General features: G+C 57.1%; 104 protein-coding genes and 6 pseudogenes. 42 read left to right on the top strand and 68 right to left on the bottom strand.

The genetic code is table 11. From position 1 onward, the window contains the following. The first annotated feature begins 179 nt into the window (after window positions 1-179). Both DW56_RS10850 and DW56_RS10845 read left to right on the top strand, forming a co-directional pair. Window positions 180-1715, top strand: coding sequence for a methyl-accepting chemotaxis protein (locus tag DW56_RS10850; protein ID WP_024554470.1), 1536 nt, complete (start codon window positions 180-182; stop codon window positions 1713-1715). A gap of 108 nt (window positions 1716-1823) precedes the next feature. Continuing rightward, entirely contained in the window at window positions 1824-2645 is an 822-nt protein-coding gene (locus DW56_RS10845) for a GNAT family N-acetyltransferase (protein ID WP_029697361.1), read from the top strand. Between the two features lie 113 nt (window positions 2646-2758). On the opposite strand, the gene DW56_RS10840 is transcribed toward DW56_RS10845, so the two are convergent. The 18 genes and pseudogenes from DW56_RS10840 to DW56_RS10765 all read right to left on the bottom strand — a co-directional run bounded on the left by DW56_RS10840 (window position 2759) and on the right by DW56_RS10765 (window position 21983). Further along, window positions 2759-4114: an esterase-like activity of phytase family protein gene (locus DW56_RS10840; protein ID WP_024554468.1), complete on the bottom strand. Its 1356-nt coding sequence runs from the start codon at window positions 4112-4114 to the stop codon at window positions 2759-2761. A 195-nt stretch (window positions 4115-4309) separates the two neighbouring features. Then, window positions 4310-4942, bottom strand: a complete 633-nt coding sequence (locus DW56_RS10835) for an ATP-binding protein (RefSeq protein WP_411431241.1) — start codon at window positions 4940-4942, stop codon at window positions 4310-4312. A gap of 27 nt (window positions 4943-4969) precedes the next feature. Then, window positions 4970-5086: pseudogene (locus DW56_RS23045) on the bottom strand (4Fe-4S binding protein); the annotation flags it as partial. Between the two features lie 89 nt (window positions 5087-5175). Continuing rightward, the gene (locus DW56_RS10830; RefSeq protein WP_024554467.1) at window positions 5176-5997 is read right to left on the bottom strand and encodes a dimethyl sulfoxide reductase anchor subunit family protein; all 822 of its coding nucleotides are present in this window, start codon (window positions 5995-5997) and stop codon (window positions 5176-5178) included. Next, the gene (locus DW56_RS10825) at window positions 5990-6619 is read right to left on the bottom strand and encodes a DMSO/selenate family reductase complex B subunit (protein WP_024554466.1); all 630 of its coding nucleotides are present in this window, start codon (window positions 6617-6619) and stop codon (window positions 5990-5992) included. The genes DW56_RS10830 and DW56_RS10825 overlap by 8 nt, the downstream gene beginning before the upstream one ends. Beyond that, complete coding sequence (locus DW56_RS10820; RefSeq protein WP_024554465.1) at window positions 6606-8987, bottom strand: DMSO/selenate family reductase complex A subunit; 2382 nt, start codon at window positions 8985-8987, stop codon at window positions 6606-6608. Before DW56_RS10820 ends, DW56_RS10825 begins: the two co-directional genes overlap by 14 nt. Window positions 8988-9147: 160 nt before the next feature. Continuing rightward, the gene (locus DW56_RS10815; protein ID WP_029589809.1) at window positions 9148-10344 is read right to left on the bottom strand and encodes a c-type cytochrome; all 1197 of its coding nucleotides are present in this window, start codon (window positions 10342-10344) and stop codon (window positions 9148-9150) included. Then, complete coding sequence (locus tag DW56_RS10810) at window positions 10341-12242, bottom strand: NAD(P)-binding protein (protein ID WP_024562310.1); 1902 nt, start codon at window positions 12240-12242, stop codon at window positions 10341-10343. Before DW56_RS10810 ends, DW56_RS10815 begins: the two co-directional genes overlap by 4 nt. Before the next feature lie 109 nt (window positions 12243-12351). Then, complete coding sequence (locus DW56_RS10805) at window positions 12352-12552, bottom strand: hypothetical protein (protein ID WP_024554674.1); 201 nt, start codon at window positions 12550-12552, stop codon at window positions 12352-12354. A gap of 123 nt (window positions 12553-12675) precedes the next feature. Beyond that, window positions 12676-13014, bottom strand: a complete 339-nt coding sequence (locus DW56_RS10800) for an FxLYD domain-containing protein (protein ID WP_024554675.1) — start codon at window positions 13012-13014, stop codon at window positions 12676-12678. Window positions 13015-13244: 230 nt separating this feature from the next. Continuing rightward, the gene (locus DW56_RS22420; RefSeq protein WP_139152847.1) at window positions 13245-13499 is read right to left on the bottom strand and encodes a hypothetical protein; all 255 of its coding nucleotides are present in this window, start codon (window positions 13497-13499) and stop codon (window positions 13245-13247) included. A gap of 408 nt (window positions 13500-13907) precedes the next feature. Then, window positions 13908-14576, bottom strand: a complete 669-nt coding sequence (locus tag DW56_RS10795; protein WP_024554676.1) for a DUF3313 domain-containing protein — start codon at window positions 14574-14576, stop codon at window positions 13908-13910. A 213-nt stretch (window positions 14577-14789) separates the two neighbouring features. Continuing rightward, window positions 14790-16214: an aminobutyraldehyde dehydrogenase gene (gene patD, locus DW56_RS10790; protein ID WP_024554677.1), complete on the bottom strand. Its 1425-nt coding sequence runs from the start codon at window positions 16212-16214 to the stop codon at window positions 14790-14792. A gap of 23 nt (window positions 16215-16237) precedes the next feature. Further along, a complete protein-coding gene (locus tag DW56_RS10785) occupies window positions 16238-17044 on the bottom strand; it encodes an ABC transporter permease (RefSeq protein WP_024554678.1) in 807 nt (268 codons plus the stop codon). Beyond that, on the bottom strand, window positions 17034-17978 hold the full coding sequence (locus DW56_RS10780; RefSeq protein ID WP_024554679.1) for an ABC transporter permease: 945 nt from the start codon (window positions 17976-17978) through the stop codon (window positions 17034-17036). Before DW56_RS10780 ends, DW56_RS10785 begins: the two co-directional genes overlap by 11 nt. 1 nt (window position 17979) lies before the next feature. Next, window positions 17980-18993, bottom strand: coding sequence for an ABC transporter ATP-binding protein (locus DW56_RS10775; RefSeq protein ID WP_024554680.1), 1014 nt, complete (start codon window positions 18991-18993; stop codon window positions 17980-17982). Between the two features lie 16 nt (window positions 18994-19009). Then, entirely contained in the window at window positions 19010-20155 is a 1146-nt protein-coding gene (gene ydcS, locus DW56_RS10770; RefSeq protein WP_024554681.1) for a putative ABC transporter substrate-binding protein YdcS, read from the bottom strand. A gap of 397 nt (window positions 20156-20552) precedes the next feature. Beyond that, on the bottom strand, window positions 20553-21983 hold the full coding sequence (locus tag DW56_RS10765; RefSeq protein ID WP_024554682.1) for an aminotransferase-like domain-containing protein: 1431 nt from the start codon (window positions 21981-21983) through the stop codon (window positions 20553-20555). Between the two features lie 203 nt (window positions 21984-22186). Here DW56_RS10765 and DW56_RS10760 point away from each other — a divergent pair, with 203 nt between their 5' ends. The 3 genes from DW56_RS10760 to DW56_RS21695 are packed head-to-tail and all read left to right on the top strand — an operon-like array spanning window position 22187 to window position 24734. Next, the gene (locus tag DW56_RS10760) at window positions 22187-23590 is read left to right on the top strand and encodes a cytochrome ubiquinol oxidase subunit I (protein WP_024554683.1); all 1404 of its coding nucleotides are present in this window, start codon (window positions 22187-22189) and stop codon (window positions 23588-23590) included. Continuing rightward, window positions 23590-24600 (top strand): cytochrome d ubiquinol oxidase subunit II, encoded by a 1011-nt coding sequence (gene cydB, locus DW56_RS10755; RefSeq protein ID WP_024554684.1) that lies wholly within the window; start codon window positions 23590-23592, stop codon window positions 24598-24600. The genes DW56_RS10760 and cydB overlap by 1 nt, the downstream gene beginning before the upstream one ends. Further along, window positions 24600-24734, top strand: a complete 135-nt coding sequence (locus DW56_RS21695; protein WP_064503433.1) for a DUF2474 domain-containing protein — start codon at window positions 24600-24602, stop codon at window positions 24732-24734. The genes cydB and DW56_RS21695 overlap by 1 nt, the downstream gene beginning before the upstream one ends. Window positions 24735-24832: 98 nt before the next feature. On the opposite strand, the gene DW56_RS10750 is transcribed toward DW56_RS21695, so the two are convergent. Together DW56_RS10750 and DW56_RS10745 are read right to left on the bottom strand one after the other, a co-directional pair. After that, entirely contained in the window at window positions 24833-25132 is a 300-nt protein-coding gene (locus DW56_RS10750; protein WP_024554685.1) for a YicS family protein, read from the bottom strand. Window positions 25133-25353: 221 nt separating this feature from the next. Then, complete coding sequence (locus DW56_RS10745) at window positions 25354-27324, bottom strand: alkyl/aryl-sulfatase (protein ID WP_024554686.1); 1971 nt, start codon at window positions 27322-27324, stop codon at window positions 25354-25356. A 456-nt stretch (window positions 27325-27780) separates the two neighbouring features. On the opposite strand from DW56_RS10745, the gene DW56_RS10740 reads away from it, so the two are divergent. Next, window positions 27781-28110, top strand: a complete 330-nt coding sequence (locus tag DW56_RS10740; RefSeq protein WP_024554687.1) for a DMT family transporter — start codon at window positions 27781-27783, stop codon at window positions 28108-28110. 146 nt (window positions 28111-28256) lie between these two features. After that, window positions 28257-28484, top strand: a complete 228-nt coding sequence (locus DW56_RS10735; RefSeq protein ID WP_024554688.1) for a DUF2554 family protein — start codon at window positions 28257-28259, stop codon at window positions 28482-28484. A 26-nt stretch (window positions 28485-28510) separates the two neighbouring features. On the opposite strand, the gene DW56_RS10730 is transcribed toward DW56_RS10735, so the two are convergent. Further along, on the bottom strand, window positions 28511-30475 hold the full coding sequence (locus DW56_RS10730) for a peptidase U32 family protein (RefSeq protein WP_024554446.1): 1965 nt from the start codon (window positions 30473-30475) through the stop codon (window positions 28511-28513). A gap of 247 nt (window positions 30476-30722) precedes the next feature. Beyond that, window positions 30723-31259, bottom strand: coding sequence for a helix-turn-helix domain-containing protein (locus DW56_RS10725; protein ID WP_024554447.1), 537 nt, complete (start codon window positions 31257-31259; stop codon window positions 30723-30725). A gap of 336 nt (window positions 31260-31595) precedes the next feature. Here DW56_RS10725 and DW56_RS10720 point away from each other — a divergent pair, with 336 nt between their 5' ends. Beyond that, window positions 31596-31784 carry a hypothetical protein gene (locus DW56_RS10720; RefSeq protein WP_024554448.1) on the top strand — a complete coding sequence of 63 codons (189 nt, stop codon included), beginning with the start codon at window positions 31596-31598 and terminating at the stop codon, window positions 31782-31784. A 201-nt stretch (window positions 31785-31985) separates the two neighbouring features. Beyond that, window positions 31986-33221: a benzoate/H(+) symporter BenE family transporter gene (locus DW56_RS10715; RefSeq protein WP_071789808.1), complete on the top strand. Its 1236-nt coding sequence runs from the start codon at window positions 31986-31988 to the stop codon at window positions 33219-33221. Between the two features lie 27 nt (window positions 33222-33248). Here the strand turns inward: DW56_RS10715 and DW56_RS10710 are convergent, their stop codons facing one another. Both DW56_RS10710 and tehB read right to left on the bottom strand, forming a co-directional pair. Then, complete coding sequence (locus tag DW56_RS10710) at window positions 33249-33926, bottom strand: DUF3313 domain-containing protein (RefSeq protein ID WP_024554450.1); 678 nt, start codon at window positions 33924-33926, stop codon at window positions 33249-33251. 204 nt (window positions 33927-34130) lie between these two features. Beyond that, window positions 34131-34724, bottom strand: a complete 594-nt coding sequence (gene tehB, locus DW56_RS10705) for a tellurite resistance methyltransferase TehB (protein WP_024554451.1) — start codon at window positions 34722-34724, stop codon at window positions 34131-34133. A gap of 125 nt (window positions 34725-34849) precedes the next feature. Between tehB and ydcK the strand changes: the two genes are divergently transcribed. After that, entirely contained in the window at window positions 34850-35830 is a 981-nt protein-coding gene (gene ydcK / locus DW56_RS10700) for a YdcK family protein (protein ID WP_024554452.1), read from the top strand. Here the strand turns inward: ydcK and rimL are convergent. Next, window positions 35827-36390, bottom strand: a complete 564-nt coding sequence (rimL, locus tag DW56_RS10695) for a 50S ribosomal protein L7/L12-serine acetyltransferase (protein ID WP_024554453.1) — start codon at window positions 36388-36390, stop codon at window positions 35827-35829. The two genes, ydcK and rimL, sit on opposite strands and share 4 nt — an antisense overlap. 229 nt (window positions 36391-36619) lie before the next feature. Here rimL and hpxO point away from each other — a divergent pair, with 229 nt between their 5' ends. Then, window positions 36620-37777, top strand: coding sequence for an FAD-dependent urate hydroxylase HpxO (gene hpxO, locus DW56_RS10690; RefSeq protein WP_029589808.1), 1158 nt, complete (start codon window positions 36620-36622; stop codon window positions 37775-37777). Window positions 37778-37868: 91 nt separating this feature from the next. Here hpxO and DW56_RS10685 read toward each other — a convergent pair whose 3' ends face one another. The 6 genes from DW56_RS10685 to DW56_RS10660 form a co-directional block, all read right to left on the bottom strand. After that, entirely contained in the window at window positions 37869-38588 is a 720-nt protein-coding gene (locus DW56_RS10685) for a T6SS immunity protein Tli3 family protein (RefSeq protein WP_029589807.1), read from the bottom strand. Window positions 38589-38712: 124 nt separating this feature from the next. Beyond that, window positions 38713-39432, bottom strand: a complete 720-nt coding sequence (locus tag DW56_RS10680; RefSeq protein WP_029589806.1) for a T6SS immunity protein Tli3 family protein — start codon at window positions 39430-39432, stop codon at window positions 38713-38715. Next, window positions 39429-41582, bottom strand: coding sequence for a T6SS effector phospholipase Tle3 domain-containing protein (locus tag DW56_RS10675; protein WP_024553195.1), 2154 nt, complete (start codon window positions 41580-41582; stop codon window positions 39429-39431). The genes DW56_RS10680 and DW56_RS10675 overlap by 4 nt, the downstream gene beginning before the upstream one ends. 562 nt (window positions 41583-42144) lie before the next feature. Further along, complete coding sequence (locus DW56_RS10670; RefSeq protein WP_024553196.1) at window positions 42145-43800, bottom strand: glucan biosynthesis protein D; 1656 nt, start codon at window positions 43798-43800, stop codon at window positions 42145-42147. A 602-nt stretch (window positions 43801-44402) separates the two neighbouring features. Beyond that, complete coding sequence (locus DW56_RS10665; RefSeq protein WP_024553197.1) at window positions 44403-45176, bottom strand: ABC transporter substrate-binding protein; 774 nt, start codon at window positions 45174-45176, stop codon at window positions 44403-44405. 12 nt (window positions 45177-45188) lie between these two features. Next, window positions 45189-46352, bottom strand: a complete 1164-nt coding sequence (locus tag DW56_RS10660; RefSeq protein ID WP_024553198.1) for a pyridoxal phosphate-dependent aminotransferase — start codon at window positions 46350-46352, stop codon at window positions 45189-45191. Between the two features lie 114 nt (window positions 46353-46466). Between DW56_RS10660 and DW56_RS10655 the strand changes: the two are divergent. Then, a pseudogene (locus DW56_RS10655) lies at window positions 46467-47329 on the top strand (LysR substrate-binding domain-containing protein). Here DW56_RS10655 and DW56_RS10650 read toward each other — a convergent pair. Both DW56_RS10650 and hglS read right to left on the bottom strand, forming a co-directional pair. Beyond that, window positions 47316-48812, bottom strand: coding sequence for a carboxylesterase/lipase family protein (locus tag DW56_RS10650; protein WP_024553200.1), 1497 nt, complete (start codon window positions 48810-48812; stop codon window positions 47316-47318). The pseudogene DW56_RS10655 and the gene DW56_RS10650 overlap by 14 nt on opposite strands. A 42-nt stretch (window positions 48813-48854) precedes the next feature. Continuing rightward, window positions 48855-50198: a 2-oxoadipate dioxygenase/decarboxylase HglS gene (hglS, locus tag DW56_RS10645; protein WP_024553201.1), complete on the bottom strand. Its 1344-nt coding sequence runs from the start codon at window positions 50196-50198 to the stop codon at window positions 48855-48857. Window positions 50199-50441: 243 nt separating this feature from the next. Between hglS and pcaH the strand changes: the two genes are divergently transcribed. The 4 genes from pcaH to DW56_RS10625 all read left to right on the top strand — a co-directional run bounded on the left by pcaH (window position 50442) and on the right by DW56_RS10625 (window position 54077). Further along, window positions 50442-51182 (top strand): protocatechuate 3,4-dioxygenase subunit beta, encoded by a 741-nt coding sequence (gene pcaH / locus DW56_RS10640; RefSeq protein ID WP_024553202.1) that lies wholly within the window; start codon window positions 50442-50444, stop codon window positions 51180-51182. Beyond that, entirely contained in the window at window positions 51179-51799 is a 621-nt protein-coding gene (pcaG, locus tag DW56_RS10635; protein ID WP_024553203.1) for a protocatechuate 3,4-dioxygenase subunit alpha, read from the top strand. Before pcaH ends, pcaG begins: the two co-directional genes overlap by 4 nt. A 177-nt stretch (window positions 51800-51976) precedes the next feature. Further along, window positions 51977-52900: a LysR substrate-binding domain-containing protein gene (locus tag DW56_RS10630; RefSeq protein WP_024553204.1), complete on the top strand. Its 924-nt coding sequence runs from the start codon at window positions 51977-51979 to the stop codon at window positions 52898-52900. Window positions 52901-53021: 121 nt separating this feature from the next. Continuing rightward, complete coding sequence (locus DW56_RS10625; RefSeq protein WP_024553205.1) at window positions 53022-54077, top strand: alkene reductase; 1056 nt, start codon at window positions 53022-53024, stop codon at window positions 54075-54077. A 66-nt stretch (window positions 54078-54143) separates the two neighbouring features. Here the strand turns inward: DW56_RS10625 and DW56_RS10620 are convergent, their stop codons facing one another. The 4 genes from DW56_RS10620 to DW56_RS10605 all read right to left on the bottom strand — a co-directional run bounded on the left by DW56_RS10620 (window position 54144) and on the right by DW56_RS10605 (window position 58126). Further along, entirely contained in the window at window positions 54144-54641 is a 498-nt protein-coding gene (locus DW56_RS10620; protein WP_024553206.1) for a YciE/YciF ferroxidase family protein, read from the bottom strand. A gap of 193 nt (window positions 54642-54834) precedes the next feature. Next, window positions 54835-56523, bottom strand: a complete 1689-nt coding sequence (locus tag DW56_RS10615; protein WP_024553207.1) for a methyl-accepting chemotaxis protein — start codon at window positions 56521-56523, stop codon at window positions 54835-54837. Between the two features lie 174 nt (window positions 56524-56697). Then, a complete protein-coding gene (locus DW56_RS10610) occupies window positions 56698-57816 on the bottom strand; it encodes an S-(hydroxymethyl)glutathione dehydrogenase/class III alcohol dehydrogenase (protein ID WP_024553208.1) in 1119 nt (372 codons plus the stop codon). Between the two features lie 34 nt (window positions 57817-57850). Next, complete coding sequence (locus DW56_RS10605) at window positions 57851-58126, bottom strand: metal/formaldehyde-sensitive transcriptional repressor (protein ID WP_024553209.1); 276 nt, start codon at window positions 58124-58126, stop codon at window positions 57851-57853. A 702-nt stretch (window positions 58127-58828) separates the two neighbouring features. On the opposite strand from DW56_RS10605, the gene DW56_RS10600 reads away from it, so the two are divergent. Further along, window positions 58829-59188, top strand: coding sequence for a hypothetical protein (locus DW56_RS10600; RefSeq protein WP_024553210.1), 360 nt, complete (start codon window positions 58829-58831; stop codon window positions 59186-59188). 38 nt (window positions 59189-59226) lie between these two features. On the opposite strand, the gene DW56_RS10595 is transcribed toward DW56_RS10600, so the two are convergent. Both DW56_RS10595 and cybB read right to left on the bottom strand, forming a co-directional pair. Then, window positions 59227-60552 carry an MFS transporter gene (locus tag DW56_RS10595; RefSeq protein WP_024553211.1) on the bottom strand — a complete coding sequence of 442 codons (1326 nt, stop codon included), beginning with the start codon at window positions 60550-60552 and terminating at the stop codon, window positions 59227-59229. 132 nt (window positions 60553-60684) lie between these two features. After that, on the bottom strand, window positions 60685-61218 hold the full coding sequence (gene cybB, locus DW56_RS10590; RefSeq protein ID WP_024553212.1) for a cytochrome b561: 534 nt from the start codon (window positions 61216-61218) through the stop codon (window positions 60685-60687). Window positions 61219-61447: 229 nt separating this feature from the next. Between cybB and DW56_RS10585 the strand changes: the two are divergent. The 3 genes and pseudogenes from DW56_RS10585 to DW56_RS10580 form a co-directional block, all read left to right on the top strand. Further along, window positions 61448-61762, top strand: a pseudogene (locus DW56_RS10585) (PsiF family protein); the annotation flags it as partial. Beyond that, complete coding sequence (locus DW56_RS22985; protein WP_267879864.1) at window positions 61736-61903, top strand: PsiF family protein; 168 nt, start codon at window positions 61736-61738, stop codon at window positions 61901-61903. The pseudogene DW56_RS10585 and the gene DW56_RS22985, both read left to right, overlap by 27 nt. A gap of 111 nt (window positions 61904-62014) precedes the next feature. After that, window positions 62015-62935 carry an alpha/beta hydrolase gene (locus DW56_RS10580; protein ID WP_029589805.1) on the top strand — a complete coding sequence of 307 codons (921 nt, stop codon included), beginning with the start codon at window positions 62015-62017 and terminating at the stop codon, window positions 62933-62935. 19 nt (window positions 62936-62954) lie between these two features. Here the strand turns inward: DW56_RS10580 and aldA are convergent, their stop codons facing one another. The 3 genes from aldA to DW56_RS10565 all read right to left on the bottom strand — a co-directional run bounded on the left by aldA (window position 62955) and on the right by DW56_RS10565 (window position 65821). After that, the gene (aldA, locus tag DW56_RS10575) at window positions 62955-64394 is read right to left on the bottom strand and encodes an aldehyde dehydrogenase (RefSeq protein WP_024553215.1); all 1440 of its coding nucleotides are present in this window, start codon (window positions 64392-64394) and stop codon (window positions 62955-62957) included. A 200-nt stretch (window positions 64395-64594) separates the two neighbouring features. Then, the gene (locus DW56_RS10570; protein ID WP_024553216.1) at window positions 64595-65398 is read right to left on the bottom strand and encodes a YdcF family protein; all 804 of its coding nucleotides are present in this window, start codon (window positions 65396-65398) and stop codon (window positions 64595-64597) included. Window positions 65399-65506: 108 nt separating this feature from the next. Next, the gene (locus DW56_RS10565) at window positions 65507-65821 is read right to left on the bottom strand and encodes a hypothetical protein (RefSeq protein WP_024553217.1); all 315 of its coding nucleotides are present in this window, start codon (window positions 65819-65821) and stop codon (window positions 65507-65509) included. Between the two features lie 463 nt (window positions 65822-66284). Between DW56_RS10565 and DW56_RS10560 the strand changes: the two genes are divergently transcribed. Beyond that, the gene (locus DW56_RS10560; protein WP_024553218.1) at window positions 66285-67604 is read left to right on the top strand and encodes an MFS transporter; all 1320 of its coding nucleotides are present in this window, start codon (window positions 66285-66287) and stop codon (window positions 67602-67604) included. A gap of 7 nt (window positions 67605-67611) precedes the next feature. On the opposite strand, the gene fos is transcribed toward DW56_RS10560, so the two are convergent. Next, window positions 67612-68019: a fosfomycin resistance glutathione transferase gene (fos, locus tag DW56_RS10555; RefSeq protein ID WP_024553219.1), complete on the bottom strand. Its 408-nt coding sequence runs from the start codon at window positions 68017-68019 to the stop codon at window positions 67612-67614. After that, window positions 68003-68485 (bottom strand): GNAT family N-acetyltransferase, encoded by a 483-nt coding sequence (locus tag DW56_RS10550; RefSeq protein ID WP_024553220.1) that lies wholly within the window; start codon window positions 68483-68485, stop codon window positions 68003-68005. Before DW56_RS10550 ends, fos begins: the two co-directional genes overlap by 17 nt. Window positions 68486-68690: 205 nt before the next feature. Between DW56_RS10550 and DW56_RS10545 the strand changes: the two genes are divergently transcribed. From DW56_RS10545 to DW56_RS21690, 5 genes and pseudogenes are all read left to right on the top strand, one after another. Further along, complete coding sequence (locus DW56_RS10545) at window positions 68691-69125, top strand: MarR family winged helix-turn-helix transcriptional regulator (protein ID WP_411431232.1); 435 nt, start codon at window positions 68691-68693, stop codon at window positions 69123-69125. Then, a complete protein-coding gene (locus DW56_RS10540; RefSeq protein ID WP_024553222.1) occupies window positions 69125-70795 on the top strand; it encodes an MFS transporter in 1671 nt (556 codons plus the stop codon). Before DW56_RS10545 ends, DW56_RS10540 begins: the two co-directional genes overlap by 1 nt. 22 nt (window positions 70796-70817) lie before the next feature. Beyond that, entirely contained in the window at window positions 70818-71900 is a 1083-nt protein-coding gene (locus DW56_RS10535; RefSeq protein WP_024553223.1) for an HlyD family secretion protein, read from the top strand. After that, entirely contained in the window at window positions 71900-73282 is a 1383-nt protein-coding gene (locus DW56_RS10530; RefSeq protein ID WP_411431233.1) for an efflux transporter outer membrane subunit, read from the top strand. Before DW56_RS10535 ends, DW56_RS10530 begins: the two co-directional genes overlap by 1 nt. Before the next feature lie 8 nt (window positions 73283-73290). After that, window positions 73291-73434: pseudogene (locus DW56_RS21690) on the top strand (methyltransferase); the annotation flags it as partial. A gap of 91 nt (window positions 73435-73525) precedes the next feature. Here the strand turns inward: DW56_RS21690 and hrpA are convergent. Further along, window positions 73526-77428: an ATP-dependent RNA helicase HrpA gene (gene hrpA / locus DW56_RS10525; RefSeq protein WP_024553225.1), complete on the bottom strand. Its 3903-nt coding sequence runs from the start codon at window positions 77426-77428 to the stop codon at window positions 73526-73528. A 205-nt stretch (window positions 77429-77633) separates the two neighbouring features. Between hrpA and azoR the strand changes: the two genes are divergently transcribed. Beyond that, on the top strand, window positions 77634-78239 hold the full coding sequence (azoR, locus tag DW56_RS10520; RefSeq protein WP_024553226.1) for an FMN-dependent NADH-azoreductase: 606 nt from the start codon (window positions 77634-77636) through the stop codon (window positions 78237-78239). A gap of 49 nt (window positions 78240-78288) precedes the next feature. Here azoR and DW56_RS10515 read toward each other — a convergent pair whose 3' ends face one another. The 4 genes from DW56_RS10515 to DW56_RS10500 form a co-directional block, all read right to left on the bottom strand. Beyond that, on the bottom strand, window positions 78289-78618 hold the full coding sequence (locus DW56_RS10515) for a hypothetical protein (RefSeq protein ID WP_024553227.1): 330 nt from the start codon (window positions 78616-78618) through the stop codon (window positions 78289-78291). A 72-nt stretch (window positions 78619-78690) separates the two neighbouring features. Beyond that, window positions 78691-79011 (bottom strand): YdbL family probable chaperone protein, encoded by a 321-nt coding sequence (locus tag DW56_RS10510; protein WP_024553228.1) that lies wholly within the window; start codon window positions 79009-79011, stop codon window positions 78691-78693. Between the two features lie 9 nt (window positions 79012-79020). Further along, entirely contained in the window at window positions 79021-79206 is a 186-nt protein-coding gene (locus tag DW56_RS10505; protein ID WP_024553229.1) for a YnbE family lipoprotein, read from the bottom strand. Further along, complete coding sequence (locus DW56_RS10500) at window positions 79203-81845, bottom strand: YdbH family protein (protein WP_024553230.1); 2643 nt, start codon at window positions 81843-81845, stop codon at window positions 79203-79205. Before DW56_RS10500 ends, DW56_RS10505 begins: the two co-directional genes overlap by 4 nt. A gap of 212 nt (window positions 81846-82057) precedes the next feature. Here DW56_RS10500 and DW56_RS10495 point away from each other — a divergent pair, with 212 nt between their 5' ends. Both DW56_RS10495 and hslJ read left to right on the top strand, forming a co-directional pair. Next, on the top strand, window positions 82058-83047 hold the full coding sequence (locus tag DW56_RS10495) for a 2-hydroxyacid dehydrogenase (RefSeq protein ID WP_024553231.1): 990 nt from the start codon (window positions 82058-82060) through the stop codon (window positions 83045-83047). An 86-nt stretch (window positions 83048-83133) separates the two neighbouring features. Then, window positions 83134-83559 carry a heat shock protein HslJ gene (gene hslJ, locus DW56_RS10490; RefSeq protein WP_024553232.1) on the top strand — a complete coding sequence of 142 codons (426 nt, stop codon included), beginning with the start codon at window positions 83134-83136 and terminating at the stop codon, window positions 83557-83559. On the opposite strand, the gene DW56_RS10485 is transcribed toward hslJ, so the two are convergent. Continuing rightward, window positions 83560-83826 (bottom strand): putative hemolysin, encoded by a 267-nt coding sequence (locus DW56_RS10485; RefSeq protein ID WP_024561947.1) that lies wholly within the window; start codon window positions 83824-83826, stop codon window positions 83560-83562. It lies immediately after the preceding gene. 280 nt (window positions 83827-84106) lie between these two features. Here DW56_RS10485 and fumD point away from each other — a divergent pair, with 280 nt between their 5' ends. Both fumD and nifJ read left to right on the top strand, forming a co-directional pair. Next, a complete protein-coding gene (gene fumD, locus DW56_RS10480; RefSeq protein ID WP_024552883.1) occupies window positions 84107-84322 on the top strand; it encodes a fumarate hydratase FumD in 216 nt (71 codons plus the stop codon). A gap of 180 nt (window positions 84323-84502) precedes the next feature. Further along, window positions 84503-88033 (top strand): pyruvate:ferredoxin (flavodoxin) oxidoreductase, encoded by a 3531-nt coding sequence (nifJ, locus tag DW56_RS10475; protein ID WP_024552884.1) that lies wholly within the window; start codon window positions 84503-84505, stop codon window positions 88031-88033. Window positions 88034-88075: 42 nt separating this feature from the next. Here the strand turns inward: nifJ and dbpA are convergent, their stop codons facing one another. The 3 genes from dbpA to cspE all read right to left on the bottom strand — a co-directional run bounded on the left by dbpA (window position 88076) and on the right by cspE (window position 90058). Then, a complete protein-coding gene (dbpA, locus tag DW56_RS10470) occupies window positions 88076-89455 on the bottom strand; it encodes an ATP-dependent RNA helicase DbpA (RefSeq protein WP_024552885.1) in 1380 nt (459 codons plus the stop codon). 191 nt (window positions 89456-89646) lie between these two features. After that, a complete protein-coding gene (gene ymcF, locus DW56_RS21685; RefSeq protein WP_071789761.1) occupies window positions 89647-89829 on the bottom strand; it encodes a cold shock small protein YmcF in 183 nt (60 codons plus the stop codon). Between the two features lie 16 nt (window positions 89830-89845). Next, window positions 89846-90058: a transcription antiterminator/RNA stability regulator CspE gene (gene cspE, locus DW56_RS10465; RefSeq protein WP_024552886.1), complete on the bottom strand. Its 213-nt coding sequence runs from the start codon at window positions 90056-90058 to the stop codon at window positions 89846-89848. A gap of 498 nt (window positions 90059-90556) precedes the next feature. On the opposite strand from cspE, the gene ttcA reads away from it, so the two are divergent. Continuing rightward, a complete protein-coding gene (gene ttcA, locus DW56_RS10455; protein ID WP_024552888.1) occupies window positions 90557-91492 on the top strand; it encodes a tRNA 2-thiocytidine(32) synthetase TtcA in 936 nt (311 codons plus the stop codon). Between the two features lie 50 nt (window positions 91493-91542). Here the strand turns inward: ttcA and DW56_RS22720 are convergent, their stop codons facing one another. The 4 genes from DW56_RS22720 to DW56_RS10445 form a co-directional block, all read right to left on the bottom strand. Continuing rightward, window positions 91543-91695, bottom strand: coding sequence for a hypothetical protein (locus DW56_RS22720; RefSeq protein ID WP_162838666.1), 153 nt, complete (start codon window positions 91693-91695; stop codon window positions 91543-91545). Between the two features lie 278 nt (window positions 91696-91973). After that, window positions 91974-92957, bottom strand: coding sequence for a zinc transporter ZntB (gene zntB, locus DW56_RS10450; protein WP_024552889.1), 984 nt, complete (start codon window positions 92955-92957; stop codon window positions 91974-91976). A gap of 346 nt (window positions 92958-93303) precedes the next feature. Continuing rightward, window positions 93304-93477: a GhoT/OrtT family toxin gene (locus DW56_RS21680; protein WP_049294423.1), complete on the bottom strand. Its 174-nt coding sequence runs from the start codon at window positions 93475-93477 to the stop codon at window positions 93304-93306. A gap of 297 nt (window positions 93478-93774) precedes the next feature. After that, the gene (locus DW56_RS10445; RefSeq protein ID WP_049294424.1) at window positions 93775-93960 is read right to left on the bottom strand and encodes a hypothetical protein; all 186 of its coding nucleotides are present in this window, start codon (window positions 93958-93960) and stop codon (window positions 93775-93777) included. Between the two features lie 250 nt (window positions 93961-94210). Between DW56_RS10445 and DW56_RS21675 the strand changes: the two genes are divergently transcribed. Next, on the top strand, window positions 94211-94414 hold the full coding sequence (locus DW56_RS21675; protein WP_316453197.1) for a KTSC domain-containing protein: 204 nt from the start codon (window positions 94211-94213) through the stop codon (window positions 94412-94414). Window positions 94415-94589: 175 nt separating this feature from the next. Here DW56_RS21675 and DW56_RS10435 read toward each other — a convergent pair whose 3' ends face one another. Beyond that, entirely contained in the window at window positions 94590-95462 is an 873-nt protein-coding gene (locus tag DW56_RS10435; protein WP_139152812.1) for a helix-turn-helix transcriptional regulator, read from the bottom strand. Between the two features lie 100 nt (window positions 95463-95562). On the opposite strand from DW56_RS10435, the gene DW56_RS10430 reads away from it, so the two are divergent. Continuing rightward, window positions 95563-96468, top strand: a complete 906-nt coding sequence (locus tag DW56_RS10430) for an SDR family oxidoreductase (protein WP_024552893.1) — start codon at window positions 95563-95565, stop codon at window positions 96466-96468. 269 nt (window positions 96469-96737) lie between these two features. Here DW56_RS10430 and DW56_RS10425 read toward each other — a convergent pair whose 3' ends face one another. Next, window positions 96738-97580: an MBL fold metallo-hydrolase gene (locus tag DW56_RS10425; protein WP_024552894.1), complete on the bottom strand. Its 843-nt coding sequence runs from the start codon at window positions 97578-97580 to the stop codon at window positions 96738-96740. Between the two features lie 91 nt (window positions 97581-97671). Between DW56_RS10425 and DW56_RS22410 the strand changes: the two are divergent. Continuing rightward, window positions 97672-97803 (top strand): annotated as a pseudogene (locus DW56_RS22410) (LysR family transcriptional regulator); the annotation flags it as partial. A 128-nt stretch (window positions 97804-97931) separates the two neighbouring features. On the opposite strand, the gene DW56_RS10415 reads toward DW56_RS22410, so the two are convergent. Continuing rightward, entirely contained in the window at window positions 97932-98831 is a 900-nt protein-coding gene (locus DW56_RS10415; protein WP_024552896.1) for a LysR family transcriptional regulator, read from the bottom strand. Window positions 98832-98973: 142 nt separating this feature from the next. Here DW56_RS10415 and DW56_RS10410 point away from each other — a divergent pair, with 142 nt between their 5' ends. Continuing rightward, the gene (locus DW56_RS10410; RefSeq protein WP_024552897.1) at window positions 98974-99903 is read left to right on the top strand and encodes an aromatic alcohol reductase; all 930 of its coding nucleotides are present in this window, start codon (window positions 98974-98976) and stop codon (window positions 99901-99903) included. Window positions 99904-99932: 29 nt separating this feature from the next. After that, window positions 99933-100142 (top strand): DUF1471 domain-containing protein, encoded by a 210-nt coding sequence (locus DW56_RS10405; protein ID WP_024552898.1) that lies wholly within the window; start codon window positions 99933-99935, stop codon window positions 100140-100142. Between the two features lie 58 nt (window positions 100143-100200). On the opposite strand, the gene DW56_RS10400 is transcribed toward DW56_RS10405, so the two are convergent. Next, window positions 100201-101079, bottom strand: a complete 879-nt coding sequence (locus tag DW56_RS10400) for an AraC family transcriptional regulator (RefSeq protein WP_024552899.1) — start codon at window positions 101077-101079, stop codon at window positions 100201-100203. A 157-nt stretch (window positions 101080-101236) separates the two neighbouring features. Between DW56_RS10400 and DW56_RS10395 the strand changes: the two genes are divergently transcribed. Next, window positions 101237-101992 (top strand): SDR family NAD(P)-dependent oxidoreductase, encoded by a 756-nt coding sequence (locus tag DW56_RS10395; protein ID WP_024552900.1) that lies wholly within the window; start codon window positions 101237-101239, stop codon window positions 101990-101992. Window positions 101993-102527: 535 nt separating this feature from the next. Here DW56_RS10395 and DW56_RS10385 read toward each other — a convergent pair. Further along, entirely contained in the window at window positions 102528-104147 is a 1620-nt protein-coding gene (locus tag DW56_RS10385; RefSeq protein WP_024552902.1) for a peptide ABC transporter substrate-binding protein, read from the bottom strand. Between the two features lie 196 nt (window positions 104148-104343). Between DW56_RS10385 and mpaA the strand changes: the two genes are divergently transcribed. Then, window positions 104344-105057, top strand: coding sequence for a murein tripeptide amidase MpaA (gene mpaA, locus DW56_RS10380; RefSeq protein WP_024561948.1), 714 nt, complete (start codon window positions 104344-104346; stop codon window positions 105055-105057). On the opposite strand, the gene ycjG is transcribed toward mpaA, so the two are convergent. Continuing rightward, complete coding sequence (ycjG, locus tag DW56_RS10375) at window positions 105048-106013, bottom strand: L-Ala-D/L-Glu epimerase (protein WP_024554782.1); 966 nt, start codon at window positions 106011-106013, stop codon at window positions 105048-105050. The genes mpaA and ycjG overlap by 10 nt on opposite strands. A 135-nt stretch (window positions 106014-106148) precedes the next feature. Between ycjG and tpx the strand changes: the two genes are divergently transcribed. Next, window positions 106149-106655, top strand: coding sequence for a thiol peroxidase (tpx, locus tag DW56_RS10370; RefSeq protein WP_024554781.1), 507 nt, complete (start codon window positions 106149-106151; stop codon window positions 106653-106655). A gap of 66 nt (window positions 106656-106721) precedes the next feature. Here tpx and tyrR read toward each other — a convergent pair whose 3' ends face one another. From tyrR to DW56_RS10350, 4 genes are all read right to left on the bottom strand, one after another. Beyond that, complete coding sequence (tyrR, locus tag DW56_RS10365; RefSeq protein ID WP_024554780.1) at window positions 106722-108284, bottom strand: transcriptional regulator TyrR; 1563 nt, start codon at window positions 108282-108284, stop codon at window positions 106722-106724. Window positions 108285-108426: 142 nt separating this feature from the next. Next, a complete protein-coding gene (locus DW56_RS10360; protein ID WP_024554779.1) occupies window positions 108427-109479 on the bottom strand; it encodes a YcjF family protein in 1053 nt (350 codons plus the stop codon). After that, window positions 109476-110873 carry a YcjX family GTP-binding protein gene (locus DW56_RS10355; RefSeq protein ID WP_024554778.1) on the bottom strand — a complete coding sequence of 466 codons (1398 nt, stop codon included), beginning with the start codon at window positions 110871-110873 and terminating at the stop codon, window positions 109476-109478. Before DW56_RS10355 ends, DW56_RS10360 begins: the two co-directional genes overlap by 4 nt. 93 nt (window positions 110874-110966) lie before the next feature. Then, the gene (locus tag DW56_RS10350) at window positions 110967-111554 is read right to left on the bottom strand and encodes a CGNR zinc finger domain-containing protein (protein WP_024561949.1); all 588 of its coding nucleotides are present in this window, start codon (window positions 111552-111554) and stop codon (window positions 110967-110969) included. Between the two features lie 278 nt (window positions 111555-111832). Between DW56_RS10350 and DW56_RS10345 the strand changes: the two genes are divergently transcribed. After that, window positions 111833-112717, top strand: a complete 885-nt coding sequence (locus tag DW56_RS10345; RefSeq protein ID WP_024554925.1) for an alpha/beta fold hydrolase — start codon at window positions 111833-111835, stop codon at window positions 112715-112717. A 132-nt stretch (window positions 112718-112849) separates the two neighbouring features. Continuing rightward, a pseudogene (locus DW56_RS10340) lies at window positions 112850-113164 on the top strand (LacI family DNA-binding transcriptional regulator); the annotation flags it as partial. Window positions 113165-113173: 9 nt separating this feature from the next. Here DW56_RS10340 and DW56_RS23165 read toward each other — a convergent pair. Further along, window positions 113174-113230 (bottom strand): IS1 family transposase, encoded by a 57-nt coding sequence (locus tag DW56_RS23165; RefSeq protein WP_003032489.1) that lies wholly within the window; start codon window positions 113228-113230, stop codon window positions 113174-113176.

Below are 113230 nucleotides of genomic sequence, written 5' to 3'. Positions count from 1 at the left end.
TAAGCATAGCCTGGCCTCCTGTCCGGGGCGCAGGCCCGGCCAGTAACCAAGCTTAACCTCTTGTTTTACAATAATTACGTTGTTTTAAATTAAATTCCTTTCTTTTAATGCCGATAAACCTTTTGACCGCAGCGCAATGCTGGCGGCGTTTATCCGTGTTCACCCGGGAAGGACCTTTCATGTCAGTCAGACGTTTTTCATTTATTGTTTTTAGCGCGCTGGTAGTTATCTTTCTTGCCAGTACCGTTTCCACTATCCATTCGCTTATCCGCAGCAACCAGTCGCTGGACAGCGTAAATAAAGAAATCCGCGTCGTGCTTTCGGTAATCGATCCGATAAACCACAGCCGCACCCTGCGGGTTCGCGCCATGGAAGCGATGCAGAGCCAGGCGGCGGGCGACACACAAAAGGCGCAGCAATCGTTAGCCAGCGCCCGCGAAGTGTTAGGCAAAGCCGACGGCGCCTTTACCCAATACGTGGCGGCGTTGAAACAAGCTGGCGAAGCGACGCTTGCGGATACCTATCGCCGTAACTGGCAGGCGTACCGCGACGGGGGGTTGCGGCCGTTACTGGACGCCGTGGCGCGTAACGACAGCGCAAGCTATGTTCAGCTTGTTACCACTACGCTGCCGCAGCTGGATCGCCAGTTTGAAATCTCCCTCGATCAGCTTCTGGCGTTCCGGGAAGATTACGCCCGCCAGCAGAATGACGAAGTCCAGGCGAGCTTTGTTTCCGGGCTGCTGCTGATAGCCTTTTTCGCGCTGCTTTTCCTGGCGTTGATTGCGGTGATTTTCGCATTGCTCAAGCGCCGCGTGCTGAAACCGCTGGATGCCGCCCGCGCGCACTGCGTTGAGATGGCGGCAGGCGATCTGCACACCCCGGTGCTCTCTGACGCGAAAGATGAAATTGGCGAAATGCTGCGCGCGCTGGAAACGACGCGCCTGTCGCTGACGGAAATCATCGGCCAGGTGCGTGAATCAAGCCAGACCGTGGCGTTCGCCTCTGAAGAGATTGCCGCGGGCAATACCGATCTTTCCGCACGCACCGAGGAGCAGGCGGCCTCGCTTGGCGAAACGGCAGCCAGCATGGAACAGCTGACAGCGACGGTTAAACAGACTTCCGGCAACGCGCATGAAGCAAACACCCTCACGGGCACCATGCGCAGCGCGGCGCAGGAAGGCAACGCCATTGTCGAAGATGTCATCGCCTCGATGGGCAAAATTGAATCCAGCGCCGGCAAGATTGAAAACATCATCGGCATTATTGAAGACATCGCCTTCCAGACAAACATTCTGGCGCTTAACGCGGCGGTTGAGGCAGCGCGCGCGGGCGAACAGGGCCGCGGTTTCGCCGTCGTGGCAAGCGAAGTGCGCAACCTCGCCCAGCGCTCCTCGGTGGCGGCGAAAGAGATCAAAGAGCTGATTGAACAATCCGGCGAGCAGGTCAACCAGGGCAGCGCGCTGGTCAGCCGCGCCGGGGAGAGCATGAAAGGGATTATCATCGCCATTAAGCATGTTTCTGAGCTAATGTCGGAAATCGCGCTGTCTACCAGCGAGCAGAGCCGCGGCATTGAGCAGATAAACCTCGCGGTGGCGCAGATGGATTCCGTCACCCAGCAAAACGCCGCCCTGGTGGAGGAAGCCTCCGCCGCAGCGCATTCCCTGAAAGAACAGTCGCAGTTGCTGAACGCCTCCGTGGCGGTGTTCAAACTCTGACACACAGAGCGGACGGGCTTGCCTGTCCGCTTTTACCCACCTGTTTTCAGAGCCTTTCCCTGATATTTGTCCATGTTATGATGCCCTTCCGCCACGACAGGAGCGCTCATGACAATTCCGACACTGCGTGTGACTGACGCCACGCACTTCAACAGCCATGAACTTGCGGAGATCCTGAACCGCTGTTTTGAAGGCTACCTTGTTCCTTTTACCCTTGAGGGCGACATTTTCGCGCCGCGCTTTGCCGCAGAATCCCTTTCGCTTCCCGACAGCCGGGTTTGGCTTGAAGGCGATACGCCCGTGGCGCTGGCGCTGATAACCCGGCGCGGGTGGCGCTCGCGCCTGGCGGCCTTTGCTATCCGTGCGCAGTGGCGCGGCAAAGGCTTTGGCAAAACGATGATGCAAAGCCTGCTTGCGCAAGCGAAAGCGCGCGGCGATAAAGAGATGATTGTTGAAGTTATCAGAGGCAATGAGGCGGCGCAGCAGCTTTACGAGCGGGTGGGCTTTACGAAGGAGTACCGCCTGCGCGCCTTTTCCAGCGCGGGGGCCGCGCAGGATAACCCCTGCGACGATGTGCAGTTGCTTGACCCAGGCATTGTAGCCGGGATGATGATGCAGGAAGCGCACGCCCTGCCCTGGCTGATACATCCGCTCACCGCGCTGGCCTTGCCAGGCCAGGGCGTCACGCTTGACGATAAGGCGTTCGCCATTGTTAACACGCTGTTTAAAGAGCCGCAGTTGCGGGCGCTGTACGTGAAGCCGGAATGCCGGGGTAAGGGTTATGCTTCGCGTTTGCTGACGCAACTGGCAGGCGCTTTTCCTGGCATCATCGCCCCGTGCGCAGTGCCCGATAACCTGAGCGGTGTGTTTGAGCGCAACGGCTGGCAGGAGCTGAATATTCAGCAGTATCAGTTACGGCAGGCGTTATAGGGCTGCGTTTCATCCGCAAGAAATCACCGGCGGACCCGTTCAACGACGCCGGGAAGCACTAAAAAAGGCGGTCTGGCTCCGCGCCAGACCGCCGGTTATTGAATCGACGCGCTTCAGAACGGCTTATCGAGCTTAATTACCCAGAGATCGTTTTCTGACTGTGGTTTTTCCAGCGGCTTAATGCCGATACGGGTTGCCACGGTTTTGCCATCCAGCGTCAGATGACCTTTGCCGTCGACCTGATACTCATCGGCATCCTGCTTGTCGCCTTCGGGTTTTTCAAGCGTCGCCTGAAGGCCAAAGTCGTTGTCGTTGATAACCGCGATGGTTTGCTTGTCGACAACCGTCAGCCCTTCCGCTTTTTCCTGCTGCCAACCCAGCTTGCGCAGGTCAACCAGCAGCGATTTAGCGGCGAGTTTTATGCCGCGCGCGTTGAGCTTGTCCGCGTCGTCAAATTCCGGCGGTTGTTCTTTATCAAAAGCGCTGAGATCGGTCGCGTTGCGCAGATCCACCACATAAACCAAGTTACGCATGGTTTTGTTTTTATCGCCGCCCTGCTCAATCAGCAACAGGCGGTCATTATCAAGCGCCACGATATCGCCAATTTTGGCGTCTTTTGCTTTTTTATAGACGTCGATATCGATCGGGTAGCCATACATCGCCGTTTTGCCGCTGGCCGGGTCGAAACTGACCAGCCGTGTAAAGCGCGCGCTGTTTTTGGTTTTACCGTCAATGTCGAGCGTGCTTTGCACCGCGGCGATGATACGGCCATCCGGCATGCGGGTCAGCCCTTCAAACCCGCGGTTAGACTGCCGCCACTTAACGATATTCGGCAAACCGCCCGCGACGGCCTGCTCGCCCTGGTCCGCCTGGGGGCCATGTTTTTCCAGGATTTTACCGTTCGCGTCTACATGGATGATAAACGGCCCGTATTCGTCACACAGCCAGTAGCCGCCCTTGCCATCAGGCGTAATGCCTTCGGTATCCAGCCCGCGGCGATCGCTTTTCAGCGGTTGCAGCGCGTCATTCAGCGCCAGCTCGTTGGTTGCGCCAATCAGCCCTTCCGGCAGCGGCAAGCCGGTAATGTTTCCCTGCTCGTCGTGCAGCGGCTTGCCCTCTGTAGCTTCGGCTTTATCGCCGCTGACGCGGATCGTCATTAGCTGCGGCGCGTAGCCGGGGCTTGCGAAAATTTTTGACTCGCGCTTGCCCGCTTTTGGGGAATCCGCATTCGGACCGCGATCGGTCACCGTGGCGAAAACCAGACTGTCGCCCTCTTTGCGTAAAAATTGCAGGCCGGAGCCAACCCCAACCGGCAGCCCCTGTGGAAATGCGCTGGTATAGTCGCCCTGGTAAGCAACGCGATCGCCCTGCGGAAATGTGACAACGTAACGAGAAACCTGCGGTTCAGCAGCCTGAAGCGAGAACGAAAAGAGCGTGGCGCACAGCAGCGCAAGGGGTTTTATTTTCATGGGGATAGCGTCCTTTTTAACGTTGCCCCTGTTATAAAGAGCGGCTGTGACAGATTAATGACAGCGGGCAAAGGCTAAACCCCGGCCCCCTGCCAGGCTTACCAGGCAGGCTTAACCATCAATCTTAACAAGCAGGCTTAAAAACCCGCGCTAAGGCCAAACCGTTCATTCCTCTTTATAGTATGTTGTAACTAATCAGGCTTCGCGCATGCCATGGTGATGACGCAGGCATAAGGGACAAGGCTGCCCCTCTTTGCCAGGCCAGCTTAGCCGCGGCTGTTTACAGACGGGGCACGCTGTTTCGCTCACGGTGAGTTGGATGATGCTATTCACCTCGCCTCTGGTAATAGCGACCGCGCCCACCGGACAAACCGCTTCGCACCCCCGGCACCCGGTGCAGTCCATCGCGTTGAGCCGCACTTCGCTTTCAGCAAAATGCATGGCCCCCGCGCTGCAAATGCGGCCGCAGGCGCCGCACAACGTGCATTTCTTCTGGTTCAGGGCGATAACGTATTCGCTGGTCACGCGCCACAAGCGTCGTCTTGCGCGGCTGCCAGCCGTGACGCTCAGCGTCGCGTTCTCTTCAGCAAGGCGAAGCCATCTTCTTCTCTCCCGCTGCGACGCTGCCTCTGACGGCGCGGCAAGCCGCCACGGCGTCTGGCCTGCTTTTCGCAACTGAAGATTAAGCGCGGCGAGCGTGACAGCCCAGCCCGGGAAGCGAAACGGATCGAGCGCGACAGCACGAATCTGGTGCTGCGCGTGCCACATCAGGAGCTCCTCAACGCTTACCGGCAGCGTAAACGGGCCGAGCAGTACGCCATCACGCACGGCCCGCGCTGGCGCGCTCAGGTTTTCTATCGCATCGCAAGGACAAACAAACAGGCAGATGCCGCAGCCAACGCACCGCTGCTCATCAAGCCGCATGCGGCCTTCAGTAAAGCGAAAAGCCTGCGCGGGGCAGCGCGTCCGGCAGGCTTCACAGCCGCTTTGCCTGACGCGCTGATGGAGACATTACGCCCCCACGCGCGGCGGCGCGGGGGGAGCAACCAGTGAAAATAACTTCACAGTTCGACGATGAAAAAAAGCTGTCGCAGCAGCACTTCCGCCACAATTAACAGCACAGCGCCTGCCCGCAGCCAGAGCGCGCTTCTGGGGCGCATAAGGCTGATGATAAGCAACAGCGCGCCCGCCGCTGAAAGGCTCCATGCCAGAAGCCGCAACGGCCACAGGTGCGAATAAACCTCCAGCGCCGGTAGCGGAAACGTTACTGTCACCTCGGCCGAGGAAAGAAAGCTCTGGTACAGGGGCTGGAATAGCAGCCGAACCAGCAGCGTCGTAATAATCAGCAGCGTAAGGCCGCGCTGTACCGAAACCGGACATTCGCCCCGGTAATCAAGGCGCAGCAGCAGGATCGCCGCGCCCAGCACCGCTGCCGCGCCGTAAAACATAACCCAGGTAGTGACGTGCATCCATGTCGCTACCGACGAGTAACGGTAAATGGCCCCCATGCAGCCGATATCGACCAGACCAGCCAGCGCAACCAGCCACAACAGCGCTGGCGGGATCCGGCCTTTACGCAACGCCAGCAGCGTACACAATGCCGCCAGCGCCAGAAACAGCCCGGCCATTACAATCTCGCGGCTAAGCCAGGAGCTGGAAAGGTGGCGCAGCGCGTGAAACGCGTTCAGCGGGTATCCCAGATGCAGCGTTGAGGCCGCAAGCCCCAGCGCGCCGGCGAACAGCACCGCAAAAAGCGCCGGGAAGGTTAACAGGCTCCGCTGCCCGGCCCGACAGGCCGGCGTTTCGCAAAGCAGCATCATCAGCCAGTACCCCACTGCGCCCTGAAACAAGAGCGTAAACGCCATCAATGGCCATTCAGACATGGTTTTCATCCTCTTTTTCTGCGCCATGATGCGCCTTGACGACCAGATTTGGCCGGGTGATGGTGGAGTCAGGCAGCCCTTTTACGTCGCACAATTCGCCATAACGCGCCCGCAGCGTTGCTATGGGGCCAAACTGAATGGCCCCCAGCGGACAAGTCGCCACGCAGATCGGTGATTTGCCTTCGGCGAGCTGATCGATACAGAAATCGCATTTCGACATCTGCCCGGTGACGGTGTTGCGCTGCGGCGCGCCGTAAGGGCATAACCACGCGCAGTAACCGCAGCCGACGCATTTGTCGGTATTTACACGCACGATGCCGTCTCCGGGACGCTTATGCATCGCCGTGGTCGGGCAGTTTTTAACGCAGATGGGGTCGGCGCAGTGGTTGCAGGAGAGTGAAAGCGTATAAGCGAAGACGTTATGGATTAACCCGCCCTGCCCGGTCGGCGCGAAACCGCCCCCTTTCACTTCATACACCCGACGGTAACGACGGCCCGGCTCAAGGTTGTTTTTATCTTTGCAGGCTACCTGACACGCTTTACAGCCCGAGCAACGGGCGCTGTCGATATAAAAACCGAGCTGCTTTTCGCTGACCGCCGCGAACTCTTTAAACTGACTCATGCTTTGTTACCTCTACCAGCAGGGTTTGATGGGCGTTGCCTTTCGCAAGGGGCGTAATGCGTGAAGTGGTAAGGACGTTGGCGCAGCCGCCGTGATCCACGCCGGAGACATCAGGCTGCCACCAGGCGCCCGCCTGCATCGCCACCACGCCTGGCATAATGCGCGGCGTCACTTCCGCAGGCACCAGCGTGACCCCGCGGTCGTTGAAAACACGCAGCTTGTCGCCTTGCTGAATGCGGCGGGCCATGGCGTCCTGCGGGTTTATCCAGAGTTTTTGCGTCTGCACTTCCTGTAGCCAGGGGTTGGCATACTGCGTAGAGTTGGCGCGGTTTTTCCCTTTCCAGGTAATGAGCTGCAACGGGTATTTTTCCCGTAGCGCATCCTGCGGCCCTTCTTCGGTGGGGACATAATGCGAAAGCGCCGGAATCGCCGGGTTGTTCATCTCCCAGAGGCGCTTAGAGAAGATTTCGATTTTGCCTGACGGCGTGGCGAAGGGATGGTTATCCGGGTCGCGGATGTTCTCTTCAAAAGCGACATAAGGCGGCTCTTTGAAGTAAAAGTGGCGCTGCTCGCGAAGCGCGGCGAAGCCCGGCAGCGCCAGGTCGGCACAGGCCTCCCGGGTTTTCTCCCAGATGTGCGCTACCCATTGCTGTTCGTCGCGCCCTTCGCTGAACCGCTCGCCGATCCCCAGCTTTTGCGCCACATCGCACAGCCAGTCGTAATCTGAACGGCGCTCAAACTCCGGCTCAATGAGTTTTTCTGACAGCATCAGGTAGTTGCCGGTGCCCCAGGTTTCGCCAATGTTCCAGCGTTCCATAAAGCTGGTTTCCGGCAACAGCAGGTCGGCGTAACGGGCGCTGGGCGTTAAAAAGAGATCGCTTGCGACGATAAACTCTACCTTCGACTCATCTTCCAGCACCTTTACCGCCTGGTTGATATCGGGGTTCTGGTTCGCCAGATAGTTGCCCGCCAGGCTGAAGATCATCTTAATGTTGCTGGTGAGCTTATCAGCCTCTTTCAACCCCATCTCTGGCGTGACTTTGCTGGCGTCATCGCACGCCTGCACCCAGTTCATGATGGAAATCTTTTCTTTAACCGGGTTGGCAATGGCCCAGGGTTCGGCGGCGAATTTTCGGTTGCCGATGCCGCCATAGCCCGCCGCCCAGCCCCCTTTTACCCCTACGTTGCCGGTAATAACGGCAAGGAGCGTGGAACCGCGCGCGGTACGCTCGCCGCAAAGGTGACGCTGCGGCCCCCAGCCCTGAATCAGCGCGGCGGGTTTAGCGGTGGCATACTCACGCGCCAGCTGGCGTATAGTCTGCGCCGGCACGCCGGTTATCGGCTCCGCCCACGCCGGCGTTTTAACCACGCCATCTTTTTTACCCGTTAAATAAGCGACCAGCGATTCATTTTCCGGCACGCCTTCCGGCATTTGCGCCTCATCAAAGCCCAGCGCGAAGCGGTCGATGAATGCCCGATCGTGCAGGTTTTCGCTGATGATGACATACATCATCGCGTCCATCAGGGCGTTATCGGTGGTGGGCCGCAGCGGGATCCACTGATCCGCCAACGACGCGACGGTGTCGGAATAACGCGGGTCGACGACAATAAAGCGCGTGCCGCGCTGCTTCATTTTCTGAAAGTAATAATTGCTGTGGCCGAAGATGGTTTCGTTGGGGTTGTGGCCCCAGAGGATCACCAGCGGGGTATCAAGCAAGGTATCAAGGCTGCTGCCGCTTTTGGCGGTGCCGTAAGTGTATGGCGTGGCGGCGCCGGTATTGCCCATGCTCACCGAATGGTAATACTCAAGGTAGCCGCCCGTCATGCTGAGCAGGCGCCGGGCCATTTTGTCGCCGGAAAACGCGCCGCCCGAGACGGCGGTATTGTTGTGAACGAAACGCGATGCCGGGCCATATTTTTTGGTAATGCGCCGCAAGTTATCGGCAATCAGCGTTGTCGCCTCATCCCAGCTTATCCGCTCAAACTTTCCTTCTCCGCGCTTGCCCGTGCGCTTCATAGGGTATTTGAGCCGGTCCGGATGATAGACGAACTGACGGTAGCCGCGTCCGCGTACGCAGGCGCGCATGACCGGCATTTGCGGGTCAACCTGGTCATCCGGGCAGGTGGTCACGCGCGTTACCACCCCATCCTGTACGTGGGCGCGAATATCGCATTTCCCGCCGCAGTCGAACGTACTACAGGTCGCCACCACCCGCGCCGGCGCAGAGGCGGCTTTCGCCGCGGCTTCGCTTTTCTGCGCGTTGAAAGTAAACAGCGGCGCGGCGGCCAGCGCTGAAGTCGTCAGCAAAAAACCCCGCCGCGATACGTTTAGCCCGCCAGCCTGCTGCTGCGCTTTTTCTTCTTCCATCATTATCCCCTTATCAAAAGGGGGTATTGTGCGTACCCCGGACGACGCGGAGTTTGATGATTATCAACTGGAAAAAATGAAAGCGCCGGTTGGCAAAAGTTTCAGAAAAACGCGTGGTTAGTGAGAAAAGCGCGTCGCCCGGGCGGGCAACGCGTCAGGATCAGGGGGTATGGATAAGCTCCCGCGCCGCTTTTACCGCTTTCGCGTTTACGGGCGCGCCGTGGTTACCCCAGCTGTTGCGTACGTAGTTCATCACATCCGCGGCTTGCTGGTCGTCCAGCGCCCAGGCGTAGCCCGGCATGCTGTACGGCAAGTGCGCCTGAGTAACCGGCGTTTGCGCGCCCTCCAGCAGCACGCGGGTTAAGGTCAGCGGATTGCTGCTGTTCACCGTCAGATTGCCTTTCAGCGACGGCACGGCGTAATCGGCGCCCTCACCGTTGCTGCCATGGCAGGTTGCGCAGTAGCGCCCGTAAATAACATGACCGTTATTCATGGCGCTCTCGCTTACCTTCTGTGCTGGCTGAGGCTGTTCCGCGTTGCCCTTCAGGCTCAGCAAATAGCTGGCGATAGCGTTGAGATCGTCACTCGTCAGGTACTGGCTGCTGTGCGTCACGACGTCATCCATCGGCCCGCTCAGCGCGGCGTGCTTGCTGCGTCCTTCGCGCAGCAGCATCGCCAGATCCGCCTGCGACATGTTTAGCCCGCGCAGCGAAGGAGCGTACCAGCCATCCAGTTCGGCGCCGGCAAGAAATTGCTCGTCGCTGTCGCTAAGCGCTTTTTCCTGCATCGCCGCGCCGCGTGGCGTGTGGCAGGCGCCGCAGTGGCCCTCGCCCTGCACCAGATAAGCGCCCCGGTTCCAGGCGGCGTCTTTGTCCGCTCGCGGCGTAAAAGGTTTGGCATCAACAAACAGGCCGTTCCAGGCGGCCAGCGGCCAGCGCAGGGAGAGCGGCCAGGGGATGTCGCTTTCGCGGTTCGCCGCAGGCTGCGGCTTGACCTCGTTCATCAGGTAGTCATAAAGCGCGCGGAGATCTTCATCGTTCATTTTCGCATAGGAAGGATAAGGCATGGCCGGGTAGAGACGATGACCGTCTTTAGCCACCCCGTCGCGCATGGCGCGGGCGAACTCATCGAAACGATAAGCGCCGATACCGTGGTTTTTATCCGGCGTGATATTGGTGGAATAGATCGCGCCGAGCGGCGTGGCGAATTTCAGCCCGCCCGCCAGCGGCGCGCCGTTTTCCGTGGTGTGGCAGGCCATGCAGTCGCCCGCCCGCGCCACATATTCGCCTTTGCTCATCGGCTCGGCGTTGGCGCCTGCCGCCAACAGCGTGAGGGTTAACAACGTTAAACGTTTCATGCGCCCTCCTTCGCCGCCATCTCATGCAGCTCTTTTACCGCACGGTAGCCCTGGTCGATGGCCGAGTTAGCGTAGGGGCTCCAGTCGGCGTCGGAGTTGGCGATGGTGATGCGGCCCACTGGCTGGCGCGCCTGTTCGATAATTTTCTGCGACCCTTCTTCATCGTCAAACAGGCCGCTGTAAAAGTAGGAGTAGCCGTGGGACCAGCGGTTGACGGTGATAGCGGCGATATCGCGCTCGTGGTCAAAGCCCGCTTCGCCAAACATCCCCTGTAGCTGTTCGCGGATCATCTGCTCATGCACCTCAAACGGCGTGCCGAGGAGAAACGCGCGCCCTTTGCGAAACTGCTCGCGGGCGCTCAGGCCGCTGCCCGGGAAGGTTGGCACATAAACCATATGCAGGCCAATCGGCTGCGCAGGGTCGCGCGGATGCGCGTAGCCGCCCATATCCACCGGATAGTCGAGCTTTACGCGGCTGTATGGCGCGGCGGGCGAGTAAATTTCATGCACGCCAAGCGTGATAAACGGCTGCCAGTTGCGAATAACCACCTTGCTGTAAACCAGCGGCGCCTTGACGTTTTGTTTCAGCGCCGCTTTTTGCGCCTCTGGCATTTCCGGCACCAGATAAGGGATCATCATATTGTACCCCGCCATCACCGCCTGCCCGCCTTTCACCTTGTGCAGCTTGCCGTCGCGCAGATAAGTGACCTCCACCCCGCCGTTAACGTTGGCGGCGTGCACGCCGGTGCTGTTCAGGCGCAGACGCACCGGGGAGCCAGCGTTATCAAGCTGGCTGTAATCAAACTTCGCCAGCACGATGTCGTCCATGGTGTTGCCCGGCGCAACGGCGGGAATAAGATGGCGAACCATCAGGCGCGCAAGCCCTGCGTTGCCGTCCGGGAAATGGTAGATATAAGGCTCTTCGAGATCCGCCAGCGATTCCGGGTCAAGCGGCGGCAGCCCCATTCCTTCAAGCCCCGGCAGCGCGCAGATGCGCGCATCGCTCGCCGACGTGCCGTCGATGCCGATAGCCTGAAAGTCATTGGTGCGCTGCTGGAAGTAGCGAATGGCGCTGTCGCTTAAGCCCACTTTTTCCCGCAGAAACTGGCTATAGCTGTGGCTGTCCATCCACGCCTGTTTCTCTTCAATGCTCATCCCGGCGAGATAATCTTTCTGTTCAGTATGCAGCGATATCAGCGCTTCACGGTCGGCTTGCGGTAAGGGGAAGTCATTGATAAACGCGTTGATATCACGGGCATTCATGCGATCCGGCGGAATATCATCCGCCACCGCGCGGCCAGGATCGCCTGCAACGATTTTATTGACGCCAAAATTTTTCTTATCGAAAAAGACGCCGCGGCTGAGGTTGAGATCCGGGTAAAAGGTCTGGTCGAAGCTTTTCGCCATCCCTTCAATGCTGACATTCAACGTTTTTAGCAGCGCCATCGCCGTTTCGCTGAAGTTGTTGCGCGGCGACTGGAACGATTCGCTGCCGCCGTAGCCAAGCACCGTTTTACCGTCGACGTTGAATTCGTTGCGTTTGGCGTGGCCGCCAAAGTCGTCATGGTTATCAAGAAGCAGAATACGGCTCGTCTTGCCGCGCAATTCCTGCCAGAAGCAGGCGGCGGCAAGGCCGCTGATGCCCGCGCCGACAATCACCAGGTCATAGGTTTCTTCAACCGGCACGTTTGCCGGGTTAACGTTTTTCCCTTCGCGCCCCAACGCGTGCGCAGCCTCAAACGAGCCGGGATGGTTACCGCGAAGGCCAGTCAATACCGGCGGGTAATAGAGCGAGCGGGCGGCGGTTTGCGGCGATGCGCGCAGGATTTGCCAGGGGGTGACGCCCGCAGCAACGGTGATAGCGACGCCGTTGATAAAATCGCGCCGGGTGATTGCCATAAAGCTTCCTTAACAGACAAAAGTTATTGTTTTATTGAATTGTTATCGCAGGATACAGAATTTTCGCCTGCCAGACACCCGGCAGGCAGAGCGCATCAGGCAGAGCGCATCAGGCAGAAAGTTTTCCGGTCTGGGCGACTTCATCCAGCCGCTGCTTTATTTCGTCGAGCGCGCGCAGCAGGTTTTGGTCCGCCTCGGTCGCGGTTTCCCCTTTTCCCGTTACGCTAAAATGGTAGGTTTCTTCACGGCAGGTCGCGGTATAGATGTATTCCCCGTTCGGCTGCTGTTTTTTCTCAATTGACAGTGACATGCGTCCTCCTTTCAGTCGCGTTTACTCAAAGGGTAGAGTATTTTCGCGCTTCAGGTTGCCTGCCGTGCGGGAAATCCAGAGACGTGCCACCGGGATGTGAGCGGTTTCAATATCCTGATGGCATTAAGGAATAACCGAAAGTTCCGCCAGCCGGAAATGGTCCGGTTTAAAAATTCGCGTGCGGCAGCGGGTATGGATTTGCCACGCCTGTCTGGGTTGCAGATCAAAAACAATATCCGTGCTGTAACCCACCACCATGCCGTTTTTCAGCAGATTAAACGCGACATAAACCTGGCGCAGCGGATGCGCAGTCAGATTCTTCACCAGCCCTTCAATATATAACTGCCCTTCAACGGACTTCACAAAATGAAGATCGGTGATATCAATCTTGCTTTCCGCCGCCTGCGCAGCGTGAAAGTTAAACAGCAGCACGAAGAGCGTCAGCATTAACAGGTATTTCATTGCTTTCCAAAATGAAGTGTCCTTCAGCCGGTGCGGCTTACAGGCAGTTGTTACGTAAAGGTTAACAATCCTAACCGATTAAAAGCGCAGTTTTAATCGGTATAAATGTTAAAAAGTAACGGGATGTGAACTTTGTTGCTCACTTTGCTGCGCGTGTTGTAATTCTCTGCTTTCGATGCGTTTCTACTTTAGCGATGCCGTTTTAGCGATAAGAAGTCGAATAAAAAACATCAGATTATGCTTAAGGCAATATTATGTTTCAGCCCGGCGATAAAATGTGGATTAAATGCATGTTCTACAGCACAAAAGGTTAACTTTGCGGCCTTGTGTAGTTGCAGGTCATTATCTAAATTTCCCCGCGTGACGACTGTCACAGGTAACGAATGATGCTTTGCATCGCCTCTGAAGGTGCGTGGATTTCCACCTTCAGAGGTTTCTTTTTTTACCCTGTCTGCGGCCCGCGCAACGTTGAGTTTGTCATTCACCGGGTTGCAGAATTATCGCCGTCAGCCACTGTAAGCTATCACCCTTATAGTTAATCGCTTTATTAATAAGATATGGTTAACAAACTCTCGATGTATTTCTCGCCTCACTATTTGTATACATTCAATCAGCAATAACCCTTAAACACACCTGTTTTTTGATCGGCTTAATCGCCCCGCTGCCGATTATGTTTCCACAGACAACAGAACCTATATTCGTCGCTATTTTTCTTAACGATTTCGCGTTGAGCACACTTATTTTCCTGATGATTTTTACGGAATTATTCTTCTGCATGACATGCTTTATCTGATTGTAAAAACCCCCGCTGCAAGATGCGTAAGAGCCAGCGAAGAAAGGCGAAACCATTAACAGACACGGCATCGCCCCAATCAAATCACCGATGTTAACCTTTAGTTGGAAACATACGCCGTCACGTCGGAAATCATGACATCAATGGCGCCTTTAACGTCAGCCTGGGTGATAGGCGCATTGCTATTTGAAATTGAGCCGCCATAACCTTTTCTGACGACTTTAGCGACGGTTTCATTTGTTGAGACATCGATAGCTTCAGCCTCTAAAAAAAGCGTGGCATTCTGCGAGCGCTGGCCCGAAAGCGCCATGGTGCCGGCGACAACCGCAGTGACCGGCAATACCTCATAAAATCTTAAATCTTTATTTTCTGCTGAAACGGCTGCAATAGCGGTTTTAAGAATGAGACCGCCAGGTTCCGGTTGCGAGGCAATGCGAATATGCGCGCCTAAGGCGCTTCTCAGCCGTTGGTCGGTATACAGGCGCACCTGTTCAAGCGTTTGCTCAGTCACGCGTTTATTGGGCATGGGTTTGGGGTAATAAATAACGGGGGCGAAATAAAGGCTTTTATAATTGCTTAGACGAAAATCAGGCGCTACCCAGCGCAGCACCTCTTGTCCGGAAGCGGTTTTAGCTGGCGCTAAATTGGAATAGTCGGCAATGAATCCTGAATATTGTTTTGTTTCTGTCACTTTTGACGAGCAGCCCGCAAGAGCGCAGGCGAGCAATATTGCGCCCGCTTTTAACGATAACGTTGTGGTGACGTTCATGAAGCCTCCGGAGGATATTAAACAGCGCGTTTTTTCACAGCTAAATTATAAAATATGCGTTGAAAATAACAGGCAGTCCGTAAGGAATTTCAATAAACAGCGAAAGATCTCACAAAGCCGATGAGCGCTGTTTTTCAGCAGATAAAAATTCGCTTACGCCGCGCGCAAGGGCTTCAAAGCGCAGCGTAAGCGATGATTAATCACACCGCAGCGTTAGTGTTTTATCATCACATGGCGCACCACGGTGTAATCTTCCAGCCCGTAAATCGACATATCTTTGCCGTAGCCGGAGTGTTTCTGCCCGCCGTGGGGCATTTCGCTGACCAGCATAAAGTGCGTGTTCACCCAGGTGCAGCCGTATTGCAGACGCGCGCTTAAGCGGTGGGCGCGGCCCACATCCTGAGTCCAGACGGACGACGCCAGGCCATATTGCGAATCGTTAGCCCAGGCGAGCGCCTGCGCTTCGTCATCAAACGGCGTGACGCTCACCACCGGGCCGAATACTTCACGCTGCACAATGGCGTCTTGCTGTTTCGCCCCGGCGATGACCGTCGGCTTGAAGAAATAACCTGGGCCGTCCAGCTTTTCGCCGCCCGTCACCACCTTCACGTGCGGCAAGGCTTTGGCGTCGTTGACCGCCTTGCTCACGCGCTCAAGGTGCGCGAGCGAGCTGAGCGGCCCCAGCTCGGTCGTTTCATCTTCCGGCGCGCCCTGCTTTATGCTTGCCACCGCCGCGCCCAGTTTTTCCACCAGCTGCTCGTAAATGCCTTTTTGCGCATAGACGCGACAGGCGGCGGTGCAATCCTGCCCGGCGTTATAAAAACCAAACGTGCGGATGCCTTCCACCACTGCATCGATATCGGCATCATCAAACACCAGCACCGGCGCTTTGCCGCCAAGCTCCATATGAGTGCGCTTAATCGACGAGGCGGTGCGGCTGATAATGTGCTCGCCGGTGGCGACAGAACCGGTAAGCGAAACCATGCGCACTTTCTCATGGCCCGTGAGCGGGTCGCCTACCGTCTGGCCGCGGCCGAACAGCACGTTCAGCACGCCTGCCGGCAGGATATCTTTCACAAGCTCCGCAAGCTTCAACGCCGTGAGCGGCGTAATTTCCGAAGGCTTCATCACCACGCAGTTACCTGCCGCCAGCGCGGGCGCAAGCTTCCACGCCGCCATCATCAGCGGATAGTTCCAGGGCGCGATGGATGCGACAACCCCCACCGGATCGCGGCGGATCATCGAGGTATGGCCGCTCAGGTATTCGCCGGCAGCCAGTCCGCTCAGGCAGCGCGCGGCGCCTGCGAAGAAGCGAAACACATCCACTACCGCCGGAATTTCGTCGTTGATGACGCAGTGCAGCGGTTTACCGCAGTTTTGCGATTCAAGCTTCGCGAATTCGTCGGCGTTGCGCTCAATGACGTCGGCGATTTTCAGCAGCGCCTCCGCGCGCTCTTTCGGCGTCGTCTGCCCCCACTGCGCAAAGGCGGCGTCGGCGGCGTTGACTGCCGCATCCACCTGTTCAGCCGTGGCCTCAGCGATGTCGAGCAGCACTTCTCCCGTCGCCGGGTTGTAAACGGGCAGCTTTTCCCCTTCGCCGCTCAGGAGTGTTCCGTTAATCAATAGTTGATTCTGCATAGCGTTTTCCTTTGAACGAAAAGTTATTTACCGCCGCCGGCGACCATGTCGCCTTCGCGGGTCAGCCACCAGGCCCCTAAAATGGGGATCATCGTCACCACCATCACCAGCAAAGCCACCACGTTTGTGACCGGCGCATCGCGGGGACGGCCAAGCTGGTTGAGTAACCAGAGCGGCAGCGTGCGCTCATGCCCGGCGGTAAACGTGGTGACGATAATCTCGTCGAACGACAGCGCGAAGGCGAGCATGCCGCCCGCCAGCAGGGCCGTGCCCAGGTTCGGCAGAATGATATGCCGGAAGGTTTGCCAGCTGTCGGCCCCGAGATCCATCGAAGCTTCAACCAGGCTGTATGACGTCCGGCGAAAGCGCGCGATGACGTTATTGAACACCACAACCACACAGAAGGTGGCGTGACCGACCACAATCGTCAGGAACCCTGGTTCAAAGTTTAGCGTTTTAAACGCGGTCAACAGCGCGATGCCGGTAATAATTCCTGGCAGAGCGACGGGCAAAAGCAGCAGCAGCGAGATGGCGTCTTTGCCGAAAAACTCCCGCCGCCAGAGCGCAGCGGCGGCAAGCGTGCCGAGCACGAGCGCAAGCGCGGTGGCAAGCGCCGCTACTTTCACCGAGAGCATCACGGCATCAAGAATATCTGACCTTCCTGCCGCCACGCTGAACCAGTGCAGGGTAAAACCCTTGGGCGGAAAGCTGAAAGCCGCGTCTTCCGTGTTGAAGGCGTAAAGGGCGATCACCAGCAGCGGAAAATGCAGGAAGATAACCCCGCCCCAGGCGGCGATCCTTAGCAAGAGCGGCGCGCGTTCAGAGTGCATCGAAAGCCCCCAGGCGCTTCACGAACGCCAGATAAACCGCAATTAACACGATCGGCACAAGCGTAAAGGCCGCCGCCATCGGCATATTGCCAATCGCCCCCTGCTGGGAATAGACCATGTTGCCGATGAAAAAGCCCGGCGGCCCAACGAGCTGCGGCACGATAAAATCGCCAAGCGTGAGCGAGAACGTAAAGATAGACCCCGCCGCCACGCCCGGAATGGCGAGCGGCAGAATAACGTGCCGAAAGGTTTGCGAAGGGCGCGCCCCCAGGTCTGCCGACGCCTGCAACAGCGAAGGCGGCAACCGCTCAAGCGACGCCTGAACAGGCAGGATCATAAACGGCAGCCAGATATAGACGAAGACCAGGAAGCGGCCCAGCCCCGAGGTGGAAAGCGTGTTGCCGCCAATGCCGGGCACGCCGAGCAGCGCGTTCAGCAGCCCCTCAAGCCCCAGATGCTGCAAGAACCACTGCGCCACGCCGTCCCGCGCCAGCAATAACGTCCAGGCGTAGGCTTTAACGATATAGCTTGCCCACATCGGCAACATGACGGCGATGTAAAAGAAGGCTTTCATCTTGCCGCTGGTGTAACGCGCCATGTAGTAAGCCATCGGGAAAGCCAGAACCGCGCAGGCCAGGGTCACGGCTATCGCCATCGTCAGCGTTCGCAGGATGATGTCGTAATTGGCAGGGATAAACAGGGCGCGCAGATTGGCAAGCGTCAGGTCTGGCGTCACCGACATGGTGAAGTCGTCAAAGGTATAAAACCCCTGCCACAACAGCGTGAGCAGCGAACCCAGATAGATAATGCCGAACCAGAGCAGCGGCGGCAGCAGCAGTAAAAAGAGCCACAGCGTCGGGCGCTGCCAGAGCAGCGTGGTAATGCGGCGCAGAAATCCTTCACGCGAGGAAGCAGGCATGACGGTCATCTCCATCTTACCCCTCCCCGCGCAGCGGGATCATCGCCTCTCGCGCCCAGGACGCGGTGACCTGCTGTCCAATGCGAAAGTCGCCGCCAGCCAGCGCGCTGTGCAGGTTCGCCTGGCTTACCAGCAGCTTTTCGCCGCCCGCGAGGCGCAGCTCAAGGCGCGTGGCGGCACCCTGGTACTGGATCTCCTGCACGGTGCCAGCGACCTGAATATCGCCCGCTTCATTAAGCCGGATATGCTCAGGGCGCAATGAAAACGCCCCCGGCGCGCCGCACAACCGCTGCGCCAGTGCGTCATCCAGCACGTTGGCCGTGCCGACGAAGCCCGCCACGAACGGCGTGCGCGGACGCATATAAAGCTCGCGGGGAGAATCGACCTGCTCTATACGGCCATTATTAAAGACTGCCACGCGGTCGGACATCGACAGCGCTTCGCCCTGATCGTGAGTGACGAAGATAAAAGTGATGCCCAGGTCACGCTGCAACTTTTTAAGCTCTACCTGCATCTGTTCACGAAGCTTGAGATCGAGCGCGCCGAGGGGCTCATCCAGCAGCAGCACCCGCGGCTGGTTCACCAGCGCCCGGGCGATGGCGACGCGCTGGCGCTGGCCGCCGGAGAGCTGCGACGGTTTGCGGGCGTGGGTAAAACCCAGCGCGACGCGCTCCAGCGCCTCCTGCGCCCGGGCGAGCCGCGCTTTCTTCGCCACGCCTTTCACCATCAGCCCGTAGGCGACATTTTCCAGCACCGACATATGCGGAAAGAGCGCGTAGTCCTGAAACACGGTGTTGACGTCGCGCTCCCAGGGCGGCAGTTCGCTCGCCTCGCGGCCAAAGATGCGAATAGCCCCGGAAGAGAGCTGCTCAAAGCCGGCAATAAGACGCAGGCAGGTGGTTTTGCCGGAGCCGGAAGGCCCCAGCATAGAGAAAAACTCGCCGTCATTTATCCGGATGGTCACATTGTCCACTGCGCGAACGTCGCCATAGAGCCGGGAGACATTTTCAAACTCGACTGCATACGACATAAAAAACTCCCGGGCGTTAACGGCCGCCCATAATGGCGATGTAATCCTGCGTCCAGCGGCTGTAGGGAACGAACTTCCCGCCCTGGGCGACCGGCGTTTTCCAGAAGACAATTTTGTCGAAGAATCCCATGCCGTTGGTCTCGCAACCTTTATCGCCCAGCAAGGCGCTCGCTTTGCAGCCTTCCACCACGGCAGGCAACGAACCAAACCAGGCGGCAACGTCGCCCTGCACTTTCGGCGTGAGCGACCAGTTCATCCATTTGTAAGCGCAGTTAGGGTGTTTGGCTTCGGCGTGCAGCATGGTGGTATCCGCCCAGCCCGTTACGCCCTCTTTCGGAAAGACGGTGGCGATGGGCTGGCCTTCGTTTTTCAGCGCGTTCGCCTGGTAAGGCCAGGCGCTGGAGGCCACCACCCCTTCGTTTTTAAAATCGCTCATTTGCACTGTGGTGTCGTGCCAGTAGCGGTGGATGAGCTGATGCTGGTCGCGCAACACTTTCAGCACCGCGTTGTATTGCGCCTCGGTAAGCTGATACGGGTCGGTAATGCCTAAATCGGGCTGTTTCGCTTTCAGATAGAGCGCGGCGTCGGCGATATAGATAGGCCCGTCATAGGCCTGCACGCGCCCCTGGTTGGTTTTGCCGTCCGGCAGGTTTTGCTTCTCGAAAATCACCGCCCAGCTGTCCGGCGCCTGCGGGAACGTTTTGGTGTTGTACATCAGCAGGTTTGGCCCCCACTGATAGGGCGTGCCGTACACTTTGCCGCCTGCGTTAAACCAGTCGCCTTTAACCAGCCGCGGATCGACATTTTTCCAGTTCGGGATAAGCGCGGTGTTAATGGGCTGCACGCGTTTGCCCATAATCAGGCGCAGCGAGGCGTCGCCGGAGGCGGTCACCAGGTCATAGCCCCCTTTCGCCATCAGGCTGACCATTTCATCGGAGGTGGCGGCGGTTTTTACATTAACCTCGCAGCCGGTCTCTTTTTCAAAACCGCTGACCCAGTCGTAGTTTTTATCGGTTTGCCCGTTTTCGATATAACCAGGCCAGGCGATGATATCGAGGCGGCCTTCGCCTTCGCCAATGGCTTTGGGAGGTTCAGCAGCCTGGGCGGTAAGCACGGTCAGGCACAGCGCAGAGAGCGCGCTAAGCGCGAAAGATTTGCTCATGATTCTTTTACTCCTGTCTGAATTAATTAGCCGGCCGCCTTGCCGTAAAAATATCTCCCGAAATAACCATATACGTAGCGAAGAGAATTCTCCCGCCGCATGTAAAGATTTTGTTAAGGTTGTGACAAGCCGCGCACTCTTTGTACTCTGCGAAGAAAGTTGCAGAATTAATTGCGCGCTTTTTCATAGTGTAGACAGTAGGTTAGCTTTGTGAAGCGCGAAGAGAAAAGTATCAGAATTCCCTATGACCGGAATGATAAGTTGTTTGCGTGAAATAGATAAAACGGCAGTTTGTTTTATTTTTTTATTATTTCCACCGTGCGAATAACTTATTCTTTAAATGAGAAAGCCCGGCGGTAAAAAGTATATAACCCGCCGGGCAAGCCAATTAAAACCATCAGGCGCTGAGCGACGCAGGGGCGGCTAACGCGCGACGAATAAGGTCGGCAAGGCGGATAACCGCCTGCTCTTCCCGCTCTCCCCATTCCCAGGAGGCGTTGAAGCGAAAGAAATTATGCCAGGCGTCGCTGGTAGAGAACATGCGCCCTGGCGCGATGCTTATCTGCTGGCGCAACGCCTGCTCGCCAAGCGCCCCCGCATCCAGCCCGGCGGGCAATTCAATCCATAAAAAGTAGCCGCTTTCGCTGCGGTGAATGCGCACCCCGGCGGGAAGATGGCGGCGCAGCGCCTGCCAGGCCTGCTGCTTACGCTCGGCAAGCTGGCGGCGCAGGCGACGCAAATGGGCGTCATAGCGGCGAGTCGCCAGGTAATCCACCAGCGCCATTTGCATCGGCGAACTGGTTGAAAGCGTGCTCATCAGCTGTAACTGCTGAATACGCCGCGCGTGGCGGCCTGCCGCCACCCAACCAATACGAAACCCCGCCACCAGACATTTTGAAAAAGAGGAACAGTGCAGCGTGATGCCTTTCTCATCCCAGGCGCGCGCCGGCAAGGGTTTGTCGCGCCCGTAGTAAAGCTCGCTGTAAACGTCATCCTCAATCAGCGTGACGTTATGCTGTGAAAGCAGCGCCACCAGCCGCGCCTTTTTCTCCGGGCTTAAGGTAAAGCCCAGCGGATTTTGCGCGTTGGTCATCAGCCAGCACGCTTTCACCGGGTAGTCTTGCAGCGCCTGGGCGAGCGCGTCGAGATCGATGCCCTCTTCGGCGTCGGTCGCCACCGACAGCGCCTTCAGGCGCAGCCGCTCCAGCGCCTGCAACGCGCCATAAAAGCAGGGGTTTTCCACAATCACCCAGTCGCCCGGCTCCGTCACGGCTTGCAGGCTCAGGTTAAGCGCTTCGAGCGCGCCGGCGGTGATCACTATCTCCTCTGGCGAGACGTTAACCCCCTGCTGGGCATAACGGCGGGCGATGGCGTGACGCAGCGCTTCGTTGCCCGGCGGCAGGTTTTCAATCACGCTCATGGCGTTAGCGTATTTACTGACGTTGGACAGCGAGCGGTTAAGCTGCGCGAGCGGGAAAAGGCGCGGGTCCGGGAAAGCAGAGCCAAACGGCACCACCGAGGCATCCGTACTCGCCTGCAACACCTCGAAAATATAGGTATTGATATCAACTTGCTCGTCGCGGCGGATCTGCTCGGGCGGCTGGGGCGTACGGGCCTGCGGCTGCGGCGCCACGTAGTAGCCCGACTGCGGACGGGCGACGATGACCCCCTGGCTTTCCAGCATCTGATAGGCATGGCTTACCGTCATCAGGCTCATGCCGCTGCTGGCGACCTGCTCGCGCAGCGAGGGCAGCCTGTCGCCCGGATGCCAGACGCCAAGCGCAATCTGGTCGATTATCTGCTGCACCAGCCGTTGGTACTTTTTCATGCTTGCCCTCCCTGCGACGGGAGCCTGTTTTAACAAAGAGTTAACGAGTATAAAGCAATCGCCTGCCGCTTGGTTAGATCAGCTGCGTAAAATCGCAACTTTTTAATTAACTGTTATAGTCAAATAGCGCCATTCTGTTTCTGCAAGTTTCAGCCGCGCCCGAGTACTCTTTGTCGCAGACAACGTTATGTCATGAGGTTTGCATGTTTGGTCTAGACGCTTTTATCCTGGCAAGGATTCAGTTCGCCTTTACTGTCTCTTTCCATATCATTTTTCCCGCCATTACCATCGGGCTTGCCAGTTACCTGGCGGTGCTGGAAGGCTTATGGCTCAAAACCAAAAACCCCGTGTGGCGGTCGCTTTACCATTTCTGGGTGAAGATTTTCGCCGTTAACTTCGGCATGGGCGTCGTTTCCGGGCTGGTGATGGCTTATCAGTTCGGTACTAACTGGAGCGGCTTCTCTGAGTTCGCAGGCAGTATTACCGGCCCGCTGCTCACTTATGAAGTGCTCACCGCCTTCTTCCTGGAGGCGGGCTTTCTGGGCGTTATGCTCTTTGGCTGGAATAAAGTGGGGCCGGGGCTTCATTTTCTTGCCACCTGCATGGTGGCGCTCGGCACACTGATGTCGACGTTCTGGATCCTCTCCTCCAACAGCTGGATGCACACGCCGCAGGGCTACGAAATCCATAACGGCCAGGTGGTGCCGGTAGACTGGTTCGCCGTGGTATTTAACCCTTCGTTCCCTTTCCGCCTGCTGCATATGTCGATAGCGGCGTTTCTCAGCAGCGCGCTGTTTGTTGGCGCCTCCGCCGCCTGGCATCTGTTACATGGCAACAATACGCCTGCGATTCGCCGGATGTTTTCCATGGCGCTGTGGATGGCGCTTATCGTCGCGCCCATCCAGGCCTTTGTTGGCGATATGCACGGTCTGAATACGCTTAAGTATCAGCCAGCCAAAATCGCCGCTATTGAAGGCCACTGGGAGAACCCGCCGGGCGAGGCGACGCCGCTGCTGCTCTTCGGCCTGCCGGATATGGAAGAAGAGCGCACGAAATATGGGCTGGAAATCCCCATGCTCGGCAGTCTAATCCTGACCCACAGCCTGGACCAGCAGGTACCGGCGCTGAAGGAGTTTGCGAAGGATGAGCGGCCTAACTCCACCATTGTCTTCTGGTCGTTTCGCATCATGGTGGCGATGGGGCTGTTGATGATCCTGATGGGGGTGCTGAGCCTCTGGCTGCGCCACAAAGGCACGCTCTACCGCTCGCGGCCTTTCCATCACTTCGCGCTGTGGATGGGCCCCGCCGGTCTGCTGGCGATCCTCGCCGGCTGGGTGACGACGGAAGTGGGCCGTCAGCCCTGGGTGGTGTATGGCCTGCTGCGCACAAGGGATGCGGTTTCCGGCCACGGCGACTTGCAGATGAGCCTGAGTCTGCTGACGTTTATCGTGGTCTATTCCGCCGTCTTCGGCGTGGGGTATTACTACATGGTGCGGCTTATTAAGAAAGGCCCGCAGCCTGTGGATCATCTGCCCTCTTCAACCACCGGCACCCCGGCGCGTCCGCTTTCAGCGGCTGGCGAATCTCTGGAACAGGAGAAACCGTAATGGGTATCGATCTCTCTTTAATCTGGTTTGTAATAATTGTCTTCGCCACGCTGATGTACATCGTGATGGACGGGTTCGATCTCGGTATCGGCATTCTCTTCCCGTTCGTGCGCGATCCGCATGACCGCGACGTTATGGTAAACACCGTTGCGCCGGTGTGGGACGGCAACGAAACCTGGCTGGTGCTGGGAGGCGCAGGGCTGTTCGGCGCCTTTCCGCTGGCCTACGCGGTGATTATTGATGCGCTGACTATTCCGCTCACGCTGATGCTGATTGGCCTTATTTTCCGCGGCGTAGCCTTTGAGTTTCGCTTTAAAGCGGTTGCCGCGCACCGTGCGTTCTGGGATAAGTCTTTCGTTTTCGGCTCCCTGCTCGCCACCTTTTGCCAGGGTATCGTGGTCGGCGCAGTGCTGAACGGCTTTTCTGTAACGGGCCGTCGTTTCAGCGGCTCGGCGCTGGACTGGCTGACTCCCTTTAACCTGTTCTGCGGGTTCGGGCTGGTGGTGGCCTATGCGCTGCTGGGCGCAAGCTGGCTGGTGATGAAGAGCGAAGATCCGCTGCTAAGCCGCATGCGCAGCGTGGCGAAGTCGTTGCTGGTGGCGCTGCTGGTGGTAATGGCGATTATCAGCGCCTGGACGCCGCTTGCGCATTCCGCCGTGGCGGAGCGCTGGTTCACGCTGCCGAATCTTTATTTCCTGCTGCCGGTGCCGGTGCTGGTGGTGCTGTTCAGCCTGGGCCTGTGGCGCAAGCTGGCTGACCCGGCAAGCCACACGCTGCCGTTTGTGCTGACGCTCGGGCTGATTTTCTTAGGGTTCAGCGGGCTTGGCATCAGCATCTGGCCGCACATTATTCCCCCTGACATTACCCTCTGGCAGGCCGCCGCGCCGCCTGCGAGCCAGGGCTTTATGCTGGTGGGCGCCCTGCTTATCCTGCCGGTTATTCTGATGTACACCTTCTGGAGCTACTACGTGTTCCGGGGCAAAGTACAGCACGGGGAGGGTTATCATTGATGGCGGCGCACACTCCCTTATGGAAACGGCTGCTCTGGATGGCGGCCATCTGGGTCGCCAGCGTGTTGGCGCTCACGGCGGTGTCGATGGTGTTCAGGATGCTAATGACCGCGGCGGGGTTAAAGACGCATTAGGTTAAGCAAAGGCAAAACTCAACAAGGCGGGCAGGCACGTTGCCGCCCGCCTGGTATCGCCGTTCACTCGCTAATAAATCATTTATCCGCGTTAATTGTCAGGCCCCAGCAGAGGGGCACTGAATTTCATTAATAGTCGCGTCATATTTTTGCCGATCGTTCTTTTTAAGTTCGGCAAGGGCATTATTAAGCAGGAGTCTGTTATTGCCGTGAGCCAATACCTGGTCCAGCCATTTATCATCATTTGCCGTATGGTTAATGTCGCAGTGCTTTTTCAGGTCTTTAACAATAGTGCTTTTATAAGAGTAGAATTCTAAACTCGCCATCGGCGAATCGGCTATCGCTAGCGCAGAAACAGACAGGCCAAAAGTAAAAGCCGCAACTTGATGAAGTTTCATATTCCTCTCCTGGGTTAACAAGGGCAGTCAAAAACTCAGCGCGTTTTATTTCTCACCAGCATGCCGTTGAAGGCCTGTTTGCCACCTTCTGTTCCATTGTAGCCAGAAACGGCGGCTGTAATTAAGGTTAGCGAACCCATCGCATGACCGTTATTTGCCCGTAAAAGATAATGTTACAGAGGGAAAGAAGCCCTCGCGCTGACGCGCGAGGGTAAGCCCGTTTATGGCGTAACGATATTGAACCAGAATTCAAATTTATCCATGTAGCCGAGCATCGCATCGAGTTTGGCGCCGTCGCCGGTAATTTTCACGTCGCCGCTCTCCTGCGCCTGTTTCAGCGTCACTTCTTTAAGGATAATTTTATTCAGCGTATCGCGGTTCAGGGTAATCGTGGCGTCGGCATTCTGCGCCTGCGCATCCGCGGTGTGGTTCAGCACGCCGTTTTCCAGCTCCAGCTTATATTTGCCGCCATCGTTGCCAAGGTCGATATTGAATACCGATTTAGCGCCTGCGGCTTTTTCACCGTTGATATGCACCGCAAGATAGTCGAAGAACATTTCCGGCGTCATAGCCCGCACCGTATCCGGGCTGGCGGTGTTTGGCGTTGGGCCTTGCATTACGCCGTTTCGCAACTCCTGCGCGCCGGTAAGGTAGAAGTTACGCCACGGACCGGATTCTGCCTGGTAACCCAGCTGTTCCAGCGCGTCGGCTTCCAGGTTGCGCGCCGCCTGATTATTGGGATCGGCGAAAACGACTTTGCTTACCACCTGCGCCACCCAGCGATAGTTGCCCTGGTCAAAATCACTTTTTGCCTTTTGCAGAATGGCATCCGCCCCGCCCATATACTCCACAAATTTCTTCGCGGCTTCCTCGGGCGGCAACTCATCCAGGGTCGCCGGATTGCCGTCGAACCAGCCAAGATAGAGGACATAAGTGGCTTTCACGTCGTGGCTTACCGAACCGTAGTAGCCGCGGTTGGCCCAGGTATGGGCCAGCGAATCCGGCAGTTTGAAGTTAGCGGCGATTTCGTCACGCGTCATCCCTTCGTTCGCCATCCGCAGCGTCTGGTCGTTAATGTAGCGGTACAAATCACGCTGGCTTTTCAGCAGATTGAGCACATTTTCTTTGCCCCAGGTCGGCCAGTGATGCTGGGCCATAATGATTTCTGCTTTATCGCCCCAGCGTACAATCGCCTGGTTAATGTATTTGGACCAGGGCAGCGGTTCACGTATTTTTGCCCCACGTAACGAGTAAGTGTTATGCAGGGTGTGGGTGACATCTTCAGCGGATTCGATAAGTTTCTTCTCTTCAATGAACCACAGCATTTCTGAAGGCGCCTCAGAGCCTGGCGCCAGCATAAAATCATAGGTCAGGCCGTCAATCACCTCTTTCTGCCCATCTTTTTCAATGATATTTGTCGGGGCGATTAGCGTTACCGTACCGGCAGAGGTCGTTGTACCCAGCCCGGCGCCAACCTGGCCTTTGGCGTCGGGTTTCAGCAGGTTGCCATACATATAACTGGCGCGGCGGCTCATTACGTTACCTGCCATAATGTTCTCCGCAACCGCCGCCTCCATAAATCCGGCCGGGGCGTAAACCTTAACTTTGCCCGACTTAACATCCTCTTCATTCACTACGCCCCGCACACCGCCATAATGGTCGACGTGGCTGTGGGTATAAATAATGGCAACGACCGGTTTTTGGCCCCGGTTTTTGAAGTAGAGATCCATGCCGACTTTAGCGGTTTCCGCAGAGACCAGCGGGTCCACCACCGTTACGCCCGTCTGACCTTCAATAATCGTCATATTTGAAAGGTCGAGGTTGCGGATTTGATATACGCCTTCGGTCACTTCAAACAGCCCGCTGATATTAATCAGTTGAGACTGCCGCCATAAACTTGGGTTAACCGTATCTGGCGCTTTATCCCCTTCTTTGATAAAGGCATACTGCTGCGGATTCCAGATAACATTGCCTTGCTCGCCTTTAATAATTTCCTGCGGCAGTGGCGCGATAAACCCTTTATGGGCATTGGTAAAATCGGTGTTATCAGAGAAAGGGAGCTGACTAAACAGTGCGTTGTTGGCTTGCTGGGTGGCGGCGGTTGCCTCTTTTGGCGCTTCAGCTGCCCAGGATGCTGCGGAAACGAACAAACCTGCGAGCGCGAAACTTCTGACAATCGGTTTGACTTTCATCCTAAAACCTCTCAGTGAACTTTACGATGTTTGTTAAAACGTCTGGTCCTGGCTGAAATGTTTCAATAAATGCAAAGAAAAACGAACAAATATAAATAAATATAACCATGCCTTTTTATTGGGCAATAAATTAAAAAGAAAAAATGATTAACAAAGGGCCGGTTATATTAATGAGATAGTGTTAATCCGAGGTATTTTCGTTATGTATTTGTTTATTGGATCCACGACTCGGAAAAACAGAGCAATAAAAAATAAAGTTTTTTACTCCCGCTTCGATGCCGCTTTATTCATTAACGCTTCGCTTATTTCCGCACCGGTTTCTGTTCCTGGATTTTTTATTCATTAACGCTTCGTTTATTTCTGCACCGGTTTCTGTTCCGGGATCTTTTCTCGCCTTGCCCCTCTCCCGCCCCCTCCGCTATGCTTTCCCGCTCTTACTTTTAAGGAGCCTGCACGATGAATTACCTACTGCTCGGCGTCGCCATTATTTGCGAAGTTATCGCCACCACCTGTCTTAAGCTCTCCGACAGCTTCACGAAATTGCTGCCGAGCATCGCCACGGTAGTTTTCTATGGGCTTTCGTTCTACAGCCTGACTTTCCCGATGCGAACGCTCCCAACCGGCGTGATTTACGCTATCTGGTCGGGCGTCGGCATTGTGCTGATCGGCGTGGTGAGCTGGCTGCTGCTGGGGCAAAAGCTGGACTGGCCAGCCATACTCGGCATGGCGCTGATTATCCTGGGGGTGCTGGTGATAAACCTCTTTTCCCGCTCCGTCGCGCATTAAGCTCAACGCCGCCTCAACAAAGACAAATCCTGCAAATGCTTTGCAATCCTGACAACGCCTTTTCAGCGCTTTGAACTTCGCAATAATAAACAGACGTTATTATTGCGATAGTGCGCGCACCGTTGGCAGTTAAGGGATCCGGGCAAATGTTAAAAAAGGCGCTAAGCGCTCTGCTGCTTTGCGGCGCGCTCTTTTCCGGGCAGTATGCCGCGCATGCGGGCGAACATACTTTTTTCCGGGTTAAGAACCCCGATGCTCAGTTGCGCCATGAGGCCGACAGCGACGAACTGCGCGCCGTGGCTGAAGAGGCCGCCGACGCCCTGCGCGAACGCCACGGGTTCAGCGCCCGCAAACCCGCCCGCCAGTTACCATAAAAAAGCCCGCTTAAGCGGGCTTTTAATCAGGCATGTTTATGCTTTGGCAATGTCTTTAACAAATCGTCCGGGCTGATGGAAGCCACCACGCTGCCGGGCTGCGGCATTTTCAGAATGTGATTTTTGATCTTGCCGACCACGTGCATTTCGCAGGGTTTGCAGTCGAACTTCAGCGTCAGCACTTCGTCGCCGTGAACCAGCTGCATCGGCGTGGCGCGCCAGCTTTTGATGTTGCCTTTCGCCTGTTTCGGGCAAAGGTTGAAGGCAAAGCGCAGGCAGTGCTTGGTGATCATCACCGGCACGTCGCCCTTCTCTTCATGCGCTTCATAAGCCGCGTCGATAAGCTGCACGCCGTAACGCTGGTAGAAATCGCGCGCTTTTTGGTTGTAGACGTTAGACAGGAAGGTCAGGTGCGTCTCCGGGTACACCGGCGGCGGTACGGAAACCGGCTTGCGGCTGCCGCGCTGGTAGTTGGCCAGACGCGCTTCATCCAGCGCGTCAATGGCTTCGCGGCGCAGCGGGTTCAGCAGGCTGTTCGGCACAAACAGCGCGCCGGGCAGCGTGATGTCGATATTGCGGGCGTAATAGATAGTCTGGCCGAGCTTAGCCAGCCCCTCTTTCAGGTTCGCCATCGCCTTTTCCGCGTTGTTGGCAACGTCGAACGCGCCATCCAGCGTGCGGGTGACGCTGACGCCATCTTCGCTGGTGACGGTCAGGATAAGCTGCTCCTGCCAGCCGCCCAGCTCGATATCGACCCCAACACGGCGTTCGCTGGAGGTTTTCAGCAGCGCCTGCTGCCAGTTGTGGTCGAGGTTGCGGTTAAGGCGATGGTGCGCACGCAAGGTTCTCAGCGCATCCGGCATCTCGTTAGGGAAAACACGGTAGCGGTTTTCGCCGGTTTTCTCCGCCACGTTCACGCGAAAACCCACCACTTCGCGCTTTATCATGACGTTCAGGCCATCGCCATTCGCCAGCGGCTCGGTGGTTTCCACATCCAGATGATCTTTGCCCACTTTCAGCACTTCGCCTACCGGCAGGCCGACAAACGTGGGGGTGTCGAACGCGCCGATATCCATTTTGCGCGCATTGACGAAGTAATCGGTGCTGCCGCGATGGAACGTTTTATCGGTAGACGGAACGAAATAGTGCGCCGTGTTGCCCGCAGACGCGCGCGCCAGGTCGCCGCGATCTTCAATAATCGCATCCAGCATCTGCCGGTAATGGGCGGTGATGTTTTTCACATAGCTCATGTCCTTGTAGCGCCCTTCGATTTTGAAAGAGCGCACGCCTGCGTCGATAAGCGCCGCCAGGTTGGCGGTCTGATCGTTGTCTTTCATCGACAGCAGATGTTTTTCATACGCCACCACGCGCCCCTGGTCATCTTTCAGGGTATACGGCAGACGGCAGGCCTGCGAGCAGTCGCCGCGGTTGGCGCTGCGTCCGGTCTGCGCATGAGAAATGTAACACTGGCCGGAATAAGCCACGCACAGCGCGCCATGCACGAAGAATTCAATCGTGGCGCCCGCCGCCTCGTGGATAGCCTGGATCTGGTTCAGGTTCAGCTCGCGCGCCAGAACAATCTGCGTGAAGCCCGCGTCGGCGAGAAATTTCGCTTTTTCCGGGGTGCGAATATCGCACTGGGTGCTGGCGTGCAGTTCGATGGGCGGAATATCCAGCTCCAGAATCCCCATGTCCTGCACAATCAGCGCATCCACGCCGGTCTGGTAGAGGTCGGTGATCAGCTTTTGCGCAGGCTCCAGCTCGTTGTCGTGCAAAATCGTGTTCAGCGTGACAAATACCTTCGCGCCAAAGCGGTGGGCGAAGGGCACCAGCTCTGCGATATCTTTCAGGCTGTTGCTGGCGTTATGGCGGGCGCCGAAACCAGGGCCGCCGATATAGACCGCGTCTGCGCCATGCAGGATGGCCTCACGGGCGATGTTGGCGTCACGGGCGGGGCTGAGCAGTTCAAGATGATGGGATTGCAGGCGCATAAATTTTGTTCGTTATTGGTCATGGAAAGGCGGCTATTGTAGTCAGAACCCTGGCAGATCAGAAATAGTTTCGCGGCTGCGCTTAACAGACGTTTTGCACAGGGCGGCAAAGCATGGGCGGATTTGTTATTTCCCGGGCGTGAGCGGAGTCGTTAAGCTGAAGCTGTATTCCTGATTGTTCACCTCAGTATCGCTAGTCGTTGTAGTTTGTCGTTGTCACTTGCCGCAAGCTTGCTTGCGGTTTTTTTTATTCCGGTTTCGCGTAATGAATGAGGGAATGAAAACGCGTTGGCCGCGCGCAGGCGTTGCGGTAAACGTGAGGCTGGTCGCCATGAAACCGCAGCCCTTCCCCTGCCACCAGACGCTGCCAGCGCTCCTGAATGCGCATCTCCAGCTCGCCCTCAATAACCACCACATGCTCAATCACCCCCGCCTCGTGCGGCGTTGACTCACTCTCGGCGCCAGGCGCAAGCGTAATGGCGAAAAGCTCAAAGCGCAGCGCTTCGTCCCAGGGAAAAAGCGGCGTAATAACCATCGCCTGTTTATCCGGATCATATTGCTGCGGCGCGCTCGCTTGCGGCGGCGCGATAAAGCGCGAGAAGGGCACGTTAAAACCGGTGGCGATTTTCCAGAGCGTGGCCACCGTCGGGCTTGATTCGTTGCGCTCGATCTGGCCAAGCATGGCTTTCGACACGCCGGTTAACTCAGCGGCCTGCGTCAGGCTTAAGCCGCGGCTCTGGCGAAGCGCTTTCAGGGTGGCGGCAAGGTACGTGGCGATATCCATAATGCTTACGGGTTCCCGGCGGGCATAGAAAACGCTAAAGATAGCATTGCGGCGCAAGCGGATCACGCACAGACCGGCCCGCTTCTGGCGGTCTGTGGCGCCCGGGTATTTTACCTGCCCGTTTTTTCGCTTTTCATTACGCATAAACCGTTAGGTTTATTAATGTCATCACAACGCCACTTGATTTACAGCACGTTACGGCGGTTTATTTACTGCTGATGTCGCACCGCCTTTTCTTTCTTTTTCCACTGCTATAGTTAGTCATTCACAGGCGCGCAAAACCGTTTCTTTTGCGCCGCGTTTATATAACGAAGCTGTTACTCTCAGGAGGTCGGTATGTCTGAGAATATCGTCACTTCAGTCTCTGCGTCTCGTCACTGGCCTGCGCCGGTTCAGGCGGGCGGCCGTCGCGGTAATAAAGATGGCGTGGGGTATAAAAATACGCATGACCGTTCGGTGGATGCCGGGCAAAAAGCGGGAAAAGCCACGCCGCCGCCCAACGATCCGCCGCAGGAGCGCAAATAACCCCCGGCAAAGGAATGCCGGTTTCTTTATTCTTCTCTGCCCTCTAACTCCAGTGAAAAAGAACGGTGAAATAACCGCTGCGGTTGATCGTTATTTTAGCGCTGCGCAGTGAGCGTTATTTATCGTGCTGGCAATAATGTGCTTGTCAGAAATAAATGTGCCCTTTCGTTTCCTGAACGCACTTGTGCGCTATAACGCACAATGCTACGCTGCGCGGACGTTATAACGCACAGCGGAGCCTTTATGCGTCAGTTTTCTTTTCCTCTCCCCACCGCGCTTGCTGGTTTTGTGGCGGTGCTGGTGGGCTACGCCAGTTCGGCGGCGATTATCTGGCAGGCCGCCGCCGCTGCGGGGGCAAGCGTCGGGCAAATCGCCGGGTGGATGACAGCGCTTGGCATTGGCATGGGGGTCAGCACGCTGGCGCTGAGTTTCTGGTATCGCGCGCCCGTGCTCACGGCCTGGTCTACCCCCGGCGCGGCGCTGCTCGCCACCAGCCTGCAAGGCAGCACGCTCAATGAGGCGGTAGGCGTGTTTATTTTCGCCAACGTTTTGATTGTGCTTTGCGGCATAACGGGTCTTTTCGCCCGCCTGATGAAAATCATTCCGCCGTCTCTGGCAGCGGCGATGCTGGCGGGGATTTTGCTTCGCTTCGGTTTGCAGGCATTTAGCGCGCTGGAGGGCCATTTCTGGCTTTGCGGCGGCATGCTGGCGGCCTGGGTGGTAGCCAAAGCGCGCATGCCGCGTTACGCCATTGTGGTCACGCTCATCACAGGCCTGGCGATCTCCTGGCTCGGCGGCCAGATACAAAGCGCGGCGCTGCGCTTTGAGGTCGTGGCCCCCGCTTTTGTTGCGCCTCACTTTACGCTGGCTTCGCTGACAGGCATCGGCCTGCCCTTTTTCCTGGTCACCATGGCTTCGCAAAACGCGCCAGGGCTTGCCACTATGCAGGCCGCGGGTTACAGGCTTCCCGTCTCGCCGCTGATTGTCGCCACCGGGGCGCTGGCCCTGCTGCTGTCGCCCTTCGGCGTATTTTCCATCTGCATTGCGGCGATCACCGCCGCCATTTGTCAGAGCCCGGATGCGCACCCGGACGCCAGCAAGCGCTGGCTCGCCGCGGCCGCCGCAGGCGGTTTTTATCTGCTGGCGGGACTGTTCGGCGGCTCAATCACCTCATTGCTTGCCGCCCTGCCGCTGCCCTGGATCCAGATGCTTGCCGGGCTGGCGCTGCTGGGCACCATCAGCGCCAGCCTGCATCAGGCGCTGGTGAAAGAAAACGAACGCGACGCGGCCGTCGTCACTTTTCTGGTGACCGCAAGCGGCATGACGCTGCTGGGCGTTGGTTCTGCGTTCTGGGGTCTGGCGGTTGGGGGAATAAGCTACGCGATTTTTTCACTTGCGCGGCGCGAAGCGCCGTTAAGTAAAGAGAAAAAGGCATGAAAAAAGGGAGCTTCGCTCCCTTTTCGTTTACTTCACGCCAGCGCCATTCACCTCAAACAGCGACGCGTCGGTCGCCATATCGTCGACCACCTGTTTTAATGTTTCTAACGTCATCGGCGCTTTTTCATTATTCAAATCTTTTCCTTCGCCCATGCGCACCACCTTCACCACCGGCTGACGGGTGGCGGCGTCAATCAGTTCGCCTTCGAAGTAAAGATGGGTGTCCATGGTGCGGTGCCCTGTCGCCATTTGCGTGCCGGCCACCAGCAGCGCCACCGGCACCACTTCATAGAAATGCAGCCCTTCTTTGCTGCTGTCCACGCCGGTGATGGCGCCACGGAAAATCAGGCTGCGCGGGCCAGGCGTGGCGACCAGCGGTTTTCGCTGCTGCACGGCCGTCTTCAGTTTACTGTTGGTGTAATCCAGTAACCCGTTCAGCACTTGCTGCCCCACCTGCGTGGTCGGGCGCGCTTCGGGGTAAAAGGTGATGGGGTTATAAACGATGCTGTCGTAACTGGCGCTGTTAAAGTTTGGGTCCACCCAGCGCAGCACAGGTTTGCCGCCAGGCGATGTGGTCTCTTGCAGGCTGGAGTAGTCTTTTAAAAAACCCGAATATTTTTCAGGCTCTGTAACTTTCGCCGAGCAACCAGCCAGAACCAGCAACGAAGAAAGTAATGTTGCTTTAATAAGTGAGTGAGTACGCATTTTTATTCTCTGCAATGAGTAAGAGAGCGGGAAGATAGCGTAAAAACAGGTCGATTCTGGATCTTAAAAAGGCTTTTTCAGGGATAGCCGCGTTAATCGGCCATTTTCAGAACAGACATATAGTTATTATTTATAAATTGCTCGCAGATAATCATTATTGAAAATGAAAAAGCGAGTAAACCCGTGTTTACCCGCCTTACTTATTTACGCTTTTTTAGCCAGCAGCGTGGCGAAACGCAGTTTGATTCGGTTGCCGTTGGCGTCGGTTCGGTGAAGCTCGCCTGGGTTTTCGTTGTATTTAATGAGCTCCCACCCGGCGTAATAGTTTTTTAATTCCCCTTCGCTAAAGGCAAAAGGAAAGCCGACGTTGCAGGGATAATCTTTCGTATTCATCGCCGCCACAATCAGGTTATATCCGCCGGGACGGGTGCAGCGCTGCATATTTTCAATCAGGCGGGGAATGGTTGCCGGCTCAAGAAACATCAGCACCACGGTCGAGAGGATAAAGTCATAGTCGCTCTCGAAACTCAAGCTGTTTAAATCGGCGATATCCGCCTTCAGGTTGGGCAGGGATTCCGCTTCAACAATGCGCTGCAAATTCGCAATGCTGGACGGGTTTTTATCCCAGGCGGTAACGTCAAAGCCGCGCGCCGCCAGATAAAGGCTGTTGCGCCCGTTGCCGCAGCCCAGATCGAGGGTTTTCCCTGGCTGAATATACTTTACGGCATTCAGCACTTCAGAATGCGTGGCGGTAAGGCCATATTTTTCAGTGAAGTAATTTTCGTCACGAATAGTCATTGCGGGTATCCTGCGTCGTTTCGTTAAGATGCATTTTATCTACATTTTAAGGAAGCCAGCCGCGCACCGCCAGCGCAAAAATCTCTGCTACGTTTATTGCAGGGCGTGAAGAGGAAAGCGAAGCCATGAGTAAATATGAACTGGGCGATGACGTGCGGAAATTCACCTGGAGTGAAGGCGGCGAAAAAAAGAGCGTTGCGTTGCGCCAGATCCGCGCCCTGCGCGACTTTGCGGATGTGAAAGCCGGCGCGGCCGGCGGCTGGGTGGAAGATGAAGAGTGCCTGAGCCAGCAAGGCGACTGCTGGATTTACGATGAAAACAGCGTGGTTTTCGGCGGCGCCAGGGTCAGCGGCAACGCGCGCCTGACGCAGCCCTGCGATATTCGCGACGGCGCGAAAATCAGCGATAACGCCTGGATCGATCACGCGCAGATAAGCGAGCGCGCCCACGTCAGCGGCAACGCCATGGTGCAAAGCTCCCAGGTCCGGGGCGAGTGCCATATTTTTGGCGAAGCGCGGGTGATGAACGGCAGCCTGGTGCTGGCGGCGAAAGGCCTGACGCCCGACGGCGAACGGCAATTGCACATCTACGGCCATGCTACCGTCAGCGCCTCGCGCATTGTTCATCAGGCGCAAATCTATGGCCATGCGCTGGTGACTTATGCTTTCGTCGAGCATCGGGCGGAAATTTATGAAAACGCGATGCTCGAAGGCAACGAAGATAACGATGTCTGGGTCTGCGACTGCGCCAGAGTATATGGCAACGCACGCATTGTTGCCGGACGCGGCGAGGAAGATGTGCCGACGCTGCGCTACAGCGCGCAGGTATATGGTCATGCGGTGGTTGAAGGCAACTGCGTGCTTAAGCATCATGTGGACGTGTTTGACCATGCCCGGCTTTCAGGCGGCCCGCTTATGCTGGACGGCGGCGCGCGCATCTTCGGCCATGCGCAGGTCAAAGGCAATGTCCTGATAGAAGAAGGCGTGCAGGTGTTTGACAACGCCATCGTCGAGGCTTTCAACGGCGCCCCGCTGCATCTGCGGGGGCATAAAACGGTGAATGGCGCCCAGCACGTGACCCGCACGCCGGTGCTGGGCGCCATTTAGCGCCGTTTGTCGATGATCCGCGCGTAGATATTCTGGTCGTGGAATTGTCCGTTGAGGTATTCCGCCTCTTTCAGCGTCCCCTCAAGCCTGAAACCGTTGCGCAGGGCCACGCGGTTGCTCGCTTCATTCGCCACCCGGCATTTGATGACGAATCGCCGCACCTGCCCTGAATCTGCATAACGTGCGATAAACGCCTGCAACGCCTGCGACAGCAACCCCTTTCCCTGCCAGGCTTCGTCCAGCCAGTAGCCTACGTAAGCCGTTTTATTAGCAGGCTCAATCTGGTTAAAGGAGAGCACCCCAATCAGTTCCTCTTGCTCCAGAATCAGGAACATTTTGGCATAGCCGCGATGGTGCAGCAGGTAATTGCCCTGGATCGTTTTGCGGGTATCTTCTTCCGATCTCACATACTGCGGCCAGTCCATCGCTTTTTGCAGCGCGGACTTGTTGCGCATGACCAGCTCAAACAACGCCCCGGCAAAAGATTCATTCACCGAGTGGAGCTTCAGGTGATCGTTGACCGTGATTATCTCATCCTGCCAGTGTTGAGTTTCCTGCAAAGGGGGCTCCTGATTGCGTTAACGAGTAAACCTGATAGTTAACATAGCCTGGCGATAAGCAACACCACCAGAATTTATGGTTTGCCGCAAAAAGCGGCAACTGCACCAGCCAGGGTCACCAGACTGATGCAACAGGAACGTAAGGTATGGCTATCGCGCCCGCTTATGGCTGCGACACGCTGGTATAGATATTGCTTAACGTTTTCGTAACTACGAAGGAGACGAAAACATGAAAGCGATCATTATTGGCGGCGGCATAGGCGGCCTGAGCGCGGCGATTGCGCTTAAGCGCTGCGGCATCAGCACCGAAGTCTATGAAGCGGTAAAGGAAATTAAACCTGTCGGCGCCGCCATATCCATCTGGCCGAACGGCGTAAAGTGCCTGAACTGGCTTGGCATGAAGGCGCAGCTGGCGGCGCTGGGCGGACCGATGGAATTTATGGCCTACCAGGAGTTTCGTCTGGGCCAGACGCTGACGCGCTTTAGTCTCGATCCCCTGATTAAAAGCGTGGGTGAGCGCCCCTACCCTGTGGCGCGCGCCGAATTACAGGATATGCTGCTGGCGACTTATGGCCGCGAAGCCGTCCAGTTTGACAAACGCGTCACCCATATCGAAGAAACCCCGGAAGGCGTTCGCGCCCACTTCAGCGACGGGCATATCGCAACAGGCGACCTGCTGATTGCCGCCGACGGCACCCACTCCGTCATCCGCCCCTGGGTGCTGGGCCACCAGACAGAGCGCCGCTATGCAGGCTACGTTAACTGGAACGGGCTGGTAGAGATTGATGAATCCATCGCGCCAGCTAATCAGTGGACGACGTTTGTTGGCGAAGGCAAACGCGTTTCGCTGATGCCGGTGTCGGGCAACCGATTTTATTTCTTTTTCGACGTGCCGTTGCCGAAGGGGCTGGCGGAGGATCGCACCACTGTACGCGCCGATCTTAAACGTTATTTCTCCGGCTGGGCGGCGCCTGTGCAGAAGCTGATTGATGCTATCGACCCGCAAACCACCAACCGCATTGAGATCCACGACATCGAACCTTTTATGCAACTGGTGCGCGGGCGCGTGGCGCTGCTCGGGGATGCCGGACACAGCACAACGCCGGATATCGGCCAGGGCGGCTGCGCGGCGATGGAAGACGCGGTAGTGCTGGCGATAGCATTGCAAACCAATTCTCTGGGCATTGAAGACGCGCTGTTGCGTTATCAGGAAAAGCGCGCTTATAGGGTAAAAGATTTGGTGCTGAAAGCGCGTAAGCGCAGCGACGTTACCCATGGCAAAGAGATGAGCGTGACAGACGGCTGGTATGAAGAGCTAAAAAGCGAAACCGGCGACCGCATCCTGGCGGGCATGCGCGAAACCATTATGGGCGGGCCGCTGGCGTAAGACGCGTTATAACCGCTACACGGGTAACGCAGATGACGACGCGTTGAGATGAAAAAGCCCTGAAGAAGGGCTTTTTCCTGAGGGCTTTATATTATTTTCTCCCGGCATCCATGTCACAGCGCATATGGTCCCAGCCGGTGTAGTGCTTCACTTCCGGCACGCTTTGCGGCAGGTCCTGCCAGTTAGTTTTGTGCTTTTCAACGGACGTGATAAGCGTTTTGGGGTTGAAATAGACCATCCCCCATGCCCAGCCGGGGAACCGGGGTTCAGTTTTTTGCATTTCCCCGTCCAGCTCCCAGGTGATGCCCGGCCCGCCGGGCGCCAGGCGCGGGTCGTCAAAGGGCTTCGAGGACATGTATATCCGCCCCTGCTTTGTCAGCAGGAAGCCCTGGTCGTTGACCACCGTAAAGGAAACTATGTCCTCACGCTTCGGGCTGCTGGTGCCATCGTCTTCGGAACTGGTTGGTGCGTACTCAATTGATTTCCATGTCCGGCCATAATCTTTGGATACCCTGAAACCCTGCGAATCCCATGACATAATGGCAATATAACGCTCAGACGGATGGACATATTTTTTGGTGAAAATCCGGTAAAACTGTAAGCCCGGCTGTGTATGAATTCCGCGTTTTATATCCGTGTACCAGAGCTCACCTTCACAGTCCCACCCTTTCAGCTCCAGATAGCGGTGGTCGTCGAAACGGTAAACCACCTGCACCGGTACCGGCAGGGGCGGCTGGACGGTGTCGAATGCCCCGTCACAGCCGGAGAGCAGCGCGGGTAAAACTGCTGTCAGAAAAGCTGTCCCTGTCATTTTTTAATCCCTTCCGTTATTTCCTGCTCCCTCAGCGGGCGCGGCCTCTTCCTCGGGGGATTATGCTGCTCAGCACCATGATTGCACGGCGAAGCGTTGCGCTGACGGGCTGTTGCGTTACGCATCATTTCCTCCCGGCGTCCATGTCACAGCGCATATGGTCCCAGCCGGTGTAGTGCTTCACTTCCGGCACGCTTTGCGGCAGGTCCTGGTAGTTCGCCTTGAACTGTTCCACGAGGTGAGGAAGGGTTTTGGGGTTGAAATAGTCCAGCCCCCATGCCGGACCGGGAGAGCGGGGCAGGATTTTATGCATTTCCCCGTCCAGCTCCCAGGGGATGCCCGGCCCGCCGGGCGCCAGGCGCGGGTCGTCAAAGGGCTTTGAGGACATGTATATCCGCCCCTGCTTTGTCAGCAGGAAGCCCTGGTCGTTGACCACCGTAAAGGAAACTATGTCCTCACGCTTTGGGCTGCTGGTGCCATCGTCTTCGGAACTGGTTGGCGCGTACTCAACCGATTTCCATGTCCGGCCATAGTCTTTTGAAACAAGAAACCCTGTGGAATCCCAGGTCATAACGGCAATATAACGCTCAGACGGATGGACATACTTTTTGGTGAATATCCGGTAAAACTGTGAGGCCACCTCAGAGTGTATTTTGCGCCGGGTATCAACATAGGTGAGCGCGCCTTCACAGTCCCACCCTTTCAGCTCCAGATAGCGGTGGTCGTCGAAACGGTAAACCACCTGCACCGGTACCGGCGGGGGCGGCTGGACGGTGTCGAATGCCCCGTCACAGCCGGTGAGCAGTAGCGGCAGGAGTGTTGCCGGAAAAAATTTCCCTGTCATTTTTTAATCCCTTCCGTTATTTCCTGCTCGCTCAGCGGGCGCGGCATCTTCCACTGGGCTTCATAAACTGTGGTCGCCCCTTCCAGCGTGTAGTAACTTTGAAGTTGCGTGGTCGCCTGGCCTGCATACTCATTAACCACGCCAAATTCGCCGGTTGGCAGCACTTTATCCGGCTTATTCATATAAAGTTTTGTATTCGGCTCCGGTAATTTTCCCGTCCGGTAATATTCCTTCGCAGGCGCATACTCACCCAGCCTGTCCCGCCAGTCGGCGGTGTGCAGCAGCATTTCCCAGAACTTTCCCTCCCGGTAATCAAACGCCTCGCACTGGCCTATCGCCAGGTCAAAGGCCATGGCGTGCGACGGCGCTTTGTCGCTCATGACGATAGCGGAGTGCTGGCTGTAGCCCACCGGGTCGGTTTTCTCCCATTCCCGGTGAAGCTCCTCCTCCGTCTTAAGCCGGGTGTACTCCACCGAGCGGAAATCCATGCTGCTGCCGCGCACGATGCCCCGGATAAACGTCCCGCGGTAATAACTGCTCATTACCGCCAGCTCTTCTTCATTCAGCTGGTAGCCCACGGGCCAGGTACTGGCGCGGTAGTCCGGCAGGGTGTAAATCACCTGTTCGGTGCGTTTCAGCGCCACCGCCCTGGCGGAATAGGAAATTTCCCGGTCCGGACCGCTGATATCTCCCCGGTATTTCCCGTCGCAGGTGGCCGGGTCACCATCCGGGTGGTTATGCTCGCCCGTCAGCTCAAAAACAAAGGCCTCCGGCAGCGCCTCGCCCGTAATCACCACGTCGTGAAAATCCCATCGGGTGTTGGTTAAGCCGCTGTAGCTGAAATCGCCCGGCCGGGGCTCAGGTTTACGGAACGGCGTGGCAGACGGCGAATGGCCCACCTCCACGCCCTGGCAGAACACCCGCTGGCGCAGGTTGGGTATCGCGCCGGCAACCGCGGACGGAATGCCCCGCCAGCCGATACCCTGCACGTTATTCAGTGAAACGGTGCCGTCATTCGGGCTGAAGTAGTTGTAGACCTTGCCGTGGTTGTTGCGCCGGTAGCGCGGGTCGCTGTGCCATTTTCCGTTTACCGGGCGGGGAAGCGTGCCGCGGGACTCCATATGCGCCATCTCCGCTTCCGTATGTTCGCCGCCGCTGTACTGCGTCGCCATCAGGCGGCAGAAGTTACTGAACGTCTCCTGGCGCGCCCGCACGGTCTGGTGATTTCCCGGCTGCACATTTTCCAGGAAGGTGTATTCCAGCGAATAAGGGGAGTGGTTCAGGATGCAGCAGTTCACCGGGTCAAACCCCGCCTGCTTCACCAGCATGTTCGCCAGCATGGTGATGAGCGTGCCCTGGCTGTGCGCCACGATATTAATCACATCCTTTTCCGTACGCGGCTCCTGGCGAATGCGGATTATCAGCTCCGCCAGCCGCTGGGCGGCGAAGAACTGGTAGATGCGGTGCGGGTTAGCGTAGACGGGGTGCGTGTAGTCGCCGCCGTTCAGGTGGAGCGAGGCAAACCCGGCTGCCGCCAGCACCGCGCCGCCCGCACCGGGGCCGAGCATATCCGGGATACTGGTGGTGGCGTTGGCGAAGGTGCCGCCATTTTTGGCAAAGCCGGTATCCAGCACGTTGCCGAAACAGTCATTCTCAAACTTAAGGCTGCCCTGTCCGTCATTGCCGTACCGGCGCTTTTTCTGCGGGTCGTTTTCCTGGTAGGCGTCATAGGGCAGTTTTGCGTCGCTGCTGAGCCTGCTGACCTCCTCGCGGTAGCGGCGCTGGTCGGCGGCCCACGCCTCGCGGGTCACGGGCTTGTAGCCCCAGTAAAACGGAATAACGGGCGAGCGCCCCGGCGCGCAGATTTTCCTTTGCGCCGGTTCATTACGCATCTGCATGAACTCCCGCCACTCATGCGGCCAGAAATCCTGGCGGCTCAGGCGTTCGCCCAGCCCTGCAAGGATGCCGCGCTCCTGGTTTTCATAGGCTTCGCCCACGTCGTTCACGCCATGCACCAGAATCACGATGCAGGGCATCGGGCGTGGCACGCCAATACGGCATGTCTGGGCGGCCAGGCCGTGGGCTTTATGGACGCCCGGATCGTTCTCAATCAGCACGCGTTTGCGGTAAGGACTGGTCTTGTTTTCCATCACAGTAACTCCATTTTTCAGGTATTAAGATCTGCCGCCTTAAATTGCTTACCAAATTAACTGGATCCGTTAATAGTGTGAAAGCCAGACACAGGCCGCTGAATTAAATATTCATACCTCTAAAAATATCTAATTAAAAAACGGCGAATATCTTTCTGTAAGGTCTTAATGAAAGAAGATACCTGTTATTGATATAACAGCATTGTGATCCACAACAAAAGTAGCTGACCATCAGAGCCAGCATATAAGCCAGTCTGGTGACTGGCCGCGCGAGTCATAATTCCATTGAATATTACTGATGAAATTATAAATTCTGTAACAACACGCGGAGGATAATAAAAGCCCGTCGCTAAAAGAGAAGCCCTGCTTTAAAGCGAAATAAAAGTTAAGCCTGCATGTTCCCTGGTTTTACAGGCGCAGCCACCTTTATACCAGGCTGAACCGGATAAATTTTTTTTGCTAAAACCATTAACGAATTACGTATATAAAAAGCTGCGCTTTCAGCATGAAATAAAAAAGCCCAGCAAGCGGGGCTTTTTTATTCTGCGCAACAACCGGGCGCTTATCGCATCTGGCGGTCGTCCACGTAGTTGCGCTTATCCGGCGCGGGCGGAAAGTACTGATAAAGCCAGGTTTCGCTGATGGCTTCGCCCTGGCAGCGCAGATACATGCGCATTTCTACCGGCTCTACGGAGTCGGAGTTTGGATACCAGTCGAACAGAATGCGGTAACCGTCGAACGGCTCAACATAGAGAATTTCAACCTGCTTCGCTTCGCCGCTGGAAAGCGTGATCACGGGCTCAATGCCCTTCGGCGCGGATTCTTTCAGCTTGCCGCCGATAAAGTCGATGGCGATGCGACGCGACCACTGGCTCGGGAAGTGTTCGCCCGGCGCCCAGCCCTCCGGGAAGCTGCCCATTCCGGTACGGGTGGCGTAAACGCGCGCCAGCGGCGTACGCACCGGCGCGTCGCCGCTCCAGTAGAGCCGGTATTCGAAGTTAAGCTTATCCCCGGCTTTCACCGGCTTCTCCGGCTGCCAGAAGCAGACAATATTATCGAGCGTTTCACCGGTCGTTGGGATCTCCATCAGACCGACAGCGCCCTTGCCCCAGCGGTTGCGCGGTTCGACCCACAAGCTTGGGCGCTTGTTATACCAGCCCATGACATCCTGATAACTCTCGAACTTATGGTCAGTTTGCAACAGACCGAACCCTTTCGGGTTTTCATCCATAAATGCGTTGAATTGCAGACGCTGAGGATTATTCAGCGGGCGGCAGACCCATTCGCCGTTGCCGCGCCACATGGCGAGACGGTCGGAGTCGTGAATTTGCGGATGAATGGTGTCGCACATGCGCCGCTCGTTTGTGCCGCAGCTGAACATACTGGTCATTGGCGCGATGCCGAGCTGTTTAATGTCTTTACGGGCGAAGAGATGGTTTTCCACCTCCATCATCACCTGCGTGGATTCGCAATGAATGGTGAACTTATAAGCGCCGGTGATGCTCGGGCTGTCGAGCAACGCGTAAACCACAAATGTGGTGTCATTCGCTTTTGGCGTTTCAAACCAGAAGGCGGTGAAATCGGGGAACTCTTCCGGCTGGTCCGTAAAGGTATCTACCGCCAGACCGCGCGCGGAGAGGCCGTACTGATAGGTGCTGTCCACCGCGCGGAAATAGCTTGCGCCAAGGAAAGAGACAATGTCCCGGCGCGCCAGCTCCGGCGCTTTAAACGCGCGAAAACCCGCGAAGCCGAGATCGGTCTGCCCTTCCAGCTGGCGGGTATCCACGCCAGCGTCATGATAGTTAAAAAGCTCCGGGCGGAAGTGAATTTCACGCGCCTGTCGGCTGCCAGGATCGACAGAGAACATGCGCACGCGACGGCGAAAACCCATGCCGACGTGAAAGAACTGCACGTCGAGCTGGCGCCCGTCGATGTTGTTCCACAAAGAATGGCCCGCATCATACTGAATGCTGTTGTAAGCCTGCGGGGTGAGCGTGGCGAGCGTAGTCGGCAGCGGTCGCGGCGCGCCGCCCCACGGGTTCTTTGAAAGGCTGCTCGCCATGTTCTGCAACTCAGAGAAGTCAAACGCGCGGGTCTGTCCGTCGGCGATCCCGGCATCCTCCGCCCAGGCCGTACGGGAAAAGAGTCCGGCGAGGCCGGGCGCGCCACACGCTGCGGCGAGCGCGAAAGAGGCTTTGATAAAACGTCTGCGGTTCATGCCTGAGAAATCGTCCTTAGTTGTCGATACAGTTGTCCTGCCCGCAGGCAGAACACGGCAAGTGTTAAGCGATCTGACCGCACACTGTAGACAAAATTCAGAATGAATCCAATAGCCTGCCGGAAACTTATTTTTATTATATTTTTCAGCATGTTATTTGTCAGCAAGCGGTAAGGAAGCGTCAGGCTTTGCAAAAGCTAACGCCCTAATTATGAAGGGAATTCCAGGGCGGCACGGCAGTTCTCAATATTGCCGGATAAAACGCGAAAACCCGAACCGTTATCAGACGATTCTCTCTGTTTTAACGCGCCCGATGGCAGCTTCGACTCATTCAAAAATAATATGGCGGCGCCCTCTTGCCAGACGAAGCGCCGCAGCGTAGTTTCACCGGCGCAGTCTGCGCGATGCGCTGTTATCACGCAGGCTGTATATGCCTTTTTATTCCTCCCACTGGGAGGCTCCGGCGTAACCAAAGCGCTTCGCCGGATAACACCTATAAATAGTAATGATGATAGCTCGCGGTGGCCCGGCTTTGCCGGGTTCTCTTTGAGAAACACCGATAAAAAAACCCCGGTTTCCCGGGGTTTTTTGTCTGCGGGCGATTATTTCACGCTAACGTCGATGCCCGGAAAGTACTTTTTCGCCAGCTGGTCGATGGTGCCGTCGGCACGCACTTTGTCGATAGCGGCGTCGAGCTGTTTTTTGGTCGCCTCGTCGCCTTTACGCAGACCAAAACCGATGCCGCTGCCGAGAATTTTGTCATCCTCAACCGGCTTGCCGATGAAGCCAAACCCTTTGCCCTGCGGCTTACTCAGAAAACCACCCTGGCCTGCGGCGGACATAACAAGCGAGGCGTCGATACGCCCGTTCACCAGGTCGCCCCATGCCATGTTCTGGTCTTTATAGGAAACCACCGTCACGCCCTGCTTTTCCCAGTGCTCTTTGGCGTAGGTCTCCTGAATAGACCCCTGCAACACGCCGATGGTTTTGCCTTTCAGCGCCTGCGGCGTGGCGTCCAGCGCGCTGCCCTCTTTCCCCACCAGCTGCGAAGGGATGCGGTAAATGGGCTGGGTGAAGTCGATACTCTGGCGGCGCTGGTCGGTAATGTTCATCGCGGAATTGATGGCGTCGAATTTTTTCGCCATTAAGCCTGGGATCAGCGCGTCAAACGAGGTTTCCACCCAGCTACACCTAAGACTCGCCGCCTTGCAAATGGCGTTGCCGAGATCGACGTCAAACCCTTCCAGCTCGCCCGCGGCATTGCGGCTTTCAAACGGCGGATATTCAGCTTCAATACCGTAGCGCAGTTCGCCTGCGGCAAACGCGGCGCAGGAAAACATCCCAAGCGTCAGACATAACACCTTAACTTTATTCATCATCACCCCTGCTTAACGTGGCTTCACCTGGCAGAGCGCCTGCGCCCCTGCCCTTAACGTCGCTTCATCTTTGGCAAAAGAGAGGCGAATAAGTTTGTTATCGGTCCCATCGGCGTAAAAGGCGGAAAGCGGAATGGTCGCGACGCCGTAATCGGTAATCAGCCGTTTTACCATCTCGCTGTCCGCCTCGTCGCTGAAATGCGCGTAGCTGGCGAGCAGGAAAAACGCCCCGCCGCTCGGCAACAGTTTGAAGGGCGACGCCGCCAGCAACTGCTGCATTAAATCGCGCTTGCGTTGATAAAAGCTCCCCAGCGCCAGATAAGTTTGCGGGTTCGCCATGTAATCAGCGAAAGCGTACTGCATCGGCGTGTCGGCGGAAAACATTAAAAACTGATGGACCTTGCAGACCTCTTCCATCAGCGCCGCCGGCGCCAGGCAGTAACCCACGCGCCAGCCCGTCACGTGGAAAGTTTTGCCAAACGAAGAGACAATCACGCTGCGCTCCGCCAGCTGCGGGTGCGTCGCCATCCCGTGATGGCGCTCGCCATCAAAGACAATGTGTTCGTAAACCTCATCGGAAAGAATGACGATGTCGGTATTTTTGGTTACCGCCGCCAGCTGCTCGAGGTCGTCGCGGGTAAAGACCTGCCCGCTCGGGTTATGAGGCGTATTGACGATAATCATCCGCGTGCGGGGGGTGATGGCGGCGCGCACCGCATCCCAGTCGACGCTGAAATCGGGCACCGTCAGCTTGATGGCAACCGGCGTCGCCCCCTGCAAGCGTACAATGGGCGCATAGCTGTCGAAGGAGGGTTCAAAGTAAATCACCTCGTCGCCAGGATGCACCAGCCCGCTGATTGCGGAGTAAAGCGCTTCGCTGGCGCTGGCGGTAATGAGAATTTCACTTCCGGCGTCGTAGCGCGCCTGGTAAAGACGCTCTGCTTTTTCGGCGATACGCTCTTTTAAGGCCATCAGCCCGGTCATCGGCGCATACTGGTTGTGGTTGGCTTCCATCGCCCGGGTCACGCCCAGCGTAAGCTGCGGGTCGCAGGGGAAGTTGGGCGCGCCCTGGGAGAGATTAATGGCGTTATGCTGCGCCGAAAGCTGGCCAATCACCGTAAAAATCGTGGTGCCTACATCGGGAAGTTTCGAACGGCTCTGAACCGGAGTGTGCATCGTCTCGCCCTGTCATTAATCACAAAATATGCATAACTATTCAACAGCAAGGTTGCCGCCACAACCGAATTGTTGTCATAATAGCCATGCAAAAAACGCATAGCTGGAGCACCCATGTCGCGGCGAACTTTCCCCCTCACAGCGGTGGACGCTTTCCTGGTCACCGCCCGTTTTCTTAACCTGACTCATGCCGCGCGCGCGAGCTTTGCCTGACGCAAAGCGCCGTCAGCCGAAAGATCGCCGCGCTGGAAGCCTGGTTCGGCTTTGCTTTATTTGAGCGTCACGCCCGTGGGCTGCACCTGACGCCGCAAGGCGCAGCGCTGCTGCCTGAGCTTCAGCAGCGTTATGGCGAGCTTATCCGCACCGCCGAGCAGGCGCGGCATAAACAGAGCGTGGTACGCCTGAAAGCCCCCACCTGCGCCATGCGCTGGCTGTTGCCTAAGCTGATGCAACTGGAAAAGACCCTGCCGGAGGTGCAGGTGGCGCTAACCACGACCACCGGTCACGGAGTGAGTTTTAAAACGGAACCGTTTGACGCCGCCATTGTGTTCGGCGCGCAAAACCGGGGCGGCGATGCGCTTTTTGAAGAGGCGCTCACGCCGGTCGTCAGCGCCGCGCTGGCAGGCGATGCCCCCCTCACGCTGGATGCCCTGTCCCGGTTCACCTTTCTGCACCCCACTCGCGATAAAACGGACTGGACGCTCTGGCTTTCGCAACAGCCGCCGCCGCTGCCCGTTATGCGGAAAAATCAGCACTTCGATACGATGGATCTGGCTATCAGCGCCGCGATCCAGGGCTTTGGCATTGCCATTGCCGATGTAAAACTGGTAGAGGAAGATTTGCGCGCGGGCCGCTTATTACGCCCATTCCAGGAGAGCGTAAAAACCGGCGCCAGCTACCGTCTGATGACACGCGAGCAGCCGGACGACGCCGCGCCGCTGCTCGCCTTTCGCCAGGCGCTGCTTACTCTAAGCTAACGTGATGTTTCATTACCCTTTTAAAAAGCTGCATTCGGGCGCGCATAAAGCGGGTCTCAAGCCTGAACCCCGCCAGCTTGTTCAGGCCCAGGCGCAACAGCCGCTCGCGCCCGCGTAAACTCGCCCACCAGCGCACCGGCCCTCCCAGCACCGGCAGGTCGCCTGGCTGATAGTGCGCGAAACGCGCCCAGTAATCCGACACCTGCGAAGCGAAAGCAAGGTCTTCCGGCGTGAGGTTATTGCAGGCAGGCTCCACCAGCCTGAGCGTATCGAAAACATAAGGCACTTCGTAACCGTGCCACGCGCCGTTGGCGCAGGTTTCGCGCTCCGCTTGCGCTACGTAATCAAACCAGTAACGCCAGCAGGGCTGGTTTATACGCTGCTGCGCCTGCATCACCACAAACCCAAGCGTGGTGAAGGCCATGTCGCGGCTAACCTGGCGGCCCAGCTCGCGGTCGTCCCGCACGCCGGGGTAAAGCAGACGAATCAGCCCAAGCCCCAGGCGCCGCTCGCGCCGCAGCTTCGCAATCTGCGCTTCCAGCGAGACGCCAAACCAGGTCAGCACGCTCGCCTCATCGCTGTTGCTGCCAATCAGTATGGGCATGGGATGGTGGCGGGCGGCGAAAAAGGTTTCCAGCATCGGTTGCGGCAGCACGCTGTCGCCGGAGATGGGCACCGGGGCAAGGTTATGGGGCGCGCTGAGCGGCCAGAAAGCGTCGGCGGGCAATGCGCGCAGTTGCTCTGCGGTGGCGTTCTCAAGGCCGAGGTGCGAAGCCAGCGCCACGCCTTTCTGCAAAGCTTTATCGCGAGGCGTGTCCGCCAGCGTATACCCACTCTGCACCCCGGCTTTATGAAACAGCCCTTTCGCCAGCGGCGAAGCGAGCAAAGACAGCACGCTGCGCGCGCCAGCCGACTCGCCAAACAGAGTGACGTTGTCACGATCGCCGCCAAACGCGGCAATATTTTCCTGCACCCAGCGCAGCGCGGCTATCTGGTCGAGCAAAGCAAAGTTACAGACAGGTTCGTCTTCTTCCAGCGCCGGGTGAGCGAAAAAACCAAGGTGCCCGAGCCGGTAATTGACCGTCACCACCACTACGCCGCGCTCTGCCAGCCGCTTGCCGTCATAAGGCGGCAAGCCGCCTGAGCCGAGCGTATAGCCGCCGCCGTGCAGCCAGACCATCACCGGCAACGCGCCCTGGCGTTCACGTGGGGCCCAGACATTCAGATAAAGGCAATCTTCTGAAAACGCGCCCGGGTCGCCGCCCGCCAGCGCCTTGCAGAAATCGGCGTTTTGCCAGCTTGCCGGGCCAAACGTGTCGGCCTGCAATACCCCCTGCCAGGGGGCGGGAGGTTGCGGCGCGCGCCAGCGTAATTCCCCTGTGGGCGGCGCGGCGTAAGGGATGCCGCGCCATACAGCAATATTCTCTTCAATTACGCCCGACAGCAGCCCCTGCGCCACTGCGACTTCTGGCGATGTTTCCATTGATTTGTCCTTTTCAGCCTCACTGCTGAGAGCGTAGCGCGATCAGAGCAGACCGCAACGTCGCTTACTGCGATCCTCTGCTTCCTGATAGAGCGTAAATTCGTCGAAAACCTGGCTTCCCAGCGCCGCCTCAAAGCTTTCCCGGCTGGCGTTGCCATGGCTGCGGGCGTGGTTTTCCGCCCCGAGGTTTGACTGGAAAATGCCTGCCGCGCTCACCGGCAGAAAATCTTCATAAATAATCGGCTGCGCCGTCACCCAACCGCGTTCGATTAACAGCTGCGGGTCGTCTCCTGGCCGGATAGCGTGGCGATGCTTTTCGCCCACCGGCGTTAAGCGATAGCGAAAATAGGCCAGGCCCTGGCGGCGCAGCAGCGCGTCGCTGTCAGGGAAGCGGCTGAAAACCTCCTGCAAGTGGTACTGATGCGTGAAATTATCTTTGCCGCTGCCCGCTTCCTGTAAAAGCGCATCGTAAAGCGCGCGGCCTTTCGGCGTCAGCGCCATGCCGCGCTGCTCAATCTCCCCGAAACGCGCCGTGTGGGTGCCCGCGCTTTCTCCGGCAAAGAGAATCGGCTCCTCCAGCGCCCTGAAGCTGGTCTGGCGCAATAAGATGGGGAACTCACGGCGCGGCGGCCCTTCTATCAATACTTTCGGCGTGATGCCATATTCCGGCATTAACGCCTGCACCCGGTCGATATCGAGCGTGCGCGGCGTTAAGTGGTTGATATGACAGCCGCGAAAGCAAACCACGTCGGCAATTAAGCGGTGCTCGTCGTGCAGCGCCTGGTAGGTTTGCGCATCCACGGTGGCGTGACTGTGCCAGCGAAAGGTCTCCAGCGCTTCGCTTACAAACTCGTTTGCCTGCTCCTGGGTAAAATGGCCCTGCTCGTCGTAAATGCTCAGCAATTCATAGCAGCGCGGCGTGAAGATATCGCGTCTGGCGAGGATAGCGGCGGCGCGCTTTCTGAGCTTTTCATTTTCAATCAGCTCAAGGCGCAGCAAAGAGGTGAAGATGCGAAACGGGTTACGCGCCAGCGCCACGTCATCCACCGGACGAAAAGCGGTGGAATGCACCGGCACGCCCGCCTGCGAGAGATCGTAGTAGCCGACCGGATACATGCCCATGATGGCGAAAATGCGGCGCAGCGTGGCAAGCTCATGGGCCGTGCCGACCCGTATCGCCCCGTGGCGCTCCACGTTCAGGCGCGCCAGCTCATCGGCGTTCGCCAGCTGTTCGTGCAACTGCGGGTTATTCTCCAGAACCCCAAGATTAACGTCGGCCACCAGCTCCAGCAGCGTGCCGTACTGCGGCACCTCTTTCTGGTACATCGCCGACATCGCCTGTGAAAACTGCTCCCGAATATCATCAGCCGTGATGCTGTTCGCCATGTTCTCATGCCTCCTGTGAGTATTGATGTGAGTGTAGAGAACGGCTTAAGCGCCTGGCGGGAACAATTCGTAATTTGTGATCTGCGACGGCAGTAACAGAAAGTGATGTGAACGCCTGGTTCCATAACTCATGGTTATGTAAATAAAGCCATAAATTCACTTTAAATTAACATTATATTTACACACACTCCTGGCAGGCGTTTAAAAAACATAACCTTTGTACCCTGCCTGATGGAGTCCGCTATGAGTGAAAAACGGCCCGCGCGAGAAGTCGTGCATCGCGATTATAACCAACACCCGCCCGCCTTTGCGCCGGGATATAAAACCAGCGTGCTGCGCTCACCGCGCAACGCGTTAATCTCGTTGCAAAGCTCGCTGTCAGAAATTACCGGCCCGGTGTTTGGCGAGCAGGATCTCGGCCCGCTGGATAACGACCTGATTATGAATTACGCCAAAGAGGGGTTGCCGATTGGCGAGCGTATTATTGTGCACGGCTACGTGCGCGACGGGTTTGGCCGCCCAATGAAAAACACGCTGGTGGAAGTGTGGCAGGCGAATGCAGGCGGTCGCTATCGTCATAAGAAAGATCAGTACCTGGCGCCCATCGACCCGAACTTTGGCGGCTGCGGCCGCGTACTGACCGATGAAAACGGCTATTACTTTTTCCGCACTATTAAACCGGGCCCCTATCCGTGGCGCAACCAGGCGAGCGACTGGCGCCCTTCGCATATCCACTTTTCGCTCTCCGGCGACGCCTTCGCCCAGCGGCTTATTACGCAAATGTATTTCGAGGGCGACCCGCTTATCCGCCAGTGCCCTATTGTCCGCACGATTAACAACGACGACGCGGTACGCACGCTGATTGCCGAGCTTGATACGCACGCCGCCGTGCCGCTGGACTGCCTGGCTTATCGCTTCGACCTGGTGCTGCGCGGCAGCCGCGCCACGCTGTTTGAAAACCGCACGCAAGGAGCCGCACGATGAAAGATTATCTGCCGGAAACCGCCTCGCAGACCGCCGGGCCGTATGTGCATATCGGTCTCGCGCCGCACGCGGCGGGGTTTCATATTTTCGAGAAAAACTTCAGCCATGTGCTGACCAACAGCCACACCGAGGGCGAGCGCATTGTGATCGAAGGCCGGGTGATTGACGGCTCCGGCACGCCGGTGCGCGACGTGCTGCTGGAGATCTGGCAGGCCAATGCCGCCGGGCGTTATAACCACCCTGCCGACTTGCAGCAGGAGAAAGCGCTCGACCCGGACTTTCGCGGCTGGGGCCGCACCTGCTCCGATTTCGACAGCGGCGTGTGGCGCTTTGAAACCATCAAGCCCGGCCCGGTAACGGGACGAGACGGCCGCATGATGGCGCCGCATGTCAATCTGTGGATTGTGGCGCGCGGCATTAACATCGGTCTGAATACCCGCATGTACTTTGCCGATGAACAGGCGGCCAACGAAAAAGATCCGGTGCTGAATCTGATTGAATGGGAAGTGCGCCGCAATACGCTTATCGCCACGCGCGAGCAGCGCGGCGATGAGGTGGTGTATCGCTTTGATATTTATCTTCAGGGCGAGAAAGAGACCGTCTTTTTCGACGTGTAGTGAATCAACAGGGCGCTGCTGGCGCCCTTTTTTATCCCGGGCATATGGACATCTGCCCTGCCTCTCTCCGCTTTGTGTCGTAAATGCTAGTTCATTGTTAATATTATTTTGCTAGCAAGTTATCAAAATTAAACAACTTATCTTGTCACGCTTCCCGCTCTGTTTTTAACATCAGTTATGGAAAAAAATGGTCTGTTTTCTCAGCGCATTCGCTTGCGCCACCTTCACACCTTCGTCGCCGTCGCACAGCAGGGAACTCTGGGGCGCGCGGCAGAAACGCTCAACCTGAGCCAACCTGCGCTTTCTAAAACGCTTAACGAACTGGAGCAGCTTACCGGCACCCGCCTGTTTGAGCGCGGCAGGCTCGGCGCCCAGCTGACGCTCGTCGGCGAGCAGTTTCTCACCCATGCGGTGAAAGTGCTGGACGCGCTGAACCATGCAGGCCAGGCGCTCTCCCGCAAAGAGAGCGATAATATCGACGTCGTGCGCATCGGCGCGCTGCCCACCGCCGCGCTCGGCATTCTTCCCGCCGTGATCGGGCAGTTTCACCAACAGCAGAGCGGTATTACCCTTCAGGTCGCCACCATGAACAACACCATGCTGCTGGCGGGCCTGAAATCGGGCGAACTGGATCTCGGCATTGGCCGCATGTCGGACCCGGAACTGATGAACGGGCTTAATTATGAGTTGCTGTTTCTCGAATCCCTGAAGCTGGTGGTGCGTCCAGGTCACCCTTTACTCAACGACAACATTACGCTGAGCCGCGTGATGGAGTGGCCTGTGGTGGTCTCTCCCAAAGGCACCGTACCGCGCCAGAACGCTGAGACGCTGCTGGCGAGCCAGGGCTGTCGATTGCCCGCCACCTGCATTGAAACGCTCTCCGCCTCGCTCTCGCGCCAGCTGACCGTGGATTACAACTATGTCTGGTTTGTTCCTTCCGGCGCGGTAAAAGAGGATTTGCGCCAGGGAACGCTGACCGCGCTGCCTGTCGCCACGCAGGGCGCGGGCGAACCTATCGGCATTCTGACGCGTGTCGACAGCCCGCTCTCCAGCGGCGCGCAAACCCTGCTCGCCTCTATTCGCAAATCCATGCCTGTTTGATCCGCAATCATGACGTAAGGGCATAATTAAGCGCATAAAGTGCTAATTCCCTGCCCTTGCGAATTTGCGAGGAATAACGCATTTTTTACCGAACCGCATTATTCCTGACAGGAGTTTGACTATGCCTTCGCTGTTTGATCCCGTAAAAATCGGCGCGCTCGAACTGAGCAACCGCATCGTGATGGCCCCGCTCACGCGCATGCGCGCCGTGGATGAACGCTCGCCGGGGGAAGTGACCAAAGCGTATTACGTTCAGCGCGCCAGCGCCGGGCTTATCTTTACCGAAGCTACCTCTGTCACCTCGCAGGGCGTGGGCTATCCGAACACCCCGGGTATCTGGTCGGAAAAACAGGTTGCGGCGTGGAAAGAGATTGTCGATGCCGTGCATGCGAAAGGCGGAAAAATCGCGATTCAGCTCTGGCATGTCGGCCGCGTCTCCGACCCGGTCTTCCTTGACGGCGAAAAGCCGGTTGCGCCAAGCGCCATCGCCCCGGAAGGACATGTAACCGCCGTGCGCCCTAAACGCCCTTACGGCGAGCCGCGCGCGCTGGAAACCGAAGAAATTCCCGGCATCGTGGAAGATTTCCGCAAAGCGGCAATCAACGCGAAGCGCGCCGGCTTCGACGCCATTGAAGTGCATGCCGCCAACGGCTACCTGTTTGATCAGTTCCTGCACGACGGCTCCAACAAGCGCACCGACCATTACGGCGGCAGCATTGAGAACCGTGCCCGTTTCCTGCTGGAAACCGTAGACGCGCTGCTTGAAGAGTGGCCTGCCGATCGCGTGGGGGTGCACCTGAACCTGATGTCCAACTCCTATTCGATGGAAGATTCGCAGCCGGTGGCGATGTTCGGCTATGTGCTGGAAGCGCTCAATAAACGCAATCTCGCCTTTATCTTCGCCCGCGAAGCGCTCGATTTTCCGAACCGCGTTGGCCCGCAGGTCAAAGAGAAGTTTCACGGCGCGTGGATCGCTAATGACGGGTTAACCAAAGAGAGCGCCGAAGCGCTGATTGAACAAGGCGAAGCGGACGCCGTCGCCTTCGGTAAGCTTTATATCGCTAACCCCGATCTGGTGGAGCGCTTCTCGCAAAACGGCCCTTATAACCCGCTTAACGCCGACACCATCTACTCCCCGGGCGAAACGGGCTACACCGACTACCCTGCGCTGGCGTAAGCCGCTTGCAGAAAGCAAAAACCACTCCCGAAAGAGTGGTTTTTTTTACGCCCGATAAGCGCGGACTTATTTGGTTGACGCTTTGGTATTGACGTCAGACTCCGCGATGGTAGTCAGTTTACCGTCGGTGGATTTCTCTTCTTCCAGCGTTTCACCCAGCAGTTTTTTCGCCTCGGTGTAGCCCAACTGGCCCGCCAGGGTGCAGAGCGTGCCGTAAGCGGCGATTTCGTAGTGCTCCACTTTCTGAGCGGCGGCGATCAGGCCCGCATCGCGCACCGGCCCTTTCTCCACTTCATCAATGACTTCCTGGCCTTCTTCAATCAGGCCTTCCATCGCTACGCATTTAATACGGCGCAGCTTCAGTTCCGGCACGCTTTCAACCACTTTGTCGATACGTTCAATCTGGCCGTGCGTCTCTTCCAGGTGAGCTTTAAACGCCTGGACAAGCTTTTCGTCTGACGCAGCGCGCGCCAGCTTCGGCAGCGCACGGGTGATCTGTTTTTCGGCGCTGTAGGTGTCTGAAAGTAAATGAACGAAAAGGTCTTGAGCGGTTTTAATCTGCATGTCGTTGTCTCCGTTAGTTATTTCAGAATGTCATATCCGGACCCTGATAAGCCTGGACGATGATTGGCGAAATAAGCCAGGCGGCAAACGCAGAAAACGGTACAGCATATTCCTAATTTAAAAAAAGTCGCCCCGAAGGGCGACAAAAGTCAGCCTGCCGATGGCTAAGGGGATCGGCAGGTTTACGCTTCTGTCAGAACGTTTCCCAGTTATCGCCGCTGGCCAGCGCCGGGCGCGGCGCGGTTGTCGCGCGCGGTTCAACAGGCGAAGCGCGATGCTCAGGCGCAGAAACGGACTGGCGCAGGCGGAACGCTCCTACGGCCTCGTTAAGACGAGCCGCCTGCTCTTCCAGCGAGACGGCGGCGGCGGAAGCTTCCTCCACCAGCGACGCGTTCTGTTGCGTCACGTTGTCCATTTCCGCGATGGCCTGCGCGACTTGCTCGATGCCCCGGCTCTGTTCATCCGACGCGGCGGCGATCTCCAGCATAATATCGGTAACGCGTTTTACCGCCTCCACAATGCTTTTCATGGTGTCGCCCGCGTGCACCACTTCCGTGGAGCCTTTATCGATCAAGGCCACGGATTCGCTGATAAGCCCTTCAATTTCTTTCGCCGCCTGGGCGCTGCGGCTTGCCAGGGTACGCACTTCGCTCGCCACCACGGCGAAACCGCGTCCCTGCTCCCCTGCGCGCGCCGCTTCCACCGCGGCGTTCAGCGCCAGGATGTTGGTCTGGAAAGCGATGCTGTTAATGACCGCGGTAATTTCAGAAATCTTCTTCGAACTGGTGGAGATGTTGCCCATGGTGGTGACAACGCCGGAGACGATGCGCCCGCCGTCGCTCGCTTTGCCGGAAGCGTCTTCTGCAAGTTTTGTGGCGTGATGGGCGTTATCGGCGTTCTGTTTCACCGTGGCGGTGAGCTGCTCCATGCTGGCGGCGGTTTGCTCCAGCGCGGCGGCCTGTTGTTCGGTTCGGGATGAAAGATCGGTATTGCCGGCGGAGATTTCGCTGGTGCCCTGATAGATGGCTTGCGCGCCTTCACGCACGGTGCCGACGGTTTTCACAAGCGAACGCTGCATAAGTTGCAGATGCTGGCTGAGGCGGCCGATTTCACTGCGCCCTGCGGGCTCTTCCGGCAGGGTGAGGTCGCCGCTGGCGATAGTTTCAATGCGGCTGGCGGCATGCTGGAGCGGCACGATCACTATGCGGCGCAGCACGACAAAGGTCAGCAACGTCATGATAAGCGCCACGGCAAACGCGCCCGCCATCATCAGGACGCTGAAATGGGTGCGTTTCGCCGCCTGGTCGCTTAGTGCCTGGACGCGCTCGGTGCGGATCGCCACCGCTTTTTGCAGCACATCGCTGTAGGCGGTGTCGAGCTGGCGAGCCTGTTCGTTTTCATGGTTGATAATCGCTTCGAACATGCCGTTTTTGGCGAATTTCAGCATCGGCTGAAGGCCGTTCAGATAGGCGTCGAAGCGGGCTTTCAGATCGCTGTTCAGCGCGTTGCCGGTCTGCTGCTGGCGCGCCTCATAGCTGGCGAAGCCTTGCGCGGCGAGTTTGATATTTTTTTCCGCCTCGCTGATATTGCGGCGCATGTCTTCCATTTCCGCCACGCGGCTGGCGGCGCCGGCGTGGATCATATTAATGCGCGCGGTGCGCAGCAGGCTGGCGCTGTCCGCCAGGCCGCTTCGCACCTGTATTTCCTCTTTCACGTCGTTAAGCGCGCTATCGCTCTGAACAAGGAAATAGCCAGCAAGCCCTGCGCTGATGGCGAAAAGCAGCAAAATGCCGCCAAGTATGGCTGAGAACAGCGGAACCAGCCGGATGTTATGCCAGAAACTCAGGACGTCCGTTTTTTGCTTTGTTGTCGTTTTAGTCATGGCCAGTTTTCTCATGTGTGTAGGACAGGAATAAGCCTGTAAGAAAACCATCGGCAGAAGCCCGCGAAGGGTTAGCGCAAAGATCGCTACCTGGCTCACAGAATCAGCAATTTAGTGCTGGCGCAGCGTATAAAAAAAGCGGCCCGCAGGCCGCTTTATGCTGCACAGGAAAACTTATTCGTCGCCGAAATGAATAACCGTACGAATGGATTTGCCTTCATGCATCAAATCAAACGCCTCGTTGATTTGAGAAAGCGGCAGACGGTGCGTGATGAACGGGTCGAGGCGGATCTTGCCTTCCATTGCATCTTCAACCATACCCGGCAACTGGCTGCGGCCTTTTACGCCGCCAAACGCTGAACCGCGCCATACGCGGCCAGTCACCAGCTGGAACGGACGGGTGCGAATCTCCTGCCCCGCGCCCGCCACGCCGATGATAACGCTTTCGCCCCAGCCTTTGTGGCAGCATTCCAGCGCGGCGCGCATCACGTTGACATTGCCGATGCATTCAAAGCTGAACTCCACGCCGCCGTCGGTCATCTCGACAATGACCTCCTGAATCGGTTTGTCGTAGTCGCTGGGGTTGACGCAATCGGTCGCGCCCATTTCGCGGGCCAGGTCGAACTTCGCCGGGTTGGTGTCGATGGCGATAATGCGCCCCGCCTTCGCCTGCACCGCGCCCTGGATCACCGCAAGGCCGATGCCGCCCAGGCCAAACACGGCGACGGAATCGCCTTCTTTGACCTTCGCCGTATTATGCACAGCGCCGATACCGGTAGTAACGCCGCAGCCCAGCAGGCAGACTTTGTCCAGCGGCGCTTGCGGGTTCACTTTCGCCAGAGAGATTTCCGCGCAAACGGTATATTCGCTGAAGGTGCTGGTGCCCATGTAGTGGTAAACCGGCTCGCCGTTATAAGAGAAGCGGGTCGTGCCGTCCGGCATCAGCCCTTTGCCCTGGGTGGCGCGCACCGCCTGGCAGAGGTTAGTTTTGCCGGACTTACAGAACTTACATTCGCCGCATTCAGCGGTATAAAGCGGAATAACATGGTCGCCGGGCTTGAGGCTGGTGACGCCCTCGCCCACTTCCACCACAATGCCGCCCCCTTCGTGGCCCAGCACCGCCGGGAAAACCCCTTCCGGATCATCGCCGGAAAGCGTAAAGGCATCGGTATGGCAGACGCCGGTGTGGGTGATTTTCACCAGCACTTCGCCTTTCTTCGGCGGCGCGACGTCAATCTCAACAATCTCCAGCGGTTTGCCGGGACCAAATGCAACTGCTGCACGTGATTTCATACTTGTCCTTTTCCGTTCGAGTGAATGGTCATTGTTATTTTAGATAGGCGCGCAGAAGCTGGCCGATTTCCGCCATACGTTCCGCGCGCTCGGCGCTGGTCGTCTCACCGCTGACCAGTTCATCTTTCAGGTGAATTTCCACCATCTCGCCCATCAGGCCGTTCGCTGCGCCGCGTACGGCGGCGATTTGCTGCAAAATGGCCAGACAAGGCTCGCCAGCTTCCAGCGCGCGCTCCAGCGCCTCTGCCTGGCCGCGAATACGGCGCACGCGGGTGAGAATACGTTTTTTGTCTTCCGGGGAATGCGGCATCATCGCCTCCTGATACTATAGGGGGGTATAGTACATAATTTTGCACTCCGCTGTAAACCTTAACTTTTATCGCTATTTCAGCGGGTTAGCGAACCAGCGCAAAAGCCACAAAAAGGCATCACCACCCTTTTTCATGCCGCTAAACCGTTTTTCGCCCCCAAATTTGCCTCTAAAATTGACAAAATGACGCGCTGCGAAGGGCTAAATAAACGCCGAATTCCGCCCGCGTTTTTGCCTGCATTAACACGCAAAAGATAGACACAAACGATCAATCAGATCGAATTGATCATTCATATCAATTAGAAGAAACGCAGAAACAAGAGGAACATAGCCTCAACAACGGGGGCTTCATGTTCATTGTTCTTGGCTTGATTCTTATTTTTGTAATATTAGTAGTCGCGATTATCGTATCGGCATTAGGTGATCTATCTGACGATTATTGAGGCTTGAGGCGAGTTGATTTCTCACAGGGCGGCTAAGAGAAAAAGCCAGCTCGCTGTAGCGGATGCTATAAAGCTCGCCTGCCTCACGCGTAACGACCCGCGAATTCAGCCAATCGGGCTAAGGCAGAAGCAAATAACCAATTTTATATATTATCTGGTTGTTTATATGGCATTCACATAAACCACCAGCATGACATAACTCAATACGCTTACGTTTTCAGAATGTAATAAAGCTCCCCCTGAACAGGACAGGAGCCGTATGAAAACGTTTTTACTCGTGATGTTACTTTTAGTTTTGCCCCGCTTAGCGTTAGCGCTTTCTCTCGACAGCAGCATTCTACTGCTGGGCTGCCCTGGCAGAGGAAGCATTGAGGTGATACTGCACCGCTATGAGCATACGCAGGAAGCCTGGGGCCAGGGCCAGTTTGAAACCGGGGGCGGTTATATAAAGAGAGCAGGTTTAGTGGTTTTCCCCTTTGCTAACCTCGACAGGCTGATTTATGACCAGAGCACCGCCTCGTTTGGCTTCTGGTATGCCCGCGAAGAGCGGTTTGTACACTGTCAGTTGCTGAGCCTGAGAAATACTTATCCCGCAGATATTCCTTATTTCCGCGAATAGCCAGCGGAGGGCGATGCATCGTTTTGCGGCGCTAAACGTCAGCGCCGCAGCGGCTGCCCCGCGGTTTCTTTCGCGCGCATCACCGTAACAAAGGTAATCAGCGCTGCGCCCATTACGTACCACGCTGGCGAGAACGGGTTGCCCGTGGCGGTAATAAGATAAGCTGAAAACCACGGCGTGATGCCGCCGAAAAAAGCAACGGCGAAGTTATAGGCTATCGACATGCCGCCGTAGCGCACGCGGGTGGGAAAAAGCTCGGCCATTGCCGCGCTGCACGCGCCGTCGAACGCGGCGATAAACGCGCCGAGCAGCAGCATAGCCAGTACGGCGGAGAGCATGTCGCCCTGCGCCATGACCATCATCGCCGGCCAGGTAAAGAGAATGAATCCTCCGCAGCCTGCCAGCATCAACGGCTTGCGCCCGAAGCGATCCGAAAGATAACCCATAAAAGGCACCATCACGGCAATTGCAAACAGACCAATGGTTGTGATGGCGTAAGAATCGAGTTTGCTGAAATGAAGCTGCGTGGAAAGATAACCCGGCATAAAGGTTTGCAGCGTCCAGTGTCCCACCGCTTTGATGACCACAAACCCGACGCAGAAAAGCAGCGCTCGCCAGGCAGAGGTTACCGCTGTGCGCAGCGGCGCCTGAGTGGTTTTCCCCGCCCGCGCGGCGGCGGTGAACTCCGGTGAATCTTCAAGCCGGGTTCGTAAATAGAGGCCGACAATGCCAAGCGGCCCGGCAATTAAAAAGGGAATACGCCAGCCCCATGCATTCATGGCTGTCTCGCCAAGCGAGGCGGTCAGCAGGAAAACCAGCCCGGAGCCTGCCACAAACGCCATAAAGCCAAAATTATCTATCCAGCAGGTGAAATATCCCCGCTGACGCTGCGGCGCGAACTCGGCAAGATACGTTGTGGCGCCGGAGGTTTCGCCGCCTGCGGCGAACCCCTGAACCAGGCGGGTGATCACCAGCAGCACGGGCGCCAGCACGCCAACCTGATTCCAGGTCGGAAGCAGCCCCATCACGAAGGTGGCGCCGGAGGTAAGTAAAATCACATTGGCCAGCACCTTCTGCCGCCCTTTTCTGTCGCCAAGCGAGCCGAACCATAACCCGCCCAGCGGGCGCATAACAAAGCCCGCGCCAAAAACCGCAAAGGAAGAGAGCAACGCCGCTGTCGGGCTGCTTGCCTGAAAGAACTGCATACCGATGATGGCCGCAAGCGTGCCATACAGACCGAAATCAAACCATTCGACAAAATGCCCGACGCCGGTCGCCAGCAAAACCTTCCGCAATCTGCGCGCCTGCTGCGCCTCTTCCTGCATTACTACCCCTGCCGCCGAACGTTCAATTGACTGCGCCATAGAGCCCTCTCGCTGTGAGTGTTTCTATAATAGATATATGTAGGCTAAACGGCGCCGCTTTAACGAGCATGCATTGTATAAAATGTGAACCGCGCGAAGTTCCATGAATAAAAAAGCGACAATGCTCGCATTTTAACGCTTTTGCCTGCCGGGCAGCATGCGCAGCAAAGTGTTGTCTTTCCATAAATAGTGATGAACCAGCGCAGCGCCGGCATGCAGCGCAATAACGAAATAGCTGGCATTGGCAATAAAAGCGTGGATAGCGCGCAGCTGCATCTCAACATCTTCATCGCCTTCTGCCGCCACTGGCATGCTGATGCCAAAAGCGAACCACTCCCGTCCGCCATAATATTTTGCCGCCACGCCCAGCAGCGGGAGCGTGATAAACATCAGGTAGATAACCAGGTGAACGAGATGGGAAAGGCCCGTATAGAGCGGCTTTGGCTTCGGCTCGATGGGCGGCGCCGGGTATCTCACCCTGACCAGCAGGCGGCTGACCATCAGCAGCAGAATGGCGATGCCGCAACTAAAATGGGTATAAATGAACAGTCGACCAACGCTTCGCGGCACCAGCCCGCGCAGTTCAATGGCGCCCCAGGTGACAATCACCAGCAAAAAGACCAGCCAGTGAAGCGTGATTTGCAACGACGTAAATTTACTGCGCATAAGGCAATCCTGAAACGAGGCGATAAAAGGCTCAAGATAGCGAGCCTGCATAGGAAATTCATCTGATTTGTTGTTCAATCTCCTGTAATTAAACGGGGTCAGGGACAAAAGCGCGCTTTTCCCGCCAGGGAGTACACTTCTAAAAGAGGCCGGAAAAAGCGTGCAGAAATCAGTAAATAGTTTTTTCCCGTCGCGACCTTGTACCCCTCAACATAATAAGGATGAGATGATGAACTTCACCAGAACCACCGCCTTTTTAGCGACCCTGCTTTGCGCCGCCACGTTGCAGGCGGCGGAAAAAACCGCCACGGCGCAGCAGGAGCGGATGACCAGCTGTAATCAGCAGGCAACCAGCCAGTCGCTGAAAGGCGATGAACGCAAAACGTTTATGAGCAAGTGCCTGAAAAACACCGACGAAGCGCCGGATAAGAGCCTGACGCCGCAGCAGCAGAAAATGAAAGACTGCAATTTCCAGGCGACGAACCAGTCTCTCACTGGCGATGAGCGTAAAAAATTCATGAGCGGCTGCCTGAAAAACGTTTCCGCCGCGCCTGCGCCGCAGGAGAACAACGTCACCCCGCAGCAGCAAAAAATGAAAGACTGTAATACCCAGGCCGTCACCCAGTCGCTGACCGGCGACGACCGTAAAAAATTCATGAGCAACTGTCTGAAGGCCGCCAGTTGATACGCCCGGGAGCCCGTTTTACGCGGGCTCTCTGCTTTTTGCCCTCTGCGTTCTTCCCTTACGGCCCCTCTGCGTTATCTTTATAGCTCGCCATCGTAACGGTAAACCCTTATGACTGAACTCGCTGAACGCATGGCGCAGGCTGTCGCCCGCGCCGAAACCTTTTCCGTCTGGCCTGGCGGCGACGCCCCCGGCGCACAGCAAAGCCGCGCCCGCTTCACGCTTGAAGAGCGCCACACTGGCGCGACGCTGCTTGACCGCGCGGTAACGGGCGTGCGCGCCCCGCAAATCACCGTTTACCAGCCCGCGTCGCCCAACGGCGTTGGGCTGCTGGTTACTCCGGGCGGCTCTTACCAGCGCGTGGTGCTGGATAAAGAAGGCAGCGCGCTGGCGCCTGCGTTTACCGACGCGGGCTATACCCTGTTCGTGATGACCTACCGCCTGCCCGGCGACCAGCACGCCGAAGGGCCAGACGCGCCGCTGGCGGATGCGCAGCGCGCATTAAGGCTGATACGCCATCGGGCGGCGGAATATAACCTGAATGCGGACCATATCGGCATACTCGGTTTTTCCGCAGGCGGCCACGTAGCGGCAAGCCTCGCCACGCGCTACGCCGAGGCCGTTTACGCGCCGCTGGACGAAGCGGATGAACTGAGCGCCCGCCCGGCGTTTATGGCGCTCGCCTATCCGGTTATCACCATGACCGGGGCCGCAGCGCATAGCGGTTCACGTCAGCAACTGTTGGGCGACGCGCCCGACGACGCGCAAGAAAAACGCTATTCCGCTGAACAGGCGGTCACCGCCGCTACGCCGCCCGCGTTTTTATTTCACGCCGCTGACGACCCTGCCGTGAAAGTGGAGAACAGCCTGATGATGTATGCCGCGCTGCGGGACAAAGGCGTACCCGCCGAGCTGCATCTTTTTGAAGAAGGCGGGCACGGCTTTGGCATTCGCGACGCCGAAGCGCTGCCCGCCCGCGCCTGGCCTGCGCTTTTAATGCGCTGGATTACCCGCACGCTTGAGAAAAAATAGGGGGGCGTGCCCCCTGTTTTTATGATTGCAGATAAACCACCTGGGTTTGCAGGTATTCATGCAGCCCGTGCTTGCCGTCCGCGCCGCCGATGCCCGATTTGCGCCAGCCCGCGTGAAAGCCTTGCATCGCTTCGAAGTTTTCACGGTTAACGTAGGTTTCGCCAAACTTCAGCCCTTTGATGGCTTTCATTGCGGTGTTGAGATTGCTGGTATAGATGGAGGAGGTCAGGCCGTAGTCGCTGTCATTGGCCATTTTCAGCGCCTCGTCGAGGGTATCGAAAGCCACCACCGGCAGCACCGGTCCGAACGTCTCCTCATGCATGATGGACATCTGCTGGTTGACGTCCACCAGCAGCGTCGGCGGGTAGAAATAGCCTTTGCCCTCTGCCGCCTTGCCGCCGAAGACCACTTTCGCCCCTTCGCTCACCGCTTTCGCCACCTTTTGCTCTACGCGCTCCAGCGCCGCAGCGTTAATCAGCGGCCCCATCGCCACGTCGTTACGCTGCGCCGGGTCGCCAAATTCCACCGCTTTCATGGTTTCGCCCAGTTTGCTGACAAAGCGGTCATAAATGCCTTTTTGCACATAGACGCGCTCGGCGCAGTTACAGACCTGCCCGGTATTAATAACCCGTGAATCGACAATCGCTTTAACCGCAAGCTCAAGATCCGCATCGTCCATGACAATCGCCGGCGCTTTACCGCCAAGCTCAAGGCACACTTTAGTGATGTTTTTCGCCGCCGCCGCCATGATCTTCTCGCCCGCCGCGACGCTTCCGGTCATGCTGACCATCGCCACTTTCGGGTTGCCCGCCAGTTCCTGCCCGACCGTTTCACCGCGCCCCAGCACCAGGTTGAATACCCCTTTCGGCAGCCCAACGTCATGAACGATTTCTGCGAACGCAATAGCGTTATTCGGCGTGAATTCGCTGGGTTTGATAACAATGGTGTTGCCGGTGATCAGCGCAGGCGCAAGCTTGCGGGCAATCAGGAAAAACGGGAAGTTCCAGGGCAGAATGCCGGTCGTCACGCCCAGCGCGCGTTTGAATACCAGAATATTTTCGCCGGGACGATCGCTTTGAATAATTTCACCTTCATAACGGCGCGCCCACTCCGCCATGTACTCCATGTAATCGGCAGTAAAGGCCACTTCAACGTCCGCCAGCTGCTGCGTTTTACCGCCTTCAGCAACAATCATCGCGCTGATTTCCGCCGCCCGCTCGCGGATCCCCGCGGCGATTTTCCGCAGCCAGCCTGCGCGTTCAATAGCAGGCAACGCCTCCCACGACGCCTGCGCCCTTTCAGCCGCCTCGATGGCCTTGCGCGCATCCTCAGCGCTGCCGTCCGGGATACGCGAGATAACCTCTTCCGTGGCGGGATTGATAACCTCAAGCCAGTTATCGCCCTGCCAGTGGACGAATTGACCATCGATATACATCGGATGTTGTACAGGTGCCGTCATGCCTTACTCCTTGAATATGATATTGATGTGTGTTTGAAGTAAAAAGCTTGTTAAAAATTACCCGGCATTGCCTCACCCGGCGCGGTGAAAAAGAGGAATGTGTGAAGGAAATCTAAAAAAAGAAACGCTGTTGCAGAAAAAATGAAGAGTCAGAGTGAAAAACCGTTTACGGCAGCGCACCGTAAACGGCAGGCGAGAGCTTAAATAAGAGAGCGGCTTCGCAGCGGCATCATGAGGGCTGGATCGTTTTGCGCCTGTCGCCAGGCTTCACGAACCTCATCCGGGATATCGATATGGCCGATGAACCCCTGCCCGCGCGGACCGTAGCCGTGTTCATCATCGTTAAGGCGCGGCATTTCGCCAAGCACCAGCGAAAGGTAGCGCGCCACTTCCCACAGCCCGTCCCGGGGCTGGGCGAATTTCAGGTTGCGGCTGCCGTTGATGACCTGCGCAGTAAAGCCCGGATAGCTCAGCCATTGCGGCTGAAAGGGCGCATCGCGCCATACCTGGGCGAACGTGGCCGCTGTGCGCCGCTGCATGGTCGGGTCCTGGATCAGCACCGCGCGTTGCGGCTTAAGCCCTTTTTCTTCCATCAGCTTGCGGGTAAAGCTGGCGTTCTCGCCGCTGTTAGTCGACTGGCGCTCGATAATCAGGCGTTCTTCAGGCACCTTCAGACGCTCTCTGGCGATAGTCGCCAGCAGATCCGCCTCGCTCAGCCCGGTTGTCCGCAACCCGTTGTAACGGGGATGGCGCGCGACAGCGGCATAAAGAAAGGTGGTGGAGTGGCCTATCCCGCCGGTTATCAGCAAGGGCAGCGAGCAGGCGTTTGACAGTTCAGCCGCGGTTTCCAGCGTTGGAAGCGCCGCATTGCCTGCCAGCACAATCAGCTGCGCCTGGCGCGCCTCATCGGGCGAAGCCATGTCGGTTTGCGCCAGCCACTGGCCCAGCGTGTTAACCGCGTTAAGCGTGCTTTCAGATAATTTTGGCATTGGCATCAGCTCCATAGGGGCCTCCTTGATTGCGAACCAACAGCCAGATTACCGGGGTTTTACCCCTCGCCCTATCGGAGCAACCTTAAAGCCGCGACAGTGCAGCCCTGCCGTCTTTCGCCGTCAAAAAGAAAAGAGCGTTTGCCATGCAATAACCGCCATCGCCAGCCCAAAGATGACCTGTAAAAGAATGACGGCGAAAGCCAGCACGCGCCAGAGCGTAATTTTGCCGTTTCTCATCATCAGCGTGATGCCAGACAGCACCAGCACAAAGAGAATAAACTTTACGATAAGCGCAATAATGAAACAGGTTGCGAACTGGTTGCTGAGCGCCGAGGTGGCGATCATCCCCAGAATGAAATTACCGCAAACGCCGTATCCCCAGAATGTCTGCGCCAGGCCCAGCCTGCCCGTCGCCAGATCTTTTATTGTTTGCATCCCTGTGTTTCGCTTGTTCTTTAAGAGTTTGAATGGCCGGGAAGTTTACCAGCCCGGCGAAGCGCTGCCAAAGGCTGCTTTGTGTGACTATCCGCATCCGAAACCGCAAAGTCCGCACGCACCCATGCCCTGCGCCCTTTAACCGCGCTGGCAAAATAAAAACGCCGAATTTCGCCTTATCGAAAAATAACGTTAATTGTCTGAAAACGGCCGGGTTGCACCTGCGCCCGATTCTGGCAACGGCGCATTGTTCCGCACACTCTCTTATTTATTACGCACTGCAAAGCAGATTTTGCTGCATAAATAGTCATTTTTTGCTGTTAAAAACGCCTTTCCCGCTTGCCAAAAGTTACACCTCTCCCGTATTTAATTAACAAATTAACAACTTTTCGCCGTTTGGGGTTGCACCTGTAGCGCGCCAGGTGACACCTCGCCTTCTTACACTTGCGAGGACTTACCTGTTATGACAACGCTAAAGAGCAGCGCCGCGATCCTGCGGGAAAACAAAAAGGTGCTGGTGGCAAGCCTTACCGGCAGCGCCATTGAGTGGTTTGACTATTTTCTGTATGGCACCGCCGCCGCGCTGGTGTTCAACAAAGTGTTTTTTCCCATGGTGGACCCGGTTATCGGGCTTATTCTCTCTTATCTTTCCTTTTCGCTGACTTTTTTCATCCGGCCCATCGGCGGCGTTATTTTCGCGCATATCGGCGACAGAATTGGCCGCAAAAAAACGCTGGTATTAACCCTTTCGCTTATGGGCGGCGCCACGGTGATGATCGGCCTGCTGCCGACTTATGACACCATCGGCATCTGGGCGCCGGTGCTGCTCATTCTGATGCGTATTATCCAGGGCATGGGGATTGGCGGCGAATGGGGCGGCGCGTTGCTGCTTGCTTATGAATATGCCCCGCCTAACCGCAAGGGGTTTTTCGGCAGCATCCCGCAGGCGGGCGTTACCATCGGCATGCTGATGGCGACCTTTATCGTCTCGCTGATGACGCTGTTCAGCGAAGAGGCTTTTCTCTCCTGGGGCTGGCGCATTCCTTTCCTGCTAAGCGCCGTACTGGTGTTACTTGGCCTGTGGATCCGCAAAGACATTGATGAAACACCCGATTTCAAAGCGGTGAAGCGCGCCGGGCAGATCAGCAAAACGCCGCTCAGTATTACGGTGAAGCATCACTGGCGTGAAGTGTTGATAGCCGCCGGGCTGAAGGTGGTGGAAACCGCGCCGTTCTATATCTTCTCCACGTTTGTGGTGAGCTACGCCACCACAACGCTTGCGTATCAGAAATCCCAGGCGCTGGAAGCGGTGACGCTCGGGGCGCTGGTGGCGACGCTAATGATCCCGCTGATGGGCCTGCTCTCAGACAAAGTGGGGCGCCAGCGCATGTACGCCTGTAGCGTTGTGCTGCTGGGGTTATTTATCGTGCCGTGGTTCTGGCTGCTGGATACGGGAACGACCTGGGGCATTGTGCTGGCGACGGTTATCGCCTTCGGCGTGCTGTGGGCGCCGGTTACCGCCGTGCTCGGTACGCTCTGTTCAGAAATTTTTGAAGCGCGCGTGCGCTATACCGGCATCACGCTTGGCTACCAGCTTGGCGCAGCGCTGGCGGGCGGCACCGCCCCGCTTATCGCCACCGGCCTGCTGGCGCATTCCGGGGGAGACTGGCGACCGGTGGCCTGGTATCTGGGGGTTACGGTGATTATTTCGCTGGTTGCTATTTTCTTCGCCAGCCGCATCGGGCGTAAAACGCCGCTCAACGGTGAAACCAGCCCGCTGTGAGCGGGCTTTACGCGTAAAACCGCATGCCGGAGTAAGGTTTTTCCCGGCAGGCGGCAAGGCGTGAAGCGAGCGATCCGACATGCAGCTCCAGCTGGTGGTTGTCCGGATCGAGAAAATAGAACGACTCGCCTTCGCTGCGGTTGTTTTTCCATACCTGAACGCCGGCGCGAGTTAACGCTTGCGCCAGCGACGGAAAATCCGTTTCGCTCACCGTAAAAGCGTAATGGGTATAGTCGCCTGGCCGGGCGCCCGCAGCCTCGTCAAACGAGAGGCACAGCCAGAGCGAACCGCAGGTCAGGTATGCGCCGTTATCCCAGCGGGCGTGCAGCTTCATTCCCAGCAGGTCGACATAAAAGGCGACGCTTCTGTCCAGCTCGCGCACGGCGAGCGTCAGGTGGTTAAGCCCGCTCAGCATGCTCATCCTCCCGAAGCGCCCGGGCAAAACAGACCGCGTCCGCCTGGCCTACGTAACGGCCATAGTTTTCAATAATGCGATAACCGTTACGCAGATAAAACTCGACTGCCGTCGGGTTGCTGCTGCGCGTTTCCAGCCAGGCTTCACGATAACCATAATCCCGGGCGAAGGCTTCAATATGGCGCAACAGCGCCCGTCCGGCGCCCCGGTTGCCGGGCACCGCGAACAACCGCTTGATCTCCACCACCTCTTTGCCGATCGGCCGACAGGCGACACACCCCACCGCTTTGCCGTTTTCGTCGCGCGCCAGCACAAACGTCGCGCCATCGCCTTTTACATCGTCATGATTAAACGACTGGGTGCCGGAGCTGCCGGTTAAAGCTTCCAGCGTTTTCGATAGCGCCGCTTGCAGGACGATGGCGTCCGGGTGCTGCGGGTCGGTCTCTTCGATGGTGAACTCTGCCATAACATTTCCTCTGCACGGTTTTGCACCGAACATAGCCTAAAAAAGGCCAGGCATAAAACCCCGGCATGAGTGACAACGTCACAAACCGGCGTCAAGCGCTGTTTTTTTCAGCTATTCGTTCTGATTCTTCCGATACAGCTGACCATTCACTTGATGAATGAATTAAACCGGTTCTAAACTCGTTAGATCTCTAACGATTAACTCTATGGCTGTGGATCACGACAATCTCTCCTTTTCTCACCTGCTCTACCTGACCGCTCACCACTGGCGCCGGGCGGTGGACAGACGCCTGAAAGGGCTTGGCATGAGCCAGGCAAGCTGGGTGGCGGTTTCCGCCATTGCACGGCGCGAGGCGCCGCTTTCGCAGGGCGAGCTGGCCCAGGAGCTTGGCGTCGAGAGCGCAACGCTTGTGCCGCTGCTTAACCGGCTGGTGGCGCAAGGGCTCATTATGCGCATTACCCCAAGCGATAAGCGAAAACGTCTGCTGGTAGCGACGCCCGAGGGCGAAGCGCTCTATGAAAAGGTGAAGATAGAAGCCGACCGCCTGCGTGAAGAGATCCTCACGCTCATCAGTCCCGACGATCAGGCCATCACGCGCCGCGTGCTGAGCCGCCTGTTGCAGGAAGTGGAAAAACAGTAATGCGTTTGCCGAAATCCGACCCTTATGCGCCGCGCGAGTGGCAGCCGCACGAAAAACCGATGCTGCTTGGCTCGCCTTCCACGCCTCATCACCCGGCGGCCAGGCGCATCGCCTATGGCATCGTCGGGCTGCTGGTTTGCCTGACCGGCGGGCTTGGCAACGCCATGGTGACCGCCAACCTGCAAAATTTGCAGGGTACTTTCGCCGCCTGGTCGACGGAAATCGCCTGGCTCCCCGCCGTTTACGTCATGACCAATATTTCTATCAACCTGCTGCTGGTGAAATTTCGCCAGCAATACGGGCTGCGGGCCTTTACCGAAGGCTTTCTGGTGCTTTATGTGCTGGTGACTTTCTTTCACCTGTTCGTTAACGATCTCTCTTCGGCGCTGATGGTGCGGGCGGCCCACGGCATGGTGGGCGCGGCGCTGAGTTCGCTCGGTATTTATTATCAGATACAGGCCTGGCCCGCGAAGCATCGCCTGAAAGCGCTGACGATTGGCATTACCGGTTCGCAGCTCGCCATTCCCATGGCGCGCCTTTTTTCCTCCGAACTGCTGGAGCTGGACGAATGGCGCGGGCTTTATCTGTTTGAGCTGGGGCTGGCGCTGATTTCGCTCGCCTGCGTGATAGCGCTGAAGCTGCCGCCGGGCGATCGGCGCAAGGTGTTTGAGAAAAAAGATTTCCTCACCTTTTTTATGCTGGCGCCGGGTATGGCGATGCTTTGCGCCGTGCTGTCGCTTGGACGCATCGACTGGTGGTTTGAAACGCCGTGGCTTGGCTGGACGCTGGCGGGCGCGGTGGTGCTGATTATCGCCGCCATCACGTTTGAGCATAACCGGGCTAATCCGCTGCTTAACACGCGCTGGCTCTCCAGCGGCAGTATTTTAAGGCTCGGTCTGGTAATGGTGCTGATACGCATTGTGCTGGCGGAACAGAACACCGGCGCCATCGGCTGGCTACAGTATGTCGGCCTGCAAAACGAACAAATGACGACGCTGGCGTTTTCCATTCTTGCCGGAACCGTCTGCGGCATTGTTATCAGCGCCCTGACCATTAACCCGCAAAAAACCGCCTGGCCGATTGTCACTTCGCTGGCGCTGATGGTTATCGCCTCGCTGATGGACAGCCATTCCACCAGCCTCACCCGGCCGAACCAGTTGCTGATTAGCCAGTTTTTGTTTGGCTTCAGCAGCGCCTTTTTCCTCGCGCCGGCCATGCTGGCGGCTATCGGCGGCGTTATCGCCGACCCGCGCAATCTGGTGAGTTTTTCGGTGCTGTTCGGCATGAGCCAGAACCTGGGCGGGCTTATCGGCTCGGCGCTGCTCGGCACCTTCCAGACCTGGCGCGAAAAATACCATTCGAACCTGCTTGCCGACCAGCTCACCACGCTAAACCCGCTGGTGACGGAGCGCCTGCAACTCTACAGCCAGCTTTTCCAGAGCCGCATCAACGACCCGACGTTACTGAGCGTGCAGGCTTCGCAACAGCTACAAACGGTCAGCACCACAGAGGCGACTATCCTTGCCTATAACGACACCTATTTGCTGACCGCTACTATCGCCGCCTCGACGCTTTTGTGGATTTTCTGGCGGCTGATTCGCCTGCGCCTCGCCGCACGCAAAGCGCTGAAACAGGCGATGGCCGCCAAACCCGAAGAGAAGACCCAATAATGATTATCTGTATGGAGCTGTTATGAGCCAGCAAGACGCTACGCCCGCTCAAACCCCGGAACGCAACAACTTACGCGTGGTTTCTTTTTTCGCCGCGGCGGCCATTGGCATTCTGGGGGTGCTGATTATTCTTTACGCCTGGAAGTTGCCCCCCTTCACCCGCAACGTGGAATTCACCGACAACGCCTATGTGCGCGGCATGACCACTTTTATCAGTCCGCAGGTCAACGGCTATATCACCGCCGTGAACGTGCAGGATTTCGCCGTGGTCAAAAAAGGCGACGTGCTGATGACCATTGACGATCGCATCTACAGCCAGCGTGTGCACCAGGCTGAAGCGACGCTCGCCATGCGCCAGGCGGCGCTGGCGAATAATATTCAGCAACGCCGCAGCGCCGAGGCGACTATCGCCCAGAACAAAGCGACGCTGCTCAATGCGCAGGCCCAGTACAAACGCAACCAGGCGGATTTGCGCCGCGTGCAGGAGCTTGCTTCTGACGGCTCGCTTTCCGTGCGCGAACGCGACGCCGCGCTCGCCAGCGCCGCCCAGGGCAATGCCGGCGTGGAGCAGGCAAAGGCGCAGCTGGAGGTCTCCCGGCAGAATTTACAAACGGTTATCGTTAACCGCGCCTCGCTTGAGGCGGATGTGGAAAACGCCAAAGCCGCGCTCGAACTGGCGCAGATTGATTTACAGAACACGCGCATCATCGCGCCGCGCGACGGCCAGCTTGGGCAAATCGCTGTGCGCCTTGGCGCCTACGTGACCGCAGGCACCCATCTGACAAGCCTGGTGCCGCCGCAACACTGGGTTATCGCCAATATCAAAGAAACGCAGCTTGCGAACCTGCGGGTAGGCCAGCCTGTGACTTTCAGCGTCGACGCGCTGCATGGCGAAAAGTTCCAGGGCCGGGTACAGAGTATTTCGCCCGCCACGGGCGTGGAGTTCAGCGCCATTACCCCTGATAACGCCACCGGCAACTTTGTCAAAATCGCCCAGCGTATTCCGGTGCGAATCGAAGTGCTTGGCAACAGCGAGCAGCGCCAGCGGCTGCGCCCCGGCATGTCGGTGCAGGTGCATATTAATACCGGCGAGGAGGCGAAATAATGCGTTGTCTGAAGCTGGCTGCGCTCGCACTGCTGCTGGCAGGGTGTCATGGTTCAGAAGTGGAACAGGCGAAACCTTCGCTGCACATTCCCGCCCAGTGGCGTGACGCCGTCGGGCCTTCCTCCGCGGCGGAAGGGTTCTGGTGGCGTAACTTTCACGACGCCGCCCTGAACCGCTACGTGGATCAAGCGCTGCGTTATAACAGCGACGTGCTGACGGCCCGTGAGCGAGTGAATGAATACCAGGCGCGGCTGAACGCCGCCGACAGTACGCTCTGGCCGACCGTCGACGCCGGGCTTAACGGCACGCGAAGCCGGGCGCAGTCTGCCGCGACCGGCCTGCCGGTCTACAGCACGCTTTATCGCGGCAGCCTGACGGCCAGTTACGATGTGGATCTCTGGGGCGGCAACCGTCGGGCGATCGACGCCGCGCAGGCGAGCCTTGAGGCGCAGAGGGCGGCGGCGGCTGCCGCCGATTTAACCGTCGCCTCGTCAGTGGCTTCGGGTTATCTCACGCTGCTGTCGCTGGATGAGCAGCTCCGGGTGACGCAAGAGACGCTAAAAGCGCGCGAAGAGGCTTTCCGGCTCGCAAAACGCCAGTTCGAAACGGGCTACACATCGCGCCTGGAGCTAATGCAAACGGACTCCGAGCTGCGGGCCACGCGGGCGCAGATCCCGCCGTTGCAACACCAGATAGCAAGCCAGGAAAACGCGCTTAGCGTATTGCTCGGCGCAAGCCCGGGCGCGGTGGCGCGCGGCGGCAACATCAACGCGCTGACGCCGCTGGCTCTCCCTTCGCAGTTGCCCTCCTCGCTGCTGAACCGCCGCCCGGACATTGTCCAGGCGGAGCGCACGCTGGTGGCAGCGGACGCCTCGCTCGCCTCGCAGCGCGCAAAGCTGCTGCCATCGCTTAACCTCACCGCCAGCACCAGCATCCAGGACGACACGCTGGCGGGCCTGCTCGACAACCCGCTGCGGCTGTGGAGCATCGGCGGCAGCATTCTCGCTCCGCTGCTGAACCGGGAAACCTTGTACAGCCAGGTCGATATCGCCATGTCGCAGCGCAACCAGGCGCTCTATGGTTATGAATCCACGGTGCGCAACGCTTTCAAAGAGGTGAACGACAGTCTCGACGCCATCGGCCGCTACCGGGAACAGCTTGCGGAACTTCAGGGCCAGGTTGAGGTGGCGCAGGAAACGCTGCGCATAGCGCAAAACCGCTATAACAACGGTTATTCTTCTTATCTCGACGTGCTGGACGCCCAGCGCACGCTCTTTTCCGCTGAGCTGAACGTGGTGCAGGTGAAAAATAACCTGTTACAGGCGCAGGTCGATCTTTACCGCTCCCTTGGCGGCGGCTGGGGCGGGCTGGCGACCTCATAAGTGAAGCTAACCCGCAAAGCCCGGACGAGCGGGTTCAGGGCGTGCGGAGGTTTATTGACCTGCCCGGCACGGACCCGCGCCTCACCGTTACCGCCCTGCAAACCGTCGGCAGCAAAAGGTGGGACGGGTTTACGCTGGCGCGGGTGAAGTGACAACGTAACGTGAACAGCAGACCTAAACGGCAGGCGCGCCGCGCTTTGCTTTAGCGCTGACGCTGGCCTGCCCTCGGTAACGCCAGGCTCGCTACCCGCTGATTTGCTCCATCGCCTGCAATACGCGCTTGTCGGAAACCGGGTACGGGGTGCCGAGCTGCTGGGCGAAATAGCTGACGCGAAGCTCTTCTATCATCCAGCGAATCGCTTTCACCTCTTCATCTTCACGCCGTGCCGGCGGCAGCTTGTTAAGCCACTGCTGCCAGGCCTGCTGCACCGCTTCCACCTTCAGCATCTGGGCGCGGTCGCGATGCGGATCCACGGCCATCTTTTCCAGCCGCTTTTCGATTGCCTGAAGATAGCGCAGCGTGTCGCCCAGGCGGTTAAAGCCGTTGCCAGTGACAAAGCCGCGATAAACCAGCCCGTTCATTTGCGCTTTGATATCGGAAAGCCCCAGCGCCATCGTCATATCCACGCGCCCTTTCAGCCGCTTATTGATAGTGAACACCGCGGTGAGGATCTGTTCGACCTGCTTTGCGATGCCCACGACCGTGTCGTTAAGCTCGGCCCGCACTTTATCGTGCAGCTTCGCAAAACCTTCTTCCGTCCAGACCGGGCCGCCGTTGTCGGCAATCAGCTTATCCACGCCGCAGGAAATGCAGTCGTCAATCAGATCCAGCACTTTGCCGTAAGGGTTGAAATAAAGCCCAAGCTTCGCTTTGTTCGGCAGCTTCTCATGCAGGTATTTGATGGGCGACGGAATGTTCAGCAGCAGCAGGCGGCGCAGACCGCGCCACATGTTCGCCTGCTGCTCCAGCGGATTATCGAAAAGCTTAATCGCTACGCTGTCGCGTTCGTCCACCAGCGCCGGCCAGGCCTTAACGCGGTAGTTGCCGCGCTTTTGCTCGTAGTTTTCCGGCAGCTTGCCGAAGCTCCAGATATGCAGATTGCTCTGCTCAATGCCGTCATCCGCCACGGCGGAGAGCGTCTCCTGCACTTTTTCCTTAAGCCCGGACTTGAGCGCGTCAAGCGAACGTCCTTCACGCAGCTTTTTGTTGTTCTCATCCACCACCCGGAAGGTCATTTTCAGGTGATCGGGCACCTGATCCCACTGCCAGGCTTCACGGTCGATGGTCACGCCCGTCATACGGCGGAATTCGCGCTCAAGGCTTTCCAGCAGCGGCAGCTCAAGCGGCGTGGCGCGGCCTAAAAACGCCTCGGCGTAGTTCGGCGCGGGAACGAAATTGCGGCGAACCGGCTTCGGCAGCGATTTGATCAGCGCGATGATAAGTTCGCGGCGCATGCCTGGCACCTGCCACTCAAAGCCCGTCTCTTCCACCTGGTTTAACAGCGGCAGCGGAATATGCACCGTTACGCCGTCGGCGTCCGCGCCCGGCTCAAACTGATAAGTCAGCCGCAGCTTCAGGTTGCCCTGATGCCAGAAGTTCGGGTAATCAAGCTTGCTGACCTGTTCCGCGCCCGCTTTGATAAGCATGCTTTTTTCAAAGTTGAGCAGGTCCGGCGTTTCGCGGCTCGCCTTTTTCCACCAGCTGTCAAAGTGACGGGCGGAAACCGCCTCATGGCTGATGCGCTGGTCATAAAATTCAAACAGCGTGTCGTCATCCACCAGAATGTCGCGGCGGCGCGACTTGTGCTCAAGCTCCTCTACTTCCGCGCGCAGCTTCTGGTTTTCGCGAAAGAAAGCGTGGCGGGTTTGCCAGTCGCCTTCCACCAGCGCGTGGCGAATAAAAAGCTCGCGGCTAAGCGCCGGGTCAATCTGGCTGTAGTTCACCTTGCGCGCCGCGACGATCGGCAGACCATACAGCGTGACTTTTTCGCTCGCCATCACCGCGCCCTGCGCCCGCTCCCAGTGCGGCTCGCTGTAGGAGCGCTTAATCAAATGGCCCGCCACCGGCTCTATCCATTCCGGCTCAATACGGGCGGCGATACGCCCCCACAGGCGGCTGGTTTCCACCAGCTCCGCCACCATCGTCCATTTGGGCGGCTTTTTGAACAGACCCGATCCCGGGAAAATAGAGAAGCGGGCGTTGCGTGCGCCGGTGTACTCCTGTTTTTCGGCATCTTTCATGCCGATATGCGAAAGCAGGCCGGTAAGCAGCGCGGTATGCACGGCGCGGTAATCGGCAGGCTCGCTGTTGACCGGGATGCCGAGTTCTTTCACCACCTGGCGCAACTGGGTATAGATATCCTGCCATTCGCGCACGCGCAGATAGTTAAGGTAATCGGTGCGGCACAGGCGGCGGAACTGGTTAGATGAAAGCGCTTTTTGCTGCTCGCCGAGGTAGTTCCACAGATTAACGAACGCCAGAAAATCGGATTCTTTATCGTGGAAGCGGCGGTGTTTTTCATCGGAAGCCTGCTGCTTGTCCATGGGGCGCTCGCGCGGATCCTGAATGGAAAGCGCCGAAGTGATTATCATGGCTTCACGCACGCAGCCGTGTTTTTGCGCCTCCAGCACCATGCGCGCCAGGCGCGGATCCACCGGCAGCTGGGAAAGCTGGCGCCCGAGCGGCGTGAGTTTATAAACCGCAGCCTGTTCATCGGTAGTGATGGCGCCAAGCTCTTCCAGCAGGCGCACGCCGTCCTGGATGTTGCGCTTGTCCGGCGCTTCGACGAACGGAAACGCGGCGATATCGCCAAGCCCCAGCGCCGTCATTTGCAGAATGACGGAGGCCAGGTTGGTGCGCAGAATTTCCGGGTCGGTAAATTCCGGGCGCGAGAGGAAATCATCTTCCGAATAAAGGCGGATGCAGATACCTTCCGACACGCGGCCGCAGCGGCCTTTACGCTGGTTGGCCGAGGCCTGGGAAACCGGCTCGATAGGCAGGCGCTGCACTTTGGTGCGATAGCTGTAGCGGCTGATGCGCGCGGTGCCCGGGTCAATCACATATTTAATGCCCGGCACGGTCAGCGAGGTTTCCGCCACGTTGGTGGCCAGCACAATGCGCCGCCCGGTATGCGGCTGGAAGACGCGGTTTTGCTCGCTGTTCGACAGGCGCGCATAGAGCGGCAGCACCTCGGTATGCGGCAGGTTGAGTTTCATCAGGCCGTCGGCGGTATCACGAATTTCACGCTCGCCGCTCATAAAGATGAGGATATCCCCCGGCCCTTCTTCGCCAAGCTCCTCGACTGCGTCAAAGATGGCCTGAAGCTGGTCACGCTCAGTGTCATCCGCCTCTTCCACAATGGGGCGGTAGCGCACTTCCACCGGATAAGTGCGCCCGGAAACTTCGATAATCGGCGCGTTATTGAAATGGCGTGAAAAACGCTCAGGATCGATGGTTGCCGACGTAATAATGACTTTGAGATCCGGGCGACGCGGCAGCAGCTCGCGCAGGTAGCCCAGCAGGAAGTCGATGTTAAGGCTGCGCTCGTGCGCTTCATCGATGATAATGGTGTCGTACTGCATCAGCAGCCGGTCCTGCTGGATTTCCGCCAGCAGGATGCCGTCTGTCATCAGCTTGACCATGGTGTTGTCGCTGACATGGTCGCTGAAGCGGACTTTGTAGCCGACGCAGCCGCCCGGCTCCGTTTGCAACTCTTCGGCGATACGGTTCGCCACGGTGCGCGCAGCGAGACGGCGCGGCTGGGTGTGACCGATCAACCCTTTCAGGCCGCGGCCAAGCTCCATGCAGATTTTCGGCAGCTGGGTGGTTTTGCCTGAGCCGGTCTCCCCGGCCACAATGACCACCTGGTGGTCGCGCACCGCCTCCAGAATGTCCTGTTTTTTCTGGCTGACCGGCAGATTTTCCGGGTAGGTTATGGCCGGGCGCGCCGCTTCGCGCAGCAGAACTTTCCCTGCCGCCTCGTCTATTTCTTGCGCCAGCGTGGCGAAAAGCGCCTGCTGAGCTTCAGGATTTTTAACCTTCTTCGCTCCATGCAGGCGGCGAGAGAAACGGGATTTGTCACGCAACATCAGCGCATCCAGGCGCGCTGAAAGTGCGGAAAGCGTTAGATTTTGTTTTTCCATCATTGGGTTATGCGGCCTGTGCACGGCCTGTCAAATCAATAGAGTTCATTAAGCGTAGAGTACCACACCGCTTTTCCTCGCGCCTTGTTCAATAATTTCGAACATAGGCTTCGATATATTGCGCTATCACTGCAATCGGTTTGTGAATAGAGTTGTCGATAAGCAACGGGGGCAACGGCCCTGACAACCAAATCAAAAGGAACTACCCATGAGCAAAGTACTCGTTCTGAAGTCCAGCATTCTGGCAGGTTACTCCCAGTCCAACCAGCTTTCCGACTATTTTGTTGAGCAGTGGCGCGAAAAGCATGGCGCGGACGACATCACGGTTCGTGACCTGGCGTCCAATCCTGTTCCGGTGCTGGATGGCGAACTGGTAGGCGCAATGCGCCCGAGCGATGCGGCGCTCTCCCCGCGTCAGCAGGAAGCGCTGGCGCTTTCTGACGAACTGATCGCTGAACTGAAAGCGCATGATGTGATTGTTATTGCGGCGCCGATGTACAATTTCAACATCCCGACGCAGCTGAAAAACTATTTTGATCTGGTTGCCCGCGCCGGCGTAACGTTCCGCTATACCGAAAACGGCCCGGAAGGTCTGGTGACCGGCAAACGTGCGGTGATCCTCACCAGCCGCGGCGGTATTCATAAAGACACGCCGACTGACCTCGTAGTGCCGTACCTGAAACTCTTCCTGGGCTTTATCGGCATTACCGATGTGAACTTTGTCTTCGCCGAAGGCGTGGCCTATGGCCCGGAAGTGGCGGCAAAAGCGCAGAGCGATGCGAAAAGCGCTATCGACAGCCTGGTCGCTGCATAAGCAAAGCTTGTCAGACCGCCCCGCCCGGGGCGGTTTTTTTATCCCGCCGTTACGCCACTGTCCAGGGCGTCTCATCCAGCGTAAAAATCAGCGTATTTTCGCGGATCTCATAAGGCACGGTATAGCTGTGCGGATCCTGCATGTTGCGATCGCAGCAGGGTTCGAAATAGTGGATCAGGCAGCGAAAGGTGAAACTGCGCGCATTTATCGACGTGACTTCAAACGTTTCAGGCTGATACGCATAGCGCATATCGTCCGGGTATTCAGACATCACGAACGCGTTGAACAGCGCCGCGTTTTCGCGCAGCAGCCGGGCCAGCGAGGCGGTATCGTTCGCGGCTTCGCCGTTAAGCGACAGGGTATAAGTTTTCGTTGCCATGATGTTCTCCTCTCTCTGCCTTGAGCCTGACACAGTTGCCCTGCGGCGTCTGTTACTCCTGCGGGGTAAGCGTTATTTTCTTAACCACTGGCCGTTAAGGCCGCGCACGTACTCCCCCGGCCGGGCGCGGGCCACCAGCTTCTCGCCCGCCATTTTCGCGACGTCATCGGCCGACAGGTGATTGCGATCCGCCAGTTGCTGATAACTTTCGGCCCGGGCGGCGTTAATGTGTTTTACCAGCGCCAGCGTTTCGCTGTCCTGCGAGACGGGGGCGAGATAGCCGCTCAGCGTTTCGCCTACCCGTCCCTGTTGTCGCGCTTCGTCAAGCGTCAGGGCGAAGGAAGGCGAAGCAATAAGCAGCAGCGCCAGCAAAAGTGCCGATTTATATGCCATATCGCCTCCTCAGAAGAGATCGCTGCGCGCTTTCAGCAGCGCTTCGACATCTTTATCCACTTTTATGTGGATCTCATGTTCAATTTTAACATTCATGTTGATGGTAATAGGCTCTTTTGGCGCCGCCACCTCAATGCGCGGCGTACAGCCGGTTAAGCACGCCGCGGGCAGCAGCGCCAGTATCATTATTTTCATTTTTCTTCCTCGCAAACTGCGTTCCCGGATTTGCACGGCGCGCCGGGAAGCTGCGCGTGCTGTTCAAGCCAGGTCTGTAGGTTGTCGCCGAAACGTAAGCTGCGCCACAGAGTGAAAAGGTTTTCCTGATGATGGTAATTAAGCCGTACCGTGTTGCTTTTACCGTCTATGCGGCTGGTTCCCTGAAGCTCTGCGCTCATCGTTAACTGGCCAAGATTATCCAGCGTTAACCTCGTCCACGAGCGCGAGATTTCCATATAGCGCAGCCAGTTTATCGCCGCGCCCGCCGCCACGTTATCTTTCGCCATGGCGTCAGCCATCTCTTTATCCAGACGCAGCGTGAGCGGACCGGGGTTGGTCAGCCAGCCGTCTTTGATTATCCACTGCGGGTTTTCCAGCCACAGCGGCAGCGCGCCGTTAACCGCGCCGGAAAGCGCCACCTGCTTAACGTTGGTCGCGGTGATAAATTCACTGGCGGACAAGTTATGAAGGCGCAGCAGGGCCGCGTCGTGCTGCGGCATGCGCAGCTGTTGCAACGAAATCTGCCCGCCCAGCATTTCAACGCTGACGTTGCTTAACATCAGCGGCTGCGCCTCGCTCCAGGGATAATTGCCCTGCAAACTGGCGCTGACGTTGCGCGCCGTGACCTGGCTTTCTATTTCGCCAATGCGCAGCCGCACCGGCCCGCGCGTCCCAAGCTGCCAGACGGCGTTGCTGTAACGAAAAGGCAGCACGAAATCAACGTCGTTAATTTTGTTATCGGTAGTCCAGGCGCTGCCATTTTTCACCACCCCGTGGCCTCCCGCTTCAAACCCTTGCTCCGCTGCGGCGGAAAAAGCGACCTGGGCGTAAAACTGGCCGTCGCGCAGCGCCATTTTCCAGTCGGCAGGAATGAGCGGCTGAAACACCGCCAGCGGCTGCGCTGGCCACCAGGCTTGCCCGCGCAGGCGCTCGCCGTCCCAGCGGCCATTCACCCGCACCGGGCCGATGGCCTGCGCGCGCAGGTCGCCTTTGAACTGGAAAGCGGTCGGGTCGCGCCCTTTCACGCTGAAGACGAGCGTGGAAGGCGGCAGAACGCTGCCGCCGCTGAAGGTGGTTTTATCGGCGTCAAGTTGCAGGGCGCCGCGGAAATCCGGGGCGATGGCGTCGCGCTCCCAGCGCACCGGCGACGTGAGGCGCAAACGCGGCTGGCTCATTGACATCGCGCCGTACTGAAGCTTATCAAAGCCGGTGGCAAGCTCAGTCAGTTCAATCGCGCTGTCGCGCCATTCGCCCCGCCCGGCCACCTTCCAGCGCGCCTGCATAGGAATAAAGCTGCCGTCGCCCCAGTAGCGCCAGCGCCACAGCCCGGCATCCGGGAGGAAATTTTCCGCACGGCCGTCCATATGCAGCGTCATCTCCCCCATCGTCTGTTCATGCGCCCGCAGAATAGCCTGCAAGCGGCCGTCCACACCTTGCGGCGTGAGCTTAACGCCCGCCAGCGGCCAGCGAATTTCGTCAATGTTCAGCGAGTCGATAACCCTTCCGCGCGAGCGCAGCAGCGCGCCGGGCTGAAAACGTAACTGCGGCGCGAGCAGCGGCCCGCTGAGTTGCGCAGGCAGCATCGCGTAAAAGACCATGGCGTCCTGCTTCGCTTCGCCGTTGATGCGCAGCGGCATGTCGCTTTGCGTCATGCTTAAACGCCCCGGACCAAAGGTCATTACCGCGTTGCCTTTGCCCGCGGCGCCTTCCGTCACCACGTTAACCCTGCCGCTTATTTGCGCGCGCTCAAGCCCCGCGCGCCAGTTTTCCGCCTTTAGAGCCACCCTGCCGCTTAGCGGAAAGCCCTGATAAGGCCAGCGCCAGCGCCCGTCGCTCAGCATGAAAGTTTGCGACGTGAGCGTCCAGGGGAGATCCAGCAGCGGGTCCGGGTCGCCTGCCGCGCTTATCAACAATTGGCCGCGATTATCCTGCCACGCCAGCTCTGCCTGCGCCTCGCCCGGCGCAAAGGGTAACGTGAGCCGGGCGACGGTATGCCCCTGCGTTGGCAGGCCGTCCGGCACCAGCGGCAAAGTAAAATCGCCCGCCAGCGTCACTGGCGCCAGCGTATCCGCCACTTTCAGATTAAGCTTTGTTATGCGCAGTGTTTGTCCTTGCAGCTGCGCTTCTGTTTCAATTTGCTCGCCGGAAAAACGCAGGCGCTGTGCCTGCGGCGTAAGGCTCGCCTCCAGCGCGCCGGCGTACTGCGCCCAGGGCGTCAGCGTGAGCTTTTTGATGGTGACCCAGCTCATCGGCAGCATGCTCTGCCATTCGGCAAGGGTGCGCGGCGCGGCGGGGTTTTCATTTTCAGCAGGAAGCGTGCTGAAACAGGCGGGGTTAATGGTGAGCGCGTCGACATCAAGCCGCCAGCGGCTCGGATGGGTAAGCGTCGCGTTTTTTATCTTCGCCAGCTCACAGTCGCCAGCAAGGTAGCGTAAATCGGGAAGGATAACGGCGTGGCGGGAAAGGCGCGGCCGCTGCTCCAGCGCAATGCGCGTGCCCTGCGGCAGCCAGATGCCGGCAAACCAGGGCAGCCAGTATCCCACCGTGAAAACCAGCGTCAGTGGCAACAAAAGTAGCAGAAGCGCGAAGGCGATAACCGCTCTGTATTTACCCTTCATGGGCCGTTAATATCCTGATTCTTTGATAAAATTATGCGCCAGAGCGCCACATTGTGTCAGTTTAGCCGCTCCAGGTGAAGCAGACCGCCGCTTAGCCAGGTTATTGGCCTAAAATTATACATAACCAGCTGAAATATTAATTATTTTTTAAACTTTGTAAGATTATTTTAGCTATGCTACCGTGAATGCAGTTCAACACTGGAGAAAGTCTTATGAAACTGGCCGTATACAGCACAAAGCAATACGATAAAAAGTATTTGCAGCATGTTAACGAAGAGTTTGGCTTTGATCTTGAATTTTTTGACTTCCTTTTAACGGAAAGAACCGCCAAAACCGCCCACGGTTGCGAAGGCGTGTGTATTTTCGTTAATGATGACGGCAGCCGTCCGGTGCTGGAGGAGCTTCAAAAGCATGGCGTGAAATTCATCGCTCTGCGCTGCGCAGGCTTTAATAATGTCGATCTGGATGCAGCAAAAGAGCTGGGTATGAAAGTGGTGCGCGTGCCGGCTTATTCACCTGAAGCGGTCGCCGAGCATGCTGTCGGCATGATGATGTGTCTTAACCGCCGTATTCATCGCGCCTATCAGCGTACCCGCGACGCCAACTTTTCCCTTGAAGGGCTGACCGGCTTTACGATGTATGGCAAAACGGCCGGGGTTATCGGCACCGGGAAGATTGGCGTGGCGGCGCTGCGCATTCTGAAAGGCTTCGGCATGCGCCTGCTGGCGTCTGACCCCTTCCCGAGCGCGGCGGCGCTGGAGCTTGGCGTAGAGTATGTCGATGTCGATACGCTGTTCTCCCAGTCCGATGTTATCTCTCTGCACTGCCCGCTGACTAAAGATAACTATCACCTGCTCAACCGCACTGCGTTTGAAAAAATGAAAGACGGGGTGATGATCATCAACACCAGCCGCGGCGGGCTGATTGATTCCCAGGCGGCTATCGAAGCGCTGAAAATGCAGAAAATCGGCGCGCTGGGTATGGATGTGTATGAAAACGAACGCGACCTCTTCTTTGAAGATAAGTCTAACGATGTGATTCAGGACGACGTATTCCGCCGCTTGTCTGCCTGTCACAACGTATTGTTTACCGGCCATCAGGCTTTTTTAACCGAAGAAGCGCTTATCAGTATTTCGCAAACCACGCTGGAAAACCTGCGTCAGCTGGAAAAAGGCGAAACCTGCCCGAACGCGCTGTTTTAACTTTTAAGCTCAGTCCGATGGTTTCGCGTCAGAGGGCAGGCATACTGGCGCGAATCATTGATGATATGAATATCAGGGAGGCGATTATGAAAAAATACTTTGCGCTGGCACTGGCTGCTGTCACGCTCGCGGGTTGCTCAACCCCAGGCCATAAAGCAAAACTTACCGCGCAGCAGCTGGTTCATCACCGCTACGTGCTTTCGACGGTAGATGGCGCGCCGCTGGATGCGTCGACCCGCATGCCGGAAATCAGCTTTGGCGAAAACCTGCATGTTTCGGGCAGCATGTGCAACCGCTTTATGGGCCAGGGCGAACTGCATGGCGATGTGCTGAAGGTGAAAGGCATGGCTTCAACACGGATGCTCTGCACCGAGCCACGCCTTAACGAGCTGGATAACCTGATTGGCGAGATGCTGACGCAGGGCGCCAAAGTCAGCCAGTCACAGAAAACGCTGGAGCTGAAAACCAGCCAGCACACCCTGACTTACAAACTGGCGGATCTGGTCAATTAATCAGTAATTGCCGCAGCTGCCTGTCGCCAGCGCGCTTTCGCTACAGCGTTTACCGTTGGGCAGCGCGCACATGCCGATAGCCGAACCATCAAGCTGTCGCGCGACAGAAAGCGAACCGCCCACCATAGCGCAGTTGGCCTGCCCGGAATCTGACATCGCCGCGCGCAGGCCAGGCGATACATGCGCCGCCGTCGCCTGTTGTTCTGGTTCGCTGCTGCATGCCGATAAAACTAACGCGGCACATCCCACTAAAAACGCTGCACGCATGGTTCTCCCCTTTTAATGACCCAAAAAACTCAAGCATCATAGGCCACCTTTGCCGCCAGCGTCGAGCCTCGATTTGCCGCTTTTAAACGCAAAAGCACATTTTTTTGTATAAGTAAATTTCCTGCCGCTTCGCGCCATAAGGCTCGCTGGCGCTGGCGTGAGGCGCGTTGCGGTTTTTTTATTGCCGCACGGAAGGCAACAACGCGCCTGTTTTTAGCGGCTTAGCTTTCGCCGGCGTCAGTGCTATGCTGCCTGTAAACCCCCATAAAACGAGGCGGATATGGATAAGATACGCAAAGACGAAGAACTCTATCAGGAAATGTGCCGGGTGGTGGGCAAAGTGGTGCTGGAGATGCGCGACCTCGGCCAGGAGCCTAAGCATGTGGTTATCGCGGGCGTGGTGCGTACGGCGTTAGCAAACCAGAAAATAAAGCGTTCTGAGTTAACCAAAGAGGCGATGGAGGCGGTGATCCGCGCTTTAGGGTATGAAGTGTAAACCGGCAGCGGCGGTTCTTTGCGCTACCTGCCCTCTTTTTTGATTTACTTACCGGCTCAGTACACAAAAGCGAAAATGGCCCGCGCGGCGCTTTGCTAAAATTGAAAGATTACTACAGGATGCGCAGAGCCAGCGCGCATCCCCTCAATTTTGCAATTTTGCGCAATGTAAGGGTCACTTATGATCACTATTGACGGCAATGGCGCGGTCGCTTCCGTCGCGTTTCGCACCAGCGAAGTTATCGCTATCTATCCCATCACACCCAGCTCAACCATGGCGGAACAGGCGGATGCCTGGGCCGGCAACGGATTAAAGAATGTCTGGGGCGACACGCCGCGCGTGGTGGAAATGCAGTCCGAAGCCGGGGCGATAGCCACGGTGCATGGCGCGCTGCAAACCGGCGCCCTTTCTACCTCGTTTACCTCTTCGCAGGGCTTGCTGCTGATGATCCCGACGCTTTATAAGCTCGCGGGTCAGCTGACGCCCTTCGTGCTGCATGTGGCGGCGCGCACCGTCGCCACGCACGCCTTGTCGATATTTGGCGACCATTCCGACGTGATGGCGGTACGCCAGACCGGATGCGCGATGCTCTGCGCCAGCAGCGTGCAGGAAGCGCAGGACTTTGCGCTTATCTCCCACATCGCCACGCTGAAAAGCCGCGTACCCTTTATCCATTTTTTCGACGGCTTTCGCACCTCGCACGAAATCAACAAAATCGTGCCGCTGGCGGATGAGACCATTCGCAGCCTGATGCCGCAGGCGGAGATAGACGCCCATCGCGCCCGCGCGCTGAACCCGGAGCACCCGGTCATTCGCGGCACCTCGGCTAACCCCGATACTTACTTTCAGTCCCGCGAAGCGACAAACCCCTGGTATAACGCGGTCTATGACCATGTCGAAACGGCGATGAATGACTTCGCGCAGGCCACAGGCCGCCAGTATCGTCCGTTTGAGTATTACGGCCATCCACAGGCGGAACGGGTCATTGTGGTCATGGGTTCCGCTATCGGCACCTGTGAAGAAGTGGTGGACGAACTGCTAAGCCGCGGCGAAAAAGTGGGCGTGCTGAAAGTGCGTCTTTATCGTCCGTTCAGCGCCAGGCATCTTCTTAACGCGTTACCTGAAAGCGCCAGACGGATTGCGGTGCTTGACCGCACCAAAGAGCCAGGCGCGCATGCCGAGCCGCTTTATCTGGACGTGATGACCGCCCTTGCCGAAGCGTTTAATCACGGCGAACGTGAAACCCTGCCGCGCGTCATCGGCGGACGTTATGGCCTTTCATCCAAAGAATTCGGTCCCGATTGCGTGCTGGCGGTATTTACCGAGCTGAAAGCGCCGCAGCCTAAGCCGCGCTTCACGGTGGGTATTTATGATGACGTTACCCACCTTTCGCTGCCGCTGCCGGAAAATACCCTGCCCTCTCATGCCCGGCTGGAGGCGCTGTTTTACGGCCTCGGCAGTGACGGCAGCGTCTCCGCTACCAAAAACAATATCAAGATTATCGGCAACGCCACGCCGTGGTACGCGCAGGGTTATTTTGTCTATGACTCGAAAAAAGCGGGCGGCCTGACGGTTTCGCATCTGCGCGTCAGCGAACGGCCGATCAATTCCGCTTATCTCGTCAGCCAGGCTGATTTTGTCGGCTGCCACCAGCTTCAGTTTATCGACAAATACCAGATGGCCGAGCGGCTGAAGCCGGGCGGTATTTTTCTTATCAACACCCCTTACGGCGCGGATGAAGTCTGGCACAGGCTGCCGCAGGAAGTTCAGGCGGTGCTTAACCACAAGCAAGCGAAAGTGTATGTGGTTAACGCGGCGAAAATCGCCCGCGAGTGCGGCCTTGGCGCACGCATCAACACCGTAATGCAGATGGCCTTCTTCCATTTAACGCAGATCCTGCCGGGCGACAGCGCGTTGCAGGCGTTGCAGTCGGCTATCGCCAAAAGCTACAGCAGCAAAGGCCAGGAGCTGGTCGAGCGAAACTGGCAGGCGCTGGCGCTGGCCCGCGAATCGCTGTTCGAAGTCACGCGCGAGGCGGTGGACGAACGCAGCCCGCTGCGCCCGCCGGTGGTTTCCGACGCCGCGCCCGATTTCGTTAAAACCGTTACCGCCGCCATGCTGGCGGGCCTTGGCGACGCGCTGCCCGTCTCTGCATTGCCGCAGGACGGCACCTGGCCGCTCGGCACCACCCGGTGGGAAAAACGTAATATCGCCGAAGCGATCCCCATCTGGAAGCCGGAGCTTTGCACCCAGTGTAACCACTGCGTCGCCGCCTGCCCCCATTCAGCCATTCGCGCCAAAGTGGTTCAGCCCGAAGCGATGGCCGATGCCCCGGCGACGCTCGATTCGCTGGATGTGAAATCCCGCGATATGCGCGGCCAGAAGTATGTTTTGCAGGTTGCGCCTGAAGACTGCACTGGCTGCAACCTCTGCGTTGAGGTTTGCCCGGCGAAAGATCGCCAGGATCCGGATATCAAGGCCATCAATATGATGTCGCGCCTTGAGCATGTGGAAGAAGAGAAAGTGAATTATGACTTCTTCCTCAGCCTGCCGGAAATCGATCGCACTTCCCTTGAGCGGATTGATATCCGCACGTCGCAATTGATTACCCCGCTGTTTGAGTACTCCGGCGCCTGTTCGGGCTGCGGCGAAACGCCTTATATCAAGCTGCTTACCCAGCTTTACGGCGACCGGCTGCTGATTGCGAACGCCACCGGCTGCTCTTCTATCTATGGCGGCAACCTGCCCTCCACGCCTTACACCACAGATGCCAATGGCCGCGGCCCGGCATGGGCGAACTCGCTGTTTGAGGATAACGCGGAATTTGGTCTGGGCTTTCGCCTGACGGTGGACCAGCACAAAGCGCGGGTCATGCGCCTGCTCGACAAGTTCGCCGATAAGCTTACGCCGGAGCTTAATGAACAGTTGCGCGCGCACGCTTCGCCGGAGGTACGCCGCGAACAGGTCGCCGCTTTACGTCAACAGCTGGCGAACGTTGAGGATGCCGACGCCAGACAGCTCATGACCGATGCGGACGCGCTGGTTGAGAAATCTGTCTGGCTTATCGGCGGCGACGGCTGGGCCTACGATATTGGTTTCGGCGGACTTGACCATGTGATGAGCCTGACCGAAAACGTCAACATTCTGGTGCTGGATACCCAGTGTTATTCAAACACCGGCGGCCAGGCGTCGAAGGCGACGCCGCTCGGCGCCGTTACTAAATTCGGCGAACACGGCAAGCGCAAGGCGCGTAAGGACCTGGGCGTCAGCATGATGATGTACGGCCATGTTTATGTGGCGCAAATTTCGCTTGGCGCACAGCTTAACCAGACGGTAAAAGCCATTCAGGAGGCGGAAGCCTACCCTGGCCCTTCGCTTATCATCGCCTACAGCCCCTGTGAGGAACACGGCTACGACCTGGCGCTCAGCCATGACCAGATGCGCCAGCTGACGGCGACCGGCTTCTGGCCGCTTTATCGCTTCGACCCGCGCCGCGCCGACGAAGGCAAACTGCCGCTGGCGCTCGATTCACGGCCGCCTTCCGACGCGCTCGCGCAAACGCTGCTTACCGAGCAACGTTTTCGTCGCCTGAACGCGCAGCAGCCGGAGGTGGCGGAGCAACTGTGGAAAGATGCCGCCGCCGACCTGCAAAAACGCTACGACTTCCTGGCGCAGATGGCGGGCAAGGCGGAAAAAACCAATACCGAGTAAGCAAAAAGGCCGCGCAAGCGGCCTTTTTTATAAGCGGGAACCTTAGCTGAAAAGGCGCACCCGGCAGGTTTTGCCTTTGATTTTGCCCTGTTGCAGCGCTTTATACGCTTTGCGGGCGACAGCGTGTTTTACCGCCACGTAGACATGTACCGGATACACATCAATCTTGCCGATGTCTTCAGCGCTTAAGCCGACATCGCCGGTCAGCGCGCCGAGCACGTCGCCCGGACGCATTTTCGCTTTTTTACCGCCGTCGATGCACAGTGTCGCCATTTCCGCTTCCAGCGGCTTCACCGCCCGGCGGGATGGCGGCGTCTGCCAGTCGATATCAAGTTTAAGCATATCCGCCAGCGCGTTTGCCCGTTGCATTTCTTCCGGCGCGCAGAAGCTGACCGCCAGCCCCTGCTCCCCTGCGCGGGCGGTACGGCCGATGCGGTGAACGTGCACCTGTGGTTCCCAGGCGAGTTCATAGTTGATGACCATCTCCAGCGCTTTGATATCCAGACCGCGCGCGGCGACATCGGTCGCTACCAGCACCCGGCTGCTGCCGTTGGCGAAGCGAACCAGCGTCTGATCGCGGTCGCGCTGCTCCATGTCGCCATGCAGCGCCAGCGCGCTCTGCTGGCTGGCGTTGAGCGCGTCGCAGACATCCTGGCAGGCTTTACGCGTATTGCAGAAAATTACGCAGGACGCAGGCTGGCGTTCGCTCAGCAGCGTTTGCAGCAGGGCGATTTTCTCGCGCCCCGCCACGTCAAAAAAGAGCTGCTCAACGGCGGGCAGCTCGTCCACGCTGTCGATGTCCACTGTCACCGGGTTACGCTGCACGCGCTCGCTTACGGCGGCAATGGCTTGCGGCCACGTTGCGGAGAAAAGCAGTGTCTGGCGGTTTTGCGGGCTGAAGCGAATGATTTCATCAATGTCATCGCTAAAGCCCATATCGAGCATACGGTCCGCCTCATCCAGCACCAGGGTCTGGAGGTCATCCAGCTTGACGGTGCCTCTGGAGAGATGCTCCAGCAGGCGACCGGGCGTGGCGACAATAATATGCGGCGCATGGGCGAGCGAATCGCGCTGAATGTTGAACGGCTGGCCGCCGCACACCGTCAGCACTTTTACGTTCGGCAAATGACGCGCCAGGCGACGCAGCGCATTCGCCACCTGGTCCGCCAGTTCGCGCGTGGGGCAAAGAATCAAAGACTGGGTGCAAAAACGCGAGGCATCAAGCCGCGCCAGCACGCCCAGGCCGAAAGCGGCCGTTTTGCCGCTCCCTGTTTTCGCCTGCGCCCGCACGTCGCTGCCGGCAAGCATGGCGGGCAGCGAGGCCGCCTGTACTGGCGTCATGGTGTGGTAGCCCAGCGCGTCAAGGTTGCTAAGCTGGTCGGGGGTGAGTGCGTTAAGGGTGGAAAACGAAGCCTGGGTCATGATTCTCTGCTCATCAAAAAGCGTAAAGCGCGTATCCTCGCATAAAGCGTCGCCCTTTGCGCGTTGAATGTGGTGTGGTGGTTGTCGGTTGCGTATAAACGCAAAAAACCCGCACAAGGCGGGTTTTATTACAGGCGGCCGTTTCGTTATTTCGGGAAAATAAACGCAGCGTTTATTTCCGGGCCGATACGTTACAGCGCAGCGCGATAACCGTTTTGCATTATTGCAGTACGCTTATATTCCGTGGGCTGCATGCTCACCTGCATATTCGATTTGCAAAAAATACATTTGGCGCCGTACGGGTTCTTTTCCGTTACGTCAAAATGCGACGTCCGGTACTGCGATCCCTGGCAGCATGGACATTTAAAATGCATAACTACAGTAGCGTCCTTAGAGAGCTACCACGTTCGCTGCTGCCGGGCCTTTCTGGCCTTGTTCAACAGTGAACTCTACTTTCTGGCCTTCTTCCAGCGTACGGAATGCGTCGCTCTGAATTGCAGAAAAATGCACGAAAACGTCTTTGCTGCCGTCAACCGGAGAAATAAAGCCAAAGCCTTTCTCAGAGTTGAACCATTTAACGATACCAGTCATTTTAGCAGACATAATTTTACCTTTTTGATTTAGCCTTCCGGCGAATGAGGTCTGAGTAACAGAATTTAATCAGAGCTTAAGTGGAGACTCAAAGAGGAGAGGTATCGAAGGATAACGCCTGAGAGAGAACTGCTTTACTAACTGCTTTTGATCGGGTCTGTATATCAAACCGAGGACGCTATTAACGCACGCCCTTCTGTTTTAAGCAAGCATTATATTTATCTTCCTTTTCCCGCTGCGTTTTATTTGCTCCTGCTCTGGTGAAAAGCGGCAAGGAAAAAAACCAAGCGCGAATAACGCTTTTCTTTGGTACAAGCCCTTGCGTAAGCATCAAAACGCGCTGGCATTCGTCGCCGTAATCCGTACCATACACGCCACACTGTTTGCAGCAGCCAGGCGATATTGCCTTAAAAGCGGCAACAACTGGCTGGCGCCTGCGCTTAACGCCATACTCACACGCTGGACCCGTTTGTTAACCCGGCGTTATTTGTCAACGTGGACAACGAATAAATGTCAGAGAATCAAGAAATTAGCAAGAAAGAGCAATACAACCTGAACAAGCTTCAGAAGCGTCTGCGCCGCAATGTCGGGGAAGCCATCGCCGATTACAATATGATTGAAGAAGGCGACCGCATTATGGTTTGCCTTTCTGGCGGTAAAGACAGCTATACCATGCTGGAGATCTTGCGCAATCTTCAACAGAGCGCGCCGGTCAATTTCACTCTGGTGGCGGTTAACCTCGACCAGAAGCAGCCCGGTTTCCCGGAACATATTCTGCCGCAGTACCTTGATTCTCTCGGCGTGGAATACAAAATCGTTGAAGAGAACACTTATGGCATTGTGAAAGAGAAGATCCCGGAGGGGAAAACCACCTGCTCGCTTTGCTCTCGTCTGCGCCGGGGCATTCTCTACCGCACCGCAACCGAACTTGGCGCCACTAAAATCGCCCTGGGGCACCACCGCGATGACATTCTGCAAACGCTGTTTTTGAATATGTTTTACGGCGGCAAAATGAAAGGCATGCCGCCCAAGCTGATGAGCGACGACGGCAAACATATCGTTATTCGCCCTCTCGCCTACTGCCGGGAAAAAGATATAGAACGTTTCTCCACGGCCAAAGGTTTCCCGATTATTCCCTGCAACCTTTGCGGCTCGCAGCCGAACCTGCAACGTCAGGTTATTGCCGATATGCTGCGTGACTGGGATAAACGCTATCCTGGGCGCATTGAAACCATGTTTAGCGCCATGCAAAACGTTGTGCCTTCTCATCTCTGCGACACAGAACTGTTCGACTTTAAAGGCATCCAGCATGGTTCAGAAGTGGTGGCGGGCGGCGATCTCGCGTTTGATCGTGAAGAGCTTCCGATGCAGCCTGCCGGCTGGCAGCCGGAAGAAGAGGAAAATGATCCTCTGGCCCTTCGTCTCGACGTGCTCGAAATTAAATAATCTCGTCTCATGTGTGCCCCGCCCGTTGCGGGGCACACTTTTTTTAGCGCTTAACGCATGTGCGGCGGCGGATCGATAATCGGTTTCGGGTCTGGCTCAAGCGGCGGATCGGGGATAGGCTGCGGTTTGGGGATAGGATCGGGCACCGGCACCGGGTCGGTAGGTACAGGGTCGCTCATACGTAGTGGGTTAAAGTGTGTCATGTGTGCCTCCTGTTAAGGGGAGATGCGGTCCCTTTAAGCGTAGAGGCTGATGGCGAGGAGGCAAAAAAAAGCCGACTTATTCAGTCGGCGTCGTACGAATCAATTGTGCTATGCAGTAATTCAAAAAAGGAAGTAAGACAATATGGAGCGCAACGCCCATCGCTTGACGTTGCATTCACCTGCGAGAGAGATAATGCCCCGAAACGCGCTTTCCTTTTTTGACATGGCTCAATTTAAACCGCCTTTTCATGTTTTAATTTTGTTAATTAAGTTAATATTTACAGCCATTTACTGCGATGTAACCACCACGTAACCCCGCCTATCACCGCCACTAACAACATGCAAAACAGGCTGAAACCAAAATGCCACTCGCCGCCGGGAATGCCGCCGAGGTTCACGCCAAACAGGCCGGTTAAAAACGTGCTGGGAAGAAAAACCATCGCCATTAGCGACATGGTATAGCTGCGGCGGGAAAGCGATTCCTGCATCAGTTGAGAAATTTCATCTGTCATGACCGCCGTGCGGGCAATGCAGGCGTCGATTTCATCAAGCCCCCTGCCGAGACGGTCAGAGATATCCTGCATGCGGCGTCGGTGATCGTCGCTCATCCAGCTAAAACGCTCACTGGCAAGGCGTGAATAGACATCCCGTTGCGGCGTCATATAGCGACGCATAACGATAAGCTGTTTACGCAGCAAAGCCAGATGGCCGCGCGGCGGCACTTGCTGGTCGAGCAGATTATCTTCAAGATCGATAATTTTATCGTGCAGCTCTTCGATAAACTCGCTGGCGTGGTCGGTAAGCGAATCGCAAATATCCACCAGCCAGCTGCCGCCATCCGTCGGCCCAGTGCCTTCATTCAGGTCATTCACCACGTCATCCAGCGCCAGCACTTTGCGTTGCCGGGTAGAGACAATCAGCCGCTCGTCCATATACAGGCGCATTGCGACCAGTTGATCGGGACGTTCGTCCGTGCTGCCGTTGATGCAGCGCAGCGTGATAAGCGTGCCTTCGCCCATGCGGGTGACGCGCGGCCGCAGGCTTTCTCCCGCCAGCGCGTCGCGTATGGCGTTAGGCAAGAGCGGCGTCGTCGCCAGCCACTGCGCGCTTTCCGGGTTGGTATAATTAAGGTGCAGCCAACAGGGGTGGTCTTTATCGATGATGTCATTATCGGCCAGCGGTTTTACCCCGCCTTTGCCATCCAGCATCCAGGCAAATACCGCGTCAGGCACATTTACATCCGATCCTTTAATTGCGTCCACCATGCCTCCTTACGCAATAACAATTCACACAGTCTAGCCACGTGGCGCCATCAAGCAACCCGCTTCGTCTGATACTTTTTTACAAGTCATTACCAGGCTGCTGGCTTAAGTAGGATTTAGCGCTAACGAATAAAATGAGGATTAAGCCTTCGCGTAAAAACAAAACCGTCGCGTTTCGCTTTCCGCTCTGCTTATTGATTAAAAAAGAGACTGGCAGGAAATACCGTTTCGCTTCGCGCCATAAAGCACAGCTTTATTACGCGCCGTCAGCAATATTGAAGAAAAAACAGAAATAACGGCAGGCTAAAAATAGCCGCCTGTGCCGCAACGTTAATTCATTACCGCATCAGAACAGCGCGACCAACAGCGCAACCGGGAAGCTCATCGGCCAGGTCGCCCCCACCAGCGCTGCGCTCAGGAGCTTGATGCGCACACGATCTTTCGCGATAAAAAAGGTAATGACCGCAGCGATCAGCGCCACTACGGCATAGAAGATAAGCATATGTTGATAGAGTGTCATGAGATTGCAAAACGTAAGGATTTATGGCGCTGAACTATGCGATTTTTTATGACGCAGATCAACTTTTTTATCACGCCTTGCTCATGCCAGCGCCCGCTTGCCGCCACTTCTCGCCCCTAAGACTCGAACAAATCCTAAATCTCTTCTTTCAGGCTTGCCGAAAGCCGCTTTATCGTCAGACTTTGCTGAGTGCTATCCTATCCCAACACCAGGGGATGATGGCTTCACGGAAGAAGCCGCTTTCCCTGCGCCATGAAAAAGCCGCCCGCAGGCGGCTTATTTTAACGATTTCCAGGCCTATAACGGGCGCGTCGCGTCAGTATCTTCTTCATCATCAAGCGGGTCGATATCATCTGTCCCGTCTTCCGGTGAATCGATATAGTCGTCATCTTCATCCAGTGGATCGTCTAACGGCTCATCGTCGTCCAGTGGAATGGCATCGTCATCCGGTAAAGGCTCATCATAATCAGGACGGTCTGTCATACACCCCTCCATAAAACCTGTATCAGGAGAAATGAGTATAGCCAGGGCGCGTTATTATACCGGGGCGCCAGCCGGTTTATTTTTTCGAAATGGCTGCCGTCAGGCTGACACTTTTTAATTATTTTACGCTTCGTTTTTGCTTATTCCGCCACCATATTATTATCCAGGCGGACTTATTACCGGCCGCCTTCAGGAGGGTTATACTCTTTATCATTCACCCTGCGGAGATAATATCTTGCAACGAGAGAAAGTGGCCTCATCCAGCCTTGATTCCGTTGGCTATGACATAGATAGCCGGGTGCTGGAAATCGCCTTTCGCAACGGTACGGTTTATCACTATCAAAATGTGCCGCAGCAGACCTGGGCGCAGCTCATGCGCGCCGCGTCGAAAGGCCGATACTTTGACCGCGCCATCCGGGAGCGCTACCCCTTTCAACGTATAGAGGGCGAGTGAAAAACCACGCCGGATGGCGTGGTTTAAGGAAAAGCCGAAAGTGGCCATTTCCCCCGTACTGACTTGCAGCGAAATAGCCGTCGTGCCGGGCATCAGGTAAAAACCAGAACTGAATTGCAGGTTGCTGGCCGTGCCGTCGGTTTCGGCATATACCTTCGTCCAGCTGAGATTGCGTTCAGCCTCCTCCCGCGCGTTGCGCGCCATGGCGGTCTGACTCGCTGCTGTAAAACAGGGATTGTCTTACCTGTTCATCAATTTTCCGGCGGCTCTCTTCATTAGCCGGGTTAAAAACGATCATATTCAGATCCTGTCGCCCCTCGACCATAAACGTCGAAAATTCAAGATCGATCGCCCCAGCCTGCGGGTGATAAATGCGTTTTGCCCCTTCGCCGTGGCTGGTGACGTCGTTGCTGCGCCACCAGGCGTCAAATTCAGGGCTTCGTTGCGAAAGTTCCGCCACCAGATGATCGGTCTCCACAGATTGACCTGCCCGCGCTATATCGGCGCGAAACGCATTCACCACCAGCCGCGCCATCGACTGCCAGTTATCCTGCGCCTGTCGCACTTCCGGGTCAGTGAATAACCGACGCAGAATATTACGCTCCGCCAGCGGCAACTGCCCATAATCAGTTAACACAGATGCGGCGGCACGATTCCAGGCGATCACATCCCAGGTCACGGTTTTGATGATCGCCGGGATAGTGAACGCATCCAGCACCCGCTGTAATCGCGGCGTAATAGCGCCGGAAATAGTGAATTGCGCGTCGGGCGGATGACCAAACGCCAGAATAAAGAGGTGGTCGCGTTCGAGGGAAGTCAGACGCAACCCGCTGGCAATGCGATTAAGCACTTCCCGCGACGGCGCCCCACCGCGACCCTGCTCAAGCCAGGTGTACCAGATGGGACTGATATTGGCGAGTTGTGCGACCTCTTCGCGGCGCAATCCGGACGTACGCCGTCTGCCCGCAACAAAGCCAAACGCGGTGGGATCGAGGCGCAAACGCAGCGCCCGCAGGAAGTCGCCCAGTGACTGCATGACCATTTGCATCGCCGTTATCCTGTTAAAGTTTATACCCTGATAATGTCTCTACTTTTATCGTATGACTATAGCGTTACTCTGTTGCGGAACCCTTATCTGGAGGTGTGTTATGCGCGTATTTCTTACCGGAGCCAGCGGCTTTATCGGCTCAAGGATCCTGACAGAACTGCTGGCAGCCGGGCACCAGGTGACCGGTCTTGCCCGCTCGGAGAGCAGCGCCCAGGCGCTCAAAAAAGCGGGTGCCGATGTTCATCGCGGTACGCTGGAAGCGCCAGATTCAATAGTGACAGCGGTACAGCATGCCGATGCCGTCATCCATACCGCGTTTGACCACGATTTTCACCATTTCGTGGAAAGTTGTGAAAAAGACCGACGAGTTATCCACGCCATCGGCCAGGCGCTAAAAGGCAGCGATCGACCGTTTATCATCACCTCTGGCACCGGCATTGGCGACGACGGCAGCACAGCCCTGGCCCGGGAAGAACAGTTTAAACCCGACAATATCAACCCCCGCGTAGCATCCGAAATTGAGGGCAACGCCCTGCTCGCCGAAGGCGTTAATGTGCGGGTGGTGCGCCTGCCGCAGGTCCATGACACCACCCGACAGGGACTCATCACCGGGTACATTCAGCACGCTGTTGAAAAAGGCGCAGTTGCCTGCATTGGTGAGGGCGACAACTGCTGGTCGGCGGCCCACGTCAGCGACGTCGCAAGATTGTACCGACTGGTGCTGGAGCACGGTGAAAAGGGTAAACGCTACCATGGCGTTGCAGAAGAAGGCGTACCTCTCCGGCAGATTGCGCAAGTGGTTGCCCGCCAGCTCAGGCTGCCGCTGATATCCATCTCGCCTTCAGAGGCGCAAGCGCATTTTGGCTGGTTTGCGATGTTTGCCGCCATGAATCTACGTGCATCATCGGCCTGGACGCGTCAACAGTTGGGCTGGCATCCCACTGGCCCGGGTCTGCTCGACGATTTGCAAAATATGGATTACACATCGCTATTATCGTCTCAATAACCCCTTCCCGGCTCCGCATGGCTGGAGTCGGGTAAAGATTTTACCGGTTAATCCCGGTTGTCAGCGCCCGTTCGCAAGCACCACGCCCGCTTCCCGCCAGCGCCGTTAACTTTTGCAGGAAGGGATTCGTGGTCAGCACATCATCGGAAAAACGAGAATAAGGAATCAGCTGCCCCGTAGCGGCTGAGAACAGTTCCTGAAGCGGCAGGCCAGTGACAACATCTGTTGGCCTGGCGCGCCAAAGACCAAGATGAAAGATCGGTTATTAATCAGTTACAGCCACTCGCTTCCGTCCAGCCATAGTTCCCATATTTATCGACATTCAGCCAGCCGCAGGAGTGCCCGGAGAAATGCGCGCTAAGCCACAGGGCATGATGCTCTGCGCACCACGCCATCGCCCGGCGGCGCGACGTTTCCGCCTGTTGACGATCGCCGCAAAATACTGAATTCCATTCCGGGTGGGTAAACTGCAACGGTGAATGCACAATATCTCCAGCAAAAAAGGCATATTCACCACCGCAGGACAATATCAAGGCCGCATGATCGGGGCTGTGCCCGGGTGTCGGCGTATAGTGTATTTTGCCGCCGAACACCGGCTGCGCGGCAACATCAACCGTTTCCAGCAAGCCCGCCTCAATAATCGGCAGCAGGCTGTCGAGCCAGAGATTCCGGTAGCGCTCGCTCTCTTTTACCCGCATCAGCTCTTTCTCAGAGCAGATATATCGCGCATGAGGAAACAACGGCACCCAACGATTTTCACGCCAAACGGTATTCCAGCCGACATGGTCAGTATGCAGGTGCGTCATTAATACCAACGTGACCTCTTCCGGCTTGATGCCTGTTGCCAGAAAGTTCTCCAGATAGGGCGTGTCTAACTGATGATAAAACGGATTATTCCCGCGATCGCGGTCGTTACCGGTCCCGGTATCAATCACAATAACATCGTCGGGGGTGCGGACGACCCAACTATGTATGGATAGTGAAACCGGTTGGTTAGCCTCATCTGCATCTGCTGACTGGAGAGAGTCTGGATATAAATCCGCTGCCGGAATGTGTATTTCACGTTCCAGCACTTTAAAAATAACGCTGTCGCCTGTTCGGTACTGTTTCATCACGCCCTCCGCGCATGCTGCGCATGGTTGATTTATCAGGGTGATGTTCACCATCCTGCTGGCAGGAATAACATTCAAATTGATTCTTATGATGCAGAAAATCATTGAAAATGATTTCAGCCGCATGGATTTGAATCTGCTGAGGGTATTTCTGGTGTTATACCGGGAGGTCAGCGTCACCCGTACCGCAGAAATTCTGCATCCGGGACAGCCCGCCATCACATCGATGGCAGCAATATTTACTTTACGGTCCAGCGCAGCACCCGCGAATTGCCCCATCTTCACGCTGTGTATTCTGCGCTTAACCGGCTGATGGCGCAGTTAAAAACAGCCATGCCGCAATTTCAATAATCAGTCGCCATGTTGGTGTAGCACCACTCTGCTCCAGTCATAAAAGGCGCGTACCGCAGGAGGAAGATAGCGGTTTTGCGGATAGACCAGCGAAAGCGGTAAATCAAAAGTGAGGTTTTCCATACAGAGAACAAGCGCACCGCTTCGCAGACAGGGCGCAACCAGATAGCTGGCGACGCGAATCAACCCCAACCCTTGTATTCCGGCCTGGATATAAGCGTCAGTATCATCAACGATCAGCGTCTCTTTCATACGGATGGCGCAGTCGCCATCATCCAGCGTAAAAAGCCAGTCGGTGGTACGTCCGGTGCGGTGGTTCAGGTAGCCAACGGCGTGATGTCTTTCCAGGCTTTCTACGCTATCCGGCTTACCATGGGCGGCAATATAGTCTGGCGAGGCCAGAATCACCCACCTGAAGTTCGCAAGAGGCCGCGCAACCAGCGTCGTTGAATCCTCGATTCTTCCGGTGCGAATCACGCAGTCATACCCTTCCTGAATGATGTCTTCGACGTTATCGCTTGAGCAGAGTCGCACCTCCAGTTCGGGATACTGATGCAGAAACGCCGGAAGCCTGGGGATAATACAATGCCGGGCAAGAGACTGCGGCATTCCCACTTTAAAACGGCCTTTGGGCTGTGCGGCCCGGCCGGGGAATGAAGATTCCATCATTGCGATATCCGCCAGAAGCCTTTTGCTCTCGTCGTAATAACGTCGACCATCTGCGGTTACGCTGAGTTTGCGGGTGGTGCGCTGTAAAAGCTGAATCCCAAGCCAGGACTCCAGCTCTTTAATAACCCGCGATACCGTTGAACGCGGCAGCCCAAGGACTTCAGCAGCCCTGGCGAAGCTATGGGTATCGACCACGCAAACATAGACCTGCATTGACTCCAGCTTATCCATATTTCCACCCTGCCTGAACGCATTGATTATCCCATTTATGCGAACAGTCTAACCTGCATTCGTTGTCTTATCGAATGCGTTTCACTGACATAACCTTGCTCTACTCGCAGCAAACAGGCGATTTAACAGAGTGGAGATCAATATGAAAGAACGTGATGTTAAAACGGGTGAAAAAGTATTAGTGCTTGGCGCAGGACAATTGGGCGCTGCCGTGCTGACCTGGCTGATTCCGGCGGTCAACCAGCGCAATGGCGCCGTTTCTGTTATCGTGTCGCCCGACTCCCGGGATCAACAAGGCAACCTGAAGTCTGATATTCATCAAAAACTCACTGATGCAGGGGCCAAATTTATCTCTGTCGATGTCGCCGCCAGCACGATTGACGCGTTAAAAAACCACTTCGCGGATTTTGATACCGTTATCAACTGCATGGGGTTTGTCGCTGGCGCGGGAACACAGATAAAAATTACCCGTGCGGTACTGGAGGCTGGCGTTAGCCGCTATTTTCCCTGGCAGTTTGGCGTGAATTACGATGTGGTGGGCAAAGGTAGCGGTCAGCCCGTCTGGGACGAGCAGTATGATGTCAGAACGCTACTGCGGGAGCAGAACATGACGGAATGGGTAATTGTTTCAACCGGCATGTTTACCAGTTTTCTCTTCGAACCCGCATTTGATGTGGTGAATTTATCCAAAAAAACCATCAATGCGCTCGGATCGTGGGAAACACAGGTCACCGTGACATCCCCTGCGGATATTGGCCGCCTCACCACCGAAATTTATTTGCATCAGCCGCGTGTAGCTAACGAGGTGGTCTTTGTCGCGGGTGAAACAACCTCGTATGGAAAGCTGGCCGAAACGGTTGAACGCATAACAAAACAAACCTTTGCTAAAAACGTATTGACGCTCCCGGCGCTACTGGCTGCGCTGGATTTACATCCTGATGACCAGATGCTTCGCTATCGCGCGGCCTTCGCCCGGGGAGACGGCATGTGGTGGCCGATGAGTAACACCTGGAATGTACAGAATAATATGCCGACTCAAAATATTGAGTCCTGGCTTAAAACCATTATTTAATTCACCTGCCGCTTCAGGAGGCGAGTACTATGAAAACCCTCATACCGCTTTTATTGGTTTATTTTCTCCATCCCTTTTCCGTATATGCTCAAACCGTCACCGCAACCGGCGATACGCTTGATAACGCGGAAAGCAAAATTCGCCAGTTGGTACAGAAGGAAGGCGGTCACTCCTGTAAAATAATTGAAGCCCGGATGGGAAATAAGGTTCATATTACGGCAGAGATCGTGCCGGAATAAGCAAACGGGGGCTTCTACGCCCCCTCTGTGGTTGCAACTATCTCTGTTACACGTCAAATCAGACTCGCATTGTCGCCATGCGTTTATCCCGCCCCGGCGGCGCGCCAAACATACGGGCATATTCGCGGGTAAACTGCGAAACGCTGGCATAACCGACCGTATACGCCGCCTGCGCGATCCCTGCGCCATCGATAAGCATCAGGCGACGGGCATGGATAAGGCGTAGTTGTTTCTGAAATTGCAGGGGCGAAATCGTGGTTATAGCGCGAAAATGCTGATGGAATACGGACACGCTCATGCCCGCTACGTCAGCAAGCTCCTCAACGCTTATCGTACGTGTAAACTCCTTACGCAACATGGCGACCACACGGCTAATTCGCCCGGAACGGCTATCCGCCGCGCCGAGGGCGCGAATAGCAGGACCATGGACGCTGCGCAGCAACCAGTAATGCAGCTCTCGCCGTAGCCCATCCCCAAGAACAGCCATCGCCTCCGGTTGTTCAAACAGCCTTGCCAGCCGGTAAGCCGCATCCGTCACGTCAGCATTCATTGGCTCAACCCCAACGCAAGGCGCATCCCCCTGCTCCACTGGCGCAGCATTCTGCAACTCACGCAGGATGGCGGTATCCAGTTCCAGCACCAGGGAATAGTAGGGATGGCGAAGGCTGGCCTGGGTAATCTGGCTGAGGGTCGGCACATCGGCGGCAATCACCATCGCCTCACCGGGGCCATATTCAAAACTTTCCGCCCCCGTAGCGACATGTTTGCGACCCTGCAACAGCATCGCTATCAATGGTCTGTTGATCGCCGCCTGCAATTCGCCAGGATGCAAAGCCCGGATAATCGTCAACCCTGGAACCGGCGTTACGGCAACCCCACTACGGTCGACGTGAGCATCGGCATACCGGCGGCAGAGATCGAACAGGATTTCACGCATAGACACTCTTTCAGGCAAGTTTTTAAACCATAGTATGCGTTCATTCTGATCAGAACGAACCATGAAAAGAGAAACAGGCAAAAGATAACCAGAATCAGGCAAAGTGGACTCGTGCACTTCTCATATTGTAAAAGCTCCACCAGACAGAGGATACATCATGAGTAAAATTGCACTTATCACCGGCGCCAATCGTGGTCTTGGCCGTAACACCGCCCTCTCCATCGCGCGTCAGGGTGGCGATATTATCGTCGCTTACAGAGGAAATACCGCCCAGGCGCAAGCGGTTGTCGCGGAAATCCGCACCCTTGGCCGTAAGGCGATCGCGCTTCAACTGGATATGGCGCAGACTACAAGTTTTCCGGCTTTTGCCGAAACGCTGCGTCAACAACTTGCCGAAGTCTGGCAACGCGACACCTTCGACCACCTGATAAATAACGCAGGCCAGGGCGAGTTTGCCGGGGTGGCCGAGACCACCGAAGCGCAGTTCGACGGGCTGTTCAATGTCCATGTCAAAGGGGTATTTTTCCTGGTCCAGACTCTGTTGCCGCTGCTGGCGGACAGCGGGCGCATCATTAACTTCTCGTCCGGCCTGACCCGGGTATCGTACCCTGGATTCTCCGCTTACGCTGCGGCAAAAGCGGCTGTGGAAATGCTCAGCGTTTATCTGGCACGCGAGTTGGGCCCGCGCGGCATCACTGTCAATACCATCGCGCCTGGCGCCATTGAAACCGATTTTGGCGGCGGCCTGGTTCGCGACAACGCCGATGTCAACGCGCAGTTCGCCGCCATGACCGCGCTCGGGCGGGTTGGAGTTCCCGACGATATCGGGCCGGTGGTCGCCAACCTGCTGCGTGATGATAACCGATGGGTAACCGCACAACGTATTGAAGTGTCGGGCGGGCAAACCATCTGACAGCAATAGCCAGGGTCTGGCATCAGCACGCAAGTATCTGTCGCAGCGCCAGACCCGCCAGGCGTACGGTTTTCCCCAGGCACTCCAGGCTATCCCCTGCCCGCGCTTTCGCGAAAAGGCCAGACATCAGCGTGCTCATAAAGTCAGTTAACCGAACCGCGTCCTGCGGATACTGCCTCGTAATATCATCCCGAATGATATTTTCAGCGGCAATATGCAGCGCACACGCCGCCGCGTTCAGAACGCCTGTCAAACAGTCAGTCATCGGACGATGGTTACGCAAAAGCGACGTAAACGAGATCGCGCCAGGGTGGCTATAGCGATCGCATACGCGTGCATACAGTTTAGGTTTGCTGCCAAATGCGGCCTGGAAACCAGGGGGATTGATACCGAACGCTTTGTCAGGCCAGCCACGCACAAAAGTGACGCTTGCTGCTGCGGCGGGTGATGGTCAGAAGGAGAAACTGGCGCTGCAAGCCGCGCCAGCTCCGGGTGTTGCGGTGGTTTCCGCTCGTCAGCAGGCAACCGGTACTGATTAGTGCTTGATGAGATACATCGTACGGCTATAAGCGACATCTTCCGGGTTGGTAATGGGGTACCCTTTAACCCAGGGTTTGATCAGCCGTCCATTGGTGTACTGATAAAGTGGCGCAATGGGCGCCTGGCTGGCGATAATATTTTCCGCCTCGTTATAATCGGCGTTGCGCGCCTGCGCGTCACTCTCAAGGCTCGCCTGCTGAAGCACTTTATCGTAAGCCGGATTGTTAAAGCGGGCGATATTGCCGCTATGTGTTGACGTCAGCAAGGAAAGAAAGGTGGAAGGTTCGTTATAGTCACCCACCCACGAAGCGCGAATCACATCAAAATTGCCGCTGTTGCGGCTGTCGATGTAGGTTTTCCACTCCTGGTTTTGCAGTTTCACGTCTACACCAAGGTTTTTCTTCCACATCGAAGCCACAGCGATGGCAATCTTCTGGTGGTTTTCCGAGGTGTTATAGAGCAGCGTGAGCTTGAGCGGACGACCCGGACCGTAGCCTGCCGCCTGCAACAGCGTTTTGGCCTGTAGGTTCAGCTCCTGCTGGCTTGTCTCTTCCATCATGGTTGGCGCAGGCCTGAAGCCCGCCGTTACGTCCGGCGTGAAGCGCCAGGCGGGTTTCTCGCCTGTGCCAAGCACTTTTTCCGCCAGCAGGCGCCGGTCGATAGTCATGCTAAGCGCAAGGCGGACCCTGCGGTCGGCGGTCGGCCCTTTTTCCGTGTTGAAAGCATAATAGTAGGTCCCCAGCTGCGGCGGCGTATAAACCTGGCCGGGGATCTCTTTTAAGAGCTTCTGATAAAGGTTTTTTGGGAAGGATTCGGTAATGTCGATATCGCCCGCCAGGTAGCGCTTGGTCGCAGCAGACTCCTGGTTAACGGGCACAAACGTCACTTTCTTCAGCACGGTTTTGCCATTGTCCCAGTACTGTTTATTCGGCGTGACCACCAGTTTCTCATTCACCACGCGGTCAGCCAGCACAAAAGCGCCGTTGCCCACCAGCTTGCCCGGGCGGGTCCAGTCGTTGCCAAACTTCTCTACTGCCGCTTTTGGCACCGGGTAAAGCGCGACATTCGCCGTCAGGTTCGGGAAAAATGGAACCGGCTTATCCAGTTGAACTTTCAGCGTGCGGTTATCCACCGCGCTGACGCCAAGCTTATCCGCCGCCATTTTGCCGTCCATGATCGCCTGCGCGTTGGTGATGCCGCCAAGCGCCGCGAACCAGGCGAAGGGCGAGGTCGTTTTCGGATCCACCAGTCGCCGCCAGCTATAGACGAAGTCCTGCGCCGTTACCGGCGTACCGTCAGACCAGCGCGCATCCTCTCTCAGGGTGAAAGTCCAGATGCGGTTGTCGATGCTTTGCCATTTTGTCGCTACGCCTGGCGTCAATTCGCCTTTTTCGTTCTGGTTAACCAGGCCTTCAAAGAGATCGCGTAAAACCTGAATTTCCGGCAGACCGACGACTTTAGCCGGATCCAGCGTCGCAGGCTCATCTTTTATGTGGCGAACCAGCTCCTGGCGCTCCGCAAGCTTCGTTCCCGGCGGCACGTCAGCCGCCCAGGCGACGGAAAGCGTGCTGGCGACCCACAGCGCGCCCACCGAAAGATAAACAGGAAACTTCATGCGATCTCCTCTCGTTAATTAGCACAACCCGTCATTGGATGCGTGCTGGCGAATTATTTGGTTTATCGGCACTAATTGCAAACTTCACGCGCTTTTTTGCCCGCCGCGCAAACCCGGGGCGCAGAGAGAAGCGGGTTGAATTATCAGCACTTTTGCACAACACTGCGAGTAACCCCGCCATGAGCTAAGGAGCATCATGACCGCTTTACGCCCCCGCCCGCAACGCGGGCCGCTGCCGCCCGGCGCGGAACGCTACGGAACCTCAACCCTCGGCGCGCCGTTGCTCTGGTTTCCCGCCACACAGCCCAGCGCGCAAAGCGGGCTTATCATTGCCGGCACGCACGGCGATGAAAACGCGGCGTTAGTTACGCTCTCCTGCGCGCTTCGCACGCTTGAGCCTGCGCACCGTTTGCATGCCGTGGTGCTGGCGGTAAACCCGGACGGCTGTCAGCTTGGGCTTCGTGCGAACGCACGCGGGGTTGACCTTAACCGTAATTTCCCGGCGGCTAACTGGAAGGCGGGCGAGACGGTTTATCGCTGGAATAGCGCCGCCGAAGCGCGTGATGTCACGCTGTCGACAGGCGAAAAACCGGCGTCGGAGCCTGAAACCGCCGCGCTCTGCCAGCTTATCCATAAGATAAAGCCCGCGTGGGTTGTCTCTTTTCATGACCCGCTCGGCTGTATTGAAGACCCGTTGCGCAGCCCGCTTGGCGAGTGGCTGGCCGGTGAATTCGCCCTGCCGCTGGTGGGCAGCGTCGGGTATGAAACCCCAGGCTCATTCGGCAGCTGGTGCGCGGATATTGCGCTCCCCTGCATCACTGCCGAATTCCCGGCGATTTCAGCAGATGAAGCGACGGAGCGATACCTGGGGCCTGTAACGGCACTGCTGCACTGGCACGCTCAGAGATGAAGCAGGCCGGTGCTGAAGTTAAGCGACGGCTCTACGTCTACGGCAAGCCATGTCGGGCCGTCCAGGTCGGCGAAGCGAACCAGCGGGGCCAGCGGCAACGCGGCGCTGATGGCGCGTGAAGTGCACAGCATGCAGCCGAGCATAAGTTCAAACCCCTGCTGCTTTGCCTGATCCGCCAGCGCCAGCGCTTCAGTTAAACCGCCGGTTTTATCAAGCTTGATGTTCACCATCTCGTAACGGCCCGCGAGCGCCGCCAAACTTTCGCGCGTATGGCAGCTTTCATCGGCACAGATGGGCAACGGATGAATAAAGGTTTCCAGCCCTTTGTCGTCACCGGCTGGCAGCGGTTGCTCCAGCATCGCCACGCCGAGATCCGCCAGTAGCTGGCAGCGCGCAGCCAGGCCTTCGCTGCGCCAGGATTCGTTAGCGTCGACTATCAGCAGCGCCTGCGGCGCGGCTTCGCGAATGGCGACAATGCGTTCTGTGAGCATGGCGTCGTCCAGTTTAACTTTCAGTAACGTCGCCCCTTTTTCCCACAGCGCTGACGCGCTCGCCGCCATTTGCTCGGGCGTGCCTATCGACACGGTTTGCGCGGTGGTAAGAGTTTGCGGCAGCAGAGTTTGCAAAAGCCCCGTCACGCTCTGGTTGCCGCGGCGGGCTTCTAAATCCCATAGCGCGCTGTCTATCGCATTGCGGGCCGCGCCTGCGGGTAAAATCTTTTGCAGCGCATTGCGCTCAAGCCCCGCCTCAAGCTGCGGCCCCACAGAGAGGATCTGCGCCATTACGGAATCGACGCTCTCACCATAACGCGGATAAGGCGTGCACTCGCCCACCGCTTTAATGCCATCTTCCGTTAGCTCCACCACCACGACAGTCGCCTCATTACGGCTGCCGCGGGCAATAACAAAGGGGGAATGAAGCGGCCACGCTTCCTGATAAACTTTTACGCTTCTCATGCTTTTCCTCGCACCAGGCTTTGCCTCAGTATAGCGAGGAGAAAGTCGTCCTGCCGCTCAGTTTTAGCTGTCCATCACGATGCCGATGGCATAAACTAGCGGCGACGTTAACTATATGTAAACAGGAAGATAATCATGTCACAAGTCGTCCATTTTCAGGGTAACCCGGTTTCCGTAGCAGGTCAGATCCCGCAGGCAGGCAGCAAAGCGCAGCCGTTCAGCCTGGTCGCTAAAGATCTTTCTGACGTTGCGCTAAGCCAGTTTGCCGGCAAACGCAAAGTACTGAACATTTTCCCGAGCATCGATACCGGCGTCTGCGCGGCGTCTGTGCGCAAATTTAACCAGCTGGCGACCGATATGGAGAACACTGTTGTTCTGTGCATCTCCGCCGATCTGCCGTTCGCCCAGTCCCGTTTTTGCGGCGCGGAAGGCCTGAGCAACGTGATTACCCTCTCTACCCTGCGTAACCCGGAGTTCCAGCAGGCGTACGGCGTAGGGATCAGCGAAGGCGCCCTGAAAGGCCTGACCGCGCGCGCGGTGGTAGTCCTTAACGAAAACGACGACGTGGTATTCAGCGAACTGGTGAATGAAATCACTCAGGAGCCGAACTACGACGCGGCGCTTGAAGCGCTGAAGGCGTAATCGCCGCATAAAAAAACCACCTCGCTGGAGGTGGTTAAGTGAAGAAACCTCCTGCGGGAGGTTTTTTTATTCTTCGCCTTTGCGCTGGCTCAGGCCGTATTCGCGAAGTTTATTAGCGATAGCGGTATGCGATACGCCCAGCCGACGGGCGAGCTTGCGGGTGCTGGGATAGGTGCGATAAAGCTGCACCAGCACTGAACGCTCAAAACGGCGGGTAATATCGTCAAGCGAGCCTTCCATCGCCTCTTCACCCACCGGCAAAGCGGCGGCGTCGAAATCAGGCAGCAGGATGTCCTGCGGGCGCAGCTCATGTCCTTCGAGCTGGGCAAGGCCGCGATAAACCGCGTTTTTTAACTGCCGAACATTGCCCGGCCATCCGTAGCGCGTCAGCACCGAGCCCAGCTCAGGGGAGAGTTTTGGCCGCGCGATGCCCTGCTCATCGGCGAAGCGGGCAACAAACATATCCGTCAGCGGCATAATATCCTGCGGACGATCGCGCAGCGGCGGCAGGTTTAAGGTCAGCACATTCAGGCGATAATATAAATCTTCACGGAACGCCCCTTTCTGCACCAGCTCCACCAGATTTTTCTGCGTGGCGCAAATAACACGCACATCGACATGCACTTCATGCTCCTCGCCAACGCGGCGAAACGTGCCGTCGTTGAGAAAGCGCAACAGCTTCGCCTGCATGCGCGGCGACATCTCGCCGATTTCATCCAGCAGAACAGACCCGCCGTTAGCCTGTTCGAAGAAGCCTTTTTTCCCCTCGACGGCATTGGCGTATGCGCCCGGCGCATGACCAAACAGCTCGCTTTCAACCACATCTTCCGGAATAGAGGCGCAGTTCAGCGCCAGATAAGGCTTGCTGGCGCGCGGGCTGGCAAGGTGGCAGGCGTGAGCCAGTAAATCTTTGCCGGTGCCCGTATCGCCTGCAATCAACAGCGGCGCGTTAAGGGTAGCCATTTTACGCGCCTGCTCTACCACCTGGCGCATTTTTGGGCTGACGGCGATGATGTGGCTGAAAGCGTTGAGATTCAGGCTGGAGATGTTCTGGAGCTGGCGCCCCATGCGCACCGTTGAGCGCAGCATCACCACCGCCCCGGTCAGCACGCTGCCGCCCGCGTCATCATCCAGATGCACTGGCGTAATTTCCAGCAGGAAGTTTTGCCCGTTGATAACCACATGCTCGGTATGCGACGTTTTGGGGTTGCTCTCCAGCCAGCGCTGGAAGTTAAAGCCGCTAATCAGGGCGGCGGCGTTATGGTTGCGAAGCCGCTCCTCGTTTTGCCCGAACAGGGCGCAGCTGGCAGGGTTGGCAAGCTCCAGCTTGCTTTTCATGTCCAGTGAGAAAACCGGTTCCGGCAACGCCTCCAGCAGCGCGCTTAATGAGCGGTGCTCACGCTCCGAGGGCATCCATGGCACTTTACGTACATCGGTAACGCCGGGAATGCGGCGGATTTCAGTCATTAAATCGCTGAAAGCCGAGAACTCCAGCTCAGCGAAGTTCAGGTAGATCCGCCCGATGGGGTCGATTTCAATCCCGCGTAAATCGATATTGCGTAGCACCAGAAGATCCAGCAGCTCGCGGGTCAGACCAAGGCGGTCTTCACAAAATACTTCCAGACGCATCAGAGCACCTACAGGTATAAAGTCAACGAATAACAGAATGATACTTCAGAACCTGGATGCGCGGAACATTCTGTCAACAAATATTGACAGAGCGACGGAAAATTGGGCGCTGCGCTGTAAAAATCGGGCGCAGCGGGGCGAGTCAGGCTTCGCCCTTCCCTTTTTGCAGCGTCTCTTTAAGCTGCGTCAGCAACTGGCGGCGGAAATCCCCCAGCCGGGGTTTATCGTCCTGAAGCCAGGGCAGCGGGCGACAAAGCTCCATTGCTTTGATGCCAAGACGCGCCGTTAACAACCCGGCGCCGATCCCCTGCGCCGCTCTGGCGGAAAGTCGGGCGGCAAGATCCTGCGACAGCCAGTCCATACCCACTTCACGCACCAGTTCACTTGCGCCAGCGAACGCGATGTTCAGGAGCACCAGGCGAAACAGCCGGATGCGGCTGAAATAGCCAAGTTCAATGCCGTAAATCGCCGCGATGCGGTTGATAAGGCGCAAATTTCGCCAGGCGATAAACGCCATATCCACCAGCGCCAGCGGACTGACCGCTATCATTAGCGTCGATTCCGCCGCTGAACGGCTCACCTCGCGTCGCGCCTGGGTGTCCAGCACAAGTTGCACCAGATGCGCATAAAGCGTTACCACCTCACGATCGCTGTGCGTCTCGTGAATGGCGGCATACCAGCGCTGGAGCGCCGGATGCCCCTTATCAAGCCCCGCCTGAGCGGCGAGCTTTTCGCAAAAAGCACGCCCTTTGCCTGAGCCGTGGCTTTGCAGCAGATCGCGCGCCTCGTCGCGTTCATCGGCGCGCTGACGCAGACGCCACAGCCTGCGCCACTCCGTCGCTAAGGCGCCAGCGCCTGCCGCCACGATAAGCCCGCCCGCCGCGCAGCCGCCGAGCGCTATCCAGTCCTGAGTTTGCCAGGCGTTTATTGTCCACTGCACGCCTTGCGCCACGACGCTTGCGCCGAAAAGCCCCAGCCCGGCGGTCACCATGCGCCGCCAGATACTGCGACGGGGCCGCAACGCTGCTTCCACCACCGCTTCCGCCTGCCCTTCTTCCATCACTTCGCCGGTCGCTGTCGGAATGAATTTTTCCGCTTCCGGTTCATTGAAGGCGCGGGCGGCCTTAAGCTGTTCACGGTTTTCCGCTTCCAGCGGCTCGGCGAAATCAATGCGCGGTTTAATGGGATCGTTCATCGCAGCTTGTCTCCTGTTAAAAACTCCAGCGCGGCGTCGAGCCGGATATGCGGCAACGGCTGGTCCACATCCATCACCTGCGGACGGAAATTCTCAAACTGAAAGCCCTGGCTATCCCAGAAGGCGCTGCCGGGCAAACGCGGCGGCACTTCGCCGGGATAAAAGGTGAGCGGCGCGCCGTCGGCTAAACGGTGTCCGCGCAACGCCGGAATTTTTTCGCCGCGATGGTCAACCAGCCCGCTCTGCGTTGCCTGCACCGAGGCGAGCCCCATGCAATCCATGCTGATGCCTTCAAACGCGGCGTTCTGCCAGGCGTCCTGCACCAGCTGTTGCAGCAGAGAAACCATATTTGCATGCTGATCCACCGTGACATGGTCGGCTTTGGTGGCGGCGAAAAGTAATTTATCAATGACGGGCGAAAAAAGACGCCGAAACAGCGTGCGCTGCCCGTAGTGAAAACTTTGCATCAGCTGCGTGAGCGCAAGACGCATGTCGTTAAAGGCCTGCGGCCCGCTGTTGAGCGGCTGTAGGCAATCTACCAGCACAATCTGGCGGTCGAAGCGCAGAAAGTGGTTTTTATAAAAGCCTTTGACCACCTTTTCACAGTAATAATTGAACCGTTCGCGCAGCATACCGATGTTGGTGGTTTTGTCCGCCTGGGCGAGCTTTGACTCGCCCGTTCCGTCGACATCCGGCCAGGGGAAAAATTGCAGCGCCGGCGCGCCCGCCATATCCCCCGGCAGCACAAAGCGCCCGGGCTGGATGAAGTGCAGCCCTTCGCGTTTGCACGCCAGCAGGTAGTCCGTCCACGCCTGCGATATCTCAGCCAGACGGTTTTCATCCGCAGGGGCAAGCGGATCCAGCCCTTCGCAAAGCGTTCGCCAGCGACGCGACCACGCTTCCCGGTTGCCTTTCAGCAGCCCGGTCATTTGCCGCGACCAGCTAAGATAGTCCTGGGCCAGCATAGGCAGGTCGAGCAACCACTCGCCGGGGTAATCCACAATTTCCAGATAAAGCGTGGAGGTCTCTTTGAAATGACGCAACAGCGATTCCCGCGAGCGAAAGCGCAGAGCAAGGCGCATTTCACTGACGCCGCGGGTGGGCGTCGGCCACGCGGGCGGCTCGCCGTAAAGTTGCGCCAGCCCTTCATCGTAGGCAAAGCGGGGCACGCCGAGATCGCGCTGCGGCACGCGCTTTACGCCGAGCAATCGCTCTTCCCGTACGGCGCTGAAAAGCGGCAGCCGGGCGCCGCTGTTAACAGACAAAAGCTGGTTTACCAGAGAAGTGATAAAAGCGGTTTTGCCGCTGCGGCTCAGTCCGGTGACCGCCAGCCGCAAGTGGCGATCCACGCCGCGGTTAACCAGAGACTGCATTTCATTTTTGAATCGCTGCATCATGAGTGTGGCGTCCGCTAAAACAGGAATGGCTTTAATATTAACAGGTAAGGATCGCTAAATCCGCCCCGCCGCCGGGCCAGGCAACGTCGTTCAGCCTCGCTTTTGTTGCCTGAACCGCGCGACTTTCGCCCGGTTGCCGCATAACGCCATGCTGCACCAGCGGCGGCGGTGGGATTTCGTTCTGTCGTAAAACCACAGGCAGCATTCAGGATGCTCGCATTCTCTTACCCGTTCAAAATGCGCATCCGACAGTAGCGAGGCCGCCAGTTCTGCAACCGGCGCCAGCAACTGCGCCGGAGTTTCGCTGGCATAAACCCGCTCCACGCTTAGCTTGCCCGCCTTTTCCACCAGCTGCTTATGACTGCTGGCTGATGCCAGGTACTGGTTCAGCGGCGCGAGGTTCATCGTCTCGCCCGCCTTTTTCTGCTGGACAAGCTTTCTTATTGTTTCCCGAAGCGTAAGCGCCTCAGCCAGCAGCGCGCCAGCGGCGAAAGCGGTTTTATTCGGTACGTTCACCAGACCCGACTGCCTGAGCCACGCTATCACGTCATCGTCATGCTGCCAGAAATCGTGCAGATGCCCTTCGGCGCGCGCCAGCGTATTGATGAAATCCAGCGCGCCGTGATCGGCCAGGAAAAGCGGCCCGTTGATAACAGGTATGGATGAGACAGAAGACACAGCACACCTCCGGCGAAATCGTCATGCCTGATTGTAACCTGAATAGCGCTATTTAGCAGTTACAACCTGAAGTATAGCAGCCTGAAGCGATACCCCATCCTGAGCGGGAAATATTTAATCTTTTGAAAGCAAAGATATTTTCTTTGGCGGACAGCGCGTTGGCGCTGCTTTGCGGTTGAAACCAGTAAAAATAAGTTTGACTGGTTACAGACAGCCTTCATACTGAGCTAATGTAACCTTTAAAAAACCATTTACCAGTTACCAGTTACCAAGAGGCCATGATGATGAACAAACACTACCCGGTACGTTATCAGTTCGTCGACGCAGACGGCATTCGCGTTTTCTACCGCGAGGCTGGCGATCGCGCCAGGCCAACGCTCTTGCTGCTGCACGGTTTCGCCAGTTCTTCGCATCAGTTTCGCGAACTTATTCCCATGCTGGCGGATAAGTTCCATCTGGTGGCGCCCGACCTGCCCGGCTTCGGCTTTACTGAAGTGCCTGCGCAGCGGAATTATCATTACCGCTTTGACAGTTTTGGCGAAACGCTAACGGCCTTTGTGGATGCGCTGGCGCTGAAAAGCTATGCGCTTTATGTTTTCGATTATGGCGCGCCCGCCGGACTGCGCCTTGCGCTTCATTACCCTGAGCGGGTGACGGGCCTGGTTTCGCAAAACGGCAATGCTTATCTGGAGGGGCTTGGCGACGCGTGGGAACCGATTCGCGCCTACTGGGCCGCCCCTTCAGCAGAAAACCGGCAAATCGTGCATGACGCTGTCCTGAACCTGGAGGGGATACGCTGGCAATATCTGCACGGCGTAAAAACGCCTGAAAGCGTGGCGCCGGAGGCTTATTACCTGGATACGCTGCTGCTGGAAAGACCCGGCAATAAAGAGATTCAGCTCGATCTGTTCCTGGATTATGCAAACAACCTGACCCGCTACCCTGAGTTCCAGGCCTTTTTCCGCCAGACTCAGTTGCCAGCGCTGGTTATCTGGGGCGAGCACGATCCGTTTTTCATACCGCCCGGCGCGCATGCCTGGAAGCGCGATAACCCCAACGCCGTGGTGGAATTGCTTGATACCGGCCACTTTGCGCTGGAAACCCACGTTGAACACATTGCTTTGCGTATTCGCGAGGTTCTCGGCGACGAGCAATCGCAGTGATAACAATGGCCGCTTAGCGGCCATTTAATTTGCCTGTTGTGCAGGCGCTGGCGAGGTGATTGCGCATGGACATCTTTTATACGCTTACGTAAGATGTCTGCGTTTTGACGAAGTGACGGAGCACTGTCGACAATGTCCCCCACTATTTATGATATCGCCCGCCTGGCAAAGGTTTCTAAATCTACCGTTTCCCGCGTGCTGAATAATCAAACCAATATTTCCCCACAAGCGCGTGAACGGGTTTTAAAAGCCATAGAAGAACTGAATTACCAGCCGAATATTATGGCGCGCGCCCTTTCATCGGCAGGTTTCGACGCCATTCTGGTTATTACCACGCGTTCGACAAAAACGACCGCCGGTAACCCTTTTTTCTCTGAGGTGCTGCATGCTATAACCGCCCGCGCCGAAAAAGAGGGGTTCGACGTTATTTTGCAAACCTCGGGTAATGACTCCAACTTATTGATAGTGTTTTATGTTCAGATAATGCCCGATGACTTTGTCATGCAGCTCCAC

Origin of the sequence: Franconibacter helveticus LMG 23732, assembly GCF_000463115.2 — a bacterium.
GTDB classification, from domain to species: Bacteria; Pseudomonadota; Gammaproteobacteria; order Enterobacterales; family Enterobacteriaceae; genus Franconibacter; species Franconibacter helveticus.
This window is presented reverse-complemented; position numbering and strand designations above follow the sequence as displayed.

Excerpts from the sequence above, each read along its gene's own strand:
- DW56_RS10850 (WP_024554470.1), top strand. The coding sequence starts at position 180 with ATGTCAGTCAGACGTTTTTCATTTATTGTTTTTAGCGCGCTGGTAGTT.
- DW56_RS10845 (WP_029697361.1), top strand. The coding sequence starts at position 1,824 with ATGACAATTCCGACACTGCGTGTGACTGACGCCACGCACTTCAACAGC.
- DW56_RS10840 (WP_024554468.1), bottom strand. The coding sequence starts at position 4,114 with ATGAAAATAAAACCCCTTGCGCTGCTGTGCGCCACGCTCTTTTCGTTC.
- DW56_RS10830 (WP_024554467.1), bottom strand. The coding sequence starts at position 5,997 with ATGTCTGAATGGCCATTGATGGCGTTTACGCTCTTGTTTCAGGGCGCA.
- DW56_RS10825 (WP_024554466.1), bottom strand. The coding sequence starts at position 6,619 with ATGAGTCAGTTTAAAGAGTTCGCGGCGGTCAGCGAAAAGCAGCTCGGT.
- DW56_RS10820 (WP_024554465.1), bottom strand. The coding sequence starts at position 8,987 with ATGGAAGAAGAAAAAGCGCAGCAGCAGGCTGGCGGGCTAAACGTATCG.
- DW56_RS10815 (WP_029589809.1), bottom strand. The coding sequence starts at position 10,344 with ATGAAACGTTTAACGTTGTTAACCCTCACGCTGTTGGCGGCAGGCGCC.
- DW56_RS10810 (WP_024562310.1), bottom strand. The coding sequence starts at position 12,242 with ATGGCAATCACCCGGCGCGATTTTATCAACGGCGTCGCTATCACCGTT.
- DW56_RS10805 (WP_024554674.1), bottom strand. The coding sequence starts at position 12,552 with ATGTCACTGTCAATTGAGAAAAAACAGCAGCCGAACGGGGAATACATC.
- DW56_RS10800 (WP_024554675.1), bottom strand. The coding sequence starts at position 13,014 with ATGAAATACCTGTTAATGCTGACGCTCTTCGTGCTGCTGTTTAACTTT.
- DW56_RS10795 (WP_024554676.1), bottom strand. The coding sequence starts at position 14,576 with ATGAACGTCACCACAACGTTATCGTTAAAAGCGGGCGCAATATTGCTC.
- patD (WP_024554677.1), bottom strand. The coding sequence starts at position 16,214 with ATGCAGAATCAACTATTGATTAACGGAACACTCCTGAGCGGCGAAGGG.
- DW56_RS10785 (WP_024554678.1), bottom strand. The coding sequence starts at position 17,044 with ATGCACTCTGAACGCGCGCCGCTCTTGCTAAGGATCGCCGCCTGGGGC.
- DW56_RS10780 (WP_024554679.1), bottom strand. The coding sequence starts at position 17,978 with ATGGAGATGACCGTCATGCCTGCTTCCTCGCGTGAAGGATTTCTGCGC.
- DW56_RS10775 (WP_024554680.1), bottom strand. The coding sequence starts at position 18,993 with ATGTCGTATGCAGTCGAGTTTGAAAATGTCTCCCGGCTCTATGGCGAC.
- ydcS (WP_024554681.1), bottom strand. The coding sequence starts at position 20,155 with ATGAGCAAATCTTTCGCGCTTAGCGCGCTCTCTGCGCTGTGCCTGACC.
- DW56_RS10765 (WP_024554682.1), bottom strand. The coding sequence starts at position 21,983 with ATGAAAAAGTACCAACGGCTGGTGCAGCAGATAATCGACCAGATTGCG.
- DW56_RS10760 (WP_024554683.1), top strand. The coding sequence starts at position 22,187 with ATGTTTGGTCTAGACGCTTTTATCCTGGCAAGGATTCAGTTCGCCTTT.
- cydB (WP_024554684.1), top strand. The coding sequence starts at position 23,590 with ATGGGTATCGATCTCTCTTTAATCTGGTTTGTAATAATTGTCTTCGCC.
- DW56_RS21695 (WP_064503433.1), top strand. The coding sequence starts at position 24,600 with ATGGCGGCGCACACTCCCTTATGGAAACGGCTGCTCTGGATGGCGGCC.
- DW56_RS10750 (WP_024554685.1), bottom strand. The coding sequence starts at position 25,132 with ATGAAACTTCATCAAGTTGCGGCTTTTACTTTTGGCCTGTCTGTTTCT.
- DW56_RS10745 (WP_024554686.1), bottom strand. The coding sequence starts at position 27,324 with ATGAAAGTCAAACCGATTGTCAGAAGTTTCGCGCTCGCAGGTTTGTTC.
- DW56_RS10740 (WP_024554687.1), top strand. The coding sequence starts at position 27,781 with ATGAATTACCTACTGCTCGGCGTCGCCATTATTTGCGAAGTTATCGCC.
- DW56_RS10735 (WP_024554688.1), top strand. The coding sequence starts at position 28,257 with ATGTTAAAAAAGGCGCTAAGCGCTCTGCTGCTTTGCGGCGCGCTCTTT.
- DW56_RS10730 (WP_024554446.1), bottom strand. The coding sequence starts at position 30,475 with ATGCGCCTGCAATCCCATCATCTTGAACTGCTCAGCCCCGCCCGTGAC.
- DW56_RS10725 (WP_024554447.1), bottom strand. The coding sequence starts at position 31,259 with ATGGATATCGCCACGTACCTTGCCGCCACCCTGAAAGCGCTTCGCCAG.
- DW56_RS10720 (WP_024554448.1), top strand. The coding sequence starts at position 31,596 with ATGTCTGAGAATATCGTCACTTCAGTCTCTGCGTCTCGTCACTGGCCT.
- DW56_RS10715 (WP_071789808.1), top strand. The coding sequence starts at position 31,986 with ATGCTACGCTGCGCGGACGTTATAACGCACAGCGGAGCCTTTATGCGT.
- DW56_RS10710 (WP_024554450.1), bottom strand. The coding sequence starts at position 33,926 with ATGCGTACTCACTCACTTATTAAAGCAACATTACTTTCTTCGTTGCTG.
- tehB (WP_024554451.1), bottom strand. The coding sequence starts at position 34,724 with ATGACTATTCGTGACGAAAATTACTTCACTGAAAAATATGGCCTTACC.
- ydcK (WP_024554452.1), top strand. The coding sequence starts at position 34,850 with ATGAGTAAATATGAACTGGGCGATGACGTGCGGAAATTCACCTGGAGT.
- hpxO (WP_029589808.1), top strand. The coding sequence starts at position 36,620 with ATGAAAGCGATCATTATTGGCGGCGGCATAGGCGGCCTGAGCGCGGCG.
- DW56_RS10685 (WP_029589807.1), bottom strand. The coding sequence starts at position 38,588 with ATGACAGGGACAGCTTTTCTGACAGCAGTTTTACCCGCGCTGCTCTCC.
- DW56_RS10680 (WP_029589806.1), bottom strand. The coding sequence starts at position 39,432 with ATGACAGGGAAATTTTTTCCGGCAACACTCCTGCCGCTACTGCTCACC.
- DW56_RS10675 (WP_024553195.1), bottom strand. The coding sequence starts at position 41,582 with ATGGAAAACAAGACCAGTCCTTACCGCAAACGCGTGCTGATTGAGAAC.
- DW56_RS10670 (WP_024553196.1), bottom strand. The coding sequence starts at position 43,800 with ATGAACCGCAGACGTTTTATCAAAGCCTCTTTCGCGCTCGCCGCAGCG.
- DW56_RS10665 (WP_024553197.1), bottom strand. The coding sequence starts at position 45,176 with ATGAATAAAGTTAAGGTGTTATGTCTGACGCTTGGGATGTTTTCCTGC.
- DW56_RS10660 (WP_024553198.1), bottom strand. The coding sequence starts at position 46,352 with ATGCACACTCCGGTTCAGAGCCGTTCGAAACTTCCCGATGTAGGCACC.
- DW56_RS10650 (WP_024553200.1), bottom strand. The coding sequence starts at position 48,812 with ATGGAAACATCGCCAGAAGTCGCAGTGGCGCAGGGGCTGCTGTCGGGC.
- hglS (WP_024553201.1), bottom strand. The coding sequence starts at position 50,198 with ATGGCGAACAGCATCACGGCTGATGATATTCGGGAGCAGTTTTCACAG.
- pcaH (WP_024553202.1), top strand. The coding sequence starts at position 50,442 with ATGAGTGAAAAACGGCCCGCGCGAGAAGTCGTGCATCGCGATTATAAC.
- pcaG (WP_024553203.1), top strand. The coding sequence starts at position 51,179 with ATGAAAGATTATCTGCCGGAAACCGCCTCGCAGACCGCCGGGCCGTAT.
- DW56_RS10630 (WP_024553204.1), top strand. The coding sequence starts at position 51,977 with ATGGAAAAAAATGGTCTGTTTTCTCAGCGCATTCGCTTGCGCCACCTT.
- DW56_RS10625 (WP_024553205.1), top strand. The coding sequence starts at position 53,022 with ATGCCTTCGCTGTTTGATCCCGTAAAAATCGGCGCGCTCGAACTGAGC.
- DW56_RS10620 (WP_024553206.1), bottom strand. The coding sequence starts at position 54,641 with ATGCAGATTAAAACCGCTCAAGACCTTTTCGTTCATTTACTTTCAGAC.
- DW56_RS10615 (WP_024553207.1), bottom strand. The coding sequence starts at position 56,523 with ATGACTAAAACGACAACAAAGCAAAAAACGGACGTCCTGAGTTTCTGG.
- DW56_RS10610 (WP_024553208.1), bottom strand. The coding sequence starts at position 57,816 with ATGAAATCACGTGCAGCAGTTGCATTTGGTCCCGGCAAACCGCTGGAG.
- DW56_RS10605 (WP_024553209.1), bottom strand. The coding sequence starts at position 58,126 with ATGCCGCATTCCCCGGAAGACAAAAAACGTATTCTCACCCGCGTGCGC.
- DW56_RS10600 (WP_024553210.1), top strand. The coding sequence starts at position 58,829 with ATGAAAACGTTTTTACTCGTGATGTTACTTTTAGTTTTGCCCCGCTTA.
- DW56_RS10595 (WP_024553211.1), bottom strand. The coding sequence starts at position 60,552 with ATGGCGCAGTCAATTGAACGTTCGGCGGCAGGGGTAGTAATGCAGGAA.
- cybB (WP_024553212.1), bottom strand. The coding sequence starts at position 61,218 with ATGCGCAGTAAATTTACGTCGTTGCAAATCACGCTTCACTGGCTGGTC.
- DW56_RS22985 (WP_267879864.1), top strand. The coding sequence starts at position 61,736 with ATGAGCGGCTGCCTGAAAAACGTTTCCGCCGCGCCTGCGCCGCAGGAG.
- DW56_RS10580 (WP_029589805.1), top strand. The coding sequence starts at position 62,015 with ATGACTGAACTCGCTGAACGCATGGCGCAGGCTGTCGCCCGCGCCGAA.
- aldA (WP_024553215.1), bottom strand. The coding sequence starts at position 64,394 with ATGACGGCACCTGTACAACATCCGATGTATATCGATGGTCAATTCGTC.
- DW56_RS10570 (WP_024553216.1), bottom strand. The coding sequence starts at position 65,398 with ATGGAGCTGATGCCAATGCCAAAATTATCTGAAAGCACGCTTAACGCG.
- DW56_RS10565 (WP_024553217.1), bottom strand. The coding sequence starts at position 65,821 with ATGCAAACAATAAAAGATCTGGCGACGGGCAGGCTGGGCCTGGCGCAG.
- DW56_RS10560 (WP_024553218.1), top strand. The coding sequence starts at position 66,285 with ATGACAACGCTAAAGAGCAGCGCCGCGATCCTGCGGGAAAACAAAAAG.
- fos (WP_024553219.1), bottom strand. The coding sequence starts at position 68,019 with ATGCTGAGCGGGCTTAACCACCTGACGCTCGCCGTGCGCGAGCTGGAC.
- DW56_RS10550 (WP_024553220.1), bottom strand. The coding sequence starts at position 68,485 with ATGGCAGAGTTCACCATCGAAGAGACCGACCCGCAGCACCCGGACGCC.
- DW56_RS10545 (WP_411431232.1), top strand. The coding sequence starts at position 68,691 with ATGGCTGTGGATCACGACAATCTCTCCTTTTCTCACCTGCTCTACCTG.
- DW56_RS10540 (WP_024553222.1), top strand. The coding sequence starts at position 69,125 with ATGCGTTTGCCGAAATCCGACCCTTATGCGCCGCGCGAGTGGCAGCCG.
- DW56_RS10535 (WP_024553223.1), top strand. The coding sequence starts at position 70,818 with ATGAGCCAGCAAGACGCTACGCCCGCTCAAACCCCGGAACGCAACAAC.
- DW56_RS10530 (WP_411431233.1), top strand. The coding sequence starts at position 71,900 with ATGCGTTGTCTGAAGCTGGCTGCGCTCGCACTGCTGCTGGCAGGGTGT.
- hrpA (WP_024553225.1), bottom strand. The coding sequence starts at position 77,428 with ATGATGGAAAAACAAAATCTAACGCTTTCCGCACTTTCAGCGCGCCTG.
- azoR (WP_024553226.1), top strand. The coding sequence starts at position 77,634 with ATGAGCAAAGTACTCGTTCTGAAGTCCAGCATTCTGGCAGGTTACTCC.
- DW56_RS10515 (WP_024553227.1), bottom strand. The coding sequence starts at position 78,618 with ATGGCAACGAAAACTTATACCCTGTCGCTTAACGGCGAAGCCGCGAAC.
- DW56_RS10510 (WP_024553228.1), bottom strand. The coding sequence starts at position 79,011 with ATGGCATATAAATCGGCACTTTTGCTGGCGCTGCTGCTTATTGCTTCG.
- DW56_RS10505 (WP_024553229.1), bottom strand. The coding sequence starts at position 79,206 with ATGAAAATAATGATACTGGCGCTGCTGCCCGCGGCGTGCTTAACCGGC.
- DW56_RS10500 (WP_024553230.1), bottom strand. The coding sequence starts at position 81,845 with ATGAAGGGTAAATACAGAGCGGTTATCGCCTTCGCGCTTCTGCTACTT.
- DW56_RS10495 (WP_024553231.1), top strand. The coding sequence starts at position 82,058 with ATGAAACTGGCCGTATACAGCACAAAGCAATACGATAAAAAGTATTTG.
- hslJ (WP_024553232.1), top strand. The coding sequence starts at position 83,134 with ATGAAAAAATACTTTGCGCTGGCACTGGCTGCTGTCACGCTCGCGGGT.
- DW56_RS10485 (WP_024561947.1), bottom strand. The coding sequence starts at position 83,826 with ATGCGTGCAGCGTTTTTAGTGGGATGTGCCGCGTTAGTTTTATCGGCA.
- fumD (WP_024552883.1), top strand. The coding sequence starts at position 84,107 with ATGGATAAGATACGCAAAGACGAAGAACTCTATCAGGAAATGTGCCGG.
- nifJ (WP_024552884.1), top strand. The coding sequence starts at position 84,503 with ATGATCACTATTGACGGCAATGGCGCGGTCGCTTCCGTCGCGTTTCGC.
- dbpA (WP_024552885.1), bottom strand. The coding sequence starts at position 89,455 with ATGACCCAGGCTTCGTTTTCCACCCTTAACGCACTCACCCCCGACCAG.
- ymcF (WP_071789761.1), bottom strand. The coding sequence starts at position 89,829 with ATGCATTTTAAATGTCCATGCTGCCAGGGATCGCAGTACCGGACGTCG.
- cspE (WP_024552886.1), bottom strand. The coding sequence starts at position 90,058 with ATGTCTGCTAAAATGACTGGTATCGTTAAATGGTTCAACTCTGAGAAA.
- ttcA (WP_024552888.1), top strand. The coding sequence starts at position 90,557 with ATGTCAGAGAATCAAGAAATTAGCAAGAAAGAGCAATACAACCTGAAC.
- DW56_RS22720 (WP_162838666.1), bottom strand. The coding sequence starts at position 91,695 with ATGACACACTTTAACCCACTACGTATGAGCGACCCTGTACCTACCGAC.
- DW56_RS21680 (WP_049294423.1), bottom strand. The coding sequence starts at position 93,477 with ATGACACTCTATCAACATATGCTTATCTTCTATGCCGTAGTGGCGCTG.
- DW56_RS10445 (WP_049294424.1), bottom strand. The coding sequence starts at position 93,960 with ATGACAGACCGTCCTGATTATGATGAGCCTTTACCGGATGACGATGCC.
- DW56_RS10435 (WP_139152812.1), bottom strand. The coding sequence starts at position 95,462 with ATGCAAATGGTCATGCAGTCACTGGGCGACTTCCTGCGGGCGCTGCGT.
- DW56_RS10430 (WP_024552893.1), top strand. The coding sequence starts at position 95,563 with ATGCGCGTATTTCTTACCGGAGCCAGCGGCTTTATCGGCTCAAGGATC.
- DW56_RS10425 (WP_024552894.1), bottom strand. The coding sequence starts at position 97,580 with ATGAAACAGTACCGAACAGGCGACAGCGTTATTTTTAAAGTGCTGGAA.
- DW56_RS10415 (WP_024552896.1), bottom strand. The coding sequence starts at position 98,831 with ATGGATAAGCTGGAGTCAATGCAGGTCTATGTTTGCGTGGTCGATACC.
- DW56_RS10410 (WP_024552897.1), top strand. The coding sequence starts at position 98,974 with ATGAAAGAACGTGATGTTAAAACGGGTGAAAAAGTATTAGTGCTTGGC.
- DW56_RS10405 (WP_024552898.1), top strand. The coding sequence starts at position 99,933 with ATGAAAACCCTCATACCGCTTTTATTGGTTTATTTTCTCCATCCCTTT.
- DW56_RS10400 (WP_024552899.1), bottom strand. The coding sequence starts at position 101,079 with ATGCGTGAAATCCTGTTCGATCTCTGCCGCCGGTATGCCGATGCTCAC.
- DW56_RS10395 (WP_024552900.1), top strand. The coding sequence starts at position 101,237 with ATGAGTAAAATTGCACTTATCACCGGCGCCAATCGTGGTCTTGGCCGT.
- DW56_RS10385 (WP_024552902.1), bottom strand. The coding sequence starts at position 104,147 with ATGAAGTTTCCTGTTTATCTTTCGGTGGGCGCGCTGTGGGTCGCCAGC.
- mpaA (WP_024561948.1), top strand. The coding sequence starts at position 104,344 with ATGACCGCTTTACGCCCCCGCCCGCAACGCGGGCCGCTGCCGCCCGGC.
- ycjG (WP_024554782.1), bottom strand. The coding sequence starts at position 106,013 with ATGAGAAGCGTAAAAGTTTATCAGGAAGCGTGGCCGCTTCATTCCCCC.
- tpx (WP_024554781.1), top strand. The coding sequence starts at position 106,149 with ATGTCACAAGTCGTCCATTTTCAGGGTAACCCGGTTTCCGTAGCAGGT.
- tyrR (WP_024554780.1), bottom strand. The coding sequence starts at position 108,284 with ATGCGTCTGGAAGTATTTTGTGAAGACCGCCTTGGTCTGACCCGCGAG.
- DW56_RS10360 (WP_024554779.1), bottom strand. The coding sequence starts at position 109,479 with ATGAACGATCCCATTAAACCGCGCATTGATTTCGCCGAGCCGCTGGAA.
- DW56_RS10355 (WP_024554778.1), bottom strand. The coding sequence starts at position 110,873 with ATGCAGCGATTCAAAAATGAAATGCAGTCTCTGGTTAACCGCGGCGTG.
- DW56_RS10345 (WP_024554925.1), top strand. The coding sequence starts at position 111,833 with ATGATGATGAACAAACACTACCCGGTACGTTATCAGTTCGTCGACGCA.